This window comes from Aquibacillus halophilus (assembly GCF_009649745.1).
Classification (GTDB): domain Bacteria; phylum Bacillota; class Bacilli; order Bacillales; family Amphibacillaceae; genus Aquibacillus; species Aquibacillus halophilus.
In genome coordinates, this window is sequence record NZ_WJNG01000007.1 from 288,358 (window position 1) to 403,700 (window position 115,343).

General features: G+C 34.9%; 115 protein-coding genes, 7 tRNA genes and 1 riboswitch (2 of these 123 only partly in view). Of the genes, 98 read left to right on the forward strand and 24 right to left on the reverse strand.

From position 1 onward, the window contains the following. The 20 genes from GH741_RS10330 to GH741_RS10425 all read left to right on the forward strand — a co-directional run. Positions 1–440, forward strand: partial view of a GatB/YqeY domain-containing protein gene (locus tag GH741_RS10330; protein ID WP_153736712.1) — the 3' portion only. Its footprint begins 7 nt before the window's first position; 440 of the gene's 447 nt are visible here — the last part of the coding sequence; the start codon falls outside the window, past its left edge; it ends in the stop codon at positions 438–440. Between the two features lie 314 nt (positions 441–754). Beyond that, positions 755–2,080 (forward strand): NfeD family protein, encoded by a 1,326-nt coding sequence (locus tag GH741_RS10335; protein ID WP_420809396.1) that lies wholly within the window; start codon positions 755–757, stop codon positions 2,078–2,080. A gap of 22 nt (positions 2,081–2,102) precedes the next feature. Continuing rightward, positions 2,103–3,092 carry a flotillin-like protein FloA gene (gene floA / locus GH741_RS10340; protein ID WP_153736713.1) on the forward strand — a complete coding sequence of 330 codons (990 nt, stop codon included), beginning with the start codon at positions 2,103–2,105 and terminating at the stop codon, positions 3,090–3,092. A 144-nt stretch (positions 3,093–3,236) separates the two neighbouring features. Then, on the forward strand, positions 3,237–3,725 hold the full coding sequence (locus GH741_RS10345; protein ID WP_153736714.1) for a hypothetical protein: 489 nt from the start codon (positions 3,237–3,239) through the stop codon (positions 3,723–3,725). A gap of 179 nt (positions 3,726–3,904) precedes the next feature. Then, positions 3,905–4,195: a sporulation protein YqfC gene (yqfC, locus tag GH741_RS10350; protein ID WP_153736715.1), complete on the forward strand. Its 291-nt coding sequence runs from the start codon at positions 3,905–3,907 to the stop codon at positions 4,193–4,195. 17 nt (positions 4,196–4,212) lie between these two features. Further along, on the forward strand, positions 4,213–5,436 hold the full coding sequence (yqfD, locus tag GH741_RS10355; protein ID WP_153736716.1) for a sporulation protein YqfD: 1,224 nt from the start codon (positions 4,213–4,215) through the stop codon (positions 5,434–5,436). Between the two features lie 2 nt (positions 5,437–5,438). Further along, positions 5,439–6,395 (forward strand): PhoH family protein, encoded by a 957-nt coding sequence (locus tag GH741_RS10360; protein ID WP_153736717.1) that lies wholly within the window; start codon positions 5,439–5,441, stop codon positions 6,393–6,395. 76 nt (positions 6,396–6,471) lie between these two features. After that, positions 6,472–8,625, forward strand: a complete 2,154-nt coding sequence (locus tag GH741_RS10365; RefSeq protein ID WP_153736718.1) for an HD family phosphohydrolase — start codon at positions 6,472–6,474, stop codon at positions 8,623–8,625. Further along, the gene (gene ybeY, locus GH741_RS10370; RefSeq protein ID WP_153736719.1) at positions 8,625–9,092 is read left to right on the forward strand and encodes an rRNA maturation RNase YbeY; all 468 of its coding nucleotides are present in this window, start codon (positions 8,625–8,627) and stop codon (positions 9,090–9,092) included. The genes GH741_RS10365 and ybeY overlap by 1 nt, the downstream gene beginning before the upstream one ends. After that, on the forward strand, positions 9,067–9,447 hold the full coding sequence (locus GH741_RS10375; RefSeq protein WP_153736720.1) for a diacylglycerol kinase family protein: 381 nt from the start codon (positions 9,067–9,069) through the stop codon (positions 9,445–9,447). Before ybeY ends, GH741_RS10375 begins: the two co-directional genes overlap by 26 nt. A 307-nt stretch (positions 9,448–9,754) precedes the next feature. Then, positions 9,755–10,660 carry a GTPase Era gene (era, locus tag GH741_RS10380; RefSeq protein WP_153736721.1) on the forward strand — a complete coding sequence of 302 codons (906 nt, stop codon included), beginning with the start codon at positions 9,755–9,757 and terminating at the stop codon, positions 10,658–10,660. 97 nt (positions 10,661–10,757) lie between these two features. After that, positions 10,758–10,901 carry a YqzL family protein gene (locus GH741_RS10385; protein WP_338079350.1) on the forward strand — a complete coding sequence of 48 codons (144 nt, stop codon included), beginning with the start codon at positions 10,758–10,760 and terminating at the stop codon, positions 10,899–10,901. A 22-nt stretch (positions 10,902–10,923) separates the two neighbouring features. Further along, positions 10,924–11,676 (forward strand): DNA repair protein RecO, encoded by a 753-nt coding sequence (gene recO, locus GH741_RS10390; RefSeq protein ID WP_338079351.1) that lies wholly within the window; start codon positions 10,924–10,926, stop codon positions 11,674–11,676. Positions 11,677–11,993: 317 nt separating this feature from the next. Continuing rightward, entirely contained in the window at positions 11,994–12,890 is an 897-nt protein-coding gene (gene glyQ, locus GH741_RS10395) for a glycine--tRNA ligase subunit alpha (protein ID WP_153736722.1), read from the forward strand. Beyond that, positions 12,874–14,964, forward strand: coding sequence for a glycine--tRNA ligase subunit beta (gene glyS, locus GH741_RS10400; protein ID WP_153736723.1), 2,091 nt, complete (start codon positions 12,874–12,876; stop codon positions 14,962–14,964). The genes glyQ and glyS overlap by 17 nt, the downstream gene beginning before the upstream one ends. A gap of 667 nt (positions 14,965–15,631) precedes the next feature. After that, complete coding sequence (dnaG, locus tag GH741_RS10405; RefSeq protein ID WP_153736845.1) at positions 15,632–17,458, forward strand: DNA primase; 1,827 nt, start codon at positions 15,632–15,634, stop codon at positions 17,456–17,458. 32 nt (positions 17,459–17,490) lie between these two features. Then, the gene (gene rpoD, locus GH741_RS10410; RefSeq protein WP_153736724.1) at positions 17,491–18,612 is read left to right on the forward strand and encodes an RNA polymerase sigma factor RpoD; all 1,122 of its coding nucleotides are present in this window, start codon (positions 17,491–17,493) and stop codon (positions 18,610–18,612) included. A gap of 713 nt (positions 18,613–19,325) precedes the next feature. Continuing rightward, positions 19,326–19,694, forward strand: coding sequence for a cytochrome c550 (gene cccA / locus GH741_RS10415; RefSeq protein WP_153736725.1), 369 nt, complete (start codon positions 19,326–19,328; stop codon positions 19,692–19,694). 75 nt (positions 19,695–19,769) lie between these two features. Then, positions 19,770–20,480 carry a tRNA (adenine(22)-N(1))-methyltransferase gene (locus GH741_RS10420; protein ID WP_153736726.1) on the forward strand — a complete coding sequence of 237 codons (711 nt, stop codon included), beginning with the start codon at positions 19,770–19,772 and terminating at the stop codon, positions 20,478–20,480. After that, the gene (locus GH741_RS10425) at positions 20,473–21,588 is read left to right on the forward strand and encodes a Nif3-like dinuclear metal center hexameric protein (protein ID WP_153736727.1); all 1,116 of its coding nucleotides are present in this window, start codon (positions 20,473–20,475) and stop codon (positions 21,586–21,588) included. Before GH741_RS10420 ends, GH741_RS10425 begins: the two co-directional genes overlap by 8 nt. 50 nt (positions 21,589–21,638) lie before the next feature. Here the strand turns inward: GH741_RS10425 and GH741_RS10430 are convergent, their stop codons facing one another. Next, on the reverse strand, positions 21,639–22,586 hold the full coding sequence (locus GH741_RS10430; protein WP_153736728.1) for a 4-hydroxy-3-methylbut-2-enyl diphosphate reductase: 948 nt from the start codon (positions 22,584–22,586) through the stop codon (positions 21,639–21,641). Between the two features lie 309 nt (positions 22,587–22,895). Here GH741_RS10430 and GH741_RS10435 point away from each other — a divergent pair, with 309 nt between their 5' ends. Beyond that, the gene (locus GH741_RS10435; RefSeq protein WP_153736729.1) at positions 22,896–24,203 is read left to right on the forward strand and encodes a DEAD/DEAH box helicase; all 1,308 of its coding nucleotides are present in this window, start codon (positions 22,896–22,898) and stop codon (positions 24,201–24,203) included. A 116-nt stretch (positions 24,204–24,319) separates the two neighbouring features. Further along, on the forward strand, positions 24,320–25,210 hold the full coding sequence (locus GH741_RS10440; protein ID WP_276608225.1) for a deoxyribonuclease IV: 891 nt from the start codon (positions 24,320–24,322) through the stop codon (positions 25,208–25,210). A 38-nt stretch (positions 25,211–25,248) separates the two neighbouring features. On the opposite strand, the gene GH741_RS10445 is transcribed toward GH741_RS10440, so the two are convergent. Further along, positions 25,249–25,533, reverse strand: a complete 285-nt coding sequence (locus GH741_RS10445; RefSeq protein ID WP_153736730.1) for a DUF2624 family protein — start codon at positions 25,531–25,533, stop codon at positions 25,249–25,251. A 175-nt stretch (positions 25,534–25,708) separates the two neighbouring features. Here GH741_RS10445 and GH741_RS10450 point away from each other — a divergent pair, with 175 nt between their 5' ends. Both GH741_RS10450 and GH741_RS10455 read left to right on the forward strand, forming a co-directional pair. Next, positions 25,709–26,413, forward strand: coding sequence for a lytic transglycosylase domain-containing protein (locus tag GH741_RS10450; protein WP_153736731.1), 705 nt, complete (start codon positions 25,709–25,711; stop codon positions 26,411–26,413). 99 nt (positions 26,414–26,512) lie between these two features. Continuing rightward, positions 26,513–26,956, forward strand: a complete 444-nt coding sequence (locus GH741_RS10455) for a DUF4190 domain-containing protein (RefSeq protein WP_153736732.1) — start codon at positions 26,513–26,515, stop codon at positions 26,954–26,956. Positions 26,957–27,003: 47 nt separating this feature from the next. On the opposite strand, the gene ispG is transcribed toward GH741_RS10455, so the two are convergent. Both ispG and GH741_RS10465 read right to left on the reverse strand, forming a co-directional pair. Beyond that, the gene (gene ispG, locus GH741_RS10460; RefSeq protein ID WP_153736733.1) at positions 27,004–28,110 is read right to left on the reverse strand and encodes a flavodoxin-dependent (E)-4-hydroxy-3-methylbut-2-enyl-diphosphate synthase; all 1,107 of its coding nucleotides are present in this window, start codon (positions 28,108–28,110) and stop codon (positions 27,004–27,006) included. A 112-nt stretch (positions 28,111–28,222) separates the two neighbouring features. Next, positions 28,223–28,504 (reverse strand): LysM peptidoglycan-binding domain-containing protein, encoded by a 282-nt coding sequence (locus GH741_RS10465; RefSeq protein WP_153736734.1) that lies wholly within the window; start codon positions 28,502–28,504, stop codon positions 28,223–28,225. 237 nt (positions 28,505–28,741) lie between these two features. On the opposite strand from GH741_RS10465, the gene GH741_RS10470 reads away from it, so the two are divergent. The 16 genes from GH741_RS10470 to phoU all read left to right on the forward strand — a co-directional run bounded on the left by GH741_RS10470 (position 28,742) and on the right by phoU (position 41,213). After that, on the forward strand, positions 28,742–29,383 hold the full coding sequence (locus GH741_RS10470) for an NfeD family protein (RefSeq protein WP_338079352.1): 642 nt from the start codon (positions 28,742–28,744) through the stop codon (positions 29,381–29,383). A gap of 210 nt (positions 29,384–29,593) precedes the next feature. Then, positions 29,594–31,225, forward strand: coding sequence for a Na/Pi cotransporter family protein (locus GH741_RS10475; protein WP_153736735.1), 1,632 nt, complete (start codon positions 29,594–29,596; stop codon positions 31,223–31,225). Positions 31,226–31,491: 266 nt separating this feature from the next. Then, positions 31,492–31,566: transfer RNA gene (locus GH741_RS10480), tRNA-Asn, on the forward strand. A 6-nt stretch (positions 31,567–31,572) separates the two neighbouring features. After that, positions 31,573–31,649 (forward strand) — tRNA-Met (locus GH741_RS10485). Between the two features lie 21 nt (positions 31,650–31,670). After that, positions 31,671–31,746 (forward strand) — tRNA-His (locus tag GH741_RS10490). 12 nt (positions 31,747–31,758) lie between these two features. Beyond that, positions 31,759–31,835, forward strand: a tRNA-Ile gene (locus GH741_RS10495). A gap of 17 nt (positions 31,836–31,852) precedes the next feature. After that, positions 31,853–31,945: transfer RNA gene (locus GH741_RS10500), tRNA-Ser, on the forward strand. A gap of 3 nt (positions 31,946–31,948) precedes the next feature. Beyond that, positions 31,949–32,021, forward strand: a tRNA-Phe gene (locus GH741_RS10505). A gap of 228 nt (positions 32,022–32,249) precedes the next feature. Further along, the gene (locus tag GH741_RS10510; RefSeq protein ID WP_153736736.1) at positions 32,250–32,861 is read left to right on the forward strand and encodes a superoxide dismutase; all 612 of its coding nucleotides are present in this window, start codon (positions 32,250–32,252) and stop codon (positions 32,859–32,861) included. A 135-nt stretch (positions 32,862–32,996) separates the two neighbouring features. Beyond that, positions 32,997–34,271 (forward strand): MFS transporter, encoded by a 1,275-nt coding sequence (locus GH741_RS10515; protein WP_153736737.1) that lies wholly within the window; start codon positions 32,997–32,999, stop codon positions 34,269–34,271. A 71-nt stretch (positions 34,272–34,342) separates the two neighbouring features. Further along, positions 34,343–36,508 carry a peptidoglycan D,D-transpeptidase FtsI family protein gene (locus tag GH741_RS10520; protein ID WP_153736738.1) on the forward strand — a complete coding sequence of 722 codons (2,166 nt, stop codon included), beginning with the start codon at positions 34,343–34,345 and terminating at the stop codon, positions 36,506–36,508. 287 nt (positions 36,509–36,795) lie between these two features. Next, positions 36,796–37,812: a PstS family phosphate ABC transporter substrate-binding protein gene (locus GH741_RS10525; RefSeq protein ID WP_153736739.1), complete on the forward strand. Its 1,017-nt coding sequence runs from the start codon at positions 36,796–36,798 to the stop codon at positions 37,810–37,812. Positions 37,813–37,935: 123 nt separating this feature from the next. Next, positions 37,936–38,835, forward strand: a complete 900-nt coding sequence (gene pstC, locus GH741_RS10530; protein WP_153736848.1) for a phosphate ABC transporter permease subunit PstC — start codon at positions 37,936–37,938, stop codon at positions 38,833–38,835. Next, the gene (gene pstA / locus GH741_RS10535; RefSeq protein WP_153736740.1) at positions 38,835–39,707 is read left to right on the forward strand and encodes a phosphate ABC transporter permease PstA; all 873 of its coding nucleotides are present in this window, start codon (positions 38,835–38,837) and stop codon (positions 39,705–39,707) included. Before pstC ends, pstA begins: the two co-directional genes overlap by 1 nt. 35 nt (positions 39,708–39,742) lie before the next feature. Next, entirely contained in the window at positions 39,743–40,534 is a 792-nt protein-coding gene (gene pstB / locus GH741_RS10540) for a phosphate ABC transporter ATP-binding protein PstB (RefSeq protein ID WP_276608226.1), read from the forward strand. A 22-nt stretch (positions 40,535–40,556) separates the two neighbouring features. Continuing rightward, complete coding sequence (gene phoU / locus GH741_RS10545) at positions 40,557–41,213, forward strand: phosphate signaling complex protein PhoU (protein WP_153736742.1); 657 nt, start codon at positions 40,557–40,559, stop codon at positions 41,211–41,213. A 119-nt stretch (positions 41,214–41,332) separates the two neighbouring features. On the opposite strand, the gene GH741_RS10550 is transcribed toward phoU, so the two are convergent. Further along, on the reverse strand, positions 41,333–41,821 hold the full coding sequence (locus tag GH741_RS10550; protein ID WP_170287610.1) for an endolytic transglycosylase MltG: 489 nt from the start codon (positions 41,819–41,821) through the stop codon (positions 41,333–41,335). Positions 41,822–41,831: 10 nt separating this feature from the next. Then, entirely contained in the window at positions 41,832–42,185 is a 354-nt protein-coding gene (locus GH741_RS10555) for a hypothetical protein (RefSeq protein WP_240795461.1), read from the reverse strand. A 200-nt stretch (positions 42,186–42,385) separates the two neighbouring features. Here GH741_RS10555 and rpmG point away from each other — a divergent pair, with 200 nt between their 5' ends. The 4 genes from rpmG to GH741_RS10575 all read left to right on the forward strand — a co-directional run bounded on the left by rpmG (position 42,386) and on the right by GH741_RS10575 (position 45,741). Further along, positions 42,386–42,535 carry a 50S ribosomal protein L33 gene (rpmG, locus tag GH741_RS10560; protein ID WP_153736744.1) on the forward strand — a complete coding sequence of 50 codons (150 nt, stop codon included), beginning with the start codon at positions 42,386–42,388 and terminating at the stop codon, positions 42,533–42,535. Positions 42,536–43,247: 712 nt separating this feature from the next. Next, positions 43,248–43,805, forward strand: a complete 558-nt coding sequence (locus GH741_RS10565; RefSeq protein WP_153736745.1) for a 5-formyltetrahydrofolate cyclo-ligase — start codon at positions 43,248–43,250, stop codon at positions 43,803–43,805. Between the two features lie 82 nt (positions 43,806–43,887). Beyond that, positions 43,888–44,103 (forward strand): hypothetical protein, encoded by a 216-nt coding sequence (locus tag GH741_RS10570; RefSeq protein ID WP_240795462.1) that lies wholly within the window; start codon positions 43,888–43,890, stop codon positions 44,101–44,103. Between the two features lie 87 nt (positions 44,104–44,190). Further along, complete coding sequence (locus tag GH741_RS10575) at positions 44,191–45,741, forward strand: rhomboid family protein (RefSeq protein ID WP_153736747.1); 1,551 nt, start codon at positions 44,191–44,193, stop codon at positions 45,739–45,741. Here GH741_RS10575 and GH741_RS10580 read toward each other — a convergent pair. Continuing rightward, positions 45,714–46,586: a hypothetical protein gene (locus GH741_RS10580; RefSeq protein WP_153736748.1), complete on the reverse strand. Its 873-nt coding sequence runs from the start codon at positions 46,584–46,586 to the stop codon at positions 45,714–45,716. The genes GH741_RS10575 and GH741_RS10580 overlap by 28 nt on opposite strands. 231 nt (positions 46,587–46,817) lie before the next feature. Between GH741_RS10580 and GH741_RS10585 the strand changes: the two genes are divergently transcribed. The 6 genes from GH741_RS10585 to GH741_RS10610 all read left to right on the forward strand — a co-directional run bounded on the left by GH741_RS10585 (position 46,818) and on the right by GH741_RS10610 (position 53,318). Beyond that, positions 46,818–48,275: a spore germination protein gene (locus tag GH741_RS10585; RefSeq protein ID WP_153736749.1), complete on the forward strand. Its 1,458-nt coding sequence runs from the start codon at positions 46,818–46,820 to the stop codon at positions 48,273–48,275. A gap of 107 nt (positions 48,276–48,382) precedes the next feature. Continuing rightward, complete coding sequence (locus GH741_RS10590) at positions 48,383–48,592, forward strand: YqgQ family protein (RefSeq protein WP_153736750.1); 210 nt, start codon at positions 48,383–48,385, stop codon at positions 48,590–48,592. Position 48,593: 1 nt separating this feature from the next. Next, positions 48,594–49,562, forward strand: a complete 969-nt coding sequence (locus tag GH741_RS10595; RefSeq protein WP_153736751.1) for an ROK family glucokinase — start codon at positions 48,594–48,596, stop codon at positions 49,560–49,562. Positions 49,563–49,842: 280 nt separating this feature from the next. Then, positions 49,843–51,735: an LTA synthase family protein gene (locus tag GH741_RS10600; RefSeq protein WP_153736752.1), complete on the forward strand. Its 1,893-nt coding sequence runs from the start codon at positions 49,843–49,845 to the stop codon at positions 51,733–51,735. Positions 51,736–52,623: 888 nt separating this feature from the next. Beyond that, positions 52,624–52,953 carry a hypothetical protein gene (locus tag GH741_RS10605; RefSeq protein ID WP_153736753.1) on the forward strand — a complete coding sequence of 110 codons (330 nt, stop codon included), beginning with the start codon at positions 52,624–52,626 and terminating at the stop codon, positions 52,951–52,953. 80 nt (positions 52,954–53,033) lie between these two features. Further along, the gene (locus GH741_RS10610; protein ID WP_153736754.1) at positions 53,034–53,318 is read left to right on the forward strand and encodes a hypothetical protein; all 285 of its coding nucleotides are present in this window, start codon (positions 53,034–53,036) and stop codon (positions 53,316–53,318) included. A gap of 332 nt (positions 53,319–53,650) precedes the next feature. On the opposite strand, the gene GH741_RS10615 is transcribed toward GH741_RS10610, so the two are convergent. After that, a complete protein-coding gene (locus tag GH741_RS10615; protein ID WP_420809397.1) occupies positions 53,651–53,887 on the reverse strand; it encodes a DUF2759 domain-containing protein in 237 nt (78 codons plus the stop codon). 86 nt (positions 53,888–53,973) lie between these two features. On the opposite strand from GH741_RS10615, the gene GH741_RS10620 reads away from it, so the two are divergent. Continuing rightward, a complete protein-coding gene (locus GH741_RS10620) occupies positions 53,974–54,597 on the forward strand; it encodes an MBL fold metallo-hydrolase (protein WP_153736756.1) in 624 nt (207 codons plus the stop codon). A gap of 137 nt (positions 54,598–54,734) precedes the next feature. On the opposite strand, the gene GH741_RS10625 is transcribed toward GH741_RS10620, so the two are convergent. From GH741_RS10625 to comGA, 8 genes are all read right to left on the reverse strand, one after another. Next, positions 54,735–54,977, reverse strand: coding sequence for a DUF2626 domain-containing protein (locus tag GH741_RS10625; RefSeq protein WP_153736757.1), 243 nt, complete (start codon positions 54,975–54,977; stop codon positions 54,735–54,737). 122 nt (positions 54,978–55,099) lie between these two features. Further along, a tRNA-Gln gene (locus GH741_RS10630) sits at positions 55,100–55,171 on the reverse strand. Positions 55,172–55,232: 61 nt separating this feature from the next. Beyond that, positions 55,233–55,622, reverse strand: coding sequence for a hypothetical protein (locus GH741_RS10635; protein ID WP_153736758.1), 390 nt, complete (start codon positions 55,620–55,622; stop codon positions 55,233–55,235). Then, positions 55,594–56,040, reverse strand: coding sequence for a competence type IV pilus minor pilin ComGF (gene comGF, locus GH741_RS10640; protein ID WP_153736759.1), 447 nt, complete (start codon positions 56,038–56,040; stop codon positions 55,594–55,596). The genes GH741_RS10635 and comGF overlap by 29 nt, the downstream gene beginning before the upstream one ends. A gap of 284 nt (positions 56,041–56,324) precedes the next feature. Then, the gene (gene comGD / locus GH741_RS10645) at positions 56,325–56,762 is read right to left on the reverse strand and encodes a competence type IV pilus minor pilin ComGD (protein WP_153736760.1); all 438 of its coding nucleotides are present in this window, start codon (positions 56,760–56,762) and stop codon (positions 56,325–56,327) included. Beyond that, positions 56,762–57,076: a competence type IV pilus major pilin ComGC gene (gene comGC / locus GH741_RS10650; protein ID WP_153736761.1), complete on the reverse strand. Its 315-nt coding sequence runs from the start codon at positions 57,074–57,076 to the stop codon at positions 56,762–56,764. Before comGC ends, comGD begins: the two co-directional genes overlap by 1 nt. A gap of 18 nt (positions 57,077–57,094) precedes the next feature. Then, positions 57,095–58,153, reverse strand: coding sequence for a competence type IV pilus assembly protein ComGB (gene comGB / locus GH741_RS10655; RefSeq protein ID WP_240795474.1), 1,059 nt, complete (start codon positions 58,151–58,153; stop codon positions 57,095–57,097). Further along, the gene (gene comGA / locus GH741_RS10660) at positions 58,110–59,126 is read right to left on the reverse strand and encodes a competence type IV pilus ATPase ComGA (protein WP_153736763.1); all 1,017 of its coding nucleotides are present in this window, start codon (positions 59,124–59,126) and stop codon (positions 58,110–58,112) included. The genes comGB and comGA overlap by 44 nt, the downstream gene beginning before the upstream one ends. Before the next feature lie 125 nt (positions 59,127–59,251). On the opposite strand from comGA, the gene GH741_RS10665 reads away from it, so the two are divergent. Together GH741_RS10665 and GH741_RS10670 are read left to right on the forward strand one after the other, a co-directional pair. Next, positions 59,252–59,755 (forward strand): shikimate kinase, encoded by a 504-nt coding sequence (locus GH741_RS10665; RefSeq protein ID WP_338079354.1) that lies wholly within the window; start codon positions 59,252–59,254, stop codon positions 59,753–59,755. Positions 59,756–59,874: 119 nt separating this feature from the next. Further along, positions 59,875–60,054 (forward strand): YqzE family protein, encoded by a 180-nt coding sequence (locus tag GH741_RS10670; protein WP_153736764.1) that lies wholly within the window; start codon positions 59,875–59,877, stop codon positions 60,052–60,054. Positions 60,055–60,149: 95 nt separating this feature from the next. On the opposite strand, the gene GH741_RS10675 is transcribed toward GH741_RS10670, so the two are convergent. Continuing rightward, positions 60,150–60,971 carry a YqhG family protein gene (locus GH741_RS10675; RefSeq protein WP_153736765.1) on the reverse strand — a complete coding sequence of 274 codons (822 nt, stop codon included), beginning with the start codon at positions 60,969–60,971 and terminating at the stop codon, positions 60,150–60,152. 1 nt (position 60,972) lies between these two features. Continuing rightward, positions 60,973–62,622, reverse strand: a complete 1,650-nt coding sequence (locus GH741_RS10680) for a DEAD/DEAH box helicase (RefSeq protein WP_205677324.1) — start codon at positions 62,620–62,622, stop codon at positions 60,973–60,975. 176 nt (positions 62,623–62,798) lie between these two features. After that, a riboswitch (glycine riboswitch) is annotated at positions 62,799–62,887 on the forward strand. A gap of 181 nt (positions 62,888–63,068) precedes the next feature. Between GH741_RS10680 and gcvT the strand changes: the two genes are divergently transcribed. From gcvT to gcvPB, 3 genes are read left to right on the forward strand one after another with little or no spacing between them, the layout of a single operon-like run. Then, entirely contained in the window at positions 63,069–64,175 is a 1,107-nt protein-coding gene (gene gcvT, locus GH741_RS10685; protein WP_153736767.1) for a glycine cleavage system aminomethyltransferase GcvT, read from the forward strand. 21 nt (positions 64,176–64,196) lie between these two features. Beyond that, positions 64,197–65,543 (forward strand): aminomethyl-transferring glycine dehydrogenase subunit GcvPA, encoded by a 1,347-nt coding sequence (gene gcvPA, locus GH741_RS10690; RefSeq protein WP_153736768.1) that lies wholly within the window; start codon positions 64,197–64,199, stop codon positions 65,541–65,543. Continuing rightward, on the forward strand, positions 65,536–66,993 hold the full coding sequence (gcvPB, locus tag GH741_RS10695; protein WP_338079355.1) for an aminomethyl-transferring glycine dehydrogenase subunit GcvPB: 1,458 nt from the start codon (positions 65,536–65,538) through the stop codon (positions 66,991–66,993). The genes gcvPA and gcvPB overlap by 8 nt, the downstream gene beginning before the upstream one ends. A 40-nt stretch (positions 66,994–67,033) precedes the next feature. Here gcvPB and GH741_RS10700 read toward each other — a convergent pair whose 3' ends face one another. After that, the gene (locus GH741_RS10700; RefSeq protein ID WP_153736769.1) at positions 67,034–67,426 is read right to left on the reverse strand and encodes a rhodanese-like domain-containing protein; all 393 of its coding nucleotides are present in this window, start codon (positions 67,424–67,426) and stop codon (positions 67,034–67,036) included. Between the two features lie 450 nt (positions 67,427–67,876). On the opposite strand from GH741_RS10700, the gene GH741_RS10705 reads away from it, so the two are divergent. The 3 genes from GH741_RS10705 to GH741_RS10715 all read left to right on the forward strand — a co-directional run bounded on the left by GH741_RS10705 (position 67,877) and on the right by GH741_RS10715 (position 72,043). Further along, positions 67,877–70,438, forward strand: a complete 2,562-nt coding sequence (locus GH741_RS10705) for a vitamin B12-dependent ribonucleotide reductase (RefSeq protein ID WP_153736770.1) — start codon at positions 67,877–67,879, stop codon at positions 70,436–70,438. Positions 70,439–70,577: 139 nt separating this feature from the next. Continuing rightward, positions 70,578–70,997 (forward strand): transcriptional regulator MntR, encoded by a 420-nt coding sequence (gene mntR, locus GH741_RS10710; protein WP_153736771.1) that lies wholly within the window; start codon positions 70,578–70,580, stop codon positions 70,995–70,997. Positions 70,998–71,155: 158 nt separating this feature from the next. Next, positions 71,156–72,043: a patatin-like phospholipase family protein gene (locus GH741_RS10715; protein WP_153736772.1), complete on the forward strand. Its 888-nt coding sequence runs from the start codon at positions 71,156–71,158 to the stop codon at positions 72,041–72,043. Between the two features lie 45 nt (positions 72,044–72,088). Here the strand turns inward: GH741_RS10715 and GH741_RS10720 are convergent, their stop codons facing one another. Continuing rightward, on the reverse strand, positions 72,089–72,472 hold the full coding sequence (locus GH741_RS10720; protein ID WP_153736773.1) for an SA1362 family protein: 384 nt from the start codon (positions 72,470–72,472) through the stop codon (positions 72,089–72,091). A gap of 483 nt (positions 72,473–72,955) precedes the next feature. On the opposite strand from GH741_RS10720, the gene GH741_RS10725 reads away from it, so the two are divergent. The 29 genes from GH741_RS10725 (at position 72,956) to GH741_RS10865 (ending at position 99,517) form a co-directional block, all read left to right on the forward strand. Continuing rightward, on the forward strand, positions 72,956–73,450 hold the full coding sequence (locus GH741_RS10725) for a YqhR family membrane protein (protein WP_153736774.1): 495 nt from the start codon (positions 72,956–72,958) through the stop codon (positions 73,448–73,450). A 253-nt stretch (positions 73,451–73,703) separates the two neighbouring features. Further along, a complete protein-coding gene (gene aroQ, locus GH741_RS10730; protein WP_153736775.1) occupies positions 73,704–74,132 on the forward strand; it encodes a type II 3-dehydroquinate dehydratase in 429 nt (142 codons plus the stop codon). 20 nt (positions 74,133–74,152) lie between these two features. After that, complete coding sequence (locus GH741_RS10735) at positions 74,153–75,214, forward strand: M24 family metallopeptidase (protein ID WP_153736776.1); 1,062 nt, start codon at positions 74,153–74,155, stop codon at positions 75,212–75,214. A gap of 27 nt (positions 75,215–75,241) precedes the next feature. Further along, positions 75,242–75,799, forward strand: a complete 558-nt coding sequence (gene efp / locus GH741_RS10740; protein WP_153736777.1) for an elongation factor P — start codon at positions 75,242–75,244, stop codon at positions 75,797–75,799. A 228-nt stretch (positions 75,800–76,027) separates the two neighbouring features. Then, positions 76,028–77,005, forward strand: a complete 978-nt coding sequence (spoIIIAA, locus tag GH741_RS10745; RefSeq protein WP_153736778.1) for a stage III sporulation protein AA — start codon at positions 76,028–76,030, stop codon at positions 77,003–77,005. Further along, positions 76,995–77,462 (forward strand): stage III sporulation protein SpoIIIAB, encoded by a 468-nt coding sequence (gene spoIIIAB / locus GH741_RS10750; protein ID WP_338079358.1) that lies wholly within the window; start codon positions 76,995–76,997, stop codon positions 77,460–77,462. The genes spoIIIAA and spoIIIAB overlap by 11 nt, the downstream gene beginning before the upstream one ends. 18 nt (positions 77,463–77,480) lie before the next feature. After that, positions 77,481–77,687, forward strand: coding sequence for a stage III sporulation protein AC (gene spoIIIAC / locus GH741_RS10755; protein WP_153736780.1), 207 nt, complete (start codon positions 77,481–77,483; stop codon positions 77,685–77,687). A 4-nt stretch (positions 77,688–77,691) separates the two neighbouring features. Further along, positions 77,692–78,081: a stage III sporulation protein AD gene (spoIIIAD, locus tag GH741_RS10760; protein WP_153736781.1), complete on the forward strand. Its 390-nt coding sequence runs from the start codon at positions 77,692–77,694 to the stop codon at positions 78,079–78,081. Positions 78,082–78,107: 26 nt separating this feature from the next. Then, on the forward strand, positions 78,108–79,289 hold the full coding sequence (gene spoIIIAE, locus GH741_RS10765) for a stage III sporulation protein AE (RefSeq protein ID WP_153736782.1): 1,182 nt from the start codon (positions 78,108–78,110) through the stop codon (positions 79,287–79,289). Positions 79,290–79,303: 14 nt separating this feature from the next. Next, positions 79,304–79,921: a stage III sporulation protein AF gene (gene spoIIIAF, locus GH741_RS10770; protein ID WP_153736783.1), complete on the forward strand. Its 618-nt coding sequence runs from the start codon at positions 79,304–79,306 to the stop codon at positions 79,919–79,921. After that, the gene (gene spoIIIAG, locus GH741_RS10775) at positions 79,921–80,577 is read left to right on the forward strand and encodes a stage III sporulation protein AG (RefSeq protein WP_338079359.1); all 657 of its coding nucleotides are present in this window, start codon (positions 79,921–79,923) and stop codon (positions 80,575–80,577) included. Before spoIIIAF ends, spoIIIAG begins: the two co-directional genes overlap by 1 nt. A 2-nt stretch (positions 80,578–80,579) precedes the next feature. Continuing rightward, positions 80,580–81,176, forward strand: coding sequence for a SpoIIIAH-like family protein (locus GH741_RS10780; protein ID WP_153736785.1), 597 nt, complete (start codon positions 80,580–80,582; stop codon positions 81,174–81,176). Between the two features lie 413 nt (positions 81,177–81,589). Then, positions 81,590–82,069 carry an acetyl-CoA carboxylase biotin carboxyl carrier protein gene (gene accB / locus GH741_RS10785; RefSeq protein WP_153736786.1) on the forward strand — a complete coding sequence of 160 codons (480 nt, stop codon included), beginning with the start codon at positions 81,590–81,592 and terminating at the stop codon, positions 82,067–82,069. Positions 82,070–82,081: 12 nt separating this feature from the next. Continuing rightward, on the forward strand, positions 82,082–83,437 hold the full coding sequence (accC, locus tag GH741_RS10790) for an acetyl-CoA carboxylase biotin carboxylase subunit (RefSeq protein ID WP_338079360.1): 1,356 nt from the start codon (positions 82,082–82,084) through the stop codon (positions 83,435–83,437). A 24-nt stretch (positions 83,438–83,461) separates the two neighbouring features. Further along, complete coding sequence (locus tag GH741_RS10795; RefSeq protein ID WP_153736787.1) at positions 83,462–83,860, forward strand: Asp23/Gls24 family envelope stress response protein; 399 nt, start codon at positions 83,462–83,464, stop codon at positions 83,858–83,860. Between the two features lie 318 nt (positions 83,861–84,178). Beyond that, positions 84,179–84,568 carry a transcription antitermination factor NusB gene (gene nusB, locus GH741_RS10800; protein WP_153736788.1) on the forward strand — a complete coding sequence of 130 codons (390 nt, stop codon included), beginning with the start codon at positions 84,179–84,181 and terminating at the stop codon, positions 84,566–84,568. A 12-nt stretch (positions 84,569–84,580) separates the two neighbouring features. Next, entirely contained in the window at positions 84,581–85,435 is an 855-nt protein-coding gene (folD, locus tag GH741_RS10805) for a bifunctional methylenetetrahydrofolate dehydrogenase/methenyltetrahydrofolate cyclohydrolase FolD (protein ID WP_153736789.1), read from the forward strand. Positions 85,436–85,461: 26 nt separating this feature from the next. After that, positions 85,462–86,814, forward strand: a complete 1,353-nt coding sequence (gene xseA, locus GH741_RS10810) for an exodeoxyribonuclease VII large subunit (protein ID WP_153736790.1) — start codon at positions 85,462–85,464, stop codon at positions 86,812–86,814. Next, complete coding sequence (locus GH741_RS10815) at positions 86,807–87,037, forward strand: exodeoxyribonuclease VII small subunit (protein ID WP_153736791.1); 231 nt, start codon at positions 86,807–86,809, stop codon at positions 87,035–87,037. The genes xseA and GH741_RS10815 overlap by 8 nt, the downstream gene beginning before the upstream one ends. After that, positions 87,038–87,922, forward strand: coding sequence for a polyprenyl synthetase family protein (locus GH741_RS10820; protein ID WP_338079361.1), 885 nt, complete (start codon positions 87,038–87,040; stop codon positions 87,920–87,922). It begins immediately after the preceding gene. Positions 87,923–88,618: 696 nt separating this feature from the next. Then, positions 88,619–89,218 (forward strand): hypothetical protein, encoded by a 600-nt coding sequence (locus tag GH741_RS10825; RefSeq protein ID WP_153736792.1) that lies wholly within the window; start codon positions 88,619–88,621, stop codon positions 89,216–89,218. 20 nt (positions 89,219–89,238) lie between these two features. Continuing rightward, entirely contained in the window at positions 89,239–91,131 is a 1,893-nt protein-coding gene (gene dxs, locus GH741_RS10830) for a 1-deoxy-D-xylulose-5-phosphate synthase (protein ID WP_153736793.1), read from the forward strand. A gap of 7 nt (positions 91,132–91,138) precedes the next feature. Further along, entirely contained in the window at positions 91,139–91,963 is an 825-nt protein-coding gene (locus tag GH741_RS10835) for a TlyA family RNA methyltransferase (RefSeq protein ID WP_153736794.1), read from the forward strand. Positions 91,964–92,051: 88 nt separating this feature from the next. Further along, positions 92,052–92,501: a transcriptional regulator AhrC/ArgR gene (gene ahrC, locus GH741_RS10840; RefSeq protein WP_153736795.1), complete on the forward strand. Its 450-nt coding sequence runs from the start codon at positions 92,052–92,054 to the stop codon at positions 92,499–92,501. A 32-nt stretch (positions 92,502–92,533) separates the two neighbouring features. After that, on the forward strand, positions 92,534–94,273 hold the full coding sequence (gene recN / locus GH741_RS10845; RefSeq protein ID WP_153736796.1) for a DNA repair protein RecN: 1,740 nt from the start codon (positions 92,534–92,536) through the stop codon (positions 94,271–94,273). 220 nt (positions 94,274–94,493) lie between these two features. Beyond that, complete coding sequence (spoIVB, locus tag GH741_RS10850; protein WP_153736797.1) at positions 94,494–95,792, forward strand: SpoIVB peptidase; 1,299 nt, start codon at positions 94,494–94,496, stop codon at positions 95,790–95,792. 228 nt (positions 95,793–96,020) lie between these two features. Beyond that, positions 96,021–96,806, forward strand: a complete 786-nt coding sequence (spo0A, locus tag GH741_RS10855; RefSeq protein WP_153736798.1) for a sporulation transcription factor Spo0A — start codon at positions 96,021–96,023, stop codon at positions 96,804–96,806. A gap of 197 nt (positions 96,807–97,003) precedes the next feature. After that, a complete protein-coding gene (gene safA / locus GH741_RS10860; protein ID WP_153736799.1) occupies positions 97,004–97,600 on the forward strand; it encodes a SafA/ExsA family spore coat assembly protein in 597 nt (198 codons plus the stop codon). Positions 97,601–98,170: 570 nt separating this feature from the next. After that, a complete protein-coding gene (locus tag GH741_RS10865; protein ID WP_153736800.1) occupies positions 98,171–99,517 on the forward strand; it encodes an aspartate kinase in 1,347 nt (448 codons plus the stop codon). A gap of 17 nt (positions 99,518–99,534) precedes the next feature. On the opposite strand, the gene GH741_RS10870 is transcribed toward GH741_RS10865, so the two are convergent. From GH741_RS10870 to GH741_RS10880, 3 genes are read right to left on the reverse strand one after another with little or no spacing between them, the layout of a single operon-like run. Further along, on the reverse strand, positions 99,535–100,308 hold the full coding sequence (locus GH741_RS10870) for a 3'-5' exonuclease (RefSeq protein WP_153736801.1): 774 nt from the start codon (positions 100,306–100,308) through the stop codon (positions 99,535–99,537). Continuing rightward, a complete protein-coding gene (locus tag GH741_RS10875; RefSeq protein ID WP_338079365.1) occupies positions 100,308–102,218 on the reverse strand; it encodes a DUF294 nucleotidyltransferase-like domain-containing protein in 1,911 nt (636 codons plus the stop codon). The genes GH741_RS10870 and GH741_RS10875 overlap by 1 nt, the downstream gene beginning before the upstream one ends. A 26-nt stretch (positions 102,219–102,244) precedes the next feature. Further along, positions 102,245–102,487, reverse strand: a complete 243-nt coding sequence (locus GH741_RS10880) for a DUF2627 domain-containing protein (RefSeq protein WP_338079367.1) — start codon at positions 102,485–102,487, stop codon at positions 102,245–102,247. Between the two features lie 135 nt (positions 102,488–102,622). On the opposite strand from GH741_RS10880, the gene GH741_RS10885 reads away from it, so the two are divergent. From GH741_RS10885 to GH741_RS10920, 8 genes are all read left to right on the forward strand, one after another. Then, entirely contained in the window at positions 102,623–104,698 is a 2,076-nt protein-coding gene (locus tag GH741_RS10885) for a sigma-54 interaction domain-containing protein (RefSeq protein ID WP_153736802.1), read from the forward strand. Positions 104,699–104,800: 102 nt separating this feature from the next. After that, complete coding sequence (gene yqiS / locus GH741_RS10890) at positions 104,801–105,709, forward strand: phosphate butyryltransferase (RefSeq protein WP_153736803.1); 909 nt, start codon at positions 104,801–104,803, stop codon at positions 105,707–105,709. 12 nt (positions 105,710–105,721) lie between these two features. Next, positions 105,722–106,816, forward strand: a complete 1,095-nt coding sequence (gene bcd / locus GH741_RS10895; RefSeq protein ID WP_153736804.1) for a branched-chain amino acid dehydrogenase — start codon at positions 105,722–105,724, stop codon at positions 106,814–106,816. An 18-nt stretch (positions 106,817–106,834) separates the two neighbouring features. After that, the gene (gene buk / locus GH741_RS10900) at positions 106,835–107,917 is read left to right on the forward strand and encodes a butyrate kinase (RefSeq protein ID WP_338079368.1); all 1,083 of its coding nucleotides are present in this window, start codon (positions 106,835–106,837) and stop codon (positions 107,915–107,917) included. A 15-nt stretch (positions 107,918–107,932) separates the two neighbouring features. Continuing rightward, entirely contained in the window at positions 107,933–109,357 is a 1,425-nt protein-coding gene (gene lpdA / locus GH741_RS10905) for a dihydrolipoyl dehydrogenase (RefSeq protein ID WP_153736805.1), read from the forward strand. Next, positions 109,350–110,369 carry a thiamine pyrophosphate-dependent dehydrogenase E1 component subunit alpha gene (locus GH741_RS10910; RefSeq protein ID WP_153736806.1) on the forward strand — a complete coding sequence of 340 codons (1,020 nt, stop codon included), beginning with the start codon at positions 109,350–109,352 and terminating at the stop codon, positions 110,367–110,369. The genes lpdA and GH741_RS10910 overlap by 8 nt, the downstream gene beginning before the upstream one ends. A 14-nt stretch (positions 110,370–110,383) precedes the next feature. Then, the gene (locus tag GH741_RS10915; RefSeq protein WP_153736807.1) at positions 110,384–111,367 is read left to right on the forward strand and encodes an alpha-ketoacid dehydrogenase subunit beta; all 984 of its coding nucleotides are present in this window, start codon (positions 110,384–110,386) and stop codon (positions 111,365–111,367) included. Positions 111,368–111,387: 20 nt separating this feature from the next. After that, entirely contained in the window at positions 111,388–112,662 is a 1,275-nt protein-coding gene (locus GH741_RS10920) for a dihydrolipoamide acetyltransferase family protein (RefSeq protein WP_153736808.1), read from the forward strand. An 880-nt stretch (positions 112,663–113,542) separates the two neighbouring features. Here the strand turns inward: GH741_RS10920 and GH741_RS10925 are convergent. Beyond that, positions 113,543–113,779 (reverse strand): hypothetical protein, encoded by a 237-nt coding sequence (locus GH741_RS10925; protein ID WP_153736809.1) that lies wholly within the window; start codon positions 113,777–113,779, stop codon positions 113,543–113,545. A 244-nt stretch (positions 113,780–114,023) separates the two neighbouring features. On the opposite strand from GH741_RS10925, the gene GH741_RS10930 reads away from it, so the two are divergent. After that, the gene (locus tag GH741_RS10930) at positions 114,024–114,944 is read left to right on the forward strand and encodes a hypothetical protein (RefSeq protein WP_153736810.1); all 921 of its coding nucleotides are present in this window, start codon (positions 114,024–114,026) and stop codon (positions 114,942–114,944) included. 112 nt (positions 114,945–115,056) lie between these two features. Beyond that, positions 115,057–115,343, forward strand: partial view of a DUF4129 domain-containing protein gene (locus GH741_RS10935; RefSeq protein ID WP_205677325.1) — the 5' portion only. Its footprint extends 382 nt past the window's final position; the window shows 287 of its 669 coding nt (coding positions 1–287); its start codon is at positions 115,057–115,059; its stop codon lies beyond the right edge, outside the window.

A 115,343-nucleotide genomic window follows, 5' to 3' on the forward strand; every position in this document is an offset into this window, starting at 1 on the left:
TAGCAGAGCGTCTAAACCAGGATATGAAGCAAGCGATGAAAGATAAGGATACTACAGCTAAAAATGTCATTCGTATGGTAAAAGCAGCTATCCAGAACGATGCTATAAAACTGGGGAAAGGCGAATTATCTGAAGAAGAAGAACTCACTGTTTTGACTCGAGAGTTAAAACAGCGGAAAGATTCCCTCCTTGAATTTAAAGAAGCTGGACGCAATGATCTTGTAGAGAAACTTGACGATGAAATAAAAGTTTTACAAGCATATATGCCAAAACAGCTTTCTCAAGAAGAACTTGAACAAATTGTTCTAGAAATAATTAAAGAAGTAGATGCATCAACCAAAAAAGATATGGGTAAAGTGATGACTGCCTTAATGCCTAAAGTTAAAGGTAAAGCTGATGGTGCGCAAGTAAATCAGTTAGTGCAGAAACACCTATCTTAAAATCCCATACAAGCTGATCAAATCTATTATATTATCAGCATATACTCCAGACAATATATGCTGATAACAATGAGGATCCCTTGTCACGTGTGTGGCAAGGGATTATTATTTAACCTAAGTCTCAGTAAAAGCTAGGACGCCTTGATTTATTTGATGAAAGTTTATTAATCAGTCGCAACAAATAATTAAGGAATTAACATTACATAAAAAAATCCGTGTTTTTAATTTACTTTTGGGAATTTTAATCATTATGAAACCTGCTAAATAGTTTTTACGTATAGTAACTATGCGAAAGGAGGCTAGTAGTGAATAAAATAATTTTTACTATTTTAATAGTGATAACTAGTTTTTTATCCTTCTTCAGTGAAAATCTAGGCATGAGTGTAAATGCAGCTGAAAATGGTGAAGGTAAATTAGTCTATGTAATTCCGATTGAGAAAGAAGTAGAAAGAGGATTGGAAGCGTTTTTAAGCAGAACTACCAAAGAAGCAACAGTTGAAAACGCGGACCATATAATATTTGAAATTAATACTCCAGGTGGAAGAGTTGATGCTGCAGGAAACATTGCTGAAATCCTCCAAGATTTAGAAATTCCGACAACCTCATTTGTTACGAATCGAGCATTATCTGCTGGTTCTTATATTGCCTTGAATACGGACAATATTTACATGAAACCTCAGGCAACAATGGGGGCTAGTGGGGTAATCACTGCAGACGGGAATGCAGCAGATATGAAAGCTCAATCAGCATGGTTTGCTGCTATGAAAAGTGCTGCCGAATCCAAAGGTAGGGATCCACTTTATGCATTAGCTATGTCGGATCCTGATGTTGATTTACCTGAATATGGTGCACCAGAAGGTGAATTTTTAACTCTTGATCCCACTTCTGCAGTTGAAATAGGCTATGCGGTAGCTATTGTTAATCATCGTACTGAATTATTAAATCATTTGGAATTAAACCAGGCAACCATTGTAGAAATGGAAACTACAATTTCCGAGGAGATAGCAAGGTTCATTACTAACCCGGTAGTTGTTCCTATTCTATTATCACTTGCAAGTATCGGACTGATTGTTGAGCTATATTCACCCGGATTTGGTATTCCCGGTTCAATAGGGCTGGTGTCGTTAGTGTTATTCTTTTATGGTCATATTATTGCTGGACTAGCTGGTTATGAAGCGATAATTTTGTTAGTAATAGGAATTGCGTTGATTGTTACCGAGTTGTTTGTTCCAGGTGGAATCCTTGGAATAATCGGAATAGCAGCAGTGGTAGGCTCGCTTTTCCTATCAGGTAGTGATATGGGGCATATGGCCATGAGCATAGGAATTGCACTACTTCTTTCCATTATTGTTTCAGTAATTTTGTTTAGGAAAGTGGGTATGAAAAAAGGAATCTTCAGACACGTTATTTTGAGTGATTCTACTTCAACCGAAAAAGGCTATGTTTCATCTGTAAATCGTCTAGAATTGATTGGGTTAGAAGGAAAGTCAGTAACACCTCTTCGACCTTCCGGAACTGCTGTTTTTGATGATGAGCGCCTTGATGTAGTTTCTGAGGGAGCTTTTATTCAAGCCGATACAGATCTGAAAATTATTAAAACAGAAGGATCTAGGATTGTTGTTCGAGAAATAAATAAATAGATATGAAATAGGAGGAATTAATATGGAAATACAAGAACTTATGCCGATTATTTTAATTGGTATTATATTGATTGCAGTTGCAGTTCTTTTTACTTTTATTCCAGTAATGTTATGGGTAAGCGCATTAGCAGCAGGTGTACGTGTTAGCATTTTTACACTTATAGGGATGCGTCTAAGAAGGGTTGTACCCGCTCGAGTAATCAATCCGCTAATTAAAGCACATAAAGCAGGACTTGACATAGATACGAATCAACTAGAGAGTCACTACTTAGCAGGTGGTAACGTAGACCGTGTAGTTAATGCTTTAATTGCTGCACAACGTGCGAATATTGAATTAGGTTTTGAACGCGCTGCAGCTATCGACCTTGCTGGGCGAGATGTATTAGAAGCAGTACAGATGAGTGTAAACCCTAAGGTTATTGAAACACCTTTTATTGCTGGTATTTCGATGGATGGTATCGAAGTGAAGGCAAAAGCTAGGATTACTGTACGTGCTAATATCGACCGACTTGTTGGTGGTGCTGGTGAAGAAACAATTATTGCTCGTGTTGGTGAGGGTATTGTAAGTACAATAGGTAGTTCTACTAGTCACAGCAAAGTTTTAGAGAATCCGGACTCTATTTCTCATAATGTATTGTCAAAAGGATTAGATGCTGGTACAGCTTTTGAAATTCTATCAATTGATATTGCAGATATTGACATCGGTAAAAACATCGGTGCAATGTTACAAACAGACCAAGCAGAGGCAGATAAGCACATCGCACAAGCGAAAGCTGAAGAACGTCGTGCAATGGCTGTCGCTCAAGAACAAGAAATGGTTGCAAAAGTTCAAGAAATGCGTGCGAAGGTTGTTGAGGCTGAAGCTGATGTACCACTTGCTTTAGCAGAAGCATTACGTTCAGGAAACATGGGTGTGATGGATTACATGAATTACAAGAACATTAATGCTGACACTGATATGCGTGATTCAATTGGTAAAGCCACTAAAAATGAACACGAAGATGAAGAATAAAAACAAAATCGGACAACTCTCTTTATATAAATTGTAGAATGAATAATTTGGGTGTTAAAACTATCGTTGCTTTAGAAATTTATGTCTAGAGTAACGGTCAGTAGCACCATACTAAATAGAAAATCCTCGAAAGGAGGGTTCTATATGGAAGATTTATTTGGGATGCTTCTACCTCTTATCCTTATTGCTAGTTGGATACTAGGTATGTTTAAAAAGCAGGATGATAGTAAAAAGCCAGAAAATAATCGAAATCCAAGACCAACTCCCACGACAACGGGAAGTGCTACTACTGAAACGACGGATTTTGAAGAACCCGTTCAGACTGGGACACAGAGTTATTATGAAAATAAAAGGGCTCAATTAGAAAAATTTAAAAACGATAATCAAATTAATGCTAGTAACAATAAATCAAATCCTATACTACAAGAGCGGGAAATACACGATGCCATTAAGAGTGGAAAAATGCCAAAAGTATATAAAAAAACTACAGGATCTGGAAAAAAGAAAAAAATATCCCTTAATAATCACTTAACCAAAAGGGGTCTTGCAGAAAGTGTAATCATGGCCGAAGTATTAGGATCACCAAGATCATTAAAGCCATATCGAAGTGTAATGCAAAATAAGAGATATTAAAAAAAAACCTTTGCCACATTTAAAATGTGGCAAAGGTTTTTTTCATATGTAAACAGTTTTTTTTATATACATAAGTTATCTGTCAATAAAGTAAGGTTTATCAATGGTTAACGATAATTTTTTGGGTTCTTATCTGACTCATTTTTTCATACATATGTATGTGAGAGGGGGCATCTTCAATGAACAAATGGCAATTGCGCATCGGTAATTGGCTAGCAGAGCACCTTGAACTTCCATCTGATGTGATCCTCGAGCTACCGAGAATTACTACAATTGGACAATTGCATGCCTACATAGAAAATCACAAAGGTTTAGTTCTATTTTCTGATACTGAACTTCGTCTCAAAATGGATTACGGTTATTTAAGAATTTCTGGTGAGAATTTCGTATTAAAATTAATGTTACCGGAAGAGATATTATTAGAAGGTAAAATTGTTGAAATCAAATTTGTAGAAGACAAATCTGTTTAATATGAAAGGAGGCAACTATGAAACAAACACAGAATGTATTCTTTACTGGGTATGTAACAATTAACGTAGAAGGGTATCACCCTGAATTGTTTTTCGATTTATGTACCAGGAATGGAATTGTTATTTGGAATATAAAGAAAACAGGCGAGATGGTTTGTAGGGGCAACATAAAATTAAAGGATATTTCAAAAATTAGAGAAATTCGAAGAGGTACAGTGTATAAGATATCCTTTGTGCAGAAAAAAGGCCTCCCTTTTATATCTAAAAATTTTTTTGTTAAAAGAGGACTTGTAACGGGTATCATAGTTAGCATGTTATTTGTATTTCTTTTATCTAATATTGTATGGGATGTAAAAATTAATGGTGTACATCCCGAAATTGAAAAAAGAATAGAGGAACAATTACGCCAGTATGGAATCTATCCGGGAGCAGTTAAGTTTTCGGTTGGCTCTCCGGGTGTAATCCAACAAAACCTTCTGAGTGATATCCCAGAGTTGTTATGGGTAGGTGTAACTGAAAAAGGGACAACTTATTACTTAGAAGGTGTAGAAAAGACCGTTGTGGAAGAAAAGGAAAAAAACGGACCTAGAAACATAATTGCTGCCAAAGCGGGAGTGATCATTGATATGTTCGTTTCAAAGGGACAACCAATGGTTAAAGTAAATGATTTTGTGAAAAAGGGAGACCTTCTTGTTTCAGGAGAACTAGGAGAAAAATTGGTTAACGATGAAGAAGATGAAGAAAAACAGCATCAAGCAAAAGAGTTAATAACTGCAGAAGCTGAAATAATTGCAAGAACTTGGTACGAGTCTGAAGTGAATGTTCCGTTAGAAGTGAATTATAATGTTTTAACTGGAGAAAATAAAGAGAAACATTATTTAAGATTTTGGAATTTTTTACTTCCTATTTGGGGATTCAAAAACCCTGATTATGAAGAAGTTCAAATAGACGCAGAACAGAGTTCATTTAATTTCTTTAAGTCTAAATTCCCTATTTCTTATGTTAAACAAAACATCCAAGAAAAAAGAATAATTAGCCAAAAAAGAACTCATTCTGAAGCTATTGCAGATGGTATCGAGCAAGCGAAAAAAAATCTACAAAACAATCTGGGTGAAAACGCTGATATTACTTTTGAAAAAGTTTTGCACGAAAGTATGGAGCATGGTAAAGTAAAATTAATAATATATTTTAACGTTAATGAAAACATTGCAAAAAACCAACCAATATCTCAAGGAGATTGATTATGCCTGAAGATTTAAAAACAATTGACTTACAATTAGAAAATACTAATGAAGCATTAAGCTTATTCGGTACAGAAGATAGACATTTAAAACAAATTGAAGAACAATTAAAAGTTTCGATAGTTACTAGAGGTGAACAAGTGAGCGCTTCTGGAACTACTGAAGATATCCAACTTATTCAAGAGATCCTCTTAGCTCTATTAGGTATTATACGTAAAGGATTAACAATATCTGAAAGAGATGTTGTTTATGCTGTTGAACTGGCTAAGAAAGGGAAAATAAAACAGTTTGAAACCCTATTTGAGGATGAAATAACTAAAAATGCAAAAGGAAAATCAATTCGTGTAAAGACTCTTGGTCAGAGGAATTATGTTTCAGCTATAAAATCGGACGATTTGGTTTTTGGAATTGGACCAGCTGGAACTGGAAAAACTTATTTGGCTGTTGTTATGGCGGTAAATGCTTTAAAAAAAGGATCAGTAAAAAGAATAATTTTAACTAGGCCAGCTGTAGAAGCAGGGGAGAGTTTAGGTTTTTTACCTGGTGACCTTAAAGAGAAAGTTGATCCATATTTACGTCCATTATACGATGCTCTCCATGATGTTTTAGGTAACGAACATACCCTAAGATTAATTGAAAGAGGTACAATTGAAATTGCACCACTTGCTTATATGAGAGGCCGAACTTTAGATGATGCATTTGTTATTTTGGATGAAGCTCAAAATACAACTCCAGCCCAAATGAAAATGTTTTTAACCCGTCTGGGTTTTGGTTCTAAAATGGTTATAACTGGCGATATAACACAAGTAGATCTACCCAAAGGCATGAATTCAGGACTAAAGGTAGTTGAGACAAGACTGTCTGAGATTAAAGGAATTTCATTCATCTATTTAAAACAATCGGATGTTGTACGCCATCCGCTTGTTGGAAAGATTATTGAAGCTTATGAAAAGGAATAGCAGACAATATTAATTTAAGACCCAGTACGGGTCTTATTTCTCTATTCATTGCTCTTTAGAAAAAGGGGAGAGGCAAATGAAATCTACTTGGAACCAAGTTATACAGTACATTAAAGAAAAGAAGAAATTAATTAGGATTATACTTCCTGTTATGCTCTTAGGATTTGTGTTTTTTCTTGTGACTCTAACTAACGTATATACCCAGACATATGATATTGAACGCTTTAGTAATGCCAAGGAGACGATCCGTTCACCTATAACAATCGAAAACATTAAGGAAACGGAAAGGCAAACTAGAGAGGCAGTTCAATCCGTAGAAGATAGATATAATGTTTCTAATGAGATAACACAGGAACGGGTTGACTATATTGAAGAGTTGTTTGATGCTATAGAAAAGCAACTGGAAGAAAAACAAGTAATTGAAGAAGCGGATGAGGTTGAAGAAATAGAACCGCAACCTCTAACTAATCAGGAAATTGTTCAGCGTCTTCAACAAGTACTAAGCCCGGAAATAACTGAAGTAATCAGCCAGGAAGACTTATTAAAGTTGGTTGAGGCCACTACTTATGAGAGGTCATTAGCTAAGGAATTATTAACAACATCACTTTATGATGTGTTAAATGAAGGGGTAAGGACTGAAAACGTACAGTTTGCGATAAATAACGTTAATCAAAAGCTACGCTATTCTAGCTTGGATGAGGACATTAAAAATGCTTTATTCGCATTAACTAACTTTGCGGTTGTTTCAAACAGTTTTTATGCTGTTGATAAAACGATGGAAGCACAGAAACAAGCAATTAGTAATGTGGAACCAGTCATGGTTAGAGCAGGGGAAATCATTGTAAGAGAAGGCCAGACAATTACAAATGAAATTTTTGAAGAGTTAGCATTAGTGGGTTTGTTGAATAATGACCGAAATGTTTATCCTGTTATTGGTTTAGTTATCCTTATTTTATTACTATGTGGAATTATAATATATGAATTAAATACATATTCTAAAAAGTACACTCTGGATAATGGGAAAATTGCATCCATACTAATAATAAGTGTGCTGACTATCTCAATTATGAAGCTTGTAAGTTTATATACGACACCTGTAAACGGGTACTTTTTACTTGTACCGGCTGCGACAGGTGCTATGCTACTGAAAATACTTTTACAAGAGCGATTAGCTATAGTCTTATCTTTAATTTACGCTGTATTAGGAAGTGTCATTTTTAATTCTGAAATTCCAGGCGCTTTAAATACAGAAGCATGTCTTTATCTCTTATTCTCTCAACTTGCTGGAATACTATTCTTAATCAATCTAAAAGATCGTACAGCTATCCTAAAAGCCGGTATGGGCGTAACTGTTGTTAATATGCTAACTGTACTACTATTCTTATTACTATCCTTTGAGAAATATACCATTTCAGATGCATTATTACTAATTGGATTTAGTATTTTAGCAGCTTTTCTTTCCATCGTTTTGACAATTGGGACACTACCATTTTTTGAAACAGGACTCGGAATACTATCCGATACTAAATTACTAACATTATCTAATCCCAATCACCCATTACTAAGAAAGATATTAACCGAAGCACCTGGTACTTACCACCACAGTGTCATGGTAGCTAACTTAAGTGATTCATCGTGTGAGGCAATAGGTGCAAATGGTTTGCTTGCAAGGGTAGGTGCGTATTATCATGATCTTGGGAAGACAAACAGACCACATTATTTTATTGAGAATCAAATGGGAATACAAAACCCTCATGATTTGATAGAACCAAAGCAAAGTGCAGAAATTATTATTAATCATCCTTATGATGGGGCAGAACTACTAAGGAAACATCGCCTGCCTAAAGAGATCATTGATATAGCTGAACAACATCATGGATCTACATTACTAAAATATTTCTATTTCAAAGCAAAAGATAAATACAAAAATGTAAAAGAAGAAGATTTCCGCTACCCTGGACCAAAGCCCCGTTCTAAAGAAGCGGCTATCATTTGTATTTGTGATTCAGTTGAAGCAGCTGTAAGGTCATTAAATGAACCAACTAAGGGGAAGATAGAAGAGATTGTTACTTCAATCATCAACGATCGCCTTATGGATGGACAATTAAATGACAGCTCATTAACTTTTAGAGAACTAGAAACAATCCAAAAGACTATTTGTGAATCACTAAATGGAATATTCCACTCTAGGATTCAATATCCTAAAGAAAATGTAAAGGAGGCAAATTAATGCAAATCGATTTTCACGACGAAACGAATTCCGTAAGCCCTGAACATATCGATATGATTCATCGTTTAATTAATTTTGCAGGAAATCAGGAAAATGTTCCAGATCAAGCAGAAATTTCCATTAACTTTGTTGATAATAATGAAATTCAGATTATTAACCGTAACTATCGTCAAATAGATAAACCAACAGATGTAATATCGTTTGCCCTTTTAGAGCGAGAAGAAGGAGAAATCCAAATAATTGGAGAAGGTCTTCCGGTTGTTTTAGGTGATATAGTAATCTCTGTAGATAAAGCTAAAGAGCAGGCTGAGGAATATAATCATTCTTTTCAAAGAGAATTAGGATTTCTAGCGCTGCATGGGTTACTACATTTATTAGGTTATGATCACATGAAGGAAGAGGATGAAAAAAAAATGTTTAGCAAACAAGAGGAAATTTTAAATGCCTTCGGACTTCCAAGACAATAAAAAACGTCAAATCGGCATAAGTTTCGCCCTAAAGGGAATCAAAGAGGTTATTAGAACTGAAATAAATTTTAAAGTTCATCTCTTAATAGCGTTAGTAGTGATTATATTAGGTTTATTTTTCCAGTTAACTTCTATTGAGTGGATACTTATTTTATTGACTATTGGTTTTGTTTTAACTTTTGAAATGTTAAATACTGCAATTGAAAGAGTGTTGAACTATTTAGCACCTGAAATACACCCAGTAGTAGGTACGATTAAAGATATATCAGCAGGTGCAGTATTCGTTGCAGCACTTACGTCAATAATTAATGGGTTAATCATCTTTTTACCTAAAATTATCAGTTTGTTTCAGTAATAATGCATAATTCAGTTTATAAAGAGAAAAACTTTTGATATTTGAAAGAATATAAATTTATATAAAAAGTTAAACTAAAAATTCCTTAGGCCTATTGGTATAAGGAATTTTTTTAAAAATAAATATCAACATTGTCTAAGGTCTATGATTAATAATTTAAAACATACTTAATTTTCGCCATCTAACAGGAAAGTACTCATCAACTTTTTTAGAGAGGTTTTGTCGAAAATATGAAAGAGAACCGTTTTTATAGTAAAATGGTGTTAATCGTAATAGATAACTCGACAATACAATGGAGGAAATCAACATGGATCAAACATATAAATCAGGATTTATATCAATAATAGGTCGCCCAAATGTAGGGAAATCAACATTCATGAACAAAGTTATAGGGCAAAAGATTGCAATTATGAGTGATAAGCCTCAGACAACAAGAAACAAAATTCAAGGTGTTTTGACAGAAGATGATGCACAATTTATTTTTATAGATACACCAGGTATCCATAAACCTAAACATAAATTAGGTGATTTTATGGTTAAAATTGCCCAAAATACGCTCAATGAAGTAGACGTAATCATGTTTATGATAGACGCAGTTGAAGGCTACGGTAGAGGAGATCAATTCATTATTGATCGATTAGAAAACGTTCAAAATCCAGTGTATCTAATTATAAATAAAATTGATCAAGTCCATCCGGATGAATTGTTACCACTTATAGATAAATACAAGGACAAGTATAACTTTAAAGAAATAATTCCTATCTCAGCTTTAGATGGAAATAATGTCGATCATTTATTAAAGGTGTTAAAGAATGAAATGCCAGAAGGGCCACAATATTATCCAGAAGATCAGGTAACAGATCATCCTGAACGGTTCATTATAAGTGAATTAATAAGAGAAAAAGCGTTACAGCTTACAAGAGAGGAAATTCCACATTCTATTGCTGTAGTAATTGAAAATATAGAGCGTAGAGAGAAATCCGGAAAAGTTTTTATACAAGCAACTGTTATAACAGAGCGGAAATCGCAAAAAGGTATTATCATTGGAAAACAGGGGTCGATGTTAAAAGAAATTGGTCAATTGGCTAGAAAAGATATTGAAGCTTTGCTAGGTACTAAAATATATCTTGAATTATGGGTCAAAGTTCAAAAGGATTGGCGTAATCGTCAGCACCAGTTAAGTGAATATGGTTTTTCAAGTGAAGAGTACTAACATACATGGTAAATATTTTAACTCATGGTTTGATTAGTACTGGTAATTCTATAACTAGTATCAAAAGCTAAATTGAACTAGAAAGGTGGGGTTTCTTGTGATCGACTTTTCATGGCAAATATTCAGTCAGACAGGAAACATTGAAACCTATTTACTAATGAAAGAGCTTGAGACTATTTATGAGAGTGATTCTTCAAACAGGACTGATGAGGATACTACAGAATTAGATAGACATATGTGAAATAGTGGGGCAAAGGGAATGGGTGAAAACTTTGTTTGAAAAAGTAGAGGGCATTATTTTACGGACACAGGACTACGGGGAAACACATAAAATTGTTACATTACTAACAAAAGAAAAAGGTAAAATTGGGGCTATTGCTAGAGGGGCAAAAAAACCAAAAAGTAGAATGGCTGCGGTTGCGCAGCCATTTATACATGGAGAGTTTTTAGTCAGGATGGGCTCTAACCTAAGTACACTTCAACAGGGCGAAATAGTGTTTTCTTATAGACCAATAAGAGAAGATATTGTTAAAACAGCATATGCTTCTTATATAGCTGAATTAACCGATAAACTCATGGATCAAAAAATACCAGATCCATATTTATTCCAACAATTAACTCATACTTTACATGCAATAGCTGAGGATAAGGATCCTGAAATACTAACAATAATATATGAGCTGAAGATGTATAAGAAGGCTGGATTTGCTCCAGTGGTAAATCATTGCGTTCACTGTGGAGGCAAGAATGGAAGATTCTCATTCTCTGTTACAGATGGAGGGATTTTGTGTCAAAGGTGTGATCGACTTGACAGTAATTCTTTCCCGCTTTCCGACAATTTAGTTAAACTTTTAGATATGTTTTCAAGGGTTGATGTAGCTAGAATTGGTGATATATCAGTTAAAATCGAAAATAAGAAGCTATTACAACAGATAATGGAGCAGTACTATGATCAATACGGTGGTTATTTTTTAAAGTCAAAGAAGTTTCTGAAACAGTTAGATTCATTAAGTTAAAAGCTTGAAGTTGACAAATCATAGAAACTTAAGTATTATTTAAAACAAATTTGACAGGTTTGCGGTGACAGAGAATAGTAATTAATGTTTTCTTTATTAGAGAGTCCAGGAAGGTGAAATCTGGATACAGAAAACTTAACGAAGGCACTCTTGAGCAAAAAAAGAAAGTGGCTATTTATTCGCTAAATAGCAAGTAGGGTGGAACCGCGGAAATCCCGTCCCTATGTTTCCCGAGAGGATGCATAGGGACGGGATTTTTAGTGTTCAAAAAATGAAATAAGATTGACCAAATTTAATTAATATAACGGAGGTTCAAAATGAATATTCAAGAAATGATATTAACCTTGCAAAAGCATTGGTCCGACCAAAACTGTATATTGATGCAAGCGTATGATGTTGAAAAAGGTGCAGGTACAATGTCGCCAATGACCCTGTTAAGAAGTCTGGGACCCGAACCTTGGAATGTTGCATATGTAGAACCTTCTAGAAGACCAGCTGATGGTAGGTATGGGCAGAACCCTAACCGTCTTTACCAACACCACCAATTCCAAGTAATTATGAAACCTTCACCTGATAACATACAGGAACTATATTTAGAATCATTAGTAAAATTAGGAATTGATCCCTTAAAACATGATATTCGTTTTGTAGAAGATAATTGGGAAAATCCTACATTAGGTGCTGCTGGATTAGGCTGGGAGGTTTGGTTAGATGGTATGGAAATTACCCAATTTACATATTTTCAACAAATTGGCGGTTTAGAGGCTAAGCCTGTTGCAGTTGAATTGACATATGGGATTGAGCGTCTGGCATCTTATATTCAGGACAAAGAAAATGTGTTTGATCTAGAGTGGACAAAAGGTGTTACGGTAGGAGACATATTTTATCAACCAGAATATGAACATTCAAAATATACTTTTGAAGAATCCAATACCGATGTATTGTTTGAATTATTTTCTATATACGAAGAGGAAGCAAAACAAACGATGGAAAAAGGATTAGTATTTCCAGCTTACGATTATGTTTTGAAATGTTCACATACTTTCAACTTGTTAGATGCAAAGGGCGTTATTTCAGTAACAGAAAGAACGGGATATATTTCAAAAGTTCGAAATCTAGCCAGAGAAATAGCGAAACTGTATGTAGAAGAACGAGAGAGATTGGGATATCCACTATTGAAAGAGGAGGCGACGGAGAATGGCAGCAACAAGTGATGTATTGTTTGAAATTGGTCTAGAAGAAATGCCTGCTCGATTTCTTAATGATGCACAGCAACAATTAGAAACAAAGACAAAAAAATGGCTAGAAGAGTTAAGACTTCCGTATAAGGAAATAAGCACCTTTGTAACACCCAGAAGGTTAGCAGTGGTCATTAAGGATGTCGCTACAAAACAACCTGATATTGAAGAAGAAGCCAAGGGACCTGCTCGAAAAATTGCATTAGATACTGAAGGTAATTGGTCAAAGGCTGCCATTGGTTTCTCTAAAGGTCAAGGGAAAGTGGTAGATGACATTTATTTTAGAGAAATTAAGGGAATAGAGTATGCTTATGTGAATAAATATATTGTCGGTCTGAGCACATTTCAGTTACTCCAAAATTTTAAAGAAGTAATTTTGAGTTTGACTTTTCCAAAAAATATGCGTTGGGGTGATTTAAACTTAAGATACGCTAGACCTATCCGTTGGCTAGTTGGATTATATGGAACGGATATAATTCCATTTGAAATAGCAGGAGTTCACGCGGACAGAAAATCATTCGGACATCGGTTCTTGGGTAACTCAATCAAATTAGACAATCCATTAGAGTATCAAGAAAAATTGAAAAGTGAGTTTGTAATTGTTAGTCCTGAGGAGAGGAATAAACTTATCCTAGAAGGAATAGAGTACTTAGAAAATAAAAAAAATTGGGACATTTCCGTTGACAAAGAATTATTAAATGAAGTTAAGCACTTAGTAGAATACCCAACAGTATTCTTTGGATCATTTAGTGAGGAGTTTCTTACAGTGCCTGAAGAGGTACTTATCACTTCAATGAAAGAACACCAAAGATATTTTCCTGTTAAATCTAAAGATGGTAAGTTACTTCCTAAATTTGTTGCTGTTCGGAATGGAGACGATAATTTTATTGAAACTGTTGCAAGGGGAAATGAAAAAGTTCTTAAGGCTAGATTGTCAGATGCTCGCTTCTTCTTTGAAGAAGACCAAAAGCAATCGATTGAAAAAAATCTTGAAAAATTAGGTAGGATGGTATTTCAAGAAAAATTGGGTACAATAGCTGAAAAAGTAGATAGGGTTGTAAAATTAACAAGGAGCATTTGCAATTTATTAGATTTAGATGAAACTACAACTTACAACGCAGTCAGAGCGGCTGAGATAAGTAAGTTCGATTTGGTTACTAACATGGTAAATGAATTTACTGAGCTTCAGGGAATTATGGGTGAAAAGTATGCAACCATATTTGGGGAGAATAAACAGGTAGCAACAGCAATTAATGAACACTATATGCCTCGACATGCCAAGGATCAACTTCCATCGTCTATTGAAGGTTCAGTTGTTAGTATTGCAGATAAACTTGACACAATCATAGGTTGTTTGTCAGTTGGTATTATCCCAAGTGGATCTCAGGACCCATATGCACTTCGTAGACAAGCCTTAGGAATTCTACAAATTGTAAATGGTAACAAGTGGAGTATTAATCTTGAATCATTGTTTAGAACAACGCAGAAGTTGTATTCCGAATTAAATATTGCAACAAGAGACGAGCAGGAAATAAAACAAAGTATAGATGAATTCTTTAATTTGAGAGCTTCTTTTATACTAAAAGAAGATGGTATTGACCAAGACATAACTGAGGCTGTTTTAACAAGTGGGATTGGTAATTTTGCTTATACCGTAGAAAAAGCAAAAGTATTAGCAATTAAAAAACAAGATGAATCATTTAAACAGGTGCAAGAAAGCTTGGTTCGCGTATTAAATATTGCTACTAAAGGTTCTGACACTGGTGTTAATAAGGATCTGTTTGAGAATGAACAGGAAAGAATATTATACGAAACCTATCATGATGTAAAATCAAGGTATAGAGAAGCGATGAACAATCTAAATGCTCTGGAGTCAATTGACATCCTGGGTGAGTTATCTCAAGCAATATATGATTTCTTTGAACACACAATGGTCATGTCAGAAAACAAAGAATTAAAAAGTAATAGACTTTCCTTATTAAATCAAATTGCGCAGGATGTACTTGACTATAGTGACTTGACTAAAATACTGTGGAAGCAACAGTCTTAGCTTTATTTATTCTGATGGATTCTATGGGGAAATCTGTTTAAGGTTCTTTAATAAAGAGGTCATCTATGATGAATTTAATTAATAAATAATAAATTTAAAAATAGAATAGATTAGGGGGCTGTTAAGTGAGTAGAAGTAGCCCCCTAATATTATAATAAATGACATTTTTTTTCGAAGTGACTATTTTTATAGTGTGTAATTGTATTAATAATGTAATTTTACATTGTTTCTGAAAGAAAAATGAAGAAAAATCATTAGCAATTTTCATTTTTTTGTATTATAATTATTTTTTGTGTAAAAAATGATTTTAAGATAATTTCTAAAATTGCGAGGAAATTTTATTAGAGAAAAAGATTCTGAAAAATAAAACATCTAGAAAAAGGAAGGATTCTACTATTATTTGTAGAATAAGTGACTATGTCTAATACATAAAAAAACAAAAAGGAAAGTATGCACAGCCAGATTTTTATGTTTAGTCTTTTAAAATAATTAACACTAAAGTACATTTGAACAACTGTGAGGGTTTATAAACTGTCTTAAAGAGGTATTACTGTAAGAAGCAGAAAGCCTTTAAATGTAACATCTATTTTTTATTTTTTTAAAAAATGTCGAATCTTGAAGGGTTTTCTTTGTGAACTATAGAATAAAGTAGAACATGGTGATATCTATGCTCGGTCAAATCCCGGATGAAGTAATAGAAGAAGTTCGTAAATCGAACGATATTGTCGATGTAATTGGAGAATATGTTCAGTTAAAAAAACAGGGTAGGAACTTCTTTGGGTTGTGCCCTTTTCATGGTGAGAAGACACCATCATTTTCTGTGACACAAGATAAGCAGATATTTCATTGCTTTGGCTGTGGTAAGGGTGGGAATGTTGTAACTTTTGTCATGGAAATAGAGGGGTATAATTTTTTCCAAGCAATTCAACATCTAGCAGATAAAAGTGGGCAGACATTACCGGAAGAATTCCAACAAAGGGATGAAAACCAACACCTAAGTAAAGAAAATCAAGATGTATTAAAGGCGTATGAATGGTTAACAAAATTATATCACCATTTGTTACGACATACAAAAGAGGGCAAAGAAGGCTACAAGTATTTAAAGGATAGGGGTTTTACAGACGAAGTCATTGATACATTCCAACTAGGTTTTTCCCCAAACTCTAAGGATTTTATAGCTCAGTTTTTAGAAAAAAAAGGTTTTCATAAGCAGTCAATGATAAAAGCTGGGATACTAACGTCGAATGACCAACACAATAATAGTACAGATCGTTTTCGTGGAAGAGTAATTTTTCCCATTCGAAATCACTTAGGAAAAAGTATTGGATTTGGCGGAAGAACAATAACTAACCAGGAACCAAAATATTTAAATAGTCCTGAAACGGATTTATTCCAAAAGGGAAAGTTGCTTTATAATTTTGATCTCGCTAGAAGTCATATTCGTAAATCTAGTGAAGCAGTACTTTTTGAAGGATACTTGGATGTTATTTCCGCTCATAAAGCGGGAATATTTAATGGGATTGCTACCTTAGGAACCTCTATTACAGAAGCTCAAGCAAAGCTTTTAAGGAGATACGTTGATACAGTAGTGATTTGTTATGACTCGGATAAAGCCGGAATTCAAGCTTCTTATAAGGCATCAAAGTTACTGAGAAGTGTCGGGTGTAACGTAAAAATAGCATCAATGCCAGATGGCTTAGATCCAGATGATTTCATTCGCAAATTTGGCGATACTCGTTTTAAAAATGAGGTAATCTTAGCAAGTGATACTTACATGACATTTATGATGAAGTATATAAAAAAAGATTATAATCTAAATTTAGAAGGAGATCGCATACAATATGTTGAAAGTGTACTTGATGAAATTGCATTAATCGAACGTCCTGTTGAAAGAGAGCATTATTTAAAAGAATTAGCAAATGAATTTGAATTAACTGTCGAGACATTATCTCAGGAAATACACTCCCGCAGGGAAAAGATAGGGTTAAAGCAGGATAAGCCAAAACAAAGTAGCCATACTAATATGACAAAAGGACCTTATCGAACAAAAAAATTATTACCGGCATATCATAATGCGGAATTACAGCTAATAGCTTATATGTTGAAAGATGAAGCTATAGCAGAAAAGATTAAGCAAGAGCTTGGCGGTAATTTTACTATAGACCAACATAAGATTTTAGTAACTTATTTGTATGGATACTATGAAGAAGGTCATGAACCAAACATTAGTCATTTTATTGAAAAAATATCCGACTCTGATATTCAGAATTTAGTAATACAAATCGCTATGATGCCCTTTAATAAGGATATAAGTGATAAAGAGATAAATGACTACATCCGCATTATACAATCAGAGCAAAGTGATAAAACAAAAATAAAATCACTTAGAGTTGAACAAAAGATGGCAGAAAAACAAAACGACCCATTTAAGGCAGCACAGATAGGGATGCAAATCCTTGAGATTCAAAGACAAATTAAGAATTCAAATCCATGATATAGAACGTAAGTTTGGAAGGAGGGGGACTCATGGCAAATAATAAGCCATCACGTTCAAAAGAGAATGAAGGCGAGCTGACACTGGAGCAGGCAAAAGAACAATTACTTGAACTAGGTAAAAAGCGCGGTGTTCTGGCTTATGAAGAAGTTGCAGAACGTCTTTCTAATTTTGAGTTAGAATCAGATCAAATGGACGAATATTATGAGTACCTAGGTGAACAAGGAATAGAAATAATTGGTGAATCGGAAGAGGATCCTAGCATGCAACAATTATCAAAGGAAGAAGAATTTAACCTAAATGATTTAAGTGTTCCACTGGGAATTAAAATCAATGATCCTGTTCGGATGTATCTAAAAGAAATAGGCAGAGTCAATTTATTATCAGCTGCTGAGGAAATTGATCTAGCAAAAAGGATCGAAGAGGGCGAAGAAGAGGCTAAACGTCGTTTGGCTGAGGCGAACTTGAGACTAGTAGTAAGTATTGCTAAACGGTATGTTGGTCGTGGCATGTTATTTCTTGATCTGATTCAAGAAGGTAATATGGGACTAATTAAAGCTGTTGAGAAGTTTGATTATCGTAAAGGATACAAATTCAGTACGTATGCAACTTGGTGGATTCGGCAGGCTATTACAAGAGCAATAGCTGATCAGGCTAGAACAATCCGTATTCCGGTGCACATGGTTGAGACCATTAATAAATTAATAAGGGTCCAAAGACAATTACTTCAAGACCTTGGACGAGAACCAATCCCAGAAGAAATTGCTAAGGAAATGGAACTTACACCTGAAAAGGTAAGAGAAATTTTAAAAATCGCACAAGAACCAGTGTCATTAGAGACTCCAATTGGTGAAGAAGATGATTCACATCTTGGAGATTTCATCGAAGATCAGGAGGCAACTTCTCCTTCAGACCATGCTGCGTATGAGTTGTTAAAGGAACAACTTGAAGATGTATTGGATACACTTACAGATCGAGAAGAAAATGTCCTTCGTTTACGTTTTGGTCTTGATGATGGCCGCACTCGAACTTTGGAAGAAGTTGGTAAGGTGTTCGGAGTAACAAGAGAGCGTATCCGCCAAATTGAAGCAAAGGCTTTACGGAAATTGCGCCATCCAAGCCGTAGCAAACGCCTTAAAGATTTCCTTGAGTAAGAACAGAATTAATTTGGACTCTCAGCTCAGTCATTGTATATATGTGCAATGACTGTGCATTTTTATTTCTGATTTGGAGTGAAAGAAATGGTTGACGAAAGGAAGACCATTATCATAAAGGAAATAGAGTATTGGCAAAAACATAGTTTGTTACCTGATTCTTACTGTGACTTTTTGTTAGCATTGTACACGCAAGGAGAAACACAACGCAATCCACCTAAAAAAATAAAAGCTATAGACATGTTAATAATATTAATCAATCTTGTACTTCTACCATTAACATTTGTTATAATTTATTTTACTCAATTGAAATTGATATTGCAAATTCCCATTCTATTAATTTTGTTGGTTATTTCTTACTCAATTTTTCGATTTTATAGGCAGAATAGCCTTTTATCCTCACAAATATCACTGATTTTATTGCTATTAACTGTTTTTGTAGTATCTGTTTATTTGGCAAATTTTTTCAATTATTATCTAACCTACATGCTGATTTCATTAAATTGTCTATTATGGATAGGTTTAGGTTGGATTAAGCGACTACTTTACTTAACAATATCTGGTATTATTGGTATATTTTTGTTTATAATTTTTGTTTTTATTTAATTATATTATCTTATCCCTTTTAACTATAACAAATTTAAAGTAAAATAAAGTTAGTTTTTTATAAACTAAGAAATAAAAAGGGGATTACATAAGGAGGAAGTATAAACATGAAAAGAAACCCAGTTATTCCTTATGCCATTATAGCTGTCTTGGGAATTTTGACTATGATTGTCCTGTCAATAGTGGGATTGAATCAACAACAACAGATTGAACAAGCTGCTGAAAACGGTGGAGAGCAAACAGAAGAAGGACAAGTTATGGAACCAGAAGAAATAGCACAAAGTTGTATTGGATGTCATGGTGGAGACTTAGCCGGTGGTTCAGCTCCTGGTCTTCAAAACGTAGGAAGTAAATACACCCAAGAAGAAATCCACGATATTATCATTAATGGCATTGAAGGAACTGCGATGCCAGGTGGACTAGTAACTGGAGAAGAAGCTGAGGCTTTGGCTGCTTGGTTAGCAGAGAAAAAATAGTTAATGGATTAGAAGCTTTCTGGTTAAAATCAGAAAGCTTCTATTTTTTCAGTTTACTTTAGGAGGAAGATATAAATGAATCAAAGATTATTGTCTAATCGATTAAAATCAGTAGCATCATTTTTACCAAAAAATGCTGTATTTGCTGATATCGGTTCAGATCATGCCTATTTACCTTGTTTTGTGTGTTTAAATGATATTCAAGCGATAGCAATTGCTGGTGAAATAAATGAAGGACCATACCAAAGTGCAAAACGTACTGTAGAAGAACTAGGTCTTACAGAAAGAGTACAGGTTAGAAAAGGTAATGGATTAGAAGTCGTTGAACAAGGTGAAGTTGGACAAGTAATCGTTGCAGGTATGGGTGGTAGTTTAATTTCAACTATTTTAGAACAGGGAAAAGAAAAATTAAAAGGAACAAATAGAATTATCACACAACCCAATGTGGATGCTTTGGCTATTCGTAAATGGTTTTTTAACAATGATTTTAAACTTGTTGATGAACTGATACTTGAAGAAGACGGCCATATTTATGAAATTTTAGTTGCAGATAAAGGAAAAGAGATGGTTCATTATACTAATGTGAATAAACAGGATGAGTTTTTATTTGGTCCATTTCTCTTGAGAGAGAAGGCTGTTCCATTTAAACAGAAATGGTTATCTGAAAAAGTTAAGAGGGAACAAGCTCTAAATCAAATGAAAAAGGCTAATGTCCCTGATAAAGCGAAAATAGAATTGTTTGAAAATGAGATTAAATCTATACAGGAGGTCCTTGTCAATGACTAAAACCACAAAGGTGCAGGATATTGTAAATATTTTTGAATCATGGGTTCCAAAAAAACTTGCGTATGACTGGGACAATGTTGGAATTCAAGTGGGTTCTCTTCAACAATCTGTTAAAAAGGTAATGGTAACTCTAGATGTCTTAGAAAACGTTGTTGATGAGGCAATAGAACAAAAAGTAGATTTAATTATTGCACATCATCCACTTCTGTTCAAATCGTTAAAACAAATCAATTTGGATCAAACCTCTGGTAGAATAATCGAAAAACTAATTAAGAATGATATAACGGTCTATGCTGCTCATACCAATTTAGATATAGTTAGTGGGGGAGTAAATGATATTTTAACTGATAAATTATCGATTTCAAATACAGAGGTTTTAGTTGAGGATGAATTGGAAAAACTCTATAAACTAATTGTCTACGTTCCAAAGGAAAGTTCTGAACAATTAAAGGATGCATTAGGAAATGCTGGTGCTGGTCATATAGGCTTATATAGCCATTGTATGTTTACAACGGATGGAGAAGGCTCATTTAAACCATTAGAGGGGTCAAAGCCATTCTTGGGTAGCCAAGGAGTAGTGGAAAGAGTAGATGAAGTAAAAGTGGAAACTATTATTGCTCATTCCAAGTTGTCCGAGGTTTTGAGTGCAATGCAAGACAATCATCCCTATGAGGAAGTAGCTTATGACCTAATTCCATTGGCTAACAAGGGGAAACCGATTGGTGCTGGTAGGATAGGCTCTTTGATTTCTGAGATAACGTTGAGAGAATTTTGTGAGAATATAAAAAGTGTTTTAGAAATCCCATCCCTTCGTGTAACAGGTGATCTTAATCAAAAGGTGAAAAGAATAGCAGTACTTGGTGGGAGTGGAAAGGCATTTATCGAACACGCTAAACGAAAGGGTGCCGATGTCTATATAACAGGTGATATGACATTCCATGAAGCTCAGGACGCTTGGCAAATGGGGTTGAATGTGGTTGATCCGGGTCACTACATAGAAAAAGTGATGAAGCAGGCAGTCAAGTCTTTTTTGGATAGTAAGTGTGAAAATGCTGGAATAGAAGTTGTAATTTCAAGGGAAATTACCGATCCCTTTCAATTTTTATAGGCACAAATATAAAACCCTGATTGGATAGCTTATCCACCAGGGTTTTTACGTTATCTCTTAGCTTTTACTTTAGGCAATATTTTACTTTGTTCAACCTTAAACTCATTATTCCATGTTACTTGATTTTCAAGATCATATTGTTCAATAAATTTTATTACTTCTTTTGTTATTGGGGTAGGTGTTGAAGCGCCAGCTGTAATTGCAACTTTAGTTACACCTTTTAACCAATCTAAATTTATTTCTGAAACATCTGCGATTCGATATGCTTGTGTACCAGCATGCTCTAAAGAAACTTGAGCCAATCGGTTTGAGTTATTGCTTTTTGGATCTCCGACAACTAATGTTAAATCGGCCTCTTTTGCTTGTTCTGCAACTGCTTCTTGTCGAACCTGTGTTGCCATACAAATTTCTTGTATTAATTCTGTTTGAGGGTATTTTTCTTTTACCTTTAGCATTACATCATAAACATCCCACTGACTCATGGTTGTTTGATTAGTAACAATTATTTTATCGTGATGGTCCAAATTCAAACTTTCAACATCTTCCTCTGATTCAATAAGGTGAACATGTCCTGGAGCTACACCTACTGCTCCCTCTGGCTCTGGGTGTCCTTTTTTACCAATATATACGACTTCATAATTTTCTTTTACTTTTTCACGAATCAAATCATGGGTACGTGTAACATCTGGGCACGTTGCATCTAAGACAGTTAAGCCTTTATTTTCTGCTTCATCCTTCACTTCTGGTGATACACCATGAGCAGTAAAAATAACAGTACCCTCATTTATATCTTTAAGTAATTCAGCTCTGTTCTTCCCGTCAAGTGTAATAACACCTTCACTTTCAAAAGCTTTTGTTACATGTGAATTATGAACAATCATTCCTAATATATAAATCGGTCGAGGTAGATTAGGATCCTTAACTGCATTCTGTGCAATAACCATTGCATCTACCACCCCATAACAATAACCGCGTGGAGCTATTTTTATAACTTCCATTTCAACTCCCCCTCTATCAAAAATATCTTTAATGAACTAATTAATTTTTTAAGCATCAGTTTTATTATAAAGGTAAAACTAACGGATGACAAAGATATTATCGGATTTCCCGAAAAATAGTCCAATCTTATTAATTTGAAAACTTATATGCTAGTCCGTATAGAATTGCGTCAGTTAGCTTATAAATAAAGAAAAATGCCTAATATTAAGGTCAAAAAGATGTTCTATTACAAATCAATGTGCAATTTTACTTTTTCTAACCTATAATAGGTAAGGTAACCAATGATTAGTAACTAAAGGAGTATTTACATGGACAACCATTTATTTAAACAATATTCACTGCAACCCATTATTAATGATGTCATTGATAAATTGGGTTTTCATGAACCAACAGCAATTCAACAGAAAGTAATACCAGCCGCCCTTAGAGGTGAGAGTGTAATTGGACAGTCCCAAACTGGCTCTGGTAAAACACACTCGTATTTGCTTCCACTGTTCAGCAAATTAAACGAGTCAAATAAAAAAGTTCAGTTTGTAGTGACAGCACCTACAAGGGAATTAGCTATGCAAATTTTTGATGAAGTGAAAAAAGTTATTAGTTTAGCCGAGAAAGATGGGGTTTGGACAGCAAAGTTATTTATTGGTGGAATAGATAAAAAGCGTCAAATTGAAAAAATGAAGGAGCAACCGCAAATCGTGGTTGGTACGCCTGGAAGAATTTTAGATCTTATTGAAGATGGTGCCTTAGATATTTATTCTGCAGGTTCATTTGTAGTGGATGAGGCAGACTTAATGTTGGATTTAGGCTTTATGAAAGAAGTAGACCAAATTCTAGTTCGTGCTCAATCTAATATTCAGTTAATGGTATTCTCCGCAACAATACCTGAGCGATTGCAGCCATTTTTAAAGAAATATTTACAAAATCCTGCTTACTTTAAAATGAATGATCAGCTGTCTCCTGAGACGATGGAGCACAGGTTGGTACCCTTAAGACATCGTGATGTCTCAGAAATGGTCTACAGAATTTCCGGAGCCATTCAGCCCTATCTGGCAATAATTTTTACTAATGGGAAGGAACTTGCTAACGAGTTAGCGAAAGAGTTAACTGAAAAAGGAATGGAAGTAGGTCTTATTCACGGAGGGCTTACACCTAGAGAGCGAAAAAGAGTGCTTAAGGATATACAGGCTTTACGATATCAATTTATTGTTGCAACAGATCTTGCTGCGAGGGGAATCGACATAAAGGGTGTAAGCCATATCATAAATGCCCAAATGCCAAAAGAGGAAGAGTTCTATATCCACAGAGTTGGCCGTACCGCTAGGGCTGGAATGGAAGGCACAGCAATTACTCTCTATAAAGATGAAGATTTACAATTAATAGAGCGGTTAGAGAAAAAAGGATTAACTTTCGAAAGCTATGATATAAAAAATGGCGAGTGGATTGAATCAAAAGCATGGAATGAACGTAAGCAAAGAAAGAAAAAAGACTCTGATACTGAAACACAGGCATGGAGAAAGGTCCATAGACCAAATAAGGTTAAACCTGGATATAAGAAAAAGATGAAAAGGGAACAAATAAAACACAAGAAAAAGATAAATCGGGATAAAAAGAAGTAGTAAAAGGTTTTACGCTAGGAAGAGGATTGATTTCTATTTTTTTCAATCCTAATTAGTATAAATGGTACAGAATTATATGGTAAAATCATGGAAAACGTAAGAGAGAGGTGCAAAAATTGAAAATAGGTTCACATGTATCAATGAGTGGGAAAAATATGCTGTTGGGATCGAGTGAAGAAGCTGCTTCTTATGGTTCGAATGTATTTATGATTTATACTGGAGCACCGCAAAATACCAGAAGACGCCCCATTGAGGAGTTAAATATAGAATTAGGGCATGAACACATGAAAGAACATAAAATGGAAGAAATAGTTGTCCATGCCCCTTACATTATTAATATAGGTAATTCTAGTAAGAAGGCAACATTTGAATTAGGTGTTAACTTCTTAAGAAGTGAAATAGAACGTACGGAAGCTCTCGGAGCTGGCCAAATAGTACTTCATCCAGGTTCACATGTTGGAGAGGGCGCAGACAAAGGCATTACAAAAATTATTGAAGGTTTAAATGAAGTGCTCCACTCCGAGCAAAAGGTTCAAATTGCTTTAGAGACAATGGCAGGTAAAGGAACCGAGATAGGACGTTCTTTTGAAGAATTGGCACGAATATTTGATGGAGTAAAATTTAATGATAAATTGTCTATATGTCTAGATACCTGCCATATACATGATGCGGGCTATGATATTGTTAATGATTTTGATGGTGTATTGGAGCAATTCGATAAAATTATCGGAATCGATAGACTCAAAGTAATTCATGTTAATGATAGTAAAAATGAACGAGGCGCACATAAAGATAGACATGAAAATATTGGTTTTGGTCATATAGGATTTGATGCACTTAATTATATTGTTCATCATCCACAACTCTCAGCATTACCTAAAATACTGGAAACGCCTTATGTAGGAGAAGACAAAAAATCAAAAAAACCTCCGTATAAATTTGAGATCGAAATGCTTAAAAGTAATAACTTTATAACAGATTTAAAAGAAAAAATAGTAAGCCAATAAGAAAAAATACTTATAAGTCAATGCTTATAAGTATTTTTTTATTTAAACCATGACTCCACCCCATATTGCTTAATAAGCTTTCCAAAAAGCTTCTGTGCTTTTTGGGCTGTTTTAATATCTGTAATTTGAGCTAGCTTTTTAAACATTTTCATACGGTCTTTTTCGTTAATTGGATTTAAACTAGTCTTTGAAAGGTAAGAAGCAATATCTTCAGCTTGTTTGTTTGTCAAACTAATTCCGTATTCATTACCATGTGTGATTAATTCTTTAGCGCTAACATTTCTTAATTTTTTTAATAGTAGTTGATTCGCAAAATTACTCATCTCAATCTCCCTTGGTTAGTATGGTACTACTAATGTATGAATGAATTAATTTTGTGTTAATGAAAATTGATCAAATATATAAATGTTTATTGTTTGCAAATAAAGGAAACCTTAGTTAATATACAAAGCTGTAGGCTTTATGAGTGTTTGCTTAATTTGGAAGGATGGTTTTTAGATGAAAAAGATAAAATCTGGACGGTATTTAATTTTATTAGTAGTAGTAATGTTACTAACTGGTACCGGAATATATATCACTCAATATAAAAATCAATATGAAACCTTAACGGCAGAAAATGAACAACTAATACAGGAAAATAATAAACTAGAAGCTCAACGAGATTATCTTCAAACAAGTACAGTGGAAAGTGAAGACACCGGATACTACAAGTGGCCTGAAATAGTGCGAAAAGCAGATGTTCTCGTAGAAGAAAGTGACGAGGAATTTAAAATGTCATGGGCATTATACCTGGTTAAAGAAGCAGAGCGATATAATATTGATCCATACCTGGTTTATGAACTTCTAAAGGTTGAAACAGGTGGAACGTTCAATCCTGAATTAGTCGGACCTGATACAGTATATGGGAATGCATATGGAATGTCACAGTTTATGAAGAATACAGCTCCATGGATTGCAGAGATGGGTGAACTACCTTATGAAGATGATTTATTGTTCGATCCTTATTACTCTATTCAGTTGTCACTAATTTACTTAGACTTTTTGCACAATGAATATGGAAATTGGAATGAAGCATTAACTGCTTATCATCGTGGTATGGCAGGATTAGAGCAATATAAAGAGGAGAACGGTCATGCCAAAAGTGACTATGCCAAAAGGATACAAAATAACGCAGAGGAATATAAATCACTAGCGCTTAATTAATGGTAATATGTCTCTGTTTTTGCGAAATCTACCTCGTAATAAATTCTTTATTGTCCATAGACTATAAAGGCACCTCGATAATGAAAGTGAGGGTTTAAAATGGACGAATCGTATCGTAATGAAAGAAACGAGGAAGTCGAAAAAGCCCCTAACTTTGGGGGAGAAGAGCCTGATGTAGTATCAGCTAGACAACAAGGGGCAGAGAACGTACCTCCTATTGTTGAAGATGAAGAGCTTTATTCCCTTGATGAAGCTTATAAAGAGGAGTTTGGTCAAGAATTAACCGCAAACGAATTCAATAGACCAATCACATCAACAGAGCAAGAAACTGAAATGAAGTCTGAGGTTAAAACTGGATTTGGGTGGCTTGCTGTCATTCTGGCAGTATTATCATTTTTTGTAATGCCAATCATATTTGGTGCTGCTGGGATAATTTTTGGTTTCGTATCCAGAGGTCGAGGTGCAGATACTCTTGGTAACACAGCGATTATTGCTGGTGCAATTTCCATCGTAATCACTTTGTTCGTGGCACCTTTTGTATAGTTAGTCAAAAAGCTGGTCCGTTATTTAAACGGACCAGCTTTTTCTTGTTAAACTTCTTGTTTTTCTTCTTCAGCTTTTTTAGCAAAATATTCTTCGGCTATTTTATCAATTTCTTTTTTAAGCTCTTCTACCATCGTTTCTTCTGGAACTTTTCTAATAATTTCACCATGTCTGAAAAGTAATCCTTCCCCTCGAGCACCAGCTATGCCTATGTCAGCCTCCCGTGCTTCTCCAGGACCATTAACAGCACATCCTAATACAGCTACTTTAATAGGTGCCTTAATAGTAGAAATATACTCTTCAACCTCATTAGCAATTTTGATTAAATCAATTTCAATTCTTCCACAGGTAGGACATGAAATTAAAGTAGCTGCATTGGAGGATAGTCCGAACGTTTTTAGTAACTCCCTAGCTACTTTAATTTCTTCAACAGGATCAGCACTCAATGATATTCTCATTGTGCTACCAATACCTTTACTTAGTATAGCACCCATACCGGCAGCACTCTTTATACTACCAGCAAATAGTGTTCCTGACTCTGTAATGCCTAAATGAAGTGGGTAATCAATTACTTCAGCAGCTTTTTCATAGGCTTCTATTGCTAGACCTACATCAGATGCTTTAAGGGAAACAACAATATCATAAAAGTCTAATTCTTCTAAGATTTTTATGTGGTGTAGCGCACTTTCAACCATACCATCTGCAGTTGGATATCCATACTTTTCTAATATGTGTCTCTCTAAGGAACCTGCATTGACGCCAATTCTAATCGGTATCCCTTTTGCTTTGGCAGCATTCACAACAGCTTCTACTTTATCTCGCTTTCCAATATTACCTGGGTTAATTCTTATTTTATCTGCTCCACCTTCAATAGCTTTGAGGGCGAGTTTATAATTAAAATGTATATCAACAACCAAAGGGATATTTATTCGTTTTTTAATTTCTGGAATAGCGTTAGCTGCGCGCTCATCTGGACATGCTACACGTACTATTTGACAACCGGCTTCCTCTAGACGAAGAATCTCTTTAACAGTTGCCTCAACATCATGTGTCTTAGTTGTAGCCATAGACTGGATTACAACTTCATTTTTCCCACCGACCATAACGTTTCCTACCTTAACAGGTCGTGTGTTTTTTCTGTGTGTTAAAGCCATAAATTAATCGCTCCTTTATTTTCGCGAAAGTGGTAATCTATTAAGTACCACTGTTCATTATAATGGTAATAGTAATAAATGAGAAGTATCAAACCTTAAATAATAATAATTTTTAAGGTAAATTTTTATAAACTGGAAATAAATAATCCATATTAGGTTTAATTTGATGTGGATCAACATCCGGGTTCAAAATTTGGAAATCTTGGATTATTTGATTCATTTGTACGGACGACTGCTCTTCATTAAATTCCTCAACAATAGATAAGACGGTATCTCCAGGTATCACAGTATATGGTTTAACATAATATCTGTCTGTCTCTTTTGGGTGTTGCGGAACCTGGGTGTCTGATTCTTGCTCGTCATTTTCGTTCTTTTTAACTTCTTCTTGTTCCATAATGATTTTCTCCTGTATAATTGTACCTACCGTTAAGTCTTTAAAAATACTGATGAAGAATAATATTATAAATACTGTAAGGCATATTTTTTTAAATAAACCCATTGTTTTATTTGCCTCCTTAGTATTATGTTATATATAACTTCTACACTTTTAAGAAAAACCTTTTTTTTTTATGAAACTAAAACAAAGTATCTTTCGTAATACAGACAGAGGATGTAAGGAGAGGTGATTCAAGTGGCAAGTTTTTCTGGTGATTGGATAAGTTTCATTATTGTTGGTTTGGGTACATTATTTCTAATTGGTGAGCTCTTAGTCAATATGAAGGGTTTCTTTGGGTTAATAGGATTAAGTTTTATCACCGTTTATTTTCTATCTTATCTCGATCCTGGAATGTTTTTCGTGATGATGAGTATATATTTTCTGGGCCTAATTCTAATAATTATTGATGGGAAATTACTAAATGATGGTACACTTGCAACAATTGGTGCTGTGTGTATGATACTCTCGGTAGGCTTAAGCTCACCAAACTGGATTGCAGGTCTCTATGCAGTAATTGGTGTAATTATTGGTGGAGTTTGTTCGTTGTTCTTCTTAAAAGTTTTCAAAAGAAGAGATATGTGGACAAAACTTACATTATCTGACCAACTAACCAGTGATAAAGGATATAATACTATGAACAAAACTTATTCTGAATTAATCAATAAAGAAGGAATAACAGTTACTGATATGCGCCCAGTCGGAACCATTCGAATCGAAAATAATGACTATAGTGCAATTACAAATGGTCAGTGGATTGAACGTGGGTCCAAGATAAACGTGACTCTTGTAGATGGTACTAAAATCCTAGTATCAAAACTCGAAAGTAATACAAAATAACTTTATAGATTATAAGTACTGTTTTTTTATATAGAAACAGTACTTTTTTAATTCTGAAAATATAAAAAATGTCATTTTCACACAGGTTTTTGTAAATTTAGTGTAAATTATATCGAAAATTCTTTACAAATGCTTCACATCTAATTAATAATGAAAAAGGCATTCTTAATAATTTATGCATAATTTTTCTGGATGAAGGGATGAACTCCATTGGAGATTAATGTACAGGACTTGATATTTGAATTTGTCGGCGGACTTGGAATTTTTCTACTAGGATTAAAATTCATGGGAGATGGACTCCAAAAGTCAGCTGGTGACAGACTTAGAGACATTTTAGATCGCTTTACTTCAAACCCATTTATGGGAGTGTTAGCTGGAATTATCGTTACTATTTTAATTCAAAGTAGTTCCGGGACAACAGTATTAACAGTAGGATTGGTAAATGCCGGATTTATGACTCTGAGACAATCGATTGGTGTTATCATGGGAGCTAATATCGGGACGACCGTCACAGCTTTCATCATTGGTTTTGATCTTGGTGCCTATTCACTACCAATAATGGCAATAGGGGCATTTATGTTATTTTTCTTTAAGAGTAATAAGATCTCTTATTTGGGCCAAACGATATTTGGTTTCGGTTCATTGTTCTATGGTTTGGAATTAATGAGTGGTGGCATGAAACCATTACGAGATGTACAAGCATTTCAGGACTTGACAGTTAGCATGAGTGATAATCCAATTCTAGGAGTTGTAATTGGTACGTTATTTACATTCATTGTTCAGAGTTCAAGTGCTACAATTGGTATCTTACAAGGACTGTATGATCAAGGAGCGATTGAACTTACAGCAGCACTACCAGTTCTTTTTGGTGATAATATTGGTACAACCATTACAGCAATCTTGGCTTCAATTGGAGCGAGTATTGCAGCCAAGCGTGCAGCTTTTACTCACGTGATATTTAATGTAATAGGTACTACGATATTCCTGATATTTTTAGGGTTTTATACGGACTTTGTAGTATTTTTACAGGGTGCATTTAATTTAAATGCTGAAATGACAATAGCTTTTGCACATGGTTCTTTTAATATTGCAAACACAGCTATTCAATTTCCATTTATAGCAGGATTGGCATTTATTGTGACAAAATTAATACCAGGTGAAGATGTCATCGTAGAGTACAAGCCAAAGCATTTGGATCCTATATTTATTCAACAATCACCATCTGTTGCACTTGATCAAGCTAAAGAAGAAGTTATTCGAATGGGTGAATATGCATATAAAGGGCTTGAGGAAGCGAGCTTTTATCTGAACAATCAGAATCAAAAACATGCAGATATGGCTTTACAAATTGAGGGTGCTTTAAATAATTTGGACAGAGAGATAACTGATTACTTAGTGCAACTCTCAGGTACCTCGTTTACAGAAGCAGAGAGTACTAAACACTCCGCCTTGATTGACTCGGTTAGAGATATTGAAAGAATTGGAGATCATTTTGAAAATATAGTAGAGCTTGTTGACTATAAAATTTCAAATAAGGTTATTATTACTGAGCAAGCACAAGCAGATTTGAATGATATGTTTGATTTAACGCTCATCACTGTAAAACAGGCAATAAAGGCATTAGGTGAAATGAATCGTGAAGAGGCGTTAGAAGTTGTACAAAAAGAAGAACAAATTGATCAAATGGAAAGAGCTTATCGTAAAAAACATATTATTAGACTAAATGAAGGTGCATGTACTGGACCATCCGGTATAGTATTTGTAGACATTTTAAGTAATTTAGAACGTATTGGTGATCATTCACTTAATATTGCAGAAGAAGTATTGGGAGAAAAGACATAAAAAAAGAGCCGACGGCTCTTTTTTTATGTCTGAATAATACTGTTAGTATGGTGTAGAAATAGGTTAAGTTACAAACTACTGTTAAAAAAAATGATAAAACCCTTGAATGCAATCTGTGTACGTGCTATATTATTTTTGTTGCTTGTTTTTAAAGCTAGGAAATGATGTTGACAGTATCCCTAATACATGTTATATTATATTTCGTCGCTTAAGTCTTAACCGAAATTTTCTAAAGAAACAAGCAAAAAAAATGAAGTAACTATTATTCCACAGTAGCTCAGTGGTAGAGCAATCGGCTGTTAACCGATCGGTCGTAGGTTCGAGTCCTACCTGTGGAGCCATACTATGGCGGTGTAGCTCAGCTGGCTAGAGCGTACGGTTCATACCCGTGAGGTCGTGGGTTCGACTCCCTCCGCCGCTACCAATTGAATAAATGTAATTAATGGCGATCGTGGCGAAGGGGTTAACGCACCGGATTGTGATTCCGGCATACGTGGGTTCAATTCCCATCGGTCGCCCCATTTTTTTAATAGGGACCCTTAGCTCAGTTGGTTAGAGCTATCGGCTCATAACCGATCGGTCGCAGGTTCGAGTCCTGCAGGGTCCACCATTTTTAAAACTATATACGGAGGAATACCCAAGTCTGGCTGAAGGGATCGGTCTTGAAAACCGACAGGGGCTTCGCGGCTCGCGGGGGTTCGAATCCCTCTTCCTCCTCCATTTGGCTCGGTAGCTCAGTCGGTAGAGCAACGGACTGAAAATCCGTGTGTCGGCGGTTCGATTCCGTCCCGAGCCACTTTAAAGAACAAGCAAATATTGCTTGTTCTTTTGTTTTGGTTAAAATATTAAAAAATGTTGAAATGATAGTTTAAATAAAACACAGCTTGGGAACATATATATAAGTAGTTGATTTTCAAAGCATAAATGTTGCATGAATTACCCCGCTTTGATAATCTTGGATTAATTGGAATAACGTTACATTTTATGTGCGTTTTTCTTACATAACCATAAAGGAGGAATTGAAATGGCTAAATTTGAATTACCAGAATTGCCTTATGCATATGATGCATTAGAGCCTTATATCGATAAGGAAACAATGAACATCCACCATACAAAGCACCACAACACGTATGTGACGAAACTAAATGGTGCGTTAGAAGGGCATGCTGACTTAGAAGGTAAATCTCTAGAAGATTTATTATCAGATCTGAACAGCTTGCCTGAATCTATCCGTACTGCTGTTCGTAATAATGGTGGAGGCCATGCAAACCATAGTTTATTTTGGAGCATTCTTTCTCCAAATGGTGGAGGAGAACCTTCAGGTGAACTCGGAAGTAAGATTGAAGAAAAATTCGGCAGTTACGATAAGTTTAAAGAAGAATTTGCCAATGCTGCTACTGGTCGATTTGGTTCTGGTTGGGCATGGTTAATTGTGGATAACGGACAATTAGAAATTACTAGCACTCCAAATCAAGATACTCCTGTTATGGAGGGTAAAAAACCTATTCTTGGTCTTGATGTTTGGGAGCATGCATATTATCTGAAGTATCAAAACAAACGCCCTGATTACATTTCAGCTTTCTGGAATGTTGTTAATTGGGATGAAGTATCAAATCGCTATCAAGCTGCAAAATAAATACAGTTTACGAAGAAGATTCTTAGTTATAGCTAAGGATCTTCTTTTTTGTAGTATTCAAACATTTGATTCTCCTGAATATCTCGATGTAATTTGAAAATAATATATCGTAGATAGATAAAGGAGTCGGGAGATATGAAAAAAGGTTTAAATTTGCTTTTAGGAGACATTAAAATAGATAGAGATCTGAAATTGTTATTAACTATAGGTGGGCTTTATGCGCTAGCTACCTTTCTCTCTAATACATTTGTAAATATCTACTTATGGAAGCAATCCGGTGAGTATATCGCCATTGCACAATACAATTTGTCCATTTTCATTATGCAGCCTCTTACATTTATCTTAGCAGGAAGATGGGCTAAAAAGGTTGACCGAGTAATTGTATTACGATTAGGGGTCATTTTTTTATCCCTTTTTTTCATGACTGTTTTGATTGTCGGAGAAAATGCAGCTACATATAATATGTTACTTGGTGGTCTGCTTGGGATCGGATTTGGCTTTTATTGGCTTGCTTTCAATGTACTGACTTTTGAAGTAACTGAACCCGAGACAAGAGATTTTTTTAATGGTTTTTTAGGACTAATGCAATCCTTTGGAGGGATGATAGGTCCAATTTTGGCAGGGTTTATTATCTCAAGAATGGATAATTTTCAAGGCTATACAATCATATTTACAATATCTTTTGCATTATTTTTATTAGCGGTTGTTTGTACCATGTTTTTAAAACGACGATCCGCAAAAGGAAATTTTTCATTTAGAAGAATAATTCAAGAAAGAAAAAACAACAAGGATTGGAAACGGATTCTATATGCCCATACTTTCCAGGGTCTAAGGGAAGGGGTGTTTGTATTTGTCATATCTGTTTGGGTATTTGTTACTACACAGAGTGAGCTAGCCTTAGGAACTTTTAATTTAGTATTTTCTGGCTTTTCTTTTGTGTTTTATTTTCTAGCTGCAAAGTATATTAAGCATAGGATGAGAAAATGGGGAATTTTCATTGGAGGGTTATCTCTTTACTTGTCAGTATTTATAATTATATTTCACATGAATTATACAACACTACTGATTTACGCAGCAATAATTGGATTTTCATATCCAATACTCTTTGTACCATATCTTTCAATGACCTTTGATGTAATCGGGAAAGCATGGAAGGCCGCTGAAATGAGAATTGAATATATTGTTGTTAGGGAATTATTTGTAAATATAGGTAGGGTATCTTCAATTATTCTGTTTTTAATTACCGTAAGCATATTTGATGCTGAAACGGCTATTCCTTATCTTTTCATGGTAATTGGTGCTGGTCACTTTGTCATTTATTTCTTTATAAAAGATATAAACCTTAAAGGAGTTAGTTATGATGAGAGTGTTAGTTCCAACAAAGGATTAGTTGATAACAAGAATAGATGAAATTATGTATAGTAGGCGCAAATAATAGATGATATACTTAATGTAGTTTGTAATTAAAGGGGGAACACTGAATGGGAAAGAAAAAAAAGAAAAGAACACAGCTTCCCTTTCGTTTAAATATATTATTTTTAATTGTTTTTGCTTTATTTTCTATATTAATTTTACAACTTGGTGTAGTTCAAATATTGAATGGGGAAGAAGCACAAGAAGAGATAGATAAAACAGTAAATACAAGTTCTAAAATATCGGTGCCAAGAGGCAAAATGTATGATCGATTTGGTAGAATAATCTTAGATAATGAACCACTTCGGGCAATAACTTACACTCCTCCTAAGGGTGGAGATACAGCAGATGACCGCTTAGATATTGCAAAAAAACTAGCTGAATTTATCGTTATTGGTGAAAATACTGATGAATCAAATGAATTAAATGAAATGGTCAAGGAGAGAGACAAAAAAGAATATTGGTATTTGCTAAACAAGAGTGAAGTTCGAGACCGCTTAACACCAGAACAATTGGAATTAAGTAACTCCGAGCAATATCAAGAAATGCTTGAAGAAATAACAACTGAAGATTTAGCTGAATTGGATTGGTCAGATTCACTTTTAAATATTATAGCAATCAAAAAAGAACTAGATAAGGCTTATGAGTTATCACCCCACGTAATTAAAGGTGAAGATGTCACCGAAGAAGAGTATGCAAAGGTATCCGAACATCTATACGATCTACCAGGTATTGATGCTTCGATAGACTGGAAAAGAAAAGTAGTTTATGGTAGTACCTTTAGAAGTTATATTGGAGGAATAACCTCATCAAATGAAGGTATCCCTAGTGAGAATAGAGACTTCTATCTAACTCGAGGTTACAGTCGTAACGATCGGGTCGGTGAAAGTGGATTAGAGCAACAATACGAGAGTATCTTACGGGGACGAAAAGAAGTGGTTCAATATACTACTGATAAATCAGGGAATATTGTTGGTTCCGAACCAGTTGTTGACGGCCAACGAGGAAGCGATTTAATATTGACCATTGATATGGAGCTACAACAAGCTGTCGATCAAATTGTTCAAGAGGAATTACAAACAGCAGTGGAAAAACATCCATATCAGAACAGATATTTAGAGGATGCTTTAGTTGCAATGATGAATCCAAAAACTGGTGAAGTTTTAGCGTTGTCAGGAGTAAGGCATAATAAAGAGACAAATGAATATGAAGATCATTCATTCCGGGTTATCTATGATGCCCACCGCCCAGGTTCAGCGATTAAAGGGGCTTCTGTGCTAGCGGGTTTAGATTCTGGAGTTATCTATCCAGGAGAACCTATTTATGATACATGTGTTAAGATTGCAGGAACACAACCTAAATGTTCTTGGATGAATTTAGGGTCAATTAATGATATTAACGCTCTCAAGCGCTCTTCCAACGTATATATGTTCCATATAGCGATGCGAATGGGTGGAGGAGTATATCGACATAATGATAAATTAAGAGGTTTTGATGATGATGGTTTTAGACTTATGCGAAACTATTTTAGTCAGTTTGGCTTAGGTGTGGAAACAGGTATTGATTTACCATATGAAGGAACTGGTTTCAAAGGGGATATTGAATTTAATGCTGCTGGTAAATTGATGGACTTTAACATTGGCCAGTTTGATACATTTACAACCCTTCAATTAGCTCAATATGCGTCAACAATTGCAAATGACGGCTATCGAGTTCGACCACATCTATTAAAAGAAGTGAGACAGCCTGTAGCCGATAAAAATGAACTTGGGCCAATAGCTCAATCAGTAAATACAGAGGTATTAAATAAGATTGAAATGGATGACGGATATATCGATCGTGTTCAAGAAGGCTTTAGAAGAGTTATGCAAGAAAATCAGGGTACTGCTGTTAATTACTTTGGAGAAGCACCCTATAACTCTTATAAACCTGCTGGGAAAACAGGTACAGCTGAGAATGAGATATATCAAGATGGTAGATTGGTAGCCCATGTAGAAAACCTTAGTTTGGTCGGTTATGCTCCGTACGATGATCCGGAAATTGCATTTGCTATAGTAGTTCCAAACAATGGTATTATTGAAGGCGGTGGCCAGCATCCAATAAACCATATGATAGGTAGAAAAATTTTAGATAAGTATTTTGAATTAAAAGCAGAAAGAGCTAAAAATGGGGTTAACCTAGAACTCAAGCAAGAAGCTGTTCAAGACAAGGATGCAGAAACAGAACAAGAATAATAAGTTAAAATCAAGCCTTGATAACATTCAGTTATCAAGGCTTTTTTATTTCACTATATATCTTAATTTGTTATAGAGAGAGTGTCATAAAGAGTAAATCTCTCTCGAAAGATTTGCACCTAATATATAAAAAGAAATTATTATCTCCATAGTGACATAATATTATTCAAATTTACAATTTCTTTACGTTCCCTTAACTGTAGCTTAAAACTAATTAGTTATGATGTATTTGTAGCTTGTTAAGTCAAGTTAAATACAAAAGCAAATCTTTAGGGGGAACTAGTCAAATGAAGAATTTGAAAGTATTTCTAATAGCTGCACTATTTGTTTTATCTATTGGATTGTTAACAGCATGTGGGACTGAAGAGGAAACAGGACAAAATGAAGACACGACTGAAGAAAATAACACTGCTGAAGGTAAGGAAACTGAAGTAGACAACGAACAAGAACTTTCAGGTGAGATTGCTTTAGATGGATCTTCAACTGTTTTACCGATCATGGAATTCTTGACATATGAATACAACCAAGTGAAGCCTGAAGTTGAAACTGCGCTTAATTCTTCTGGTTCTGGTGGTGGATTTAAGAAGTCTACAGTAGGAGAAATTGACTTTAGTAATGCATCTCGTCCAATTAAAGAAGAAGAAATCGCACTAGCCGGAGAAAATGGAATCGAACTTTATGAACTGGAGCTAGCTTACGATGGATTATCTGTAGTAGTTAGCCAAGAAAATGATTTTCTTGAAAATATAACAATTGATGAATTAAGAGAAATCTTTTTAGCTGAAAGTGGAAAAACAAAGTGGTCTGAAGTTAATTCTGAGTGGCCTGAAGAAGAAATCATAATTTACAGCCCTGGTCATGATTCTGGTACATTTGATTATTTTAATGAAGTAGTTTTAGAAGAAAATCCAATGAGAGAAGGAGAAGGTGTAACACTCTCTGAGGACGACAACACATTAGTAACGGGTATTTCAAGTGATCCATATGCAATCGGATTTTTCGGCTATGCTTACTATATTGCAAATGAAGATACTTTAAAAGTTTTAGGAATTGATAATGGTGATGGAAATCCAGTAAAACCTAATGGAGATACCATTCAAGATGGTTCTTACTCACCTCTTTCTAGACCATTATACACCTACGTGAACGTGGACTATTTGAAAGAGAAGCCGCAAGTACATGACTTTGCTGTCTATGCTTTAGAAAATGCTGGCGCAGCGGCTGAACAAGTAGGATATGTTGCTTTGCCGCAAGAAAAAATTCAGGAACAAATCAATGCAATTAATGAGTTGGCTGGTAAGTAATATTCTTCAAAACTTAATTTAGGATAAGGGTCAACCATTTAAAAAGGTTGACCCAACTCCGGTTTATAGAAAAGGGGTCATTTTGTGGATACACAACAGGAGCAAAACTATTCTGTTCAAGAAATGATAAATCAAAAAAAGAGTAATAAGAGCATCTTTAATACTACAGAGAAAATAGTACCTTTATTTCTTTTGCTTTGTGCAATTATTTCTGTATTAACTACCATAGGAATTTTATTTACTCTGTTAAGAGAATCTGTTACTTTTTTCTCAGATGTTTCATTGGCAGAATTTTATTTAGGCACACAATGGTCCCCTTGGTCTGGAAAATTTGGCGTATTTCCTTTAATTGCTGGAACCTTATTAGTTACCGCTATTGCAACTTGTGTTGCTTTGCCGATCGGAATAGCATCGGCAATTTATCTTAGCGAATATGCAAGTACTAGATCGAGGAAAGTCATCAAACCGATACTAGAAATATTGGCGGGTATTCCAACTGTTGTTTATGGTTTCTTTGCATTAACTTTTGTTACCCCAATTTTACAGGGGATATTCCCAGATTTAAAGATTTTTAACGCTTTAAGTGCAGGTATAGTAGTTGGAATTATGATTACACCTATGATTGCTTCATTATCTGAAGATGCGATGAATGCTGTACCGAATCGTTTGCGTGAAGGGGCATTAGCTCTCGGAGCAACAAAGCTTGAAGTAACATGGAAAGTGATCATCCCAGCGGCTTTATCCGGAATTGTCGCTTCCATTGTCCTTGCTGTTTCTCGTGCACTTGGTGAAACGATGATTGTTACCATTGCTGCTGGTGCTACTCCAAATTTAACGTTTAATCCGATGGAATCTATTCAGACATTAACAGCTTTCATTGTCCAAGGAGCAACAGGAGATACATCATACGGATCTACTATTTATTTTAGTATTTATGCGGTAGGTATTACCTTATTTATTTTCACATTTGCAATGAATTTATTCGCTCAATATATTTCCCGTAGATTTAGGGAGGATTACTAATGCAAACTAATACTTTTTCAATCAATCGGATGAGAAGAAGGGTAATTGTAAATCAAGTTTTTAAATATATTTTTATTTTTTCAATGTCATTAGCATTACTAGCGCTAGCACTACTAATTTATCGAATATTAAACCAAGGATTAGGTTCTTTAAATATAGATTTTCTAAGGCAATTTCCTGCGCCATATCCTGAAAAAGCTGGATTGTTTGCCGGAATTATGGGGTCACTATATCTGATGTTTCTTATAGCACCAATTTCAATTACTATAGGTGTTTCTACAGCATTGTATTTAGAGGAATACGCAGCGAAAAATAAATTTACAAGATTTATTCAAATTAACGTTCAAAATCTAGCGGGTGTTCCCTCAATTGTTTTCGGTTTATTAGGTCTAACATTTTTCGTGTATTTATTCAGTCTTGGATATACCCTAATTGCAGGAGCATTAACGATGAGTTTACTCATTTTGCCAGTTATTGTAGTTGCTTCACAAGAGGCAATACGTGCTGTACCTGAAGATATTAGAGCAGCATCAATTGCAATGGGTGCAACAAAGTGGCAGACAATATGGCGGATTGTTTTACCAGCTTCTATCCCTGGAATTTTAACAGGTTCGATATTAGCTTTATCCCGGGCCATCGGTGAAACAGCTCCACTAATTATTGTAGGTGCAGCAGCAGCAATTTATACGATTCCAGATTCATTGACTTCTAAATACACCGCAATGCCTATACAAATTTATAATTGGACGACTAGACCGCAAGAAGAATGGCAGTATTTAGCTGGAGCAGGAATTATTGTATTATTGATCATCCTTTTATTAATGAACTCCATTGCTATTTGGATCAGAAATAAATTTCAAAGTAGATATTAACAGAAAGAGGGTTTTAACTTATGGGAGTTGCTATGATGGATAAAAAATTCGTAAGTAATATCGTAGAAAATGATGAATATATCTTTAATATTGAAGATTTTAATTTATGGTACGGATCTAATCAGGCCATATATGGAGTTAACTTAACCATACCCAAAAATAAAATTACAGCTGTAATTGGTCCTTCAGGGTGTGGAAAATCAACACTATTAAAGACCTTGAATCGTATGAATGATATGATTCCTGGCGTCAAGACATCAGGTCAAATTTTGTATCAAGATCAAGACATTTTTAGAAAGAAACAAATGGTTGAAGAGTTGCGCACACAGGTTGGGATGGTTTTTCAAAAGCCTAACCCTTTCCCTAAATCTATTTATGAAAACATTGCCTATGGGCCAAGGATTCACGGGATTAAGAAAAAGAAAATTTTAGATGAAATTGTTGAAAAAAGCTTAAGAGGGGCTGCGATTTGGGATGAAGTAAAGGATAGGTTGAATCAAAATGCTTATAGTCTGTCTGGTGGCCAACAGCAAAGAGTATGTATTGCCAGATGCTTAGCAATCGAACCCAATGTACTATTAATGGATGAACCTACTTCAGCTTTAGATCCAATATCTACCTTGAAAATAGAAGAGTTAATTAAGGACTTAAAGGATAAATACACTATTATAATTGTTACTCATAACATGCAACAAGCAGCTAGAATATCAGATAAAACCGCTTTTATGTTAAACGGAGAATTAGTTGAATTTACTGATACCGACACTTTATTTTCGAATCCCAAGGATAAGAGAACAGAAGATTATATTACTGGTCGATTTGGTTAATCAAGAGAGAAGAGGGATATGAATGGCTGCAAGAGGACAATTTCAAGTAGAGCTAGATAAAATAAAAATATTAATTATTGAGTTGGCCCATGGTGCTGAAAAATCATTAAGTCAAGCAGTGGAAGCTCTATATAACTCTGATTTAGAACTGGCAAAGGAAGTTATTGCTTATGACAAATTGCTGGATAAGAAGGATTTAGAAATAAATGAAACAGCAATTTTGCTGATTGCTAAACAACAGCCTGTCGCTTCCGATTTAAGAAGGTTGATTGTCGCCATAAGAATTTCGTCTGATCTTGAGCGTATGGCGGATAATGCCAAAAATATAGCGAAATCGACAATTCACTTAGGAAAGGATCATGGGATAAAGATTCATAGCGAGCTGAAAGATATGAGGGATATTGCATTAAAAATGATTGATTTATCGATAAAAGCTTATGAGAATGAAGATATTACCCTAGCGAGAAAACTAGCTGAACTAGATGATTTGGTTGACGGCATGTATTCTAAAATACTGACTGAGTTATTGGAAGAAACTGCCACAGACCCACAAAAAATTCAACATATTATGCAGATGGCTTTTAGTGGCAGATATATTGAACGGTTTGGAGACCATGCTACAAATATTGGTGAAAATATTATGTATTTGGTAAAAGGAGAATCATTTAATCTAAATTAAATATTGGCCGCAAAGGGAAAAAACTTCCTGCGGCCAATATTTTCGTATATTATTTTTTATTTAAGTTATTTTAAACTTGAAAGATCAGAAATTCACCCAAATCAATCTTGTAGTTTCTTTTATTGGTTTGTAATTGTGTCAGCAATTTCTTTTTCAGACATGCCGTAATTTAGTTTGAACTCACCAACTTGAATCCTTGTACTATAATCGTTCTCAATAAGGTATGTTCTAAACGCTTCTTCATCTTCTATTAGTTGTATGGAGGCCAACTTGTCTATAATTGATTCCAGGCCCATACCTGACTCGATTTCTAGAGTGTGAGTAATATTTTCAGAAGTGGGCTTTTCAACAGTATCTTCCGATTCAAAATCGTCCGCAGGCTCATCAATATCACTAGCTTGGGTCTGATCTTCCTCGTCTTCATCTCCAGTAATTTCTGGTGGCTCTGTCAAAACAAGGTATCCGGAAGATTCAAGTGAAATAATCATTTCTTCTGTAGTCATTTTTACAGATTCAACAGGTTTTTTTAATGTATTATAATAAGTAGCACCCAAAAGTAAGGATGAACAAAGTAATCCTAAAGAAAACGCACGTATTGTTTGTTTCATTATAATTCCTCTATTTCTCAAATGAAAATTGTTTAATAATAGACTGCACATCGTATTCACTCAAATTGGTTTCTTTTGCAATCATTTGGACATCCAGCCCTTTATTATGCAGATGATTAATTTTCCTAAGTAGTGGTGTTTGGTTGTTATGCTTCTCAAAGGTTTCCACTTCACCTAGATTGGTAGTTAATAGCTCTTCTTCTAATATTTTTAACTTCTTTTTCATTTGATACGATTCCTGCATAGTAGATATAGAAAACTGTTCGATTTGATTCTCAATTTGTTTGAATCGATCATTCATGAAAAAAGATAAGATAAATAAAAGTAATGCAATAGTAATGATAGTAACTATAATGTAAATCACTTGTTTCCCTCCATTTAGTTTTCAATATTAGTTATAACATAGTTAGTAAAAACTTAAAACAACTCAGAGAAAAAGTTCTGTTTTTTTCGACAGTATGGAAAAGATAGCTTGAAATTACGAGCTATTTTTGATACTATTATTAAGTCTGAAAATGATAACAAAAAACTAGTTATTATTGATAAAGGTTTGGAGGGATAACCATGCGTGTAAATATCACATTAGCTTGTACTGAAACAGGTGACCGTAATTATATTACAACTAAAAATAAACGTAAACATCCAGAACGTTTAGAGCTTAAAAAATACAGCCCGCGTCTGAAGAAGCAAACGTTACATCGCGAGACTAAGTAAGTTAGTTTTTAAAACTGACAGTAAATGCCTTGCACAAAAACTCTTACCTAAATTTGGTAGGAGTTTTTATTATACTTTTTTTAACTGATTTTTTTATTTCAAGTCTTATTTTAAGGCTGCTTTCCAAAAATATTGTTTTGACAGAATATCTATAAACTGTGTCGTAACTAATATGTTGATTTGCGCTCCGGGCAGTCGCTTTCCGCGGGCAACGCTTCAACTTCCTCGGAAGAATACCACTTCCTGCGGGATTTTCAGCCGTCGCTTTTCCCGCTGGAGTCGACTGCCCTCCGCTTCAATCACCATCATATAAGTGGAGTTATTAACAGTACTAGCGCTGTAAATACACTAAGACTCATAAAAAAATACAAACCTCCACGCAATGATATTTTCAAATTAGTAAGTAGTGAAATTTTATGAAATTAACGTTTCTTGGGGTAACATCTTACTTGAACAGAAAACTACTTTAAGCTTCGGAAAAATGCGACACTCCTATGGGAAAGGAACAGTCTGAAGACCCCGCAACGAGCGTTTTTCTCGTGAGGAGGCTGAAGCGTTCACCATGGAAAGGGAGTGTTTTTCCGAAGCGATGGATGATCACTCATCCTATAGGGATAAGTCACGGTTACGACGCTTTTTATATCAACTGCGAATATTAAAAAGCAACAAAAACTACATAAACAGCCTATTTTAAATGTAAAGAGGTGTAACTTTGAAAAAGTCAGAATTAAGAAAACAATCTTTGGAATACGTTAAATCTCTTTCTAGTGTAGATAAACTGAGTACAGAGTTTAAATTAGAAAAATACTTGTTTCAAACACCTTATTGGAAAGAAGCTACATCTATTGGAATAACTATGTCCCGTAAACATGAATGGAACACAACTACAATTATTGAAACAGGATGGTCAGAAGGAAAAAAAATTTCTGTACCAAAGTGCTATCCAGACACTTCACAATTGATTTTCTATCAATTGGATACGTATAATCAATTGGAATCAGTGTATTTCAATCTATTAGAGCCTAACCCAGCACAATCAGTTGAAATTCATAAAAATGAGATAGATTTGATAATTGTCCCTGGATTGTTGTTCGATCATCAAGGCTATAGAATCGGATTTGGTGGAGGATATTATGATCGCTATTTAAGTGATTTTAATGGGGTAACTATTTCTCTCGCTAGTGATCAACAAGTTTTATCGGCTCTTCCGTATGACCGCTATGATATTCAAGTTCAACATCTTATTACAGAATCGGGAGTATTATTTTAGAATTTTTTCATTATCTAATCTTATGGTAACTACCCTTTTTTCTTTTAGCATATTTTTTAGAGAATTGTAGCAAACTAAAACTATGTTTAAGCAAGTAAAAGGGGTGAAATGGTTGAGGTTTTTTCTCTTATTAGGTACTCTTTATGTTGGTTTTACTGTGTTCTATAAATGGAGATATAAGATTCTCAATGCTTTATTGGCAATTAGAGTGTTAAGAAAACTGATTGTTAATGTGACAATGAACATGCCATATATTAGAGAGAAAATACTACCAAGTATTATAGGGCGTTCGGTGTAAAATCCGGACGTTTTTTTTTTTTTTAAATAAACAGCAAATAGCTTTTTAATTTGATTATCATGCTATGATGAGGTGGGAGGGGAAGACATGTACATTAAAGAAAGATATCTTTTCTTTCGCTTGGTAAACCAACTAGTGAGCAATCATGAATTTGAAATTTTACATACTGACAAAGCATCTAATGAAGTTTGGTTAAAAAAGAAAATAAGTGGTACGAGTAATGTTATAAGAATTGTCCACCGGGGTTTTGATTGGAGTAATCAGTTAAAGCGGGATAACTCTTTGGTTCTTAATAAAGTTAAAAAAATGAAAAGTTTTTTAATAGGCCGAACGATTCATATACATAATGTTTATATTGCGACGTACCCACCGGTTGATCAATGGGAGTCATTAAAAAATAGGGTTCAAGTAGAAAATAGAAATAAGGTAAGTATGACTGTTTATTATTTGGCTAGTGAGTCTGTTGAAAAAGAGACGGATCGTTTATTCCAGGAACTCGGTTTGTTAGAGAAGGAAATAACTTTTCCAGAAACTGAATTGGAAATGGACCAAATGACTTATTACCTAGAAACAAAATTGACTAGTATATATGAAACAGAACTACGAGAATCTAAGGAACTATTTACTAAAGGCAAACCATTCGTCACATATGTATTTTTAATTGTTAACGTTCTCTTATTCACCCTGCTAGAAATGATTGGATCTAGCACATCTTTATCCACACTTATTAAGTTTGGAGCAAAATATAACCCTAATATTATTGAAGGGGAATGGTGGAGGATTATTTCTTCTATGTTCCTTCATATTGGGTTGCTACACCTGTTTATGAACATGTTGGCTCTTTATTATGTTGGGACAGCAGTTGAACGAATTTACGGAAACATCCGCTTTATTATCATTTATTTTTTGGCGGGTATTGTTGGGGGAATAGCAAGCTTCGCATTTAATCCGCAAATTGCAGCAGGAGCATCGGGAGCAATTTTTGGTCTTTTGGGAGCACTACTTTTCTTTGGTGTTAATTATAAAAAAGTTTTCTTCCAAACCATGGGATGGAACTTGTTGTTTGTCATTGGATTAAATATCGTATTTGGACTAACTGTCCCACAAATTGACAATAGTGCACATTTAGGAGGATTATTTGGAGGGTTTATTGCATCATCTATCGTTTTCTTTCCAAAGAAAGGCAAAAAGATTGTTCAGGTTTCTTCCACAGTAGTTTATTTGGTTATTATTTGCTTTTTGGTATATTTTGGATTATCTAATACTTCAAATCATTCTAGTGGTGCAATCCAGTTACAAGTTAGTCAGGAATTACTTCAAGACGAAAAATATGAAGAAGCAATCTTAATAATCACTAAAGGGCTAAAAACTTCAAATGAATTTAAAGCAGAATTATTATATTACCAATCAATTGCCTTTATAAACACAGATAATCCAGTTGAAGCCATAAAAAGTCTGGAATCAGCAGTTAAAGAGAAAAAAAACTTTTCTGAGGCACATTATAAGTTAGCACAAGTCTATTGGCAGGAAGGAAATCTCGAAAATGCGAAAGAAAATGCAAAAATAGCATTTGAACTTAATCCAAATGACGAAGGTATTTCTGAGTTACATCAATTGCTATTTTCTGTTGAAGAGTAATATTGTATTAATTGTTGTTTTTCTCCACTCTGATCTTCATATAATACAATTAGATGGTGGCCTTGCTTAGAAAATAGAACGATTGGAATAAAGCTTTTAACTGGTTGTTCATTTCTAGAAATTCCTAAAATATAATTTTTATAAAGACCCTCCCACAATTGTCCGATTACTTGTTGTGTTTTTGCTTTGCTTAAAGTTGGTATCGGTTTTGATTGATAGACATGTAAGTTTGTTAGTGGAACAACATTATACTTAGACTGAGGGATCTCAAAGAATTCTATAAGTTGCTTCCAATGATATGTAAGTTGTTGATTCGTTGCGTGATCTAAAGTGTGCTTCCATTCTTCCTGGTTAGAGCTAATAGGTTGATCAAATGATTCAAGAGCACTGTGTGGGGAATCAATTACATACAATTCATCATAAGACATAGAGTTAATACTTTTTATCTCATCGTCCGCATAGTGAATTTCGCCATGGTGAAAGGATATTGCCTGAAAGTGACTACTATCTTCCCCGTGAATAGATGATTTTAATTGAATGTCTTGTTCATTTTCTTTCCACTTACTTAAAATTCCCTTTAAACGACCATCAGAATACAGTAATGACACATCCTGTCTTAAATATATTGGACTATCTAATTGTGATATAACCGTCCAGTTTACGTCATACTCATCTTGGTCTGTCTCAGACAACAGACTTAAATCTGTGTCATATGTAGTGAAATCTACATTTTGATCAATAGGAAAATGTTTAACAACAGCTACATCACTTTTTTGAAAAAAAGAAAGTGCAAGTAGAAGAGAGCACAATACAACAGTAAACAAAACAGTTATTGTTTTTTTCATTTCTTCTAACTCCTTTTTTAACTCATTTAAACCTACCTAAGATGATAATCTTTAATGAGAAAACTAATTAATAAATTATATATGTTGCTTGTCTGATATATATGAAAAAGGAGTAGAAATATTATTAACTATGGAGTTTGATTGATTTTTTGTAATAAGTTATTCTTCATGAATTTAATTTAATGTTTAGGCACAACCTAATGCTATAAGTATTTAGTATAGGGTGAGAGCATGGAAAAAAAGTCGCGACCAATGTATCAAAGTTATCAACAGAATATAGAGTATATGCGAGAACGACTAGGAGTAGATAAAAGCTTCGATGTCATTCAGTTAGATCTTGAATATGCAAATCGCAAAATGACTATGTTTATGATTGATGGCTTTGTAAAAGATGACATATTACATTTGTTAATGAAGTTTTTGTCGAAAATCGAACCAGAACAATTGGAACCAGAGCCACTAGAAAAGTTAATGAAGACTTATATACCTTATGTCGAACTGGACAAGGTAGATGACCTGGATGTTGCAACAGATACCGTCTTAGCAGGTCCAACAGCACTTGTTATTGAAGGCATTAATCAAATTATAGTAATTGATGCTCGTACTTATCCTGTTCGAGGTCCACAGGAACCTGATTTGGAACGAGTGGTCAGAGGCTCAAGGGATGGTTATGTTGAAACGATAGTTTTTAATACAGCATTAACCAGGAGACGTATAAGAGATCGATCATTAAGAATGGAATATCTAAGTATTGGTAGAAGGTCAAAAACGGATGTTTGTGTTTGTTATATTGAAGATATTGCTGATATTGAAAAAGTAAATTCATTAAAGGACCACCTAAAGAAAATTGATACTGATGGTTTACCAATGGCAGAAAAAACAATTGAAGAGTTTTTAGGTGGGCGACATTGGAATCCTTATCCAACTATTCGTTATACGGAAAGACCTGATACTGCAGCTGCTCATCTCTATGAAGGTCATATAATAGTAATAATAGATGGATCACCAAGTGTAATGATTACACCAGCCACTTATTGGCATCATTTACAACATGCAGAAGAATATCGACAGAAGCCATTAGTGGGTGCATATTTAAGGTGGGTCCGGTTCATTGCAGTTATTTCCTCTATTTTTATTTTGCCTTTGTATTATTTGTTTTCGGTAAATCCTGATTTACTTCCGGGTACCTTAGAATTTGTAGGACCAAATGAGACCGGTGAAATTCCTTTGTTTTTACAGTTTCTAATTGCTGAAGTGGGAATAGATATGCTTCGTATGGCAGCCATACATACGCCAACAGCTTTGGCAACAGCTCTTGGTCTTGTAGCAGCTATTCTGATTGGGCAGGTTGCTGTAGAAGTAGGTTTATTTTCTAATGAAGTTGTCTTATATTTAGCAGTAGCAGCTATTGGAACTTTTGCCACACCAAGCTATGAATTGAGTTTAGCAAATCGAATTGTAAGAGTTCTTTTGCTTATCGTGACAGCAAGTTTTGGAGTTGCTGGTTATGTCGTAGGAATAACAGTATGGATCTTTTATTTAATGAGAATGAATTCTTTTCAAACCGGTTACCTATGGCCGTTCATGCCATTCGCACCAAAATCCTTCTTAGATATTTTTATTAGAACTCCAATTCCGCTGAAAAGTAGTAGACCAAAATTTCTTAATCCACAAGATCCAGATCGATAATCGATCTGGATCTTTTTTATAATTAAGAAAGACTAACATTCTGGGGAATACTACAGTTAATTATTTATTTTCTTTGTATCCATTGCTATAATGGTATTGGTGATAAAATGAAAACAATATATGACGTTCAACAATTGCTAAAGAAATTTGGGACTATTATTTATATAGGGGATCGTTTGGCAGATCTTGAGATGATGGAAGACGAGATTAAAGAATTATTTCAATCACAATGTATTGAGACTAAAGATTATCAGATGGCTATATTACTTCTAAGACAAGAAGTAGCTGGAGTACGTGAAGCAATGAGGAGAGATTAAAATGAATAAAGATTATTTCATTGGAGTAGATATTGGGGGAACAACTGTTAAGATAGCTATTATTAATAATATTGGAGATATTTTGAATAAGTGGGAAATTCTGACGAACAAGGATAATAGTGGGGCTTCAATCCCTAACGATATTTGGATATCTTTAGATGAAAATTTAGGTGAATTGCATATAGATAAAAATCAAATCCACGGAATTGGTGTGGGTGCACCAGGATTTGTTGATACTGAAACAGGTAATGTATCATTAGCAGTAAATATTGGTTGGAAAGACTTTGACTTAGGTCCACAACTGGAGAAGCTTTCAAACCTTCCAGTCTTTGTAGACAATGATGCTAATATCGCTGCCTTAGGGGAAAATTGGAAAGGTGCCGGCAACTTAGCAGATTTTTTAATCGCTGTTACCTTGGGAACTGGAGTCGGTGGTGGGATCATTGCAAATGGTAAGATAATTAATGGGTTTAATGGTACTGCGGGTGAAATAGGTCATCTAACTGTTGAACCAGGGGGAGCTCCTTGTAATTGCGGGAGAAGAGGCTGTCTAGAAACAATAGCTTCGGCAACAGGTATTGTCCGTCAAGCAAACAATGTACTTAATACAGAATCTAATTCAATGATAAAAGAACATTACAAGCTTCATGGAGAAATAACTGCTAAAGATGTATTTGATTTAGCTAAAAAAGGAGATAGTCAAGCTAGTGAGATAGTTGAAAAAATTACAGACTTTCTAGGGTTAGCAATTGCTAATGCTGCTACTTTAATTAATCCTTCTAAGATTGTTATAGGTGGTGGAGTGTCTAAGGCGGGAGCTCAGTTGTTAGTTCCACTTAGGCAATCTTTCACTAATTATGCTCTTCCTAGAATTAGTGAAGAGTGCGAATTTGTTATCGCTCAATTAGGAAACGATGCAGGTGTGATAGGTGGAGCTTATTTAGTGAAAAATCAAGTTGTTACTTTATAAAAATAAAGATTGTTAAATGAGTGATAGTATTTTATAATGAAAGTCTGTTCAAGTTTTGTTTTAAGCTTAAATTCATTAATCACTATAAAAAATAATCCCTTATTATGGGTTTATTTTTTTTCGAAGCAATAGATCATAATTAAATAAATCACTACTAAAATGAAACTTTTCTGTTCGCTTTAACGTCATAGTAGTAGTGGTTTTTTTTATTCCACAAAGTAAACTATTAGATAGCAGTGTAAAGTACAATTGATTAACACAAAGGGTTAGGAGGAAAACAATGTCATTAAGACGGTTTCAGATACCACCATTATATATACTTGCTAGTATTCTATTTGGCATAAAAACATACATTGTGTATCGCTTTATGTTTAATATATCGATAGAAAATATAATGCAAGAGTTTATCCTATTGATTAACCCATTCGCTTCTGCATTTTTATTCTTGGCACTAAGCGTTTGGTTTAAAAATAAACGACAGATGAAATTTTTACGATTTGCTACATTGATGGGTACTTTAATTTTATTTCTAAATCTTGTTTTTTATCGGAACTTTACTGATTTTATTACCATCCCAGTACTTTTTCAGGGAAGTAACGCTGCAGATCTAGGATCAAGTTTCTTTTCACTCATCAATCCTACAGATATTTTCTTGTTATTGGATGTAGCAATTGTTTGGTTTTTAAGCAAAAGATACGAAAGCCATGTGGCAACGACCTATAATAAAAGAGCAAAAACAATTGCATTAAGTGCTTCAATTTTATTCCTACTGGGGAATTATGTTCTAGCAGAAATTGAAAGACCACAGTTATTACAGCGGACATTTGATCGTGAATATTTAGTTAAAAATATTGGACTGTTTAATTATCATGTTTATGACACTGTACTACACTCTAAATCAAAGGCGCAACGTGTTTTTGCTGATGGAAACGAAATGCCTGACATAGAAAAATATGTTGAACAAAATGCCACTAGCAAAGAAGAGTCTAAGCTATTTGGTATAGCCGAAGGCAAAAACGTCATTCTAATATCATTAGAATCCATGCAGAGTTTTGTTATAAATAATACAGTTAATGGTGAGGAAGTAACACCGTTCATGAATGATTTGATCGATGATAGTTATTATTTTGAAAACTTCTATCATCAAACAGAACAGGGTAAAACTTCAGATCATGAGTTTTTAATTGATAATTCATTGTATCCATTACCAAGGGGAGCCGTGTTTTTTACACACGGTCAAAATGAATACAACTCAACTCCTGATATCCTTAAAGAAAATGGCTATTACTCGGCAGTATTTCATGCCAATAATAAAAGTTTTTGGAATCGTGATGTAATGTATGAAAACTTAGGCTATGATCACTTTTATGAACAAAGTGCTTATGAAATTACGGATGAAAATTCAATTGGCTGGGGACTAAAAGATAAATCTTTTTTTGAGCAGTCTATAAAGTATCTACAATCGTTACCAGAACCATATTATTCAAGATTTATCACATTAACAAACCATTACCCATTTGAATTAGGTGAAGAAGATGCTTCTATTGAACAATACGACTCAAATTCCAGGACACTTAATCAGTATTTCCAAACTGCTCGATATACTGATGAAGCATTAGAACAGTTTTTTGCCCAATTAAAAGAGTCAGGAGTATATGAAGACTCAATCATTGTTATAATGGGAGACCATTATGGAATAAGTGATTTTCACAATAAAGCAATGAGTATGTATTTAAATAAAGAGGAAATAACACCATACGATCATGTTCAATTACAAAAGGTTCCATTCTTTATTCATATACCCGGACAAGAAGGAAAGTTAATGTCTAAAATCTCTGGTCAAATAGATGTAAAACCAACCTTATTACATCTTCTTGGAATTGAAAACAAAGATGATATCTCATTTGGTACAGATTTATTTACTGATGATCGAAAAGAATTTGTAGCTTTACGAGATGGGAGTTTCATTAGTGATGACTACGTTTATTCTAAAGATCAATGTTTTGATCGAACCACAGGAGAACTGCTTTTTTCAAAGAGCGTAGTTGAGACTGAAGATACTGGTGAGAATGTTTGTCAGCCGATAAATGACATGGTGCAAAAAGAACTATCCTATTCTGATCAAATTATCTACGGTGATTTGTTTAGATTCTATAAAATAAATAATAATTAAATAAAAAAAACCATCAATTAGCTTGCTAGTTGATGGTTTTTTTATAGGCAATAGTTTTTTTGCGTTTAATATCCTGTGAAATTCCAGTCTAATTATCCGCCTAATATTATAGTTAGACTGGAATATAATGTTAAAATATTTTTATAAAAGTTACTGTGCTTGTTTGTTCAAGTAGAACTTAATTAGCATTATATTGAGGTGACTGATTATAAATGCCTTACTAATTATTCTGTTTTATGTTTTTGCTATCCCTTTTTCCGTATTTTTACATGAGCTTGGTCATGCCATAGGAATAATTGTAGTGAAAAGGGATATCGTTGCCAAGGTCTATCTTGGTCCTAATTTCGAAAGTAATTAAAAAAGATTTCAGATTGGTAGAATACATTTTCATATAATATGGGCTTATTATGGTTTTTGTTCTCACTCCACTGACAGTTATTTGTCTCCACTTCAGAACGTAATAATAGCCTTAGGAGGCCCATTGGTATCTCTTCTATTAGCATTTTCCTATTCATTCTATCCAGGAATTCTTTTTTAATGAAATAAGTTACTTTTGAAATGGCTGTTCTCTCTTAAACTTAATAAATTTCCTTGTTACTGTTATACCGATTAAATATCCTAGTTGGTGGAAGCCCTATGGTGGATATCCTTCAGACGGTTATAGAGTAGTAAAAGAATTAAAAGTCTAAAAGACTAACTCTTATTTTTCTTGAATTAAGGACCATATATTTTAGACATGTGAAACGTAAGTCTATTGAATCCAAAATCATGAAGTAGTCAAATGGAACTATAATTCCTTTTAAATTAAACCAAGGATTGAGCTAAGGAAGAGATTATAATGAAACATTTTAGTAGGGATTTCGTATATAAAATGAGGGATGTGATGAGATGATGTTAAAAAATATAGTTTGGTCAATTATTACTTTTTTTACAATACTTATTATTAATTGGGGAGTAGCATTCTCTTTAAATGCAGAATTTATTGAATACTCTTTTTTAACTGGGCTTGGGGTCGTAGTGATCGTGTGGTTTTTTAATTCAACCGGGGGGATAGGTTCTAATAGCGTTAGAGTGAAAACACAAGCTCAAACTGGTATAAAAGTTGATGAGGAAAAAAAGTCTTTTAATCCGACTGTTGCATTTTACACTGCTGCAGTTTACACATTGATATCATTAATATTAACGATATTTTATTTTAAAGATTATTTTATAAGTTGATATTTCTACAGTTATAATTGGTAATCTTTTTCAACAAACATTAGGATAATAAAGACAATAATAACTTTAAGGGTGATTATATGAAAAAATTCTTACTAGGATTAGGCATTTTTATTATTGTATCACTTATTTCATTATTTGCAGCAAACGCTTCAATAGTTATAAATATTAGTGGAGTTATAGGTTTGATAGGAATAGTTGTTGCGGGTTTTTTAAAAACAGGATTTTCTGGAAGGAATTCCTCACCGCTCGGAAACTCAGCGATTATCGAATTGGATGAAAAGCTAAATTTATCAAGTACATTGTTTCTAATTGCCTTACCTAATTTACTTGGTTCACTTTTACTACTTTTATTTTTTAAGTAGTAACCTCTATAATAAGTGAAGAAGTTAATTTGAGAGGCATTAATTCTTTTAACTTAATCTTTCTTAACTCAAATTTGTAAAATATAGAAAAATTATAAAAACTGTTAATTCGTTTCTAATTCTTAAGCTAGAACAGTAATCTTGGAAAAAACATAATCAAGCTCTCAGTTCAGGTAAGATTTTGGTTTTAAATTACAAATCTAATTAATAATTGCAGTATGGCGATGCTGCAATTATTTTAAAGTCGAACAGTTACACGTTGTAGGGGCTTTTGTAGAGCCAATAAAAAATCCTTTACCATATAGTAGGGAAAGGATTTATAAATATTTAAGTTATTGGAACAATGGAGAGAAAAGTGTCATAATTGAAAACCAGCCAAATACTAGTGTGGAAGCACCTGCAAAAGCGACTGCAAAGAAGTTCTTAGTTTTAAGTTCTCTCAATACTGCAATAGCACATAAAATTGCTACAACTAAAAAGATTATTGCCAATTCCATTATTCTCAACCTCCTTGAAAAAGTCTTCCCAGTATTGTAATTGGGACTAATATTTATTAATATGTAGTAGATATAATCACATCATACATTCTAAAACAAAATAGTTGATTTGTCGAGTTTAAAAATAGAATAATCTTATTTAAAAAAGGAGCACGGTTATGAATATAAAAAAGATGTCACTAGGTCCATTAGGAACAAATTGTTACATAGTGTCTGAAACAAATAGTGCGATTATATTTGATCCTGGCGGAGAACCCGAAAAGATCATTACCTACCTTGAGGGTGAAAATTTAAACCCAAAGGCAATATTGTTAACTCATGCTCACTTTGATCATATTGGTGCTGTTGATCACGTACGAGATTATTATAACATACCGGTCTATGTCCATGAGCTTGAGGATAAATGGCTAGGCAATCCAAACTTAAATGGTTCAGCTTTGTTCCCCTTAGGTGAAATTAAGTCGAGAGAACCTGATTTTACTTTAGAAATTGGCGAAATGGTCATTAATGATTTTCATTTCGAAGTTAAACACACACCTGGACATTCCCCGGGTGGAGTTATATTTATCTTTGACAAGCAAGGTTTCGTTATCGCAGGAGATAGCCTATTTAAACTAGGAATAGGTCGTACAGATCTGCCAGGAGGTAATCATGAGCAATTACTCAATAGCATTAGAGAATGTATATTTACGCTAGATGATGCTCTTATCGTTTATCCAGGCCATGGTGAGGATACAACAATTAAAACAGAACGTTCTCAAAATCCCTTTTTGAATATCTAAAAACAGCTTTCTTTAAAAAGGGATTTTAGTATAGTACTTAGATTCATTAGTTAGAGTATCTGTAGCTAATCTTTTATCCTGAAAACTTTAAACGACATTAATACAAAGACTCTAATCATTTGATTAGAGTCTTTGTATTAATGTCCAAATCCGGGAACTAGTATGAAGTTTGAATAGTAGGTAAATCCAACAAAAAATATAGTGCAATATGCACCAAATAAGTACATATACATTCTCTCAGATAAATTTAAGAATCCTACTCCTAGGAAGAAAACAGTTTGGGCCAAAAATAGAAAGGCCATGCTTTGCATATCTCCAACAAAAAACATTACAGAAAATATTCCTGTCCAAAAAGCAAGCATTCTAAACGTTCTATCCATACTTTCCCCTCCTTTTCAAAAGGTATGTATCATCGCTATTGCTATTATATACGAGGAAAAAGAGAATGTAAAATTAATCTTCACCCAAAAAGCATATTTTTTTAACTATAATTAAATTTAAACTGGGCTAGCTGGAATCGAACCAACGAATGACGGAATCAAAATCCGCTGCCTTACCGCTTGGCTATAGCCCATTAAAGGATTACATGTAGTATCGTTTACCTTATATCAGAATTTATACATGGATAGATAACTTTAATTTAATGGTATATTCGTTACTGTGGTGTGTATGCTATTTTCTGATGTGGTAATATTGAATTCGACTGTGACACTTGACTGATTAGCTAATAATACTATAATTTTCACGGTACCATATGGAAAGGTGTACGTATATTGATCTAGAGTACTAATAGAAGAACTTTGGGACGGTAGTTCTTGCTTTATTTGGGCTTTCCCCATTTGAAACAGTGTTTCTATCTTTAATTGTTCCTCATCATAATGTGTCATTTTTATATTATTTTGATATATCTGTATACTCCCAGTTATACTTACTAGTACCAGAACCGCTATAAATGCTACATAGGGAAAGATGAATCCATTTTTATTAGAAAGTTTTCTAATACGTAAAACTGAATGTCTTCTCATATGTGTCTCCTTCAAGTGTTGTAACTTCAATCTTTATTCCATTTGATATTGGTTTAATCAAAAATTCTTTGATGTCACGTACTAAAACTTCATGGCCTTGACCAGCAACTCTTCTTCTAACTAAAGATTGATATTTCTCAATTGTTACTATCTCACCATTACCTTTCTGTATATTTACTATAGAATTTACTGTGGAATATGATACAGCTGAATGAAATTCCACGTTAACGAAATGAAAAAACTGTCTAATAGATATTTCTTCATAATATGATTCTTGTTCTATAGAGTTGAGGATAAAAGGGAGGAGAGGTAGGGTAATAAAAATAATCGATAAGGATAACAACAAAGAGACAAGGGTAAAGCCTTTATTATTGCGGGAGTCCATACAAGCAAAAATTCTCCAATCTATTTTTTTCATTGGTCCAGTCAGCACACCCTTTCACCAAATTATCCTCAAGCTTAAATGTAAACGTAATATTCCTATTAGTGACAATTCTTTGCTGCGTAATAGGCATTTGATCCAATTCTGATATCGATAAATATAATTGCAGATTATCATGTAATCTGGAATGGATTTCTCTTCGTTGGCTTAAAACATGTTCTTCCATTTTGACTTGATATAAAATAGGTATAAATGTCAAGATTACTGTAAGAACTATAGTTATTGAAGCCAATGCTTCAATTAATAAAAAGCCTTTTGAATTAGTATTCAACAACATAATTCCTACCTTTACCGAAAGGGAAATAAACGTCGTATTGAGAATCATCGGTTTTTATGGTAAACATACCAGGATTTTTTATCGTTCCGCTATATGTGTAAGAAATCGGCATGGAGAGTGTTACTAGTTGGATATGCCAGTTATTAGGTATATCTCGTTTAACTATTGTCTTTCCTGTTCCTGCCCTTCTAATTATATAATTATGCTGGTCGGGTTGAATGGTTAGATACAACATTTCTCTTTTAATGAAAGTGATTTGTTGCATATGCAACAAATCACTTTGAAATAATCGGAAAAATTGTTCTTTTTGATAGTTTTGCAATATGTTGGTGTGAATAATGGAACCGATAGACAAAAGTAGAAGAGAAGCACTTAGTACTACAAGTACTTCCAGTAATGTAAAGCCTTTAGCGTTTTTCATTATTCAATGATGTTATCTACAATAGTGATGACACCATCTGTAGACAACTCAATTTTTTTCGTTCCATTAGAACATATATTTGTTTTTAGATAGTTAGAATTTATTAATGTATCAACATTGGCCGGTTTCTGTCCGTTTTCAATTTCGTAGGCCTGTACTTGACTTTCGGTCATTTGAGCAAGAGCTTTGCACCCATTATTTTGAACCTGGGTATTCTTTTCTGCCAGATTTGGTACTAGTAATATAAGCAGTGTACTTATTATTGTTAATACAATTAACATTTCTATTAATGTGAATCCCTTTTGATTTTTCATTATTGACCCCTCAATTCTTTAGATAGATTGTATTAATTGAAACATAGGAAGCATTAACGATAGATAGATGAAAATAATTAGACCTGCCATTAATACAAAGAAAATTGGTTGAATAAGTGATAATGATGTTTTAATCTTATCTTGTATTTGATCCATTAAAAAACCAGAATAGATACTTAGATCCTTTTCTAGCGCTTGATTATTAATGTTATCCTGAAATATAGTTGATAGTTCTTTTTCAAACAATAAAAAAGACGAGAGTACCTCAGAAAGACTATAACCCTTTTCCACATCCCTAATGATGAGACTTGAGTAGTAGGATATAATCAACAATTGTGACTGACTATTTAATGTTTGAAAGGCTTCTTTTAATGTTGATCCTGCTTTTAATAAAGAACTTAAATGTAAAGAAAAGAGAAACGTTGTATTTAATCTCATAAAGCTTCTTACAATTGGTATAAAATTATAGATTTGTATCTTTATGCGGGTTTCTAGTTTTGATTTTGCCAGTTGCCATACGAGGACAGTGAATATGATGATTAAAATACTAATTAACAAGGAATTGAAAAGGATAGTTACAACGGATATCGATAGATTTGTAATCGCGGAAGAATTGCTTATAGAGGAAAACAGCTGAAGAAACGATGGGTACACAGATGTTTTTACAAAATATAATAGAACTAGAATTAATATAAGTAATCCAAATGGGTATCTTGATGTCTGCTGGAATTTCTTCATATAATCAATTTGTTGTTTCAACATGATACAACAATGATTTAGTGTTCCTTCTAAATCACTATTAGAATTTGAAAAATACATAAATGATACAACCTTTTCATTGAAATTTGCATGGTTTAATGCTTCATCAATCGAGGCGCCTTCAATTAAGCTGTTATATATTCGCTCGGTGTAAAAAGCCCATCTACGATCCCAATTTAATACTTCTAAAGCATGAAGGAGTGTATATCCATTGTTAAGTAGTTGACTCAACCGATATAAAAAATTGTGTTGATCCTTTAGAGAGAGTTTCTTTTTATTTATTACCCATGTTAAAAATTTCCTTCGTTGCGAATCCATAAGCAAAGGCTTTCCTCCTTAATTGGTCAAAGGAATAAAAGTCATTATTCATTGTTATTGATCCATTACTAATTACCTGTTGTAGAGATTGGTTGTCTAAAAGCTCCAAAATAGCTGCTCTTGATGGGAGAAAATCATTCGTTTTAATGGGTAGTAGTTGAAGAGATGCAACTGCAATTAAGCTTTGCTCAAGGTCTGTTTTTTTAATTCCCATCTCCAATAGTCGATGAATGGTTCCAACGGCATCTTTTGCGTGGAGAGTGCTTAAAACGAGGTGACCGGTGTACGAAGCGTGGAATGCAAAATGAGCCGTTTCTCTGTCACGAATTTCACCCACCATTAAAATATCCGGATCGTGTCGAAGTGCCGCTTTTAAACCAGCATTGTAACTAATTCCAGCCCGTTCATTAACCTGCACTTGAAGAATGTTACTCATTTCCTTTTCGATAGGGTCTTCAAGGGTAATGGTTTGGAAGGATTGTTCTTGTAATAAAGACTGAAGTAGTGCATACAGAGTTGTCGTTTTGCCACTTCCAGTTGGTCCAGTAAACAAAATAATACCTGCTCGTTTGGAAATCCAACTTTTTATTTTTGTTAGTTGGTTTGGAAACAGAAAAAGTTGTTCAAGTTGGCGGGCTTCATTTTGAGGTAGAATTCTAATCGCCAGACTTTCAGATATGTTCAGGGGAAGAGTAGAAAGGCGTAGTGAGAATTGCAAGTGGTGTGTTTGAAACGAAATGGTACCATGTTGGGGTTTTCGCTTTTCACCGATGTCCATACCAGAGGAAAATTTATAATAAGCTAACAATGTTTCAAATTGTTTTTGGGGTATATTTTGATGAATGATCCTCTTTCCATGGACTCTAAAGTAGATTTCTGTTTTATGGGTGGATGGACAAAAGTGAATGTCGGACGCAGTGGCTTGAATAGCGGATAGAAGAAGATTTTTCGAGAAAATTGCAGCGGGATTCAACCTAAATATCACCTCTTTTCTAGTTCATGGTACAATATTCGACAGTGAGTTACAAAAAACCTTCAAAGAAAATAAAAAATTTTATTGAAGTTTTAAATTAAGGTAAAAGTTGGGAGGATAAAAAAGTGAAATCAATTTTTCTAATTGGATTTATGGGTAGTGGAAAATCAAGTGTAGCTCAGCATTTAGCAAACAGGTTAAATTTTCAATTAAAGGATATGGATAGCATCATTGAGTCGGAGTATAATACTAAGATTTCAGCCATTTTCGAACGAGAAGGAGAAGCTACTTTTCGGAACTATGAAACAGCCTTATTGAAAAAGTTACCGGTTGAAAATGCAATAATCTCTACTGGTGGAGGGGTTGTTGAAAGAGAGGAAAATATAGTCTGGATGAAAGAACATGGATTAGTTGTCTATTTAGAAACTTCATGGAAAGAAATTGTAACACGTTTAAAAAACGACACCTTAAGACCCCTATGGAATCAGAAAGGAAACGATAAAAAGGAATTATATAACAGTAGATTGATGAAGTATAGTGAAGTTTCATTACATACTGTACGGACGGACCGCAGGCTACCAGAAGATATTGCAAGTGAGATTTATCGACTGGTCCAGCAAAAATATTAATCGACGATGTTTTATATTTTTTTTAGTCTATAGTGTCGATGAAATCCTAACACCGATAATATGAATAACCTGAATTATTATGGTTAAACTAGACATATATACTAGTTGAGGTGATATCTATGTCTGGTAATGACTATGTTAAGTTTATGACACAAGAGATTGTTAAATATATGGATACTCCACATGAAGAACGAAAAAAGAAAAAAAATCAACGAAGTAACAACAAAAATACTTTTTCCGGTCGTTGGTTTGGATTGTTACCATTCGCTTTTAAATTATTAGTTAAAAAGAAAAAGTAATAGCAGGCATCCATTTCCGTGGACCTGCTATTTTTTTCTTTTTATGGACTAATTATTTTTATCGGGCTATTTTACCCTAAAATTGCTAATATATTTCACTGTAAATGCTCATTTATGATTCGTATAGAAGAAGCATGAGACAAGTAGAAAATCCCTCCGTTAACCACCTCGATATTTATTTGAGGCTTAAATCTATTTTTTAAGTCTATAAGTTCCTGATCTTTTCTACTTATCAAATCAGGATGATCATCATTAACATTCTCATAAAAATGTTCTAATAATTTTTGTTCTTCCTCTAGATGATGCCAAGATTCCTGTGCCCAGGTATGATCGATATCTTGGAGGTAGTTCTCAATATATTGGATTATTCTTTGATATCCACTCTTAAGGCGAATAAGGGGAGTAATTGTGTAACAAAAATCCGGGATGGAAGACTGTAAGGATAACACCTCTAGTTCGTCCATAATTTGAGTAATCATTGCTCCATTAATTAACTGTAATCCCATTGATTTAATCTCATCTTTCTTGTGTTTACCTGTGTAGCTAATTCTAATATTTAGAACCAACCACGGAACAAGTGGCGTTCTTAATTCTGTTGTAACTCGTTCAAAGATTTTTGTGAATTTCCCTTGTGAAATAAGAGTGTTAAAAATTTGGTGAAGTCTAGGACTACCAAAATGAACCCATTCCCCTTCTTCATCCCGACGGTTTGGGTTTGTAATGAAGGAAACTTTCATTGGCTCTCCTGGGTATCCTAGTGTTTTTACGTACTGCCAGTAAAATGGTCGGTTCATCAGTAATTCATCCATTTTATCGGTTAACTGAATACTCAATTTCCCATTATAATTTTCAATTATGTCACATTGATTTGCGGTGAAGTAATCTGTTAAGAAATCATGAAGATTCTCGAGTGCCATTTCACGCCTCCTCTGCTTGCTGTTCCTGTGCGTAAGAAATAACGGAAGAAAGGTTTTCTAGTTTTATTTTCACTTCTCCGTCAGTTGAGGATTCTTTGAAAATTGTTTCTATTTCTTTTTCAACATCACCAATCTCGAGTTCAGATAATATGGCATCTAAATTCCCAACAACCCGTTCGAAGAGCTTGATTTTTTCATATAATAAATTCATAACATGTTCTTCCATCGTATTTTTAATAGCAAAATTGTATATATTTACATCATATTCTTGGCCATACCTGTGAATTCTACCAATTCGTTGCTCTAGTCGCATCGGATTCCATGGTAGATCATAATTAATCATGTTATTACAAAATTGCAGGTTAATTCCTTCGCCCCCAGCTTCTGTGGCTATTAAAACTTGAACTTTATCTTGAAATAATTGTCTCATCCAATCTTTTTTCCCACGCTTAAACCCTCCTCTAAAAGGAACGGAGGAAATTCCGTGTTGTTGTAGATACCATTGCAGATATAGCTGGGTTGCGCGGTATTCGGTGAATATAATAAATTTTTCATCTGTGTCTTTAATTAATTCAATTATTTTAAGGGCTTTTGCATGATGTGGAAGCTGTTCGATTTGTTTCATTAAATTTTCGTAATCTAATCGGTTAGCAATCTCCCTATCTTGATTTAGCAACTTCTTTATTGATAAATAGCAAGCTTCCCTAGAAGAGCATAGCTCCCGTGTATAAGTTATTGAAGAAAAATTAGGTGACTCGGTCGAAATTCTAGTTAGTTCCTCATACGTTTGTTGTTCATCATCTGTAAAATCAATCCAAACGGTTTCTACATTTCGTTTTGTCCAATCAATCCCTGTATCTTCTCTACGATTGCGCACCATTACTTTTTGAATCAGTTGTTTTAAGTGTGCATCATTAAACAAATTGTTTCGGTCTTTACCAAACTGTTTAGTAAATTCTTCATAGTTACCTAAGTGTCCTGGTTTTAAAATAGAGACAAGGTTGAAGATATCAATTAGCTTATTCTGTACTGGTGTAGCAGTTAATAACAAACAGTATTTTTTCTTCAATGACCGTACAAATTCGTAATTCTTTGTTTTATGATTCTTAAGTTTGTGTGCTTCGTCTATTAACACAAAGTCATACTCTTGTTCCAAAATAATATCTCTATGCGGAGGTCGCTTTGCTGTATCGATAGAGGTAACAACGATGTTCTGTTGGTCCCATACTGGCCTTCTTCTCTGGGATAGTGCTGGTATATAAAATTTTTGACTTAATTCATTTACCCATTGGTTTACTAATGATGCTGGCACAAGGATTAATGCCTTTTTAACCAGGCCTCGTATCATATATTCCTTTAAAATTAACCCAGCTTCAATAGTTTTCCCAAGACCAACTTCGTCTGCAAGAATTCCTCTTCCATTCATTTCTTCAACTACTTGTTGAGCGCATTCTAGTTGATGTTGTAGAAATGTCACATGTGGTAAGCGTTTAGGAGCTGTTAATCCTTTAAACTCCGGAGTTGTTGTTGCTACGGCGGATCGGTATGACATTCTAAATAGTTGCCAAGAGCTAAAAGATCCTTCGTTTTCTATTCTTGAATTAAATTCTTCAATAAACTCTTGGTCACGATTCAATTGAATGTTCATCATAACTCACCTTTCAAAAATTAATTTTTATCAACAAACAAAATTCATTCACATAGACAGATGCGCTATGATATAATGATTTTGATTTGTTACATATTTGTTACATGAATTTAGAAAAAAGTAGATAATGAACTGATAAAAAGTAGTATGCCCATGTTTAAACAATTTAAAATTAGCGAATGATTTCATGAGGAGAGACTACTTATGTAGCGCCGAAGGAGCAAGCGAAACCCGCGAATCTCTCAGGCAAAAAGACTCTTGAATGACGCAACTCTGGAGAATGTTTATTTGTTACTGTAAACTACCCAAGAAGCATGCTAGTGTGATTATCGTTTTTAATAATTACTCTTTGCGAAACTTTCTGGTACAAGGACAGAGAATTCACTTAATTTTGGTGGATTCTCTGTTTTTTTTTATTATCTTATAAAAGATTGGAGTTGTTTGATCAGATGTCCGAATTGAAGCGAACACCACTTTATCCGGAATATAAAAAACTGGGTGCCAAAACGATTGATTTTGGTGGTTGGGATATGCCAGTTCAATTTTCTAGCATAAAGCAAGAACACTATGCAACGAGAGAATATTTAGGGTTATTTGATGTGTCACATATGGGTGAAATTTTAGTCCAAGGAGAGGCAAGTGAATCGTTTTTGCAAAGCGTACTAACAAATGACATTGCCAAGCTCACTCCTAAAAAGGCGCAGTACACAATGATGTGTTATGAAAATGGCGGAACCGTAGACGATTTAATTGTTTATATGCTTGAGGAGAATAAATATCTACTCGTTGTCAATGCCTCCAACATAGAAAAAGACTTTGAGTGGTTGTTAAAACACCAAATAAATGGCGTATCGATCACGAATTGTTCAGAGGATTTTGTGCAATTGGCTATCCAAGGTCCTAAAGCAGAACAGGTACTACAGACAATATCCAACATAGATCTATCTCAAATAAAGTTTTTTGGCTTTGAAAGTCCTGTTAGGTTTGACGGAATCGATGCTAATGCAATTGTCGCTCGTACAGGATATACCGGAGAAGATGGCTTTGAAGTCTATGTTCCATCTGAGGTCGGAAGACAGCTATGGACGTCGTTAATAAGTGCTGGAGAAGAAGCAGGCATTCAGCCAGTTGGCCTGGGTGCTCGAGATACTTTAAGATTTGAAGCAACCTTAGCCTTGTATGGTCAAGAGCTTAGTGAATCAATATCTCCAATTGAAGCGGGTTTAGGATTTGCTGTTAAGACAGAGAAAGACTCGGATTTCATTGGAAAAAATGTACTGAAACAACAAAAAGAGAATGGTACGGAGCGTAAGTTAGTCGGAATAGAAATGATTGATAAGGGAATTCCTCGCAGTGGTTATGAAGTGTTTTTAGGGGAAGAGCAAGTAGGTTTTGTTACAACAGGAACACAATCTCCAACTTTGGAAAAAAATATTGGTCTCGCATTAATTCGTACAGAAGCTGCGAAATTAGGCACCAAACTTTATGTTCAGGTAAGGAAACGAAGGCTTAAAGCTGAAGTTGTATCAACACCATTTTATAAGCGATCTAAATAATTCACTGTGAGGAGGGAAATCATGGAATTTCGCTATTTACCCATGACTGATGGAGATAAAAAAGAGATGCTGAATAAGATTGGCATTAGTTCAACAGAAGAATTGTTTTCTGATATTCCTGATCAAGTTAGACTAAAACAGGAATTAAATCTTAAAAAGCCATTAAGTGAGCCACAATTGATGAAGGAATTAACAAACTTATCAAAGAAAAATAGTAGTACTAAAACACATACATCATTTTTAGGTGCAGGAGTTTATGATCACTACATCCCGTCTATAGTTGATCACATTATCTCCCGATCTGAATTTTATACTGCTTATACTCCATATCAACCTGAAATATCACAGGGTGAATTGCAAGCTATCTTTGAATTTCAGACAATGATTTGCGAATTAACTGGAATGGATGTTGCCAATTCGTCTATGTATGATGGAGCGACAGCTCTTGCTGAGGCAACAAATTTAAGTGCTGCTCAAACAAAAAGAAAAAAAGTACTAGTATCTAAATCTGTTCACCCTGAATCTAGAGCGGTTATTGAGTCCTATTCTAAAGGCCAAAGGTTAGAAGTGGTTGAAATTGACCATAAAAACGGAATTACAGACGTAGACAAACTAATGAAAGAAATCGATGAGGATACTGCTAGTGTTGTACTTCAATATCCTAACTTTTTCGGACAAATTGAGCCGTTGGAAGAAGTTCAGAAGTTATTAGCTGAACAGAAAACAATGCTAATTGTTTCTAGTAACCCGTTAGCTCTTGGTTACTTGACTCCACCAGGCGAATTCGGCGCTGATATTGTTGTGGGTGATACGCAGGTTTTTGGTATCCCTTCTCAATACGGAGGTCCTCACTGCGGTTATTTTGCCACAACCAAAAAATTAATGCGAAAGGTACCGGGAAGATTAGTAGGTCAAACAGTTGACGAAGAGGGAAGAAGAGGTTTCGTTTTGACATTACAAGCTAGAGAACAACATATCAGGAGGGATAAGGCAACTTCTAATATCTGTTCGAATCAAGCATTAAATGCGCTTGCTTCCTCTGTGGCAATGAGTTCTCTGGGTAAACAAGGTATTAAGAAAATGGCTTGGTTAAACATGCAAAAGGCTTATCACATGAAACAACAATTAAATAAGTCTGATATTCCAGTAGTTTTTACTGGGGCACTATTTAATGAGTTAGTGATCGATGTAAACCATTCAGTAAAAGAAGTCAACGAAAAGCTTTTAGAAAAAGGTTTTATTGGCGGATATGATTTAGAACAGGTTGATTCACATTTAAAAGGTAAAATGCTAATTGCCGTCACAGAAATTCGTACTAAAAAAGAAATTGATCAATTTGTCGAGAAAGTGGTGGATATCCGTGGCTAATCAAAACTTCCCATTAATATTTGAGCATAGTAAGCGGGGTAGAACGAGCTATAGCCTCCCAGAAATTGATGTTCCGGAAACAGATTTATCTAACGAGATTGAATCTACCTATATAAGGCGAAGCGAACCTGATTTACCTGAAGTAAGTGAATTAGAAATTATTAGACATTATACCGGATTATCAACTCGGAACTATGGTGTGGATTCAGGTTTTTACCCTTTAGGTTCTTGTACTATGAAATATAATCCCAAAATGAATGAAGATGTTGCAAGACTAGAAGGGTTTAGTCATATTCACCCTTATCAAGATACAAAAACAGTTCAGGGGGCGCTTGAAGTTATGTATGACCTGCAAACATCGTTAGCAGAAATAACTGGAATGCATGAAGTATCCCTTCAACCAGCCGCTGGTGCCCATGGCGAATGGACTGGTCTAATGATGATTCGTGCTTTTCATGAGGCCAATGGCGATTTGAACCGCACCAAAGTGATTGTTCCCGACTCGGCCCATGGTACAAATCCAGCATCTGCAACAGTGGCTGGATTTGAGGCTGTTACTGTAAAAACCAACGAACGTGGTCTTGTTGATTTAGAAGATTTAATAAGAGTGGTAGGAAGCGATACCGCAGCGCTTATGTTAACGAATCCAAACACTTTAGGCTTGTTTGAAGAACAAATTTTAGAAATGGCACAAATTGTTCATAGTGCTGGTGGAAAACTTTACTATGACGGTGCTAATCTAAATGCAATTATGGGCTATACACGACCAGGAGATATGGGGTTTGACGTTGTCCATTTAAATTTACACAAAACATTTACTGGCCCACATGGTGGTGGCGGCCCTGGATCTGGTCCTGTTGGTGTATCTGAAGATCTAGCTAAATTTCTACCAAAACCAGTTCTTTGTAAACAGGAAAATCAATATGTGTTTGATTTTGACCGACCAGATTCAATTGGTAGAGTAAAACCGTATTACGGCAATTTTGGAATTAATCTTAGAGCTTACACCTACATTCGTACAATGGGAGCGGAAGGACTTAAGAAGGTAAGTGAGTATGCTGTATTAAATGCAAACTACATGATGCGGTGCCTTCAGGAAGAGTTCGTTTTACCTTACCCACAGCATTGCAAACATGAGTTTGTTCTCTCTGGAAAAACACAGAAAAAATTAGGAGTTCGTACCTTGGACATTGCCAAGCGTTTATTAGATTTTGGTTACCATCCTCCAACAATCTACTTCCCCCTCAATGTAGAGGAAGCATTAATGATTGAACCAACTGAGACAGAATCAAAGGAAACGCTAGATGGATTCGTAGAGACGATGATTCATATTGCTAAAGAGGCGAAAGATAATCCTGAAATTGTTCAAGAAGCGCCTCATACAACCATTGTAAAACGTATGGATGAGACAAAGGCAGCTAGAAATCCTATATTGCGTTATTACAAATAATAAAAAAACAATCCCTTTTAGTTCAGGGATTGTTTTTTTATTAATATTGAGATTTTTTTGATTGTTTAATCTTACCGCCCCACTTTTTAAATCCACCTTTTAAGTGGTTTAGGTCTTTATAGCCTTTTTTATTTAGTAACATAGCTGCTCTCATTGAACGTGCTCCACTTTGACAATATAGATATACTGGTTGATCTTTTCTAAGTTCTTTAATTCGTTGTCTCATCTGTGACAAAGGAATGTTTCTCGCACCAAGTATATGTCCACCGTCAAATTCCTTTTGTTCTCGGACATCGATAAGTTGAGCTTTACGATAGCCTTCACGGAATTCTTCTTCAGATAAAGTTGTTAATACTTTTTTCTGTTTAAAGTATCTATACAAGCTAAATAGTATAAAAGCTATCGTTATTGCTATTAGAAAACCTAGTTCCATTATTTGTTTCCCCCAATTTCATAATCTTTCATTTATCTATTATATTGATGATTATATCATTTTTCAAAGTATTTTACCTTAAAAAAAGAGTGTCTAATAATTACAATTTAAATTTCTGTTATTTTTTTGTATTTTTTTGTAAAAAAAGAAAGAATCTTGTTTCTTATTAAATATAAAATTGCAAACTAAAGAAATTGTGGTTTACGGTAAAAAACTATATTTTATCTATTATTTACTCTTAATATCTAACAATAATATAGTTTTTATAAGTTTGACAAATTTATCGCAAAGTGCCCTATTCACAATATATAGTGTTAATTTAAAAAAGTGAGCACAATATATTGTTTTTTATCTTTATTATGTTAAATTATATATAACTAATAAATTTGTATATCATCAATAGATTTACATATAATATTTATTTGATTTTCGAAGAGGAGAGATGTAAGTATGGGAGCTATGACAGAGGTACGAATGGAGATTAATGTCGAAAGCTTAAATAAGGACATTAGTTTATTTACGCAGGTGCATCCGATAACAAGTGATATGAAATTAACCCATAAAGGGGTATCTAGACTTGTTATGTTGGATCGTTATGCTTTTAAGGATACAGAGAAAACAACTCTATCTGAAGGTGACTTTGTTGTCTTAACTGTCAAAGCTGATCCGAAATTTCCAGCACGAGGCCTTGGATTCATTAAATCGATAGATTGGCAAAGCAACCAGGCTGATGTTCAAGTTGATAAGGAATTTGTGTCTGTATTAGATGATGAACAAGAGGCTGCATCTGGTGTAATTAAAAGGTCTTTAGATGTAATAGAAAAACCACTAGAGATATTCTATGAGCAAATTGCTATGAGAAATGCAGCAGGATTAGCCAAGGTAGAAACCACAGAAATCAATAAAGAAAAGTGGTTTAAAAAATTCTATCATGAGCTGTCTAATTTAAATTTCATTCCAGCTGGTAGAGTGCTATACGGCGCTGGAGCAGATACAGATGTCACCTACTTTAACTGTTATGTAATGCCTTATATTCAGGACTCCCGAGAAGGTATCTCCGATCACAGAAAACAAGTAATGGAAATTATGAGTCGTGGTGGGGGCGTTGGAACAAATGGATCAACTCTTCGCCCAAGAAACACATTAGCACGTGGGGTTAATGGAAAATCTTCTGGTTCTGTTTCCTGGTTAGACGATATTGCAAAATTGACACATCTGGTTGAACAAGGTGGTTCACGTAGAGGTGCCCAAATGATAATGCTAGCAGACTGGCACCCTGACATTATTGAATTCATTATTTCCAAAATGCAAAACCCTAGAATTCTTAGGTTTCTTATTGAAAACACAGAGGACGAGCAAATAAGACATTTAGCTATTGAAAAATTAAAATTCACACCGTTGACGGAAACAGAACGTGATATGTATCAAGGTGTTGTTAATTATAAGGCTATACCAGGACAAGGTGGATTTCCTGAGCATGCTATCAAGGAAGCAGAGGATAAGCTTAGCACTGGAGGAACTTACAGTGTGTATAATTCTGAATTTTTAACTGGTGCGAATATTTCTGTCTGTTTAACAAAAGAATTCATGGCTGCAGTTGAAAATGATAGTGATTATGAGCTTCGATTCCCGAACGTCGAAAATTATTCAAAGGAAGAAATGAAAGCATACAATCAGAGTTGGCACGAAGTTGGGGATGTACGTAAATGGGAAAAGCAAGGCTACGGAATCCGTGTCTATCGTCGAATGAAAGCGAAAGAATTATGGAATCTAATTAATATCTGTGCAACGTATTCTGCTGAACCTGGAATTTTCTTTATCGACAACGCAAACGAAATGACAAATGCGAAAGCATATGGACAGCAAGTTGTTGCAACTAATCCTTGTGGAGAACAGCCTCTGGCACCTTATTCTGTTTGTAATTTAGCAGCTGTCAACTTAGCTTCTGTTGCAGACAAAGCAAATAAAAAGGTTGATTTCGAAAAGTTAAAAGAGACTGTTAAAACTGGTGTGCGGCTGCAGGATAATGTTATTGAAGCAACACCATATTTTCTTGAACCGAACAAAAAACAAGCTCTAGGTGAAAGGCGTGTTGGGCTTGGGGTTATGGGTCTACACGATTTGTTAATCTATTGTGAAACAGTTTACGGTTCTGAAGAAGGGAACAAACTAGTAGACGAGATTTTTGAAACAATTGCGACTACAGCTTACAGAGAATCAATTGAATTGGCGAAAGAAAAAGGTAGTTTTCCGTTTCTTATTGGTGAAACTGAACAAGAAACACAAGCGTTACGTCTTAAGTTCACCAACACAGGTTACATGAGCAAAATGCCTGAAGATATACGTCAAGACATCTTGAAATATGGTATTCGTAACTCCCATCTATTAACTGTTGCCCCTACGGGTAGTACAGGAACAATGGTAGGAGTATCAACTGGCTTAGAACCATATTTTTCTTTCTCATATTACAGAAGTGGTAGATTAGGTAAATTCATCGAGGTGAAGGCAGATATTGTTCAAGAATATTTAGACTTAAATCCTGAAGAAGATCCAAATAATCTACCAGAATGGTTTGTAGCAGCCATGGAACTTTCTCCTGAGGCACATGCAGATACCCAATGTGTTATTCAAAAATGGGTAGACAGTTCTATTTCTAAAACAGTTAACGCTCCAAAAGGCTATGCTGTTGAACAAGTGGAAGGTGTGTACCGTAGATTATATAATGGTGGAGCAAAGGGTGGAACGGTTTATGTTGATGGTAGCCGTGATTCACAAGTTCTAACGCTAAAAGCGGAGGAAAATAGTTTTAATGAAAGCAATAATGACAAAAAACTAAATAATAAACCACACGTGGTTTTAATGGATACGATTCAAGAATTAGATAAAACCAACGTAACGATAGGATCTGAAGTTGGTGACACTTGTCCAGTTTGTCGAAAAGGAACTGTCGAGGATATTGGCGGCTGTAACACATGTACGAATTGTAATGCTCAATTAAAATGTGGTTTATAATTTAAAGCAAAAAAGGCGACTGTAAAGTCGTCTTTTTACTTTGAGAATAAGGGGGATTTGCTTGTTTCACATATAGAATTAGTGTATCCTTTTATTAAATAGATAATTGATTGTGGTATGTGAGAAATGGAGGATATTTATGCCAACACCAAGTATGGAAGACTACATTGAACAAATCTATATATTAATTGAAGCAAAAGGGTACGCAAGAGTATCTGATATAGCCGAGGCACTCCAAGTACACCCATCCTCCGTAACAAAAATGGTACAAAAACTCGATAAAGATGAATATCTAAACTATGAGAAATATAGAGGATTAATCTTAACTACAAAAGGAAAAAAGATAGGGAAAAGGTTAGTTTATCGACACGAGTTACTCGAACAATTTTTAGAAGTAATAGGTGTTAATAAAAAGAACATATATAATGACGTAGAAGGAATTGAACATCACCTTAGTTGGGATTCAATTGATCGAATTGGAGATTTACTTCAGTATTTCGAAGAAAATCCAACAAGAGTTGAAGAACTAAAAGAAATACATAGAAGCAATGTAGAATAAAATAGAAAAACATATAAGGGTAGTAAAAAGCACTGAGGACTAACTTCAGTGCTTTTGTTATGCAATCAGCCACTGCTCTGGCAGATATAACAAACAGTTTATCGAATAATAACGTCACAAATAAACTATAAATAATATAAAACTACAAGGAGGCGGATATGAGGATAGACGCAGTTTTTTCAGGTGGAGGGGTCAAAGCTTTTGCTTTTATTGGTGCATTAGAAAAAATAGAGGAGCATGGTTATTCTTATGGAAAAGTAGTGGGAACCTCAGCAGGAGCAATTATTGCTGGATTGTTAACTGCTGGCTACAATGCTATAGAAATAAAGTCAATGTTTAATGAACTTGAATTAAAAAAATTTATGGATACTAGTGATATTGGTAGATACTTACCTTTTATTAAGTGGTTTACTTTGTACTTCACTATGGGGTTGTATAAAGGGAACGCATTTGAACAGTGGCTTTTCAATAAGTTAGCGCAAGTAGGAGTGTACACTTTTAAAGACATCCCGGTTGATTCACTTAGAGTCATTGTTTCTGACTTAACATTAGGAAGAATGGTTGTTATTCCAGACGATTTACAAGAACTGTATGGTATTAACCCGAACGATTTTTCAATATCTGAAGCAATACGTATGAGTGCAGGTTTTCCGTTTTTATTTCGACCCAAAGCAATAAAGAATATGAATTACGGAAAAAGTCTAATTGTTGATGGTGCTTTGTTAAGTAACTTCCCTATGTGGTTGTTTGATCAAGACGGTAATACTAGAACCAGACCCTTATTGGGGATTAAGTTGAGCGACTCAATTGGTCGATTGCCTTCAAACGAAATAAAAAATTCTCTTGAATTGTTTCAAGCTATATTTACTACAATGAGAAAAGCACACGATACGAGATATGTTTCAGAAAAATACCTTAATGACGTTTTGTTCTTGCCTGTTAAGGAGGTAGATGCTACGGAGTTAGAATTAGACAAACAGCAAAAAGATGAATTAATTGAATTGGGGCGTAATTACACAGCTTCTTTTTTAAAGCATTGGCCATAAGATAAAATATTTTTATAGAAAAAAGTAATCAAAAAAATCGAGCATTTAAAAAGAAGCTCGATTTTTTCTTTTTTGTTTGTTACCATCGATTACACGCAAATGAGAAGGTCGGTTTTTTGAATCTTTTCTTTTATTTATTAAGGCTGAATTTTTCTTGACTGCTTGTGTGACTGTCTGCTTGCCGGGTTGTTCTTTTTTATATTTCATTTTAGATTGTTTTACTGCTCTTTTATATTTCTTGATATCATTAGATGTACGCTTTCTTAAGACAAAGTAGTAAATGATACCAAATATAACGGCACCGATTGCTACCATAAGTAGTAAATTTATTAAAAGTGAAGCGGTATTGTTAAATAATTGAGTTCCAAACCCTAAAACAGCAAGGCCGATAAGCAAATAGATAAACGGGGATAGCTTATGGCGAAACATTTACATCCTCCTTCCTTTTTAAATCAACCGTTTTAGAAGTGTTTAGTACCTTGGTATGGAAAGATTCGATACTTTCCGGTTGCAAGTTTTTCACCAGAACATAGAATTATCAATTTAAAATAGGAAAGTTTATTCCAAATGATTATCCTATGGCGACTAGTGGGCGAATTTACTTTTATAACTGTGATTGTAATTAATTAACTAGCTATCTTAAATTCTTTCCCTTCTAAGAAAAAAATATTCAATACTATCATAATGTTTTCTCAAGACTCTTAATATAAAACTACTAGCAAATATAACTTCATATATAAGAACATAATCACCACAACCGGGTGCTTTACTCTTACCAACTCCAAATAATTCCCTATTTAAGTATGTCATTTCCTATATTTTACTAGAAAAACTTTATAATCACTAGCACATATTCTTATAAATGGATTGAACAGTAATCAATTGGTCATTATAAGTTATGGAGGTGTTTTTATGGAAAATGAAAAACTTGAACAGAATAAGCATGAGAAGCCAATTTCTGTACTAGGTAAGGCGCTTATAACTGGTTTTATCGGAGGGATTCTTTGGAGTTTTTTTGGAGCAATTGCATCATATTTCAATTTTACATCCGTTTCCCCAGCAACCTTTGTTTTGCGGTCATGGCTCCATACAAATTGGTCAGATGGTTGGTTAGGAGAACTGATATCGATTATTGCAATTGGTTTGCTCTCGATAATAACAGCTATTATATATTATGGTTTACTGAAAAAAATAGAAGGTATTTGGCCTAGTGCAGCATTCGGAATTGCTCTTTGGTTTGTTGTTTTTTATTTGCTACAACCAGTTTTTCCAAATGTTTCACATATGACAGATTTGGATAGTGATACGATTATCACTACTTTATGTCTGTTTTTATTATATGGAACATTTATCGGGTACTCCATAACTTACGAATATCAGGATGTTAATAATACAACTAATCAGTGAAACAATATATAACCCTTTCTATCTAGCTGTCACTGTTAATTCGTCTTTAAGAGTTGGTCCTAACTAAAATCTGCAGTTAACTGATGTTAACAGTACGATTGTCTTAGTAACTCTAGACGGATTAGCAGGTGCTAAAGTAAGTTCGATTTTATAAGTGTATAAAAGTACAAATAGACTCAATTATGATAAAATATATAATGCGCTTATATATATCTAGGAAAGTAAAAGCAATATAGGATGGGGAGATTTGTTAATGAACCGATTGTTATTGTTAAATGGACCAAACCTAAATATGCTAGGAAAACGCGAACCTGGGATTTATGGGGTCACTTCTTTGGAGGACATTGAAGACAATCTAACTAAATTAACTGAATCGTTTAAGTATCAATTAGATACTTTTCAGTCCAACCATGAGGGAGAACTAATAGACAGAATTCAACAGGCTGACGGAAACTACCAAGGGATTATTTTTAATCCTGGCGCCTTCACTCATACGAGTATTGCAATAAGAGATGCAATTAGTTCAATAACTGTACCAGTTATTGAAGTCCATATTTCAAATGTGCATCAACGCGAGTCTTTCCGTCATACCTCTTTACTAGCACCAGTAAGTAAAGGACAAATAGTCGGTCTAGGAGTAAAAGGTTATCAGTTGGCTGCCTTAGCATTTCTTGAAGAATAGTTTTAGAAAGGATGAGGAGAATGGAAAAAATAGATAAGCTTCGTCTATCGATGAAGGAGCAAGAATTGGATGCGTTATTAGTCACAAGCTCCATTAATAGAAGGTATGTATCTGGATTCAGTGGTACAGCCGGACTTTTATTGATAAGTCAAGACAAATTAATATTAATAACTGATTTTAGATACATAGAACAAGCAACGGAACAAGCGAAAGGCTTTCAGATTATCGAGCACAAGCAACCGATAAGCTTGGAAGTTTCAGATCAAGTCAAGCAGCTCGGCTTAAATCGTATCGGTTTTGAGAAAGATGATTTCACATATGGGGTTTATGAGCAATACAAAAACGATTTACCTGTAGACTTAATACCTACAAGAGGGTTAGTTGAAAAACTACGATTAGTAAAAACTGCCGAAGAAATCCAAATAATGAAAAAGGCAGCTGAAATTGCGGATAAAGCGTTTGAACATATTCTTTCTTATATTAAACCGGGCGTTAAAGAGATTGATGTTTCCAATGAGTTGGAGTTCTATATGAGAAAAATTGGTGCAACTTCATCCAGTTTTGATATTATTGTAGCTTCTGGATATCGTTCTGCATTACCTCATGGGGTAGCATCTGATAAAGAAATAAAATCAGGCGAATTAGTAACATTGGATTTTGGTGCTCTATATAATGGATATTGTTCTGACATTACTAGAACGGTAGCTGTAGGAAAAATAAGTGAAGAATTAAATACAATCTATCATACTGTCCTTGAAGCACAGTTAAGGGGTATGCAGGGGATTAAGGCAGGTATTACAGCAAAAGAAGCGGATGATTTAACAAGGAATTATATTAAAGAAAAAGGATACGGGGATTATTTTGGACATTCTACAGGCCATGGATTAGGATTAGAAGTCCATGAAGGGCCTGGACTGTCCTTTAGATCTAAGGAAGTATTAAAAGAAGGTATGGTAGTTACAGTAGAACCGGGAATCTATATTCAGGGTATCGGTGGTTGTCGAATAGAAGATGATACACTCATTACTAAAGAGGGTAACGAGCCATTAAACTTTGCATCAAAAGAACTAATTACTTTATAGTTAAAGGGAAAACAAGGAGGAATAACGATGATTTCAGTTAATGATTTTAAAACAGGACTAACAATAGAAGTTGATAATAGTATTTGGCAAGTAATGGATTTCCAACATGTAAAACCAGGTAAAGGAGCAGCTTTTGTTCGTTCAAAACTTCGTAATTTAAGAAATGGTAGTGTTCAAGAGAAGACTTTCAGAGCTGGTGAAAAAGTAAGCAAAGCCCATATTGAAAATCGAAAGATGCAATACCTTTATGCTTCTGGTGATGCTCATACATTTATGGATAATGAGACGTATGATCAACTTGAATTACAAGCAAATCAGATTGAATATGAACTGAAGTTTTTGAAAGAAAACATGGAAGTTCATATAATGACATATCAAGGAGAAACGCTAGGTCTCGAACTTCCAAATAATGTTGAATTGAAAGTCACTGAAACTGAACCAGGTATAAAAGGTGACACAGCTAGTGGTGGAACGAAACCAGCAACTGTTGAAACTGGTTTGAGTGTTCAAGTTCCTTTCTTTATTAATGAGGGCGATACATTAATAATAAACACCAGTGATGGGAAGTATGTATCACGTGGATAATAATTACTATAAAACACGATAAAATAAAAAAGACTCATTGTCAGATTTAAAATGACAATGAGTCTTTTTTTTATTGAAAGTTGGTCAAATAAAAAATCACTCTATCCAGTCTAGCAAATAACAGTCTATTAGGATAAGTGACATTTAGTAGTCATATTCAAAACTGGTAAGCATACATTTACATTAAAGGAAAATTAAAAAGTATAACGGAAGAAGTGAAGTTAGACTATGGAAGAAATTTTACGTCTATTTCCAAAAATGTTGCAGGAACAATTAAAAAGTGCCTTATTTTCACGGTGGACAAGCTTGCAAGAAATCAGAGTCAGAATAGGAAGGCCAATTGAACTGATTTTTGATGATCATGAACAATGGCTTGATCATCTGACACCTACGGAACAAGATGGTATGCACCTAATCAACCAATTAAGTCAGTTTTCTTTGTATCGAATGGAAGATGAATTAAGAGAAGGATTCATTACCATTGAAGGCGGCCATCGAATTGGAATAGCTGGAAAGGTTAACACAATGGACGGGAACGTAAAAGCATTAAAACACATTGCATCTTTTAATATCCGTATTGCCAAAGAAAAAATTGGGGTTTCTGCTAAATATATTCCTTATTTATACCAAAAGAACTATCTAAACACATTAATAGTAGGTCCTCCGCAAACAGGGAAAACAACATTATTACGTGATATTGCACGCCTCATGTCAACTGGATGGGGAGATGTTCGACCTAAAAAGATTGGCATCATAGACGAAAGATCTGAGATTGGAGGTAGCATCAGAGGTATTCCGCAACATGAACTAGGCAAAAGAACGGATGTTATGGATGCTTGTCCAAAAGCAGAAGGAATGATGATGATGATTCGTTCTATGTCACCAGATGTCATTATTGTGGATGAGATTGGCAGTAGTAAAGATGTACAAGCCTTAACTGAAGCTATGCACGCTGGAGTGAAAATAGTTTGCTCGATTCATGGTAATTCATTACAGGACATAAAAAAGCGACCTTCCCTTCAACCTTTATTACAACAGAGTGCATTTGAAAGGTATATTATTCTTTCTCGTGATACTAAACCAGGAATGGTAGAAACAATCCTTTCAAATGACGGCCACAATATTCTTAGGAAACCGAGGTGCACACAAAATGAAATGGATAGGGGCACTTCTCTTGCTCAGCGCTACCACATGGGTGGGGTTTGAATTAGCGAGGAAACTAAATGATCGTCCAAAGCAAATAGTACAATTAAAAAACGCCCTTCAAATTTTGGAAGCTGAAATACTATATGGTCAATCACCAATTATTGAGGCATGCGAAAACTTATCAAGACAGTTACCAAAACCAATTTCATGGCTCTTTAAAGGAATAAGTGAAGACTTACGAAAACACCCAGGCAATCTATATGATATATGGCATAAGAATCTTGATGGTTTTTGGCCGCTTGTTTCGTTAGGGGTGAATGAAAAAGAAATCCTACGTCAATTTGGAAGAACGCTTGGCCAACATGACTTCACCCAACAACAAAAACATATTCATTTAGCTTTGACGCATTTAGATAGAGAACTACAAGAAGCTCAAGATTATCAGTATCGATATAGCAAAATGGTTAAAACTCTAGGTTTTTTAACCGGACTATTGGTGGTATTGCTCTTGATCTAAAGAAAGGAGTAAGGCGAAATGCTAGGTGATGCATCTGTATTATTTCAAATTGCCGGAATTGGCATTATTGTAGCGATGATTCATACAATTTTGAAGCAAATGGGGAAAGAGGAATATGCTCAGTTTGCGAGTTTAGTCGGATTCATTATAGTCTTGATTTTTGTAATAAATGGTATTTCGGACTTATTTCAAGAGATAAAATCTGTATTTTTATTCCAGGGGTAATCTAATGGAAATTATTCAAATTGTTAGCTTAGGAATTGTGACAAGTTTGTTAGTTCTAGTCGTTAAAGAACAAAGACCCTCTTTTGCCTTCTTTCTAATTTTATTAGCCGGGATTTTTATATTTCTCACTGTTATCAAACATGTTTCAGAAATTCTTAATTTAATCCAGTATTTAGGAGCAAGAGCAAATATAAATGGAATGTACATCGAAACGATTTTACAAATAATAGGGATAGCTTATCTAGCAGAATTCGGTGCTCATATCACAAGAGATGCTGGTCTAGCATCAGTAGCAGCTAAAATAGAGCTTGCGGGAAAGGTTCTTATTTTAGTTTTAGCAGTTCCAATTCTAACTGCAGTAATTGAAACAATTATAGGATTTATACCTGCCTAGTCTTGGAAGGGAGCAGGATTTAGTGAATGAATCGAATAATAAAACTAGTTGTTATGATTATAGTAGTTCTTCTTATCAACAGTATTTATCCTCTTCAAACTTATGCGGTTCCTAACGAAGGTAGTGGGATACAATCTCAGGTTATGGAATCAATATCGTTCGATGAGGTAAAAGGGTACTGGAATGAAGTCGTTAATGAATATGGTGGATATTTGCCTGGTATCCAAAAGACAAGCTTTCTAGAATTTATCCAAAACCAAGATTCTTTATCTTTAAAGGATTGGATAATAGGTGTTACTGAATTTTTCTTTCATGAGTTAGTGATGAATGGGAAATTACTAGGAACTTTAATTATGCTGACCTTGTTTTGCATGATTTTACAAAGTCTCCAAACAGCATTTGAGAGTAAAACAGTTAGTAAAGTAGCATATTCAATTATTTATTTAGTTCTCATTGTATTGGCATTAAACAGTTTTAAATTAGCCGCTTCCTATGTCAATGATACGATCAATGTAATGAGTGATTTTATGATTGCCCTCTTACCTTTAATGTTAGGATTAATGGCCTCATTTGGAAATATTGCGGCTGTTTCTTTCTTTCACCCGGTGATTATCTTTTTAATTCATACTAGTGTCTTATTGGTTTCAAACATTGTAATACCTTTATTTTTTTTGTCAGCTTTATTAAATATAGTTAGCACGTTGAGTGATGAATACAAAGTGACACAACTAGCTGACTTATTAAAAAATATTGGATTGGCTTTGCTTGGAGCATTTTTAACAATTTTTTTAGGTGTCATTTCTGTTCAGGGTGCAGTTAGTGCCGTTCAAGATGGTGTAGCGATGAAAACGGCAAAGTTTGTGACCGGTAACTTTATACCGGTGGTCGGAAGGATGTTCACAGATGCTACTGATACCATTCTAACGGCATCTTTATTGCTTAAAAATGCAGTGGGACTAGTAGGAGTAGTCATTCTAATAGGTCTAGTATTATTTCCGGCGATAAAGATATTTGTTATTTCATTAATTTACAAAATTACTTCAGCCTTACTTCAACCAATTGGAGATGGCCCTGTAATAACTTGTATGAATACTATAAGCAAACATATTCTATATATTTTTGCATCGTTACTGGTGGTATCCTTTATGTTCTTTTTCGCAATTGTCATTTTAGTTGCCTCCAGTAATCTAACCCTCATGTTGCGATAAAGGGAGGATATTGAATGGACTTTATTATTGATTGGATAACTCAAATCATATTATTTCTACTATTAGCAATGGTCATTGAATTGATTCTACCCAACTCAGATATGAAGAAATATATAAATATGGTTGTTGGTCTGTTGCTTATCCTGATATTCCTCCAACCGCTATTTCAGCTTTTTAAAGTTGATGTAGAGGATATTATCACTAGTGCTGTACCGGCATTAGATACGACAAGAGAGGAAGAAATGATGAAAAATTCTATCGAATTAAAGAAAAGTGAAATACAAGCCTCACAAGATGCATATGTTTTAGAAGAGATGGCTGTCCAAATGATAAATCAAGTGAAAGAGGGGTTGAGTAAAGAATATGATGTAGCAATTATAGACATTACTTTTCAATTTGAAGGAGTAAAGCAACCAGAAATGGAAAATTTGGAAAAAATAAATGTGATGTTGGGTCAAAGCAAATCTAATCAGGCAGATGATGGTGCTGTCGAGGATATCGTTATTGATCTAGATAAAAATGAAGAGACTGAACAACTCACACCTGATACTGAAAAAATAAAGATGTACTTATCTGAACAATGGCAGCTTGATAATCAATTAATAACAATTCTATGGGAGGGAGGGGTATAGTGGAAAATCCATTTCAAAAACTAATTTCTCATTTTAAATTAAAGACTGATGATGGGAAAAAACCGACAAAGCTAGGTTATATAATTATTATTGCTTTAGTTGGTTTACTTATTCTTATCATTAGTAATGCGTTTCAGCCAGAGGAAGAAGGTTCCAGTTTCTCTCTGTCTAGTGACCAAGGTGAGGATGCTCAAAAGGAACAAGAAACATTTTTAAACAAGGAAGATGATAGCAGGAGTAGCCTAGTAGAAGAGATAGAAAAAGGCTATGAAAGTGAGTTAATAAGTCTTTTAGAAATGATTCAAGGAGTTTCTGACGTTGAAGTCATGGTTAATCTTGACGCCACTAATGAACAAGTTTATGAAAAGAATTTAGTAATAGGGACACAAAGAACAGAGGAAGTCGATCAAAACGGCGGAGAGAGAATCTCAGAAGATGATACTAAAGAACAACAAGTTGTGATTGTGAGGCAAGGTGATAAAGAAGTTCCACTAGTAGTCCATACAAAGAAGCCTGAGGTTAGAGGTGTATTAATAGTAGCTAAAGGCGTTGATCATATTGAGTTAAAACAGTGGGTAGTTGAAGCTGTATCGAGGGTGCTGAATGTCCCATCCCATAGAATAGCTGTGATGCCTAAAAACAAAGGGGAGGAATAATAATGTTAAAAAAGCAAACGGTGTGGTTGTTAACCATGTTAAGTTTAATGATTGTACTAAGTGTCTATTACATGAGTTCGCCAAATGGAGGGGAACTTGCTTATATTAATCAAGATGGTGGAGAAAGCGATCAAGCAGCAACTACTGAATTAGCAGAAGCTGGAGAAGGTACTGATGAAGCGATAGATACCGAAGAATCAATTGACCTTGACAGTGAAGAGGGAACGATTACTTCGTCAATATCTACAGATGAGTTATTTACAGCAATAAGAATGCAAATTGAGGATGATAGAAGTAGAAGAATAGATCAACTGGATGATATTGTAGCCTCTAGTACAGCTTCTACAGAAGATATTAACGCAGCTTATGAAGAAATGAAAAAATTAGATAGTCTATCAACAAAAGAGATGATATTAGAAAAAACAATCAGGGCAGATAAAGAATATCAGGATGTTCTTGTTCGTACCGAAGATAATGAAGTAGTTGTTACAGTAAAAGCTAACGAGATGTCAGATGCTGAAGCCAATGACATAATGCAAATGGCTAAAGATGAATTTGGCGAAGTATATGTAGAGGTCAAATTTCAACCAGTAAGTTAATTATCTTATAGATTATTACTATAAACTGACGCTATGGATTATAACCATAGCGTCAGTTTATTAAATAATCAATATACCAATAGTTTATGTTCATTTAAACAATCAAAAAAGTGTGCTCTGTTACTTATAGGTTTTTAATTAAAAAGCAAAGTTATAACTATGAGAGATGAATTTTTGGTTATCATTTTACTTTATTTTTTTAGTTTTTAATATATGTGTTATTATAAAGAAAGGGTAGCGGGTACAATCCTGTTATCCTTTAAATTTTGGAATAATAGTGAACAAACCGAATAGCTGATGGACTTTTCATTATTTTAAATGAACAGTTGCAGTTTCCTCAACCTTTTCGTAAAATGTTAAGAGGAGTTATTAGTACCTGTTATTAAACGTTCAAACAAAAAGGGGTGCCTAAGATGTTAAATATGCAAGAAATTCAGAATCTAATAAAGCTAATTGATGAATCATCAATTGACGAGTTTACTTATGAATCAAATGGAACAAAGGTTTCATTAAGAAAGCAAAAAGGAGAATTGGTTACAGCACAACCATCCTTTTCTCCAGTACCACAAACAAATAAAGTCTCAGAACAAACTGCAATTAATGCAGAGCCAAAGGAAGTACCTGAAGACGATGGTGAGCAAACAACTGATTTTGATTATGAAATTGTATCACCAATGGTGGGTACTTTTTATGCAGCACCAACACCTGACAAGGATGATTATGTTCAAATTGGTGATACAGTAAAATCAGATACAGTAGTGTGTATAGTTGAAGCAATGAAACTATTCAATGAAATTGAATCCGAAGTATCAGGAGAAGTTGTAGAAATTTTGGCTGAAAATGGGGAGTTAGTTGAATACGGACAACCATTGTTCAGAGTAAAAGCAAAGTAAGGGGATGACAGTGTGATTAAAAAGCTCTTAATAGCTAACAGGGGCGAGATAGCTGTCCGAATTATACGAGCATGTAAAGAGATGGGAATAGAGACTGTAGCTGTTTATTCTCAAGCTGATAGTGATTCTCTCCATGTACAACTCGCGGATGAAGCTTATTGTATTGGCCCTATACATAGCAAGGATAGCTACTTAAATTTTACTAATATTATGAGTGTAGCTACGCTAACTGAAGTGGATGCTATTCACCCAGGTTATGGATTTTTAGCTGAAAATGCTGACTTTGCTGAAATTTGTAAAGCTTGTAATATTACTTTTGTTGGCCCTAGTCCATATGCTATTCAAAAAATGGGTGCAAAGGATGTAGCAAGGGAAACTATGCATCAAGCTGGAGTACCAATTGTACCTGGTTCGGATGGTATTATTAAAAATGAAGAAGAAGGCGCAAAGATAGCAGAACAAATTGGCTATCCAGTGATTATTAAGGCTACTGCTGGTGGTGGTGGTAAAGGTATAAGAGTTGCAAGGAACAAAGAAGAACTTATCAAAGGTATTGGTGTGACACAAAACGAAGCACAAACTGCTTTCGGTAATCCTGGTGTCTATTTAGAAAAGTTTATTGAAGATTTTCGACATGTTGAAATTCAAGTTTTAGCGGACAACCATGGAAATGTTGTACATCTCGGAGAAAGAGATTGTACGATTCAAAGGCGTCTACAAAAATTGATTGAGGAAACACCGTCACCTGCTGTTACGCCTGATATCAGAAAACGAATGGGCGATGCCGCTGTCAAAGCAGCACAGGCGGTGGACTATTCGGGAGCAGGGACCATTGAATTTATTTTTGATAAAAAAGAAGAGACTTTCTACTTTATGGAAATGAATACAAGAATTCAGGTGGAACATCCAGTTACTGAAATGGTAACAGGAATCGATTTAATCAAAGAACAAATTAAAGTTGCTAATAATGAAAAACTTTCTTTCACCCAGGATGAAGTTACGTTTACTGGTTGGGCTATTGAGTGTAGAATAAACGCCGAGAATCCATTTAAACAGTTTATGCCTTCTGCTGGTCAAATTAAGATGTATCTCCCCCCGGGCGGTTTTGGTGTGAGAGTTGATTCTGCAGCGTATCCAGGGTATAAAATCCCTCCATATTACGATTCAATGATCGCTAAATTAATAACCTATGGTAAGACTAGACAGGAAGCGATTGATCGAATGAAACGATCACTTGATGAATTTGTTATTGAAGGCATTTTTACAACAATTCCATTTCACAGTAGGGTGATGGAGCATCCTGTCTTTGTTGAAGGGGACTTTAACACGAAATTTCTTGAAAAATATACTATAATGGATAGTGAATAGTATTACTTAAAAGGAGTGAACAAAATGAGTGAAAACTCTTTGTTAAAGGTTAGTGAAGATTCTAATTTGGGTAAAGTTGAAATAGCTCCTGAAGTCATTGAGGTTATAGCAGGAATTGCTACAACAGAAATTGCTGGTGTATCCGCTATGCGAGGCAATTTTGCTAGTGGTGTAGTGGAACGTTTCGGTAAAAAGGCACATGGTAAAGGAATAAAAGTTGAGTTAACAGAAACAGGAGTCATAATTGATGTATATGTAGTTTTAGACTATGGCATAGCTATTCCAGAAGTTGCTCAGAAAATTCAAACTAATATTAGGCAAGCATTGATGAATATGACAGCACTAGAAATAGAAGAAATAAACATTCATGTTGTTGGTGTTCAAATGGAACAAAAAGTTGAACTAGGTGAGAGCCAGGAATAATATTAAAAGGCCCAAAGAGGAGAATATTCTCTTATGAGGCCTTTTTTGTACTTCAAGGACTTTTCTTAAAGACGAAAAATTATTTTGTTAGTATCCTTAAGACCTATCGTTGCATCTCTATAGATCAGAAGAAACTAAACAAAGTTAACAATTCCCTATACAAATCGACTTAAAATAGAGTAGAGTTTATTAACGAGAAGATCTATTAATTTTATCATCTTTTGGGTATATGTTAAATAAGAGAGTGTATGTATATGGCGTTGCATTCTGGAAAATGTTATCATTTGTAAAGATAAGTTATGAAGGAGAATGTAAAGAATGAAACGAAGAATCGCTAGAGAAAAGGCTTTCCAAATCCTTTTTCAAATGGATATAAACAATATAGAGCCCAAAGATGCAATTGAGCACGTTCTTGAAGAACATGGTGAGAATGAAATGGACTCCTTTTTGACTCAAATGGTTTATGGAGTTACAGAACACAGAATTAAAATTGATGAGAAGATTTCTGATCACTTAGAAAAGTGGACAATCTCTCGTCTTGCTTCAGTTGAAAAGACATTGCTAAGAATTGCAGCATATGAGATGTTTTATGGAGGAGATACCCCACAAGGTGTTGCTATTAACGAAGCAGTTGAACTAGCTAACAAGTACGGCGATGAAAAATCCGGAAAATTTATAAATGGTGTCCTTTCAAAGATGATTAAGTAAGGGGGAAAATAAATGACTGCAGAAGTAATTTATGGAAGTGAATTAGCAGAAAAATTAAGAAAAGAGATGCAAGGGGAGGTAAGTTCACTTAGGGAAAAAGGTGTTATCCCTAAGTTAACTGTTGTAATTATTGGGGAAGATCCTGCTTCAAAATCGTATGTGCGCGGTAAACAAAAAGCATCTAAAGAAGTAGGGGTAGATTCAAATTTAATCGAGCTTCCAACAACAACTACCCAACAAGAATTGTTAGACCTAATCGAAGAATTAAATGATGATAGCACGATTCATGGGATTCTTGTACAATTGCCATTACCAGACCATATCAATGAACAACAAATTATCGAGGCAATATCCCCTTTGAAAGATGTGGATGGATTTCATCCAATAAATATTGGTAGAATGGTTGCTGGTAAGGATACTTTTTATCCATGTACTCCATTTGGTATTATCACTATGTTAAAATCAAAAAATATCCAAATGGAAGGAAAAAAAGCAGTAGTTATTGGTCGAAGTAATATTGTTGGTAAACCAGTAGGACTATTATTGTTAAATGAAAATGCAACAGTTACTTATTGCCACTCTAAAACAAGGAATATGAAAGAATATACGAAAGAGGCAGACATTTTAATAGTAGCTGTAGGGAAAGAGCATTTTCTATCAGGTGATGACATCAAAGCAGGGGCTGTTGTCATTGATGTAGGGGTTAATCGGATGGCTAATGGCAAACTAACTGGTGATGTTGAGTTCGAATCTGCAAAAGATAAGGCCTCGTATATTACCCCAGTTCCAAAAGGGGTTGGACCAATGACAATAACGATGCTATTACATAATACAATTAAATCTGCTCGGCAGTTTCATAATCTTTAATAAAAAAGTCGACGAAGGTGTCCATAATGAATGAAAAATATTTAACTGTAAGTGCGCTAACAAAATATATAAAAAGAAAATTTGAGTTAGATAACCATTTAAAGGAAGTTTGGTTAAAAGGTGAAATATCTAACTTTAAACACCATAGTCGGGGGCATATGTACCTAACCATCAAGGATGATCACTCAAGAGTACAAGCAGTAATGTTTGCTGGAAATAACCGCTTCATGAAATTCAAACCTGAAAACGGCATGAATGTGCTTATAAAAGGTGAAATAAACATCTATGAACCTCAGGGTCAATATCAGTTGTACATTCAACAAATGGAACCTGATGGTATTGGTGCTCTTTATCTTGCTTTCGAACAGTTAAAGGAGAAGTTATCTAAAGAAGGCTTATTTGACCAATCCAAAAAAAAACCGATTCCAAAATTTCCTAGGCACATTGGTGTAGTAACTTCACCTACTGGTGCAGCCGTTAAAGATATTTTGACTACTATTCGCAGAAGGTATCCAATTGTTAAAGTAACTGTAATTCCCGTTCTAGTTCAAGGAGATTATGCAGCCACATCTATTGTAAAAGCAATTGACTTTTCCAATTCTATTAATGAATTTGATGTATTGATTGTTGGCCGCGGAGGAGGTTCTATTGAAGAATTATGGAGCTTCAATGAAGAAATAGTTGCACGAGCTATCAGCTCCTCCAACATTCCAATAATATCTGCAGTAGGTCATGAAACTGATTTTACAATTAGTGACTTTGTTGCAGATTTAAGGGCTGCTACTCCGACCGCGGCAGCAGAGCTGGCCGTACCTTCTCAAGAAGAATTAAAAGAAAAGCTGATTTCTCTTCGGCGGTCTCTTTCCCGATTAAGTGCAATTAAATTGACAACAACAAGAGAAAGATTGGAACAACTAAGAAGATCTTATGCTTTCCGTTATCCTGCACAACTCCTGCAACAAAAAGAACAAGAATTGGACAAGCAGGTAGATAATCTTACAAAAACAATGATTGGGCTATATAACAAAAAGAATGAGCAACGACAACATCTTCTTAAACGATTAGGTCAACAGCATCCTGAAAAACAACTACAACAACTTAAGAAACAAGTCAATCAGTTAACATTAAGAAATCAGCACGCTTTCAAAAATGAATTTCAGTCCCTAAATAATAAATTTGATTCTACTCTCGAAAAATTAACAATTCTTAACCCGTTGACAACGATGAAAAGAGGGTACTCTGTTTCTTATTCACAGCAAGGAACTGTTATTCGTTCAAGTAAACAGGTTGAACCAGGGGAACAAATCACTGTCAAGCTTTATAATGGTTCTTTGGACTGTCAAGTATGGGGTATTGAGGAGGAAAAAGAAAATGACTAAAAAAGATGTAACGTTTGAGCAAGCAATGAAAGAATTAGAGGAGATTGTTGACAAGCTTGAAGAAGGAGATGTTCCTCTTGAAAAAGCAATAAATTATTATCAAGAAGGAATGAAACTTTCAAAATTATGTAGTGATAAACTTTCAAGTGTCGAAAAACAAATGGAGCAGATCATAAATGAACAAGGTGAATTTGAACCCTTCACAATTGGGGAGGAAGAATAAGTGGCAGATACCTTAATCAGTTATATAAAGGACAGGCAAAAGCTATTCAATAAAGAGATTGTGTTAGAAATTGAGGCATTAGATATTCCAGATGGATTAAAACAATCAATGCTTTATTCAATTGAAGCTGGAGGAAAAAGGCTTCGACCAATTTTAATGATGGCTAGTGCAGAGTCTTTCGGGGGTAATTATCAGTCAGTATTACCAATAGCTATTGCATTAGAAATGGTCCATACTTATTCTCTTATTCATGATGATCTTCCAGCAATGGATGACGATAATTACCGCAGAGGAAAACCGACTAATCACAGAAAATTTGACGAAGCAACAGCGATTCTTGCAGGGGATGGACTACTGACTTATAGCTTTGAATTAATCATGAGACAACCAAATATTACAGATGAACAAAAGGTTTATATAGTTAAACAATTGGCCAACGCAAGTGGACCTAAAGGCATGGTTGCGGGTCAGATTCTTGATATGCAAGCAGAGAAAAAAAATATAGAATTACAAGCATTGGAAAAAATCCATACCTTAAAAACCGGTCAATTAATCAAATTCGCAATCGTAAGTGGCGCATATATTGCTAATGCATCTAAGGAGCAAATGGAGGCACTAGATACTTTTTCTTATTATATAGGGCTTATATTTCAAGTGCAGGACGATATTTTAGATGTGACTGGTGATCCGACCATTCTAGGTAAACCAGTAGGAAGTGATGAAGAAAACTTCAAAAGTACTTACCCTAAATTATTAGGGTTAGAGGGAGCAATAGAGATTAAAGATTATTATGTTAAAAAAGCAAAAGAAGCTTTACAGACTGCGGGAGTAACGCAGACCATTTTAGAGCAACTTACTGACTATTTAAGTGACAGAAAATACTAATTAGAATGATTAAATAAAAAATTGAGCAATCAGCCATTATATGTTATATTGTTTATACTATAGGAATGGTGCAGTATTCTAGTCAGTCTTCCGTTTCTGAAGGCGGGCCTAAAAATCCGCCAAAGGGCACATCGATGAAGTTCCTTGTGCTGGCTTGAGGCGCCCAGCCTTGGGTCAGTGCTGGGAGTTAAGGTTGTGGGGCGATCCACAAAGGCATGTGGGCGAGGACCCTGCTTCCGCGGAGGCCCATCTCTGTGGTAACTTCTTAGCAGACGTTATTATGGAATGGGGTATGAACCTACTATATAGGGATGGGGAATCCCTGTTTGTAGCGTAGCCTGCCTTGAGTGGTGTTTGAGGGGATTATGTTATAAGTACGAAGAGATTGTGGCCACTTTCAATTCGTATATACAGCATATGAAATCAACACTGCAAAAGAGGCTAGGGGACGGTTAAAGGCTGTTGAGGAAATCTCCTAGACTGTTCCAATGGACATTTTAAAGGGATTATAGTGCGGACTAAGTGGTAATTCAGTCTAGCTGTTGGCAACAACGCTAAGATGGGTTTAATGGGGAACCGCCAGAATGGCAACATTCGGTACCTGTCTGGGAAAACCTACTGGACCTAAGCCGCAGTTTTTACCTTTTTAATGACCATTCCTAATACATATTTTAATATTTTATTTGAGGTTATATAATGACGAAATCACATTTGCAAAAGTCGATAAAATTTAGTCTAGGTATTGCCGTTATCACGTTTGTGTTAGCGGCTATTTTTTCAGTTGTTTCTTCCTCCATTTTAGGTGGAGTAGTGTGGATTATTGGATTATTAATAGTCCTATTAATTGTATTAATAGGGGTATTTTTTGATATGCTTGGGATAGCGGCTACCGCTGCTGATGAAGTACCTTTTCACGCAATGGCAGCAGAGAAGGTAAGCGGTTCCAAACAAGCAATTGTAATTGTTAGAAATGCGGATAGGTTTGCGAGTTTTTGTAATGACGTAATCGGTGATATTTCCGGAATCGTTAGTGGAACAGCCACTGCAATCGTTGTTCTTCAGGTTGCAGATGGGTTTGGACAATCAGACGGCTCTAGTTTTCAAATAGTAACCTCGGTTGTTTTAACTAGTCTAGTTGCAGCACTTACTGTTGGGGGGAAGGCAATTGGGAAATATTTAGCAATTAATTCCTCGACCAACATCATATTCTTTGTTGGTAAAACCATTGCTTTTATCGAAGAAAAATTTAAAATAAAGATAATGACAACAGAAAAGAAAGAGATCAGAAATAAATAATGAAGGGGAGGAATCCCGATATGGATCTGACAAAAATTAAAGATCCCTCGTTTTTAAAAAAATTATCAAATGATGAACTAGACAGCTTAGCTCTTGAAATTCGAAAATTTTTAATTGAAAAGCTTTCAATTACGGGTGGGCATCTAGGTGCTAACCTAGGTGTTGTAGAATTAACATTGGCACTGCATCAACATTTTAATAGTCCGCAAGATAAACTGATATTTGATGTAGGTCATCAGTCTTATATTCATAAAATGTTGACTGGTCGTACTTCTCAATTTGATACTTTACGTCAGTATAAAGGTCTTTGTGGTTTTCCGAAAATGAGTGAAAGTGAACATGATGTTTGGGAAGCGGGCCATAGTTCAACATCATTATCTGCTGCAATGGGTATGACAATTGCGCGTGACGTTAAGGGTGAAGATAATTTCATTTTACCTATCATTGGTGATGGTGCGCTTACTGGCGGAATGGCTCTTGAAGCGTTGAATCATATTGGCCATGAGAAAAAGAACATTATTGTTATCTTAAACGATAACGAGATGTCTATTGCTAATAATGTTGGTGCACTTCATAATGCGCTTGGTCGGATGAGGAGTGCGGGTAAATATAATCGGGTCAAAGATGAGTTAGAGTGGCTAATGAAGAAAATTCCAGCTGTTGGAGGACGTATAGCTCAAACAGCGGAACGTGTTAAAGATAGTATGAAATATTTCATGGTACCAGGAATGCTTTTTGAAGAGTTTGGATTTACTTATTACGGCCCAGTTGATGGCCATGACTTTAATGATCTTCAAGAAAATATACAATACGCTAAAAAGACGGATGGCCCTGTTCTTATACATGTTATTACTCAAAAAGGGAAAGGATATTCCCCAGCAGAGTTAGATATGAAGGATAGATGGCATGGTGTTGGCCCGTATAAGATTGATTCAGGCGAAAAAATCAAACCAGTCAATGCCCCACCTGCTTGGAGCGGGGTCGTTAGTGGTGCCTTGCAAAAAATAGCTAGAACGGATAATCGTCTAACAGTTATTACTCCTGCTATGATTTTAGGGTCAAAGCTGGACAAGTTTCAGGAAGAGTTCCCTGATCGACTTTTTGATGTTGGTATCGCTGAACAACATGCTACCACAATGGCTGGTGGGATGGCGACTCAAGGTCTGAAACCTTTCCTAGTTATTTATTCCACTTTTCTTCAAAGAGCATATGATCAATTACTTCATGATGTATGTAGGCAAAATTTGAATGTCGCATTTGGAATTGATCGAGCGGGATTGGTTGGTGCCGATGGCGAGACGCATCAAGGAGTGTTCGATATAGCCTTTTTGAGACACCTACCCAATATGGTGCTAATGATGCCAAAAGATGAAAATGAATGTCAACACATGGTTCATACCGCTTTGGAGTATAATGATGGACCTATTGCAATGAGATTTCCAAGAGGGAACGCATTAGGAGTTCCAATGGATACATCATTCAAACAGATTCCAATTGGTAGTTGGGAAGTATTAGAAGATGGTACTGACGCTACTATTTTGACTTTTGGTACTACTATTAAAATGGCTTTAGAAGCAAGAGCTGCCCTAAAAGAAAAAGGGTTTTCTGTAAAAGTCGTAAATGCTCGATTTATTAAGCCGCTAGATGAAGATATGCTTCATGAATTAATGATAGAGAACAGACCAATCTTAACAATAGAGGAAGCAATTCTTCAAGGTGGTTTTGGTAGTGCTATTTTAGAATTTGCCGAAACACATAACTACAAAAATGTAGATATACAACGAATGGGAATACCTGATAAGTTTGTTGAGCATGGAGATGTACCGGAATTATTAGAAGAAATAGGATTGACAAGGGATACCGTCATAGATAAATTAAAGCAAATAATGCCAAGTAAACAACAGAGGGCTTGATTTCTATATGAGTAATAAAATAAGACTTGACCTGTTGTTGGTCGAGAGAGGCTTAATTGAAACCAGAGAAAAAGCAAAGCGAACCATTATGGCTGGTTTGGTCTATTCAGAGCAAGTTCGTTTAGATAAACCAGGTGTTAAGGTGGATATGGAAATACCAATCACTGTTAAAGGGAAATTGATTCCTTATGTAGGTAGAGGTGGATTAAAGCTTGAAAAAGCTTTAAACACTTTTAAATTGGATGTAACAGGTAAAATAATGATTGATGTAGGTTCGTCGACTGGAGGCTTTACTGATTGTGCTCTCCAAAATGGCGTTAAATTAAGCTATGCAGTAGATGTTGGTTATAATCAACTAGATTGGAAGCTACGTAACGACGATCGGGTTGTGGTGATGGAACGAACTAATTTTAGGTATGTAACACCTGATATGCTTACTAAAGGGATACCAACCTTTGCAACTATTGATGTATCGTTTATCTCTTTAAAATTAATATTGCCGGTATTATCCAAATTGTTGGGAAGTTGCAGTGATGTAGTCGCACTGATTAAACCTCAATTTGAGGCTGGTAGAGAACAAGTAGGCAAAAAAGGTATCGTTCGTGATCCTTTGATACATAAACAGGTATTAACAAATATTACTACCTTTGCTCTACAAGAAGGATATCAAATCAAAGAATTAACATTTTCTCCAATTACTGGTGGAGATGGAAATATAGAATTCTTAGTACATTTATTATGGAATGAATCACAAAAAGAAGGAAATAGCATGAATGATGTCGAAATTGACAGTGTAGTCGAAGAAGCGCATCTACAACACACTCATGTATGAAACCATTGGGCTGCATATAATGTAGCCCATTTTTTAGGTTATGCTATTTAAGAAAATTATGTGGTTAGCTAGGATGGGAGGGTATATTTTGAATAAAGGTCAACGACACATAAAAATTAGAGAGATTATTACAGATAATGATATTGAAACACAGGATGATCTAGTTGAGCGCCTTAGAAGTCTGGGATACAACGTGACACAAGCTACAGTATCTCGAGATATAAAGGAGCTTCACCTAGTTAAAGTACCCATGGTAGATGGAAGATACAAGTATAGTCTCCCAGCGGATCAACGTTTTAATCCGCTCGAAAAATTGAGAAGGTTAATCATGGATGCTTTCGTTCGGATTGATGAGGCTGGATATTTTATTGTTATGAAGACACTACCGGGCAATGCAAACGCTGTAGGAGTATTATTAGATCATTTAGATTGGACTGAAATCTTAGGGACAATCTGTGGTGACGATACCATCTTAATTATTTGTAGAACAGAAAGTGATACGGAAAAAGTTAAAAACCGATTGTTAGATATGCTTTAGATTTGAATACTCCTAGGATTGGGGTGATGAACATGTTAACTGAACTTTCTATTAAAGATTTTGCTATTATTGATGAATTAACTATTACCTTTAATCAAGGTTTGACAGTTTTAACTGGCGAAACAGGTGCGGGTAAGTCCATTATCATTGATGCTGTTGGATTATTAACTGGCAGCCGAGGATCAATTGAATTTGTTCGGTTTGGAGCTAACAAGGCAAACTTAGAAGGTCTTTTTATCGTTGAGGATGTCAAACATCCAATTTTTGATAAAGGAAGAGAATACGGTATTGAAATTGAAAAAGACGGAATGATTGTTCTAAACCGCACAATTACATCCAGTGGAAAAAGTATATGTCGAGTTAACGGAAAGCTTGTCACACTTGGTATTCTGAAGGAATTCGGGAAAAGTTTAATTGACATTCATAGTCAACATGAAACACAATCGTTAATGGATGTAGATCGACATATTGAATTATTAGATTTGTATAAAAGTGATGAATTAGATCAAGTTAAAAAAGATTATCTAGATATATTCAAAAAGCTTTCAACATTTAAAAAAAGGTATAAAAAACTAAGCGAAAATGAACAAGACATGGCACAACGTCTAGATTTATTGAAATTCCAATTAAATGAATTGCAGGATGCTGAATTAGTTCCATATGAGGATGATCAATTATCAGCTGAACGTGAAAAACTGGTCAATTACGAAAAAATTTACCAAGGTGTAAATGATGCATATGAAGCGCTATATGGCGAACAAAAGGGACTTGATTGGTTGTCTCTATCTTTGAATGGACTTGAAAGTGCTAGTGAATATGAAAAAGATTTAGAAAAAATGAAAGAAGAGTTTTCTAATCACTATTTTTTAATTGAAGAATTGTCTTATGATCTTCGGAATTTTCTCGATGGTTTAGAGTATGACCCGGAGAGACTTAACGAACTTGAAAGTAGAATAAACGAGATTAATCGTTTGAAAAAGAAATACGGACCTTCAGTTAATGATATGTTGGAGTATTCGGCTAAAATTGAGGAAGAAAAAGATGAATTAGAAAATAGAGATTCTCATTTGTTAAAGCTACAACAAGAGCTTAATGGTCTTACTGAAGACGCTCTTTTAGAAGCAAGGCATTTACATGATATAAGAAAAAAGGCAGCTAAATCATTAATAAAAGATATCCATAAGGAACTAAAAGATCTTTACTTAGAAAAGGCTTCTTTTGATGTTAACATTGCTACTAAAAAAGATAGAAATGAAGAGGCTGATATCGACGGTACCTCAACACATTTGACTGCTAATGGATTTGATATAGTGAAATTTTTAATAACTACAAATCCAGGGGAGCCTTTGAAAGAGCTAAATAAAATTGCTTCTGGTGGAGAATTATCAAGAATAATGCTTGCTTTAAAGAAGATATTTTCAAAGCACCAAGGAGTAACAAGTGTCATATTTGACGAAGTGGACACAGGAGTTAGTGGAAGAGTAGCTCAATCAATTGCTGAGAAGATTCATGGTATATCTGTCGGCTCACAGGTGTTGTGTATTACTCACTTACCTCAGGTTGCCTCAATGGCTGATACGCATCTTCTGATTGAAAAGAGTGTTTCCAACAAAAGAACTAGTACAACTGTAAGTGAACTAAGCGTGGAAGATAGTGTAGAAGAACTTGGGCGGATGATAACTGGTGCAGAGTTAACAGAAACTTCTAAGGAGCATGCACGAGAATTAATTCAGTTAGCTAATAACTTTAAAAATGGAACTTTATCCAAATAAATCCTGACCATTAATATGGTCAGGATTTATTTATCTCATCAAATTAAGGCTTTAAGTTACCTTATTTAAATAATTCATTTTTATTCTTCATTAATGAAAGACAATAGAGGAAATGTTAACCCTTTTTTCTCATCTTTACAGGGTTTAAAAAGTGTATTCTAAGGTCAAATTAGAAGTACACAGAAATAAAAGTGTGGGTTAGGAACGAGGAGAGTGAAAAATGAAATTCAACAATTTTCGTAATGGGATAGGGATCTTGCTCCTTGTTGCTTTCCTTTGTATTCCATTCATAACACCGTTACAAGTATATCTTTCAATACCCAATCAAATCACAACTTTTCATAAGCAAGACCCTTTTAGCGTTCCGGCCATGGGACAAGGTGTTAATGCTACAAATTCAGATCCGATAATCGAGGCAATAAATTCAAATGAGTTCAAAACTTTATCAACTGGAGAAAGTAGTATTGTTTATGAACTAGCAGGGTTACCGATAAAAAAAGTAAATGTTGATGTTTTGGATGATTTTAAAATTATCCCCGGTGGTCAATCAATAGGGGTAAATCTCCAAACATTAGGAGTACTAGTAGTTGGACACCATTTAGTTAACACAAAAGAAGGTGAAGTTTCACCAGGAGAGAAAGCGAAAATCGAAGTTGGAGATACTTTGTTGGAGATAAATGGGAAAAAAATCAATAGTATGAAAGAAGTCGCTCCATTTGTTGAAGACTCAGGAGACAAAAACGAGCCGTTAACTGTGAAGGTAAAACGTGGAGAAGAAATTTTTGATACAAAGTTAACACCATATAAAGACTTAAAAGACGAAAAATATAGGATTGGTCTGTATATAAGGGACTCGGCAGCAGGGATTGGAACAATGACCTTCTTCGATCCTAAATCTAAAAAATACGGTGCTCTTGGTCATGTCATATCAGATATGGATACAAGAAAACCTATTGAGATAAACAACGGCACAATTGTTCGTTCAAATATAAAATCCATTGAAAAAGGTGTTAATGGTACGCCGGGAGAAAAGCAAGCAGAATTCTTAGCAGGGGAAGAAAAAATAGGGAGTATTACCAAGAATAGCCCTTTCGGAGTATTTGGAGTATTAAAAAAGAATATTTTAAATGGAAAGATGGATGAGCCTATGCCCATAGCCTTATCACACCAAGTAAAAGAGGGCCCGGCTAAAATTTTGACTGTCGTAAAGGGTGAAAAGGTTCAAGAGTTCGATGTGGAAGTTATAAACAGTGTTCCGCAAAAGTTTCCTGCAACTAAAGGTATGATTATCAAAATAACTGATCAGGATTTATTGGATAAAACAGGTGGAATTGTACAAGGAATGAGTGGTAGTCCTATTATTCAAAATGGCAAAATAATAGGAGCAGTAACACATGTTTTTGTTAACGACCCAACATCTGGTTATGGTGTGCATATTGAATGGATGCTGCAAGAAGCAGGGATAGATATTTACAACAACGATGGCAGTGATAGCGAAGAAAATTTAGAAGCAAGCTAAAAAGAAAGCTCTTTAGGAGCTTTCTTTTAGTTTACATATTGTAAGATTCGACATTATTCTCGAAAAAGTCATTAAATGTCACAAAAAATCGAAAATCCATGAAAATTGAAGAGAATTGAAGGTAATCAATAAAAATATAAACTTTTTCACAAAAATGAAGGATTTTTCGAAGTTGTGTCGAAAGTGTTACTTTAGTAAGAGGCGTATTACGTTAAGGGGGAACTGAATATGGAAAAAATTAAGGTTTGTTTAGTCGATGACAATCGCGAATTAATTCAGCTAATGGAGGAGTACTTTGAAGGTCAGTCAGATATTGAAGTTATCGGCACAGCTTACAATGGAAAGGAATGTTTAGAATTATTAGATGAAATCGAACCTGATGTATTGGTTCTTGATATTATTATGCCACATGTGGACGGTCTAGCTGTCTTAGGTAAAATCAAGGGACTTGAAAGGGCGAAGTATCCAAATGTAATTATGCTTACTGCATTTGGACAAGAAGAGGTAACAAAGAAAGCTGTAGATCTTGGAGCATCATACTTTATTTTAAAACCTTTTGATTTAGAAAATCTCGGGGACCAAATCAGGCAGGTTTATGGTATTACACCGACAACAGAGAATAAGGGAATAAGGCATAGGTACAATAGGGACAACAAGAAAATTGACCTCGAAGCTAATATTACTCACATCATTCATGAGATCGGTGTTCCAGCACATATTAAAGGGTACATGTACTTAAGAGAGGCAATAACAATGGTTTATAAAGATATTGAATTGCTCGGTTCGATAACTAAGGTGTTATACCCAGATATCGCAAAAAAATATAATACCACTGCCTCAAGAGTTGAACGTGCGATTCGCCATGCCATCGAGGTAGCTTGGAGTCGTGGTAATATGGACTCCATTTCATCATTATTTGGTTATACAGTTAGCTTAACCAAGGCAAAACCAACAAACTCAGAGTTCATCGCAATGGTTGCAGATCGCTTACGTTTAGATCATCGAGCAAGCTAATAAGGTTAAAATAAAATTGTCTATTCACTTAACAGTGGATAGACAATTTTTTCGTTCACATTGAATTTTAGTTATAATTTCTAATTCTCACTCACTTAAAAGATATAATGCCAAAACTTAAAATATTTGTCCTCTACTATTTTAATGAATAAAAATTACACATTGAGGGATTTTATTATTAAAGGAGGGTTAATATTATGAAAAAAATTCTGTACATAGTGTTATTAATATTCGTATTAACTCCACTTGCAGTCTCAGCAGCCGAAACGTACACGGTTCAACCTGGAGACAGCATGTGGAAAATTGCTGTGAGATATCAAATTGGAGTCACTGAAATTATCGAGGCTAATCCACAGGTGGAAAATCCTGACCTTATTTATCCTAACCAAAAATTGAACATACCTAATATTGATACGATTAAACATACCGAACATGAGGTAATTCAATTAACAAATCAAGAACGTGCTAAATATGGACTTGGAGCACTAAAACCTGACTGGGAGTTATCCCGTGTAGCTAGATACAAGTCACAGGATATGCATGATAAGAACTATTTTTCGCATACTAGTCCTACTTATGGATCACCATTTACAATGATGCAGCAATTTGGAATAAATTATCGTAGTGCTGCTGAGAACATTGCTAAAGGACAACGGACACCACAGGAAGTAGTTAGAGCATGGATGAATAGTCCTGGTCACAAAAAAAACATTCTTAGTGCTGATTTTACACATATAGGTGTTGGTTATGTAAAAGATGGCAATTATTGGACTCAAATGTTTATAAAGAAATAATTTTTAAATTTGACGTTAATTTAATCTAGATATTCCGGAAACGTGGATATGGGAGACGATCCACATTATCATTTCTGGCATAAAACAACATAGTTAGAACACAAAACGCTTGGGATTGAAGTGACCCCAAATATTAAGCTACTTGTTGGGCAAGAGTTCGATATGTAATTGAACTCTTGTCTTTTAATTTTTCCTTAATACTTTATTGTTAAGTAATTCTTAACTTGCTCGACAGAAAATCACTTGGTTGAAAAAGGAAACCACTTTTCCCGTCTTCGACAGCATTTCATCGCCAAGAACATTAGTTTGTATTTTTTGAGGAATCGACAATCCTCAACTCCAATGATCATCATATAATGTGTAGTTTCAAACGTTTAAATTAATTTAGGTCTTATTATTGCTATAATTAGGCAAATTCTCATGAAATTCATTGAAATTGCGGTGTAATCCAGTTAAAACTAGACAAATCTCCTTTACAGTTGCCTTTATACTAGTGTTTTTGATAACAATTATTCTTGAAGTATGTTAATATTTTGAATTGTACAGAAAACTATAAATGGAGAGATTAATATGAAAGTAGCAAAGTTCGGTGGAAGTTCTGTAGCTAGTGCAGAACAATTAAAAAAAGTCGCTAACATAATTATGGATGATTCAGACCGTAAAGCAATTGTTGTATCAGCGCCAGGTAAAAGGTTTAAAGAAGATACAAAAGTTACTGATTTACTAATTGCTTTAGGTCAAGCATATTTGAATAAAAATTCTTATCAAGCTCAATTAGATCAAGTAATTGATCGTTTTCGAGACATCACAGAGCAATTAGAACTACCAGAAAGTCTTTTAAAGGAAATACAAGATGATATTAACAATGTACTCGCTTCTGATTACACGTACGAGTTGAAAACAGATGCATTAAAGGCATCCGGGGAAGATGCTTTAGCAAAGGTACTTAGTGCTTATCTACAGTCGTTAGGATTAAAAGCTACTTATTTAAATCCAAAAGAAGCTGGTATAATTGTTAGTGATGAACCAGGTAGTGCACAAATATTAGATGAGAGTTTTGAGCTTATTTATAAACTTAGAGAACGAAAAGAAATCGTTGTAATACCTGGTTTCTTCGGATATACAAAGGAAGGCAAATTGGTTACTTTTTCACGAGGCGGTTCAGACATAACAGGTTCTATTGTGGCGGCTGGGGTTAAAGCAGACTTATATGAGAACTTTACTGATGTTGATTCTGTTTATTGTGTAAATCCAACTATAGTAGAGAATCCAAAGGAGATTACTTCACTAACTTATAAAGAGATGAGAGAACTATCTTACGCTGGATTCTCAGTGTTTCACGATGAAGCACTTATACCTGCATTTAAAGCAAGCATCCCCGTTTGTATTAAAAATACAAACAATCCAAACGGATTAGGAACAATAATTGTATCCAAAAAAGAAACAGGGGACAACCCAGTAGTAGGGATTGCTAGTGATACTGGATTTTTAAGCTTATACGTTAGTAAATACTTGATGAATAGAGAATTGGGCTTTGGACGCCGTCTATTGCATATTTTAGAGGATGAATGTATTTCTTTTGAACACACTCCTTCTGGAATAGATGATTTATCTGTTATTATCAGAGAAAGTCAACTGACAGAAAAGAAAGAACAGAAGGTAATTCAAAGAATTAAGGATGAACTAGATCCAGACATGGTGTACGTTGAACGTGGTCTGGCTCTTGTAATGATCGTTGGGGAAGGTATGAATAGCACTATTGGAATAGCTGAAAAGGCAACAGCTGCATTTTCCAGAGCAAATGTTAATTTAGAAATGATGAACCAAGGTTCTTCTGAAGTTTCTATGATGTTCGGAATTAAAGCTTCTGGTGTTGACAGTGCCGTAAAATCTCTATATAAATCATTTTTTGAATAATTATATAAGGACTGGTCTTATGACCAGTCCTTATTATAATATTTCATTGCTGGATGACGATTTAGTTTGAATGGCGTTAGGACATTATCTAACCCTGTATAGGTATTGATATTTGATTGGATTGTTTGCTCTAATAAAATTTCAAATAATTCAGCTGTCATAATTGCATCATTTAAAGCGTGATGTCTTTCAAGTTGTTCAATACTATAATATTTCATGAGTTGATCTAATTGATCGTTTACTCCAGGTAACAACCATCTTGCCATTAGTTGAGAATCAATAACGTATGGATCATAACTTGGTAGTCTCCATCTTTTAAGCATTGTTTGCAAAAACCTCATATCGAATTTTGCTGGGTGTGCTACAAGAATTGAATCCTTGCTAAATTCTAAAAACCTCTGAAAGACTTCAATAAAAGGTCGTGCATTTTTAATGTCTTCGTGCTCAATACCTGTTAAATCTGAAATATTGTTAGGAACAGGTCGTATTGGTCTAATTATTTCATGAAATTTTTCTACCCTACAATGTTGTAATCCGTGTAATTGTATTGCTCCGATAGAAATCACTTCATGACCAACTTCCGGAATTAATCCAGTAGTTTCTAAATCAAAAATTGTAAAAGGAGTATTATCTAATTTACTGCTTTCGAGCGAATCTTCTTTTTGAAATTTTAGTAATGCATCATTTAATTCCTGGTATGCTGACCATTTAAAATAGGGTCTCATTTTAAAATGATAAATAGGTTTTTCAAAAAAGAAGTACTTTATTATTTGTAAATCGATAGGTAACATTACACCACCCGATTCCGGTTATAACTTAGTTCAATAACTTGCTGTAGACGTCTAGCTATTGATAGTGCTTCTTTTAATTTTCTTTTTTCTTCCTTGGATAGTTTTTGAATGATTATTTCATTTGTAAGTGGTTCCTGGTTCTCTAATTGAATTAAATTTTGACTTAACCTAAATGTCAATAGTCGATGTAGGGCCATTTTAGCATTTTCTGCATCTCTTGGATGAAATCTCTCATCATTAGCTAATTGATCCAGCCTATTAATTGTATTAGCATCTTCAATTCCGTTTTTCGCGGAATAAATTCGAACCGCATTAACAATCTGCATAATGGCAGACTTTTTTAAATTTAGACTCCGTTTCTTTCCACTGCCAATAATTCTACCAAAAGGTTGGATAGGAACTCTAAATCTGAGTGTATCTTTCATGAGTAGTTGGTGAAGGTTGAGTGAATTTTTTATCTTGTTAGTAAGTTCATCTCTTAAACTGTATGCCAAGGAGAAATCCCCGTAAATTGGTCTAAAGTCAGTGAAAATCGTAAAATCCCGAATTTCTTCAGCATCGATTTTCACAATCCATTCTTTTAGGTCAGCTGACCACTGTGAATAAGGTTTTCTCCACTTATTCTCTTTAGCCATTATTCCACCAGTACATAGTGGAAACCCACACTCCTCGAGCATGAAATTAATCTTTTCACTTAACTTTTCGAAATATAAATCAATTTTTGTAGCATCTTTAAAATGTTTATAATCGGATAAAATAAGCCCATTATCCTGGTCTGTACTAAATCCTTGTTCTTTTCTTCCTTCACTACCCATTACAATGAAACAATAATTAATTTGAGGAGGTCCGTATCCTTCTCTAACCATCTCTTCCTCGGCTATTCGAATCACTTGTTTATGAATACGGTCGTTTAAACTGGAAATTAGTTCGCATATTTCATAACCGAATGTACCTTCATCAATTAATTGCTTTATAAATTGTTGAAATTCTTTATTGTACGTAGGTGAAAGACTTTTTAGCTCATTGACTGTTTTTGATTTTGAAATCCGATAACTAGTATCAAAATAAACAGAATCCTTGATATTAAAAAAAGAAGATTGTCTTAGGAAACCAACTACATTTGATTTATGGAAAACTGGAATAATTACAGTTGGATGATGCTTTAAATAGGACAGCGCTTCATAGATGAAATCTTGGTCAGCTACTGAATAGATGTCCTCTTGCATATAGTTACTTACTGAACTTTTAAGATCATTTTTCATAACTGCATTCAAGATTTCTGAGTAACCAATCATACCAACCATTTTTGATTGGTCCTCGCTTACAATTAAACCTTCCATTTTTTTATGTTGCAATAGTTTCGCAGCATCTTCTATAGATTTACTCGGCTGAATGAACACAGGTAACTCCATGAAAGTGTCGACTCGTTTTCTGTATAATTCCTTTTCATTTTGGTCCCCAGTATCGGAGCTTTTGTATTTCACTTCTTGATACAGACTTTTCATTAAATTACTTATACCATCTAAGACTACTTTTGAGAAATTGGTATTGTTAGTCATTACTTCCATAAAATTGGCTTTGTTCAAGCAGATGGTTTTTGTATTTTCCAGTGCCTGTACCGAAAACCTCATCTCTCCGCTAGTAAGCATAATCATCATACCGATTAGGTCTCCTGGATAATAGAAACGAATTGATACTTGTTTACCGTTTGCGCGGTGCAAAATATTTTTTGCTAATCCCGATATCAAAAAATGCAGTTCTACCGTTTCTTCATTATCTTCCTCGTGAATAATAAATTCATTAGCTTTTAATTCTCTTATCACTGCTCCTTCAGTTATTTTAATGAATTCATTATCGGTTAATAAATCAAATGGATATTGATTTTTAAACATATCTAGATATTTCTCCACTCGAAACCATCTCCTCTAATGTTCATTTAATCTTCTTTATTATTCTTGAATCGACCTTTGGTAAGGTTTCTCTTTCTATCCCTATGTAAAATGAATCCTCCGATAAAGGAAAGTCCGGCTAAAAATAGGATTAAACCTATGACAAACTGTACGGCCGAATGAAATAAAAATGGATAAAAAATACCAAAAGTAGCATCACGCATTAGTTTAATACCAAATGTAGCAATAATTCCGGGGATAACTAAAATTAACAAAGCAACAATTCTCACATTGTATCACCTATTCCTCTCATCCCTTGTAGTATAGCAAAGGCTGACAGTTATGAAAACTGATGAACTCTTGCTAAAATGTGCAGTAAAGTATAATATGGAATTATGCAAAATAATGCAGGGTGTGATGAATAGATGAAACGAATAATAATTGTTGGTGCGGGCAAGGGTGGAACTGCATTAATAAAGCTAATGAAAGAAATAGACCGGATGGAAATTGTTGCTGTAGTTGATATTGATTCTAGAGCCTTAGGTATGCGATTAGCAAAGTCCTATAACATTAAAACTGGTGATAACTGGCGTGATTGGATTGAAAAAGATATCGATATTGTTATCGAAGCAACTGGCTCTCAGAAAGTACTTGATCAGATTATTGAGGCTAGGAAATCCACCACAGTAGTAATCCCGGGTTCAGTAGCGTACATAACAGCCGAATTATTGGAAGATAAAGAAAGACTCCTACAAGAAATGAAACTACATACAGACAAACAAGATCTAATTCTGAATAATATTAATGAAGGTATGATCGTCATTGATGTTAATGAAAGCGTCACTTTTGTCAATAGAAGGGCAGAAGAAATAGTAGGTATTAAAAAAGAAGAGTTTATTTTAAAACCAATTCGTCAACTTATAGACAAAACCAGACTCCCGCAAATATTAAGAACAAGGAGACAAGAAATAAATCAAAAACTCGTCTTAGAAAACGGGAAAAAAATAATCACCACAAGAATTCCAATTATTGATTCTAGACAGAATTTAAAAGGTGCTTTTGCAGTTTTTAGAGATATTACCGAAGTTGTTGAATTAGCAGAACAGATTACTGGCTTGAGAGAAGTTAAGAAAATGCTAGAAGCAATTTTCCATTCATCAGATGAAGCAATTAGTGTTGTTGATGAAGATGGCCGGGGAATAATGATTAATCCAGCCTATACTAGGATAACGGGTTTATCTGAAAAAGATATTGTAGGGAAGCCAGCAAATGTAGATATTTCTGAAGGCGAAAGTATGCATATGAAGGTTTTAAAAACTAGAAGACCAGTAAGAGGTGTTCGTTTAAAGGTCGGACCAACGAACAAGGATGTCTTAGTTAACGTAGCCCCAATTATTGTTGACGGAAAATTAAAAGGAAGTGTTGGTGTTCTCCACGATGTTTCTGAGATTCAATCACTAACAAGTGAACTTAGAAGAGCAAGACAAATTATACGAAATTTAGAAGCTAAATATACGTTCGATGATATCATTGGTTCTTCTAATGAAATGAAGTTAGCATTTGAACAAGCAAAAGTCTGTGCCAGGACACCTGCAATTGTTTTGTTAAGGGGTGAATCAGGAACTGGTAAAGAGTTGTTCGCACATGCTATTCATAATGAAAGTGATCGTAGGCATAATAAATTTATCCGAGTAAACTGTGCAGCGATCTCTGAATCTATTTTGGAAAGTGAACTATTTGGTTATGAAGATGGTGCATTTTCTGGTGCGAAACGTGGCGGAAAAAGAGGCTATTTTGAGGAAGCTAATCACGGAAGTATTTTTCTTGATGAGATAGGAGAACTTTCACTTCGCATGCAGGCAAAACTACTTCGTGTTCTCCAAGAAAATGAAATTGTAAGAGTTGGTGGAACGAAACCTATTCCTATAGAAATAAGAATTATCACCGCTACGAATGTGAATTTAGAAAAAGCAATAATGAATGGAAATTTTAGGGAGGATTTGTACTATCGTCTGAATCGTTTACCGATTTATATTCCGCCATTAAGAGAAAAAATTTCTGACTTAGAAGAATTAACGTATTATTTAATCCATAAAATTAATCAGGATTATGGTAGGAATGTTAAATCAATTGATAAGAAAGCTGTTAATTCATTGATGAAGTACCATTGGCCAGGAAACATCAGGGAGCTTGAGAATGTTATTAGTAGGGCTATGATTTATATGGAAGTTAATGAAGAAGAGATAAAACTTGAGCATATACCAGAGCTAATTCCCGTAAAACCTAAACAACAAAGTGACAATAGTGGTTATCAATGGAACCAGGAATCCCTACAACAGTCCATTGAGTCTCATGAGCAACTAATAATTGAACAAGCATTTATTGCAAATAATTATAATAAAACAAAAACAGCAACTGCGTTAGGTATTTCAATAAGAAGTCTTTACTATAAAATGGAAAAATATGAGATTGAAAAGAATGGCATGCAAAATGATGCATAGTTAAATAAACTTAATGTCTAAGTGTTGTGATATAACTTCCTCAAAAAATGTAGATATTAGTTGTTTTTTAGATTAATGAATGAAACTCCTTGGAGGCAAAAAATGAAACACTTGGAAACAATCTTGGAGCAAATAGATAAAAAAAATATAAAGACTGTTGCGGTTGCTCAGGCTGCAGATAAAGATGTATTACATACGGTACAAATAGCAATAGAAAACCATTTGTGTGACTTTTTGTTATTTGGGGAAGAGGCAATTATACAAAAAATAGCTTTAGAATTGGATTTTGACATTGGTACAAATTCAATCCAAATCATACAGGTTAATGAAAACGAAAGCGCTGCTGAGTTAGCAGTAAAAGCTGTACGTTTTGGGGATGCAGATGTACTAATGAAGGGCAATATAGCCACAAGTTTATTGTTAAAGGCTGTATTAAATAAAGAATTTGGGTTAAGAACAGGGAATATCCTTTCTCATGTGGCAGTGTTTGAGATACCTAGTTACGAAAAACTAATATTTTTGTCTGATGCAGCAATGAACATCGCTCCAAACCTGAATGAAAAGATACAAATTGTTGAAAACGTAGTAAAAGTCGCACGCGGCTTAGGAATTATGCAGCCTAAGGTCGCTATCTTGTCTGCTGTGGATGTTGTGAATCCTGCGATGCAATCAACTACTGATGCAGCACTACTAACACAAATGCAAAAACGAGGACAAATTAAAAATTGTATTTTAGAAGGACCATTGGCCTTTGATGTTGCTATTTCTAAGAAGGCAGCAATTCAAAAAGATGTCATTACTGAAGTATCTGGACAAGCAGATGTATTGCTAGTCCCTGCGATTGAGGTAGGGAATACATTATATAAGTCATTTATTTATTTTGCTGAAGCCAAAGTTGCCGCAGTAATAAGTGGAGCTAAAGTTCCGATAGTATTAACTTCTCGTTCAGATAATACGGAAAGTAAATTATATTCATTAGCATTAGCACTATTAACTTCAACAACGAACTAGGAGGATAACTCAATGGAAATCTTTAAACATATGCAAGACTACGATTATGAAGAGCTGGTATTTTGTCAAGATAAGCAATCTGGATTAAAAGCAATTATCGCGATACATGATACTACGTTAGGACCTGCATTAGGTGGAACTAGAATGTGGACATATGCTTCAGAGGAAGAGGCAATCATAGACGCGTTACGATTAGCCAAAGGAATGACTTATAAAAACGCCGCTGCCGGTTTAAATTTAGGTGGGGGGAAAACTGTAATTATTGGTGATCCGAAAAAAGACAAGAATGAGGCTATGTTTCGGGCATTTGGGCGCTTTATTCAAGGTTTAAATGGACGCTATATAACTGCAGAGGATGTTGGAACAACGGTTTATGACATGGATCTAATTCATGAAGAGACTGATTTTGTTACTGGTATTTCACCAGCCTTCGGATCATCCGGTAATCCGTCACCAGTAACTGCTTATGGTGTTTATAAAGGAATAAAAGCCTCAGCTAAAGAAGCCTTTGGCTCTGATATGTTAGAAGGTAAAACTATTGCAGTCCAAGGAGTAGGCAATGTTGCATATACTTTATGTGAACATCTTCATAATGAGGGAGCTAATTTAATTGTTACCGATATAAACAAAGATGCAGTTAACAAAGCTGTTGAAGCGTTTGGTGCAAAAGCTGTTGACCCGAATGATATCTATAGTGTTGATTGTGATATTTATGCACCTTGTGCACTTGGAGCAACAATCAATGATGAGACAATTCCCATGTTAAAAGCTAAGGTTGTTGCTGGAGCTGCCAATAACCAGCTTAAAGAAACAAAACATGGAGACCTGTTACACGAAAAGGGTATTGTTTATGCCCCAGATTTTGTTATAAACGCTGGTGGTGTGATTAACATTGCTGATGAATTAAGTGGTTACAACAAAGAAAGAGCATTAAAACGAGTAGAAACTATTTATGACAATTTATTAAAGGTATTTGATATTTCGAAAAGAGACAGCATTCCTACCTATTTAGCGGCAGATCGTATGGCTGAGGAACGCATCCAAAGTCTGAAGTATTCTCGCAGCCAATTTCTATTGAACGGGCATCATATTCTTAGCAGAAGATAGATACGGAGGTAAAGACTTGTGCAACACAATAATCGGATTTTAGTAATAAATCCAGGTTCAACTTCAACTAAGATTGGTGTCTTTGAAAATGAAAATGGTATTTTCGAAAAAACAATTCGACATAACATTGAAGATATAAAGACATTTAATCGTATTATTGATCAATATGAATTTAGGAAAAAAGTAATCTTAGATGAATTACACTATGAAGGTATTAATATCTCCAAATTGGATGCTGTATGCGGTAGAGGGGGCTTACTACGACCAATAGAAGGCGGAACATATGAAGTTAATGACGATATGTTACAGGACTTACGAATGGGTTTTAGTGGAGAACATGCATCAAATTTGGGGGGGATTTTGGCTTATGAGATCGCCAATGGATTAAACATTCCAGCCTATATTGTAGATCCAGTTGTGGTGGATGAACTTGAAGATATTGCCAGAGTTTCTGGTGTTTCTGAAATTCCAAGAGTAAGTATATTCCATGCCTTAAATCAAAAAGCTGTCGGGAGACAAGCTGCAAGTGATATAGGGAAGTCATATAGTGAAGCAAACTTAATCATCGCACACATGGGTGGCGGCATAACTGTTGGTGCTCATCATAAGGGAAAAGTAATTGACGTCAACAATGGTCTGCATGGTGACGGCCCCTTCTCACCAGAAAGAGCGGGAACTGTACCTGCAGGAGATTTAATTACAATGTGTTTTTCCGGACAGTATTATCGTGACGAAGTAATGAAAAAAATAGTCGGTCACGGGGGATTAATGGGACACTTACAAACTAATGATGCACTTGAAGTAGAAAGAAGAATTGCAGCAGGGGATAAAAATGCCGAGATTATCTATCAAGCTATGGCCTATCAAGTTGCTAAAGAAATTGGCTCAATGAGTTCGGTTTTAGCGGGAAAAGTAGATGCAATTGCGCTTACTGGTGGTTTAGCTTTTGGAAGTGAATTTATTTCACTAATTTCCAAGCGTGTTGATTGGATTGCCGATGTTTTGGTTTATCCGGGCGAAAATGAATTGCAGGCTTTGGCAAAAGGTACATTACGTATCCTAAAAGAGGAGGAAATTCCTAAGGAATATCCTAACAGATAGAAAGGAGTGTTCGGTATGGCCAAAGAATATGATTTAGTTGTTGTTGGTGGTGGAACTGGCGGATATATTGCCGCTATTCGTGCATCGCAACTCGGATTAAAAACTGCCATTGTCGAAAGTAACAAACTTGGAGGAACTTGTTTACATAATGGCTGTATTCCATCCAAAGCCTTACTAAGAAGTGCCGAAGTTTACCACCAATCAAAACTAGCCGATGAATTCGGTATTGAGTTAAATCAACCTACTATCAACTTTGAAAAGGTACAATTACGAAAAAGTAAAATAGTAGAAAAATTACATACTGGTGTGCAAGGGCTAATAAAAAAGGGAAAAATAGATATTTATCACGGGTTCGGTAGAATATTAGGTCCATCAATATTTTCTCCAAGTGCTGGTACGATTTCTGTTGAAATGAATAATGGGGAAGAAAACGAAATGTTGATCCCTAAAAACGTCCTAATTGCAACAGGATCCAGACCGAAGGAATTGCCAGGATTAGAATCAGATGGTGAATATGTCTTAAATTCAGATCATGCACTTGATCTAGAGCATTTACCTAAATCCATTATTATTATTGGTGGGGGCGTTATTGGTATAGAATGGGCATCTATGCTTTCTGACTTTGATGTTGATGTAACTGTTTTAGAATATGCTGATCGAATCTTACCTAATGAAGATGAAGAAATCTCAAAGGAAGCTCAAAGGTTATTAAAGAAAAAAGGGATTGAAATAGTTACAAATGCAAAGGTTCTTTCTAACACATTAAAAAAAGAAAATGGTATAGAAATTGTAGCTGAACATAGGGAAAGCAAAAAGAATTACCGTGCAGATAAGTTATTAATTTCTGTAGGTAGAGAACCTAACGTAGAAAATATTGGTTTAGAAAATACAGAAATCATAAAAGCAAGTAGTGGATACATAGAGACCAATCAGTTCTATCAAACTAAAGAATCTCACATATACGCAATTGGTGATGTCATTGGTGGCTTACAGTTAGCTCATGTAGCTTCCCGTGAAGGAATGATTGCAGTTGAACACATGGCAGAACAGTCACCTATCGCGCTCAATTATCAAAATGTTCCAACTTGTGTCTATTCAAAACCAGAAGTAGCAAGTATTGGAATAACAGAAAAACAGGCGATAGAAGAAGGGTTTGATATAAAAACCGCAAAGATACCTTTTAAAGCAATTGGTAAAGCACTTGTTTATGGAGAATCGGATGGTTTTGTGAAAATGATTGCTGATCGCAAGACAAGTGATTTATTAGGAGTTCATATGATTGGCCCACATGTTACAGATATGATCTCTGAAGCGGCCTTAGCCAAGCTGTTGGATGCAACGCCATGGGAAATCGGTGAGACTATTCACCCACATCCGTCATTGTCAGAATCAATAGGTGAAGTAGCTCTATCCATTGAGGGAAGGCAAATTCATGGTTAATTTAGTTAGGAGGGTTAGTGTGACTGAAAATAGACACGAAGCGCTTGGATTATCCGATGATCAGGCATTGGACATATATCGGACGATGCTTTTAGCTCGAAGAATTGATGAAAGATTGTGGTTGTTAAATCGATCAGGAAAGATTCCTTTTGTTATTTCCTGCCAAGGACAAGAAGCTGCTCAAGTAGGAGCTGCTTTCGCTTTAGATCGAGACAAGGATTATGTTCTTCCTTACTATCGTGACTTGGGAGTTGTTTTAGCTTTTGGTATGACACCACTTGAATTAATGCTTTCTAATTTTGCTAAAGCTGAGGATCCTAATTCGGGTGGAAGACAGATGCCAGGGCATTTTGGTCAAAAGAAAAATCGTATTGTAACAGGTTCTTCCCCAGTGACTACACAAGTTCCACATGCAGTTGGAATTGCGCTGGCAGGGAAAATGGAAAAGAAAGATTTTGTAAGTCTTGTAACTTTCGGTGAAGGCTCCTCCAATCAAGGTGATTTTCATGAGGGCGCTAATTTTGCTGGTGTTCAAAAACTTCCAGTCATATTTATGGTTGAAAACAACCAATATGCTATTTCAATGCCAGCTAGTAAACAGTTGGCTTGTGAAAAGGTATCTGACAGAGCGATAGGCTATGGAATGCCAGGAATTACTGTAGATGGAAATGATCCATTAGCAGTCTATCAAGCAGTTAAAGAGGCTGCAGATCGTGCTCGAAGAGGAGAGGGCCCATCTTTAGTAGAGACGATTTCCTATCGATTAACACCTCATTCTAGTGATGATGACGATCGAAGCTATCGTAGCAAAGAAGAAGTAGAAACAGCCAAGCAGAAAGATTCAATAAAGTCTTTTTCAACATATTTACGAGAACTGGGTGTGTTGACTGAGGAGATTGAAGATAAGCTCGATCAAGAGATAAGGAAAATTATCGACGATGCAACAGATTATGCTGAAAAAGCTGCTTATGCTGACCCGGATACATTATTTAAACACGTTTATGCGGAGTAAGGAGGGGAAATATAATGCCGGTAATGAATTATATACAGGCTGTCACACAAGCATTAAAAGAAGAAATGACTCGAGATGAAAAGGTGTTTGTTTTAGGCGAAGATGTTGGTGTTCGTGGTGGCGTGTTTCGTGCTACTGATGGCCTATATGAACAATTTGGAGAAGCAAGGGTATTAGATACACCATTGGCTGAATCTGCAATCGCAGGGGTTGGAATCGGTGCGGCTATGTATGGTATGAGGCCTGTTGCAGAAATGCAGTTTGTTGATTTTATTTTACCTGCTGTCAATCAAATTATATCGGAAGCCGCCAAGATTAGATATCGATCAAATAATGATTGGAGTTGCCCTATTACTATTCGTGCTCCCTATGGTGGAGGAGTTCATGGGGCTCTTTACCATTCTCAGTCACTTGAATCAATTTTTGCCAATCAACCAGGTTTAAAGATTGTAATGCCCTCAACACCGTATGACGTAAAAGGGCTGTTAAAAGCTGCGATCCGCGATGATGATCCTGTTCTTTTCTTTGAACATAAGAGAGCTTATCGCTTAATTAAAGGTGAGGTTCCGACCGAAGATTACACGCTTCCAATAGGCAAAGCGGACATTAAACGTGAAGGATCAGATATTACGGTTATTACATATGGATTATGTGTTCATTTTGCCTTACAAGCAGCGGAAAAACTTGAGGCTGAAGGAATTAGTACCCATGTGTTAGACCTTCGTACCGTCTATCCGTTAGACGAAGAGGCAATAATTGAAGCTGCTTCAAAAACTGGTAAAGTACTGCTCATTACGGAGGACAACAAAGAGGGAAGTATCATAGGCCAAGTTTCAGCAATCATTGCTGAAAACTGTTTGTTTGATTTGGATGCACCGATAAAGAGGCTAGCCGGCCCGGAAGTTCCTTCAATGCCATACGCACCAACATTGGAGAAAGAATTTATGTTAAATCCTGATAAAGTGGAGCGAGCAATCCGTGAACTTGCTGAATTTTAATGTTAAAGGAGGGACATGCATTGACAGTAGAAAAAATTACCATGCCCCAGCTAGGTGAAAGTGTGACAGAGGGTACTATTAGTACTTGGCTAGTCAAAGAGGGGGATCATGTAAAGAAGTATGACCCAATTGCTGAAGTAATGACAGATAAGGTAAATGCCGAAGTTCCTTCATCTTTTACAGGAACAATAAAAGAGTTAGTGGCAGAAGAAGGAGAGACCATTTCTGTAGGAGAGCTAATGTGCTATGTAGAAGTCGAGAACGTTAAATCTCACGAAGATTCTTCTAATGAAACAGAAAAATCTCAAGAAACAAAACCCGCTGTAGAAGCAATAGAAGAAACCTTTGATACCAAAGACCAATCAATGAAAATGCGTTATTCTCCTGCTGTTTTACGTTTAGCTCAGGAAAATGATATTGAGCTTTCTCAAGTGAAAGGCTCCGGTAAAAGCGGAAGGATTACTAGAAAAGATATTGAAAAAATAATAAGTTCTGGTGACATCCCTAAATCTAATCTTAAAGAAACTTCCTCATCAGATGATGGTAACACCGTCCAAGTTTCTCAGCAAAAATCAAGCTATGTACAATCAACTGAGGGGGATATAGAGATACCGGTCACTGGTGTACGTAAAGCAATCGCTCAAAACATGACGAGATCAAAAGCTGAAATACCACATGCATGGATGATGGTTGAAGTTGATGTAACCAACTTAGTTAAATACCGAAATAGTGTCAAAGATAAATTCAAGAGTGAGGAAGGCTATAACCTGACTTTCTTTGCATTTTTTGTAAAGGCAATCGCAAAAGCTTTAAAAGAGTTCCCTCAAGTCAATAGTTCTTGGGCAGGAGATAAAATTATTCAACGAAAAGATATTAATATTTCTATTGCAGTAGCTAAAGGGCAAGAACTATTTGTACCGGTTATTAAATTTGCTGACGAGAAGAGTGTAAAAGGCATTGCCAAGGATATTGCAACTTTAGCGGGTAAGGCTCGTAATGGGAAATTGCATTCCGATGATATGAGCGGTGGAACTTTCACGGTTAATAATACCGGTTCATTTGGTTCAGTTCAATCAATGGGTGTGATTAATCATCCTCAAGCCGCCATCTTACAGGTTGAATCAATTGTAAAACGACCTGTTATCATTAATGAAATGTTTGCTGCAAGAGATATGGTTAATCTATGTCTATCGTTAGATCACCGAGTTTTAGATGGGTTAATATGTGGGAAATTTCTTGCTCGCGTGAAGGAGCTATTAGAAAATACATCGAATGAGAATACACCATTATATTAAGATAGACCCGGGAACATTCTCGGGTCTTTTGTTATGTTAGAATGCAAAAAAAATTGATAAGGTGTTTAATAAGTAAAACTTAAGGACTTTTATCTGTTTATTTTAAAATAAAGGCTCTTTTCGCAGTTTTTGTTGCTTTTTAATTTCGTACTTGATGGAAAGATGCGCCGCAACTTTTGCTTTTAATTTGCTTTCTACCTTCTGTTTTTAATTGGTTGATATACATCGTTTCGGCAGAATACTTCGCTTTCCATGGGCACGACCTCAGCCTCCTCAAAAGCGAAGAGCGCTTTTTCCGGGGTCTTCGGAACGCGCTGTTCCCATGGGACTTGAATTATCTTCCTGAATCACTACGCACGAAGAAAATTGAACTTCATTTTCGAGGAGTCTACGTATTCTGCCTTCACTAATAGTAGTGTTCTGATTAAAGAAGAATAAAATCCATGGTATCCGCAGCTTAGAGAGGTTTTCTGTTCAAGTGAGATACAACACCAAGAAACTTTTATTACATGCAATATAACTACTCTCACAAAGAAAATTGGTTGTATTTTTGAGAAGTCTTTGTGTATCTCTTACTCAGTATGATGTTGTACTTGATAACTTCAATAAACCAAACAATAGCTATTTACACTTATATGGTGGTTGATTGAAGCGTAGGGCAGTCGACTCCTGCGGGAAAAGCGACGGCTGAAAATCCCGCAGGAAGTGGTATTCTTCTGAGGAAGTTGAAGCGTTGCCCGCGGAAATCGACTGCCCGGAGCGCAAATCAACATAGCAGTCGATTAAGGGAAAATTACGTCGTAGTTAGTCTATGGATATTGTGTCAAAAACAACAATCTTTTAGAAAACAGCCAAAATAAAAGACCCCTCAACCAGAGGCTCAATAAATCTCTTCTCCCATGTCAATTAATTCAACATGGTAAACTCCTGATAATATTTTCGGTAGTAAGTCAATGATATATTCCTCGATATCTTTTCTTTGATCTCTCGTTTCACTTAATCTAAAATATACAAAGCCTTCTTCATAATGAAGTACGGTAACACATATTTGATCTTCATCTTTAGTCGTTCCAACAAGTCTACATGTTTCACATTTCGGTGGCATCTCAAATGACATTTAATATCACCCTCCTAATACAACCTACTATATACTTTTATTTAGATTGTTCTGTGATGTTTATCACAAATGGGTATTGGACATTTTGTGACATTTTCATGATTAACTATATTTGTTTATTGATTAGTCATTGAATCACTTTTTGGAAATTAAATTAATTACATCTTTTTAACAAAAAATTCAAATAAATGGTAAAATAATAACTATGATTTCAATGTGAATATATCTTCTGGGAGGCAGATTTATGAAAGAAAAGTTTAGTAAACCAAAAGGGTTTGGGGAGATACTCGATCATACCTTTCGATTAGCTAAAAACAGGTTCTCTGACTTTTTTATGGTTTTGTTAATTTTAATGGGGCCGATTTATCTATTGCAAGCACTTATTCAATTAACGATGGGTACTAATTTTTTAAGAGAAGTTGGAAGTGGAGATAATTGGTTTGATCAAGTATTAACAAGTTTTGACCAAGGTTCATCCCCAGAAAGTATCGGTGCTGACCCCGGCTCTACTTTAGGTTTAATTCTAACAGGACTTGCTACCATTATCTTACTACCAGTGGCACAGGTAGCAATTTTATACATAGTTAATCATATTAGGAAAAATGAAGAATATACAGTTGGAGCTGTTATTAAACAAGCGTTTTCTAGATTTTGGCCTATATTTGGTAGTAGTCTCTTAATGGCTCTTATCACAATAGGTATGTTTGTTGGTCCTTTAATAATTGTATTTATGGTTGGATTTGCTGGATCATTTGTCAATCCAATCATAGGTATTTTATTTGGTATCCTATTATTTTTAGGATTAGCATTGGTTGTTGCTCTATTACTAATAAGATGGAGTTTTTATCTTGGTGTTGTAGCGTTTGGAAAAGAGGCACCGGGTTTAAGTAAAAGTTGGAAGCTTACCCGTCATCGAACATGGATCTTGTTTGGTATTTACATTATCTTTACTCTCATTGTAGGTGCTATTAGTACAGCAGTTGAAGTACCTGTCATGCTACTACTAGGTAATAGTGTATTATACACAATTATAATTAACGTGGTTTCGTTATTCACAACTATGATTATTTCTGTTGGTTATGCTGTTGTTTACTTTGATTTGAAAATAAGAGTGGATGCAGACGATTTAAAGGAATTGATTGAAGACTATAATGGTCCAAGATAAAGTTAATGACAAAAATGCCTTTAAACTAATTGAGTTGAATATCAGTACGTGGTTTGATCTTGAAGGAAATTAAGGAGCCAAGTTCTTCTAAGGATAGTTAGGTGATAAGTGAATGTATAATGAAAAACGAGCAAGGGATCAACTAGAGGATATTTTGAGCAGGCAAGAGTTCCAAGTTTACTATGAGGACAACCGAAATTTCATCGAAAGATGGTGGGACCAGGCCCGAAGTTGGGTTGCGGATTTATTAGCTAACTGGTTTTCTTCAATTGAGCCATCAAGCGGACTTCCTGATGGAATTTTAATATCAGTTGTTATAGTGATATTAACAACGCTAATTGTCATCATTTTTGTTGCTGCACGTTCATATAGACGCAAACGAACATTTCGTGATCACAC

Excerpts from the sequence above, each read along its gene's own strand:
- GH741_RS10420 (WP_153736726.1), top strand. The coding sequence starts at position 19,770 with ATGAATCAAAGATTATTGTCTAATCGATTAAAATCAGTAGCATCATTT.
- GH741_RS10345 (WP_153736714.1), top strand. The coding sequence starts at position 3,237 with ATGGAAGATTTATTTGGGATGCTTCTACCTCTTATCCTTATTGCTAGT.
- ybeY (WP_153736719.1), top strand. The coding sequence starts at position 8,625 with ATGCAAATCGATTTTCACGACGAAACGAATTCCGTAAGCCCTGAACAT.
- GH741_RS10575 (WP_153736747.1), top strand. The coding sequence starts at position 44,191 with ATGTACATTAAAGAAAGATATCTTTTCTTTCGCTTGGTAAACCAACTA.
- yqfC (WP_153736715.1), top strand. The coding sequence starts at position 3,905 with ATGAACAAATGGCAATTGCGCATCGGTAATTGGCTAGCAGAGCACCTT.
- GH741_RS10520 (WP_153736738.1), top strand. The coding sequence starts at position 34,343 with ATGGGAAAGAAAAAAAAGAAAAGAACACAGCTTCCCTTTCGTTTAAAT.
- recN (WP_153736796.1), top strand. The coding sequence starts at position 92,534 with ATGTTAACTGAACTTTCTATTAAAGATTTTGCTATTATTGATGAATTA.
- pstC (WP_153736848.1), top strand. The coding sequence starts at position 37,936 with ATGATAAATCAAAAAAAGAGTAATAAGAGCATCTTTAATACTACAGAG.
- yqfD (WP_153736716.1), top strand. The coding sequence starts at position 4,213 with ATGAAACAAACACAGAATGTATTCTTTACTGGGTATGTAACAATTAAC.
- pstB (WP_276608226.1), top strand. The coding sequence starts at position 39,743 with ATGGATAAAAAATTCGTAAGTAATATCGTAGAAAATGATGAATATATC.
- spoIIIAF (WP_153736783.1), top strand. The coding sequence starts at position 79,304 with ATGGACTTTATTATTGATTGGATAACTCAAATCATATTATTTCTACTA.
- GH741_RS10510 (WP_153736736.1), top strand. The coding sequence starts at position 32,250 with ATGGCTAAATTTGAATTACCAGAATTGCCTTATGCATATGATGCATTA.
- GH741_RS10705 (WP_153736770.1), top strand. The coding sequence starts at position 67,877 with ATGGGAGCTATGACAGAGGTACGAATGGAGATTAATGTCGAAAGCTTA.
- GH741_RS10825 (WP_153736792.1), top strand. The coding sequence starts at position 88,619 with ATGACGAAATCACATTTGCAAAAGTCGATAAAATTTAGTCTAGGTATT.
- pstA (WP_153736740.1), top strand. The coding sequence starts at position 38,835 with ATGCAAACTAATACTTTTTCAATCAATCGGATGAGAAGAAGGGTAATT.
- GH741_RS10605 (WP_153736753.1), top strand. The coding sequence starts at position 52,624 with ATGATGTTAAAAAATATAGTTTGGTCAATTATTACTTTTTTTACAATA.
- GH741_RS10455 (WP_153736732.1), top strand. The coding sequence starts at position 26,513 with ATGGACGAATCGTATCGTAATGAAAGAAACGAGGAAGTCGAAAAAGCC.
- nusB (WP_153736788.1), top strand. The coding sequence starts at position 84,179 with ATGAAACGAAGAATCGCTAGAGAAAAGGCTTTCCAAATCCTTTTTCAA.
- GH741_RS10375 (WP_153736720.1), top strand. The coding sequence starts at position 9,067 with ATGCCTTCGGACTTCCAAGACAATAAAAAACGTCAAATCGGCATAAGT.
- mntR (WP_153736771.1), top strand. The coding sequence starts at position 70,578 with ATGCCAACACCAAGTATGGAAGACTACATTGAACAAATCTATATATTA.
- GH741_RS10515 (WP_153736737.1), top strand. The coding sequence starts at position 32,997 with ATGAAAAAAGGTTTAAATTTGCTTTTAGGAGACATTAAAATAGATAGA.
- GH741_RS10675 (WP_153736765.1), bottom strand. The coding sequence starts at position 60,971 with ATGGCACTCGAGAATCTTCATGATTTCTTAACAGATTACTTCACCGCA.
- bcd (WP_153736804.1), top strand. The coding sequence starts at position 105,722 with ATGGAAATCTTTAAACATATGCAAGACTACGATTATGAAGAGCTGGTA.
- yqiS (WP_153736803.1), top strand. The coding sequence starts at position 104,801 with ATGAAACACTTGGAAACAATCTTGGAGCAAATAGATAAAAAAAATATA.
- GH741_RS10525 (WP_153736739.1), top strand. The coding sequence starts at position 36,796 with ATGAAGAATTTGAAAGTATTTCTAATAGCTGCACTATTTGTTTTATCT.
- cccA (WP_153736725.1), top strand. The coding sequence starts at position 19,326 with ATGAAAAGAAACCCAGTTATTCCTTATGCCATTATAGCTGTCTTGGGA.
- spoIIIAD (WP_153736781.1), top strand. The coding sequence starts at position 77,692 with ATGGAAATTATTCAAATTGTTAGCTTAGGAATTGTGACAAGTTTGTTA.
- GH741_RS10585 (WP_153736749.1), top strand. The coding sequence starts at position 46,818 with ATGGAAAAAAAGTCGCGACCAATGTATCAAAGTTATCAACAGAATATA.
- GH741_RS10550 (WP_170287610.1), bottom strand. The coding sequence starts at position 41,821 with ATGAAACAAACAATACGTGCGTTTTCTTTAGGATTACTTTGTTCATCC.
- GH741_RS10430 (WP_153736728.1), bottom strand. The coding sequence starts at position 22,586 with ATGGAAGTTATAAAAATAGCTCCACGCGGTTATTGTTATGGGGTGGTA.
- spoIIIAC (WP_153736780.1), top strand. The coding sequence starts at position 77,481 with ATGCTAGGTGATGCATCTGTATTATTTCAAATTGCCGGAATTGGCATT.
- GH741_RS10595 (WP_153736751.1), top strand. The coding sequence starts at position 48,594 with ATGAATAAAGATTATTTCATTGGAGTAGATATTGGGGGAACAACTGTT.
- lpdA (WP_153736805.1), top strand. The coding sequence starts at position 107,933 with ATGGCCAAAGAATATGATTTAGTTGTTGTTGGTGGTGGAACTGGCGGA.
- phoU (WP_153736742.1), top strand. The coding sequence starts at position 40,557 with ATGGCTGCAAGAGGACAATTTCAAGTAGAGCTAGATAAAATAAAAATA.
- GH741_RS10445 (WP_153736730.1), bottom strand. The coding sequence starts at position 25,533 with ATGAGTAATTTTGCGAATCAACTACTATTAAAAAAATTAAGAAATGTT.
- GH741_RS10580 (WP_153736748.1), bottom strand. The coding sequence starts at position 46,586 with ATGAAAAAAACAATAACTGTTTTGTTTACTGTTGTATTGTGCTCTCTT.
- glyQ (WP_153736722.1), top strand. The coding sequence starts at position 11,994 with ATGAATATTCAAGAAATGATATTAACCTTGCAAAAGCATTGGTCCGAC.
- GH741_RS10885 (WP_153736802.1), top strand. The coding sequence starts at position 102,623 with ATGAAACGAATAATAATTGTTGGTGCGGGCAAGGGTGGAACTGCATTA.
- GH741_RS10915 (WP_153736807.1), top strand. The coding sequence starts at position 110,384 with ATGCCGGTAATGAATTATATACAGGCTGTCACACAAGCATTAAAAGAA.
- GH741_RS10360 (WP_153736717.1), top strand. The coding sequence starts at position 5,439 with ATGCCTGAAGATTTAAAAACAATTGACTTACAATTAGAAAATACTAAT.
- rpmG (WP_153736744.1), top strand. The coding sequence starts at position 42,386 with ATGCGTGTAAATATCACATTAGCTTGTACTGAAACAGGTGACCGTAAT.
- ispG (WP_153736733.1), bottom strand. The coding sequence starts at position 28,110 with ATGGCTTTAACACACAGAAAAAACACACGACCTGTTAAGGTAGGAAAC.
- gcvPA (WP_153736768.1), top strand. The coding sequence starts at position 64,197 with ATGGAATTTCGCTATTTACCCATGACTGATGGAGATAAAAAAGAGATG.
- GH741_RS10620 (WP_153736756.1), top strand. The coding sequence starts at position 53,974 with ATGAATATAAAAAAGATGTCACTAGGTCCATTAGGAACAAATTGTTAC.
- GH741_RS10725 (WP_153736774.1), top strand. The coding sequence starts at position 72,956 with ATGGAAAATGAAAAACTTGAACAGAATAAGCATGAGAAGCCAATTTCT.
- dnaG (WP_153736845.1), top strand. The coding sequence starts at position 15,632 with ATGCTCGGTCAAATCCCGGATGAAGTAATAGAAGAAGTTCGTAAATCG.
- GH741_RS10450 (WP_153736731.1), top strand. The coding sequence starts at position 25,709 with ATGAAAAAGATAAAATCTGGACGGTATTTAATTTTATTAGTAGTAGTA.
- GH741_RS10720 (WP_153736773.1), bottom strand. The coding sequence starts at position 72,472 with ATGTTTCGCCATAAGCTATCCCCGTTTATCTATTTGCTTATCGGCCTT.
- GH741_RS10735 (WP_153736776.1), top strand. The coding sequence starts at position 74,153 with ATGGAAAAAATAGATAAGCTTCGTCTATCGATGAAGGAGCAAGAATTG.
- rpoD (WP_153736724.1), top strand. The coding sequence starts at position 17,491 with ATGGCAAATAATAAGCCATCACGTTCAAAAGAGAATGAAGGCGAGCTG.
- dxs (WP_153736793.1), top strand. The coding sequence starts at position 89,239 with ATGGATCTGACAAAAATTAAAGATCCCTCGTTTTTAAAAAAATTATCA.
- GH741_RS10925 (WP_153736809.1), bottom strand. The coding sequence starts at position 113,779 with ATGTCATTTGAGATGCCACCGAAATGTGAAACATGTAGACTTGTTGGA.
- glyS (WP_153736723.1), top strand. The coding sequence starts at position 12,874 with ATGGCAGCAACAAGTGATGTATTGTTTGAAATTGGTCTAGAAGAAATG.
- efp (WP_153736777.1), top strand. The coding sequence starts at position 75,242 with ATGATTTCAGTTAATGATTTTAAAACAGGACTAACAATAGAAGTTGAT.
- GH741_RS10625 (WP_153736757.1), bottom strand. The coding sequence starts at position 54,977 with ATGGATAGAACGTTTAGAATGCTTGCTTTTTGGACAGGAATATTTTCT.
- comGD (WP_153736760.1), bottom strand. The coding sequence starts at position 56,762 with ATGAAAAACGCTAAAGGCTTTACATTACTGGAAGTACTTGTAGTACTA.
- GH741_RS10435 (WP_153736729.1), top strand. The coding sequence starts at position 22,896 with ATGGACAACCATTTATTTAAACAATATTCACTGCAACCCATTATTAAT.
- comGB (WP_240795474.1), bottom strand. The coding sequence starts at position 58,153 with ATGGATTCGCAACGAAGGAAATTTTTAACATGGGTAATAAATAAAAAG.
- aroQ (WP_153736775.1), top strand. The coding sequence starts at position 73,704 with ATGAACCGATTGTTATTGTTAAATGGACCAAACCTAAATATGCTAGGA.
- GH741_RS10635 (WP_153736758.1), bottom strand. The coding sequence starts at position 55,622 with ATGAGAAGACATTCAGTTTTACGTATTAGAAAACTTTCTAATAAAAAT.
- GH741_RS10590 (WP_153736750.1), top strand. The coding sequence starts at position 48,383 with ATGAAAACAATATATGACGTTCAACAATTGCTAAAGAAATTTGGGACT.
- GH741_RS10465 (WP_153736734.1), bottom strand. The coding sequence starts at position 28,504 with ATGGAACAAGAAGAAGTTAAAAAGAACGAAAATGACGAGCAAGAATCA.
- GH741_RS10600 (WP_153736752.1), top strand. The coding sequence starts at position 49,843 with ATGTCATTAAGACGGTTTCAGATACCACCATTATATATACTTGCTAGT.
- GH741_RS10715 (WP_153736772.1), top strand. The coding sequence starts at position 71,156 with ATGAGGATAGACGCAGTTTTTTCAGGTGGAGGGGTCAAAGCTTTTGCT.
- safA (WP_153736799.1), top strand. The coding sequence starts at position 97,004 with ATGAAAAAAATTCTGTACATAGTGTTATTAATATTCGTATTAACTCCA.
- GH741_RS10570 (WP_240795462.1), top strand. The coding sequence starts at position 43,888 with ATGTTTAAGCAAGTAAAAGGGGTGAAATGGTTGAGGTTTTTTCTCTTA.
- comGC (WP_153736761.1), bottom strand. The coding sequence starts at position 57,076 with ATGAAAAATCAAAAGGGATTCACATTAATAGAAATGTTAATTGTATTA.
- GH741_RS10680 (WP_205677324.1), bottom strand. The coding sequence starts at position 62,622 with ATGATGAACATTCAATTGAATCGTGACCAAGAGTTTATTGAAGAATTT.
- floA (WP_153736713.1), top strand. The coding sequence starts at position 2,103 with ATGGAAATACAAGAACTTATGCCGATTATTTTAATTGGTATTATATTG.
- spoIVB (WP_153736797.1), top strand. The coding sequence starts at position 94,494 with ATGAAATTCAACAATTTTCGTAATGGGATAGGGATCTTGCTCCTTGTT.
- gcvT (WP_153736767.1), top strand. The coding sequence starts at position 63,069 with ATGTCCGAATTGAAGCGAACACCACTTTATCCGGAATATAAAAAACTG.
- GH741_RS10835 (WP_153736794.1), top strand. The coding sequence starts at position 91,139 with ATGAGTAATAAAATAAGACTTGACCTGTTGTTGGTCGAGAGAGGCTTA.
- GH741_RS10930 (WP_153736810.1), top strand. The coding sequence starts at position 114,024 with ATGAAAGAAAAGTTTAGTAAACCAAAAGGGTTTGGGGAGATACTCGAT.
- GH741_RS10815 (WP_153736791.1), top strand. The coding sequence starts at position 86,807 with ATGACTAAAAAAGATGTAACGTTTGAGCAAGCAATGAAAGAATTAGAG.
- spoIIIAE (WP_153736782.1), top strand. The coding sequence starts at position 78,108 with ATGAATCGAATAATAAAACTAGTTGTTATGATTATAGTAGTTCTTCTT.
- xseA (WP_153736790.1), top strand. The coding sequence starts at position 85,462 with ATGAATGAAAAATATTTAACTGTAAGTGCGCTAACAAAATATATAAAA.
- GH741_RS10795 (WP_153736787.1), top strand. The coding sequence starts at position 83,462 with ATGAGTGAAAACTCTTTGTTAAAGGTTAGTGAAGATTCTAATTTGGGT.
- spoIIIAA (WP_153736778.1), top strand. The coding sequence starts at position 76,028 with ATGGAAGAAATTTTACGTCTATTTCCAAAAATGTTGCAGGAACAATTA.
- GH741_RS10865 (WP_153736800.1), top strand. The coding sequence starts at position 98,171 with ATGAAAGTAGCAAAGTTCGGTGGAAGTTCTGTAGCTAGTGCAGAACAA.
- GH741_RS10425 (WP_153736727.1), top strand. The coding sequence starts at position 20,473 with ATGACTAAAACCACAAAGGTGCAGGATATTGTAAATATTTTTGAATCA.
- spo0A (WP_153736798.1), top strand. The coding sequence starts at position 96,021 with ATGGAAAAAATTAAGGTTTGTTTAGTCGATGACAATCGCGAATTAATT.
- GH741_RS10870 (WP_153736801.1), bottom strand. The coding sequence starts at position 100,308 with ATGTTACCTATCGATTTACAAATAATAAAGTACTTCTTTTTTGAAAAA.
- era (WP_153736721.1), top strand. The coding sequence starts at position 9,755 with ATGGATCAAACATATAAATCAGGATTTATATCAATAATAGGTCGCCCA.
- GH741_RS10670 (WP_153736764.1), top strand. The coding sequence starts at position 59,875 with ATGTCTGGTAATGACTATGTTAAGTTTATGACACAAGAGATTGTTAAA.
- GH741_RS10610 (WP_153736754.1), top strand. The coding sequence starts at position 53,034 with ATGAAAAAATTCTTACTAGGATTAGGCATTTTTATTATTGTATCACTT.
- GH741_RS10700 (WP_153736769.1), bottom strand. The coding sequence starts at position 67,426 with ATGGAACTAGGTTTTCTAATAGCAATAACGATAGCTTTTATACTATTT.
- GH741_RS10780 (WP_153736785.1), top strand. The coding sequence starts at position 80,580 with ATGTTAAAAAAGCAAACGGTGTGGTTGTTAACCATGTTAAGTTTAATG.
- GH741_RS10365 (WP_153736718.1), top strand. The coding sequence starts at position 6,472 with ATGAAATCTACTTGGAACCAAGTTATACAGTACATTAAAGAAAAGAAG.
- GH741_RS10910 (WP_153736806.1), top strand. The coding sequence starts at position 109,350 with ATGGTTAATTTAGTTAGGAGGGTTAGTGTGACTGAAAATAGACACGAA.
- accB (WP_153736786.1), top strand. The coding sequence starts at position 81,590 with ATGTTAAATATGCAAGAAATTCAGAATCTAATAAAGCTAATTGATGAA.
- folD (WP_153736789.1), top strand. The coding sequence starts at position 84,581 with ATGACTGCAGAAGTAATTTATGGAAGTGAATTAGCAGAAAAATTAAGA.
- comGF (WP_153736759.1), bottom strand. The coding sequence starts at position 56,040 with ATGAAAAAAATAGATTGGAGAATTTTTGCTTGTATGGACTCCCGCAAT.